Annotated in this window: 93 protein-coding genes, 1 tRNA gene, 1 rRNA gene and 1 other RNA gene (1 of these 96 running past the window's edge); 68 read left to right on the forward strand and 28 right to left on the reverse strand. The window is 73.4% G+C overall.

Features of this window, described 5'->3' with window-relative positions; genetic code table 11:
* The first annotated feature begins 153 nt into the window (after positions 1-153).
* The 3 genes from rrf to CUT44_RS27105 all read left to right on the forward strand — a co-directional run bounded on the left by rrf (position 154) and on the right by CUT44_RS27105 (position 796).
* Positions 154-270, forward strand: a 5S ribosomal RNA gene (rrf, locus tag CUT44_RS27100).
* 98 nt (positions 271-368) lie between these two features.
* Positions 369-494, forward strand: a complete 126-nt coding sequence (locus CUT44_RS34620) for a hypothetical protein (protein WP_269846228.1) — start codon at positions 369-371, stop codon at positions 492-494.
* 2 nt (positions 495-496) lie between these two features.
* Complete coding sequence (locus CUT44_RS27105; protein ID WP_233221701.1) at positions 497-796, forward strand: GNAT family N-acetyltransferase; 300 nt, start codon at positions 497-499, stop codon at positions 794-796.
* Here the strand turns inward: CUT44_RS27105 and CUT44_RS27110 are convergent.
* Genes CUT44_RS27110 through CUT44_RS27130 form a run of 5 tightly spaced genes read right to left on the reverse strand, consistent with a single transcriptional unit; the run spans position 774 to position 6325 of the window.
* Positions 774-2084: a DUF58 domain-containing protein gene (locus CUT44_RS27110; RefSeq protein WP_100204615.1), complete on the reverse strand. Its 1311-nt coding sequence runs from the start codon at positions 2082-2084 to the stop codon at positions 774-776. The two genes, CUT44_RS27105 and CUT44_RS27110, sit on opposite strands and share 23 nt — an antisense overlap.
* A gap of 15 nt (positions 2085-2099) precedes the next feature.
* Complete coding sequence (locus CUT44_RS27115) at positions 2100-3065, reverse strand: AAA family ATPase (protein ID WP_100204616.1); 966 nt, start codon at positions 3063-3065, stop codon at positions 2100-2102.
* Positions 3062-4321, reverse strand: coding sequence for a DUF4350 domain-containing protein (locus tag CUT44_RS27120; protein ID WP_100204617.1), 1260 nt, complete (start codon positions 4319-4321; stop codon positions 3062-3064). The genes CUT44_RS27115 and CUT44_RS27120 overlap by 4 nt, the downstream gene beginning before the upstream one ends.
* Positions 4318-5016, reverse strand: a complete 699-nt coding sequence (locus CUT44_RS27125) for a DUF4129 domain-containing protein (protein WP_233221770.1) — start codon at positions 5014-5016, stop codon at positions 4318-4320. The genes CUT44_RS27120 and CUT44_RS27125 overlap by 4 nt, the downstream gene beginning before the upstream one ends.
* A 55-nt stretch (positions 5017-5071) precedes the next feature.
* Positions 5072-6325 carry a glycerophosphoryl diester phosphodiesterase membrane domain-containing protein gene (locus CUT44_RS27130; RefSeq protein ID WP_100204618.1) on the reverse strand — a complete coding sequence of 418 codons (1254 nt, stop codon included), beginning with the start codon at positions 6323-6325 and terminating at the stop codon, positions 5072-5074.
* Positions 6326-6477: 152 nt separating this feature from the next.
* On the opposite strand from CUT44_RS27130, the gene mtnA reads away from it, so the two are divergent.
* From mtnA to CUT44_RS27165, 7 genes are all read left to right on the forward strand, one after another.
* The gene (mtnA, locus tag CUT44_RS27135) at positions 6478-7659 is read left to right on the forward strand and encodes an S-methyl-5-thioribose-1-phosphate isomerase (protein WP_100204619.1); all 1182 of its coding nucleotides are present in this window, start codon (positions 6478-6480) and stop codon (positions 7657-7659) included.
* A gap of 7 nt (positions 7660-7666) precedes the next feature.
* Complete coding sequence (gene mtrA / locus CUT44_RS27140; protein ID WP_100204620.1) at positions 7667-8344, forward strand: two-component system response regulator MtrA; 678 nt, start codon at positions 7667-7669, stop codon at positions 8342-8344.
* Position 8345: 1 nt separating this feature from the next.
* Positions 8346-10364 (forward strand): MtrAB system histidine kinase MtrB, encoded by a 2019-nt coding sequence (mtrB, locus tag CUT44_RS27145; protein ID WP_233221702.1) that lies wholly within the window; start codon positions 8346-8348, stop codon positions 10362-10364.
* Entirely contained in the window at positions 10342-12255 is a 1914-nt protein-coding gene (locus CUT44_RS27150; RefSeq protein WP_100204621.1) for an LpqB family beta-propeller domain-containing protein, read from the forward strand. Before mtrB ends, CUT44_RS27150 begins: the two co-directional genes overlap by 23 nt.
* A 10-nt stretch (positions 12256-12265) precedes the next feature.
* On the forward strand, positions 12266-13006 hold the full coding sequence (locus tag CUT44_RS27155) for a ComF family protein (RefSeq protein ID WP_233221703.1): 741 nt from the start codon (positions 12266-12268) through the stop codon (positions 13004-13006).
* Positions 13007-13445: 439 nt separating this feature from the next.
* The gene (gene hpf, locus CUT44_RS27160) at positions 13446-14153 is read left to right on the forward strand and encodes a ribosome hibernation-promoting factor, HPF/YfiA family (protein ID WP_100204622.1); all 708 of its coding nucleotides are present in this window, start codon (positions 13446-13448) and stop codon (positions 14151-14153) included.
* A gap of 150 nt (positions 14154-14303) precedes the next feature.
* The gene (locus CUT44_RS27165; protein ID WP_100204623.1) at positions 14304-15080 is read left to right on the forward strand and encodes a response regulator; all 777 of its coding nucleotides are present in this window, start codon (positions 14304-14306) and stop codon (positions 15078-15080) included.
* 30 nt (positions 15081-15110) lie between these two features.
* Here the strand turns inward: CUT44_RS27165 and CUT44_RS27170 are convergent, their stop codons facing one another.
* Both CUT44_RS27170 and CUT44_RS27175 read right to left on the reverse strand, forming a co-directional pair.
* Complete coding sequence (locus tag CUT44_RS27170; protein WP_100204624.1) at positions 15111-16331, reverse strand: winged helix-turn-helix domain-containing protein; 1221 nt, start codon at positions 16329-16331, stop codon at positions 15111-15113.
* A gap of 55 nt (positions 16332-16386) precedes the next feature.
* Entirely contained in the window at positions 16387-16968 is a 582-nt protein-coding gene (locus CUT44_RS27175) for a GNAT family N-acetyltransferase (RefSeq protein ID WP_100204625.1), read from the reverse strand.
* Between the two features lie 186 nt (positions 16969-17154).
* Between CUT44_RS27175 and secA the strand changes: the two genes are divergently transcribed.
* Complete coding sequence (secA, locus tag CUT44_RS27180) at positions 17155-20019, forward strand: preprotein translocase subunit SecA (RefSeq protein WP_100204626.1); 2865 nt, start codon at positions 17155-17157, stop codon at positions 20017-20019.
* Between the two features lie 146 nt (positions 20020-20165).
* Here the strand turns inward: secA and CUT44_RS27185 are convergent, their stop codons facing one another.
* Positions 20166-20588: an Rv3235 family protein gene (locus CUT44_RS27185; RefSeq protein WP_100204627.1), complete on the reverse strand. Its 423-nt coding sequence runs from the start codon at positions 20586-20588 to the stop codon at positions 20166-20168.
* Between the two features lie 301 nt (positions 20589-20889).
* Here CUT44_RS27185 and CUT44_RS27190 point away from each other — a divergent pair, with 301 nt between their 5' ends.
* From CUT44_RS27190 to CUT44_RS27200, 3 genes are all read left to right on the forward strand, one after another.
* A complete protein-coding gene (locus tag CUT44_RS27190; protein ID WP_100204628.1) occupies positions 20890-21411 on the forward strand; it encodes a DUF6912 family protein in 522 nt (173 codons plus the stop codon).
* 104 nt (positions 21412-21515) lie between these two features.
* Entirely contained in the window at positions 21516-22190 is a 675-nt protein-coding gene (locus tag CUT44_RS27195) for an HAD family hydrolase (RefSeq protein WP_100205215.1), read from the forward strand.
* A gap of 539 nt (positions 22191-22729) precedes the next feature.
* Complete coding sequence (locus tag CUT44_RS27200; protein WP_100204629.1) at positions 22730-27841, forward strand: NAD-glutamate dehydrogenase; 5112 nt, start codon at positions 22730-22732, stop codon at positions 27839-27841.
* 69 nt (positions 27842-27910) lie between these two features.
* On the opposite strand, the gene CUT44_RS27205 is transcribed toward CUT44_RS27200, so the two are convergent.
* The 4 genes from CUT44_RS27205 to CUT44_RS27220 all read right to left on the reverse strand — a co-directional run bounded on the left by CUT44_RS27205 (position 27911) and on the right by CUT44_RS27220 (position 35132).
* Positions 27911-28846, reverse strand: a complete 936-nt coding sequence (locus CUT44_RS27205; RefSeq protein ID WP_100204630.1) for a carbohydrate ABC transporter permease — start codon at positions 28844-28846, stop codon at positions 27911-27913.
* Between the two features lie 118 nt (positions 28847-28964).
* Positions 28965-30323, reverse strand: coding sequence for a carbohydrate ABC transporter permease (locus tag CUT44_RS27210; RefSeq protein ID WP_100204631.1), 1359 nt, complete (start codon positions 30321-30323; stop codon positions 28965-28967).
* 25 nt (positions 30324-30348) lie between these two features.
* Complete coding sequence (locus CUT44_RS27215; protein WP_100204632.1) at positions 30349-31722, reverse strand: ABC transporter substrate-binding protein; 1374 nt, start codon at positions 31720-31722, stop codon at positions 30349-30351.
* Between the two features lie 221 nt (positions 31723-31943).
* Positions 31944-35132: an FHA domain-containing protein gene (locus tag CUT44_RS27220; protein WP_100205216.1), complete on the reverse strand. Its 3189-nt coding sequence runs from the start codon at positions 35130-35132 to the stop codon at positions 31944-31946.
* A 391-nt stretch (positions 35133-35523) separates the two neighbouring features.
* On the opposite strand from CUT44_RS27220, the gene CUT44_RS27225 reads away from it, so the two are divergent.
* The 4 genes from CUT44_RS27225 to CUT44_RS27240 all read left to right on the forward strand — a co-directional run bounded on the left by CUT44_RS27225 (position 35524) and on the right by CUT44_RS27240 (position 41285).
* Positions 35524-37308, forward strand: coding sequence for a serine/threonine-protein kinase (locus CUT44_RS27225; RefSeq protein ID WP_100204633.1), 1785 nt, complete (start codon positions 35524-35526; stop codon positions 37306-37308).
* Positions 37309-37466: 158 nt separating this feature from the next.
* Positions 37467-38777 carry a serine/threonine-protein kinase gene (locus CUT44_RS27230; protein WP_100204634.1) on the forward strand — a complete coding sequence of 437 codons (1311 nt, stop codon included), beginning with the start codon at positions 37467-37469 and terminating at the stop codon, positions 38775-38777.
* A gap of 167 nt (positions 38778-38944) precedes the next feature.
* Positions 38945-40063, forward strand: coding sequence for a peptide chain release factor 2 (gene prfB, locus CUT44_RS27235; RefSeq protein WP_100204635.1), 1119 nt, complete (start codon positions 38945-38947; stop codon positions 40061-40063).
* A gap of 352 nt (positions 40064-40415) precedes the next feature.
* Complete coding sequence (locus CUT44_RS27240) at positions 40416-41285, forward strand: hypothetical protein (protein ID WP_100204636.1); 870 nt, start codon at positions 40416-40418, stop codon at positions 41283-41285.
* Positions 41286-41432: 147 nt separating this feature from the next.
* Here the strand turns inward: CUT44_RS27240 and CUT44_RS27245 are convergent, their stop codons facing one another.
* Complete coding sequence (locus CUT44_RS27245) at positions 41433-41636, reverse strand: hypothetical protein (RefSeq protein WP_100204637.1); 204 nt, start codon at positions 41634-41636, stop codon at positions 41433-41435.
* Positions 41637-41910: 274 nt separating this feature from the next.
* Here CUT44_RS27245 and ftsE point away from each other — a divergent pair, with 274 nt between their 5' ends.
* From ftsE to ssrA, 5 genes are all read left to right on the forward strand, one after another.
* Positions 41911-42600 carry a cell division ATP-binding protein FtsE gene (gene ftsE, locus CUT44_RS27250; RefSeq protein ID WP_100204638.1) on the forward strand — a complete coding sequence of 230 codons (690 nt, stop codon included), beginning with the start codon at positions 41911-41913 and terminating at the stop codon, positions 42598-42600.
* 9 nt (positions 42601-42609) lie between these two features.
* A complete protein-coding gene (ftsX, locus tag CUT44_RS27255; RefSeq protein ID WP_100204639.1) occupies positions 42610-43527 on the forward strand; it encodes a permease-like cell division protein FtsX in 918 nt (305 codons plus the stop codon).
* Between the two features lie 140 nt (positions 43528-43667).
* Positions 43668-44882, forward strand: a complete 1215-nt coding sequence (locus tag CUT44_RS27260; RefSeq protein WP_233221704.1) for a S41 family peptidase — start codon at positions 43668-43670, stop codon at positions 44880-44882.
* Positions 44883-44900: 18 nt separating this feature from the next.
* The gene (smpB, locus tag CUT44_RS27265; protein ID WP_100204641.1) at positions 44901-45380 is read left to right on the forward strand and encodes an SsrA-binding protein SmpB; all 480 of its coding nucleotides are present in this window, start codon (positions 44901-44903) and stop codon (positions 45378-45380) included.
* A 248-nt stretch (positions 45381-45628) separates the two neighbouring features.
* Positions 45629-46000: a transfer-messenger RNA gene (gene ssrA / locus CUT44_RS27270) on the forward strand.
* A gap of 95 nt (positions 46001-46095) precedes the next feature.
* On the opposite strand, the gene CUT44_RS27275 is transcribed toward ssrA, so the two are convergent.
* The gene (locus CUT44_RS27275; RefSeq protein ID WP_100204642.1) at positions 46096-47475 is read right to left on the reverse strand and encodes an MFS transporter; all 1380 of its coding nucleotides are present in this window, start codon (positions 47473-47475) and stop codon (positions 46096-46098) included.
* Positions 47476-47588: 113 nt separating this feature from the next.
* Between CUT44_RS27275 and CUT44_RS27280 the strand changes: the two genes are divergently transcribed.
* The 11 genes from CUT44_RS27280 (at position 47589) to CUT44_RS27330 (ending at position 62567) form a co-directional block, all read left to right on the forward strand.
* A complete protein-coding gene (locus CUT44_RS27280) occupies positions 47589-48551 on the forward strand; it encodes a LysR family transcriptional regulator (protein WP_100204643.1) in 963 nt (320 codons plus the stop codon).
* 379 nt (positions 48552-48930) lie between these two features.
* Positions 48931-49530, forward strand: coding sequence for a hypothetical protein (locus CUT44_RS27285; protein WP_100204644.1), 600 nt, complete (start codon positions 48931-48933; stop codon positions 49528-49530).
* Positions 49527-51770 carry a bifunctional polysaccharide deacetylase/glycosyltransferase family 2 protein gene (locus CUT44_RS27290; protein WP_100204645.1) on the forward strand — a complete coding sequence of 748 codons (2244 nt, stop codon included), beginning with the start codon at positions 49527-49529 and terminating at the stop codon, positions 51768-51770. Before CUT44_RS27285 ends, CUT44_RS27290 begins: the two co-directional genes overlap by 4 nt.
* Complete coding sequence (locus tag CUT44_RS27295) at positions 51767-53131, forward strand: acyltransferase family protein (RefSeq protein ID WP_100204646.1); 1365 nt, start codon at positions 51767-51769, stop codon at positions 53129-53131. Before CUT44_RS27290 ends, CUT44_RS27295 begins: the two co-directional genes overlap by 4 nt.
* A 103-nt stretch (positions 53132-53234) precedes the next feature.
* Positions 53235-54647 carry a nitrate/nitrite transporter gene (locus tag CUT44_RS27300; protein WP_100204647.1) on the forward strand — a complete coding sequence of 471 codons (1413 nt, stop codon included), beginning with the start codon at positions 53235-53237 and terminating at the stop codon, positions 54645-54647.
* A gap of 144 nt (positions 54648-54791) precedes the next feature.
* Positions 54792-55994, forward strand: a complete 1203-nt coding sequence (locus CUT44_RS27305; RefSeq protein ID WP_100204648.1) for a uroporphyrinogen-III synthase — start codon at positions 54792-54794, stop codon at positions 55992-55994.
* 91 nt (positions 55995-56085) lie between these two features.
* Complete coding sequence (locus CUT44_RS27310) at positions 56086-56646, forward strand: sigma-70 family RNA polymerase sigma factor (RefSeq protein ID WP_100204649.1); 561 nt, start codon at positions 56086-56088, stop codon at positions 56644-56646.
* Between the two features lie 5 nt (positions 56647-56651).
* Positions 56652-57434: a zf-HC2 domain-containing protein gene (locus CUT44_RS27315; RefSeq protein WP_100205217.1), complete on the forward strand. Its 783-nt coding sequence runs from the start codon at positions 56652-56654 to the stop codon at positions 57432-57434.
* Positions 57435-57661: 227 nt separating this feature from the next.
* A complete protein-coding gene (locus tag CUT44_RS27320) occupies positions 57662-60070 on the forward strand; it encodes a HelD family protein (protein ID WP_100205218.1) in 2409 nt (802 codons plus the stop codon).
* A 466-nt stretch (positions 60071-60536) separates the two neighbouring features.
* Positions 60537-61973, forward strand: a complete 1437-nt coding sequence (locus CUT44_RS27325) for an NAD-dependent malic enzyme (protein ID WP_100204650.1) — start codon at positions 60537-60539, stop codon at positions 61971-61973.
* Positions 61974-62285: 312 nt separating this feature from the next.
* Complete coding sequence (locus tag CUT44_RS27330; RefSeq protein ID WP_100205219.1) at positions 62286-62567, forward strand: HU family DNA-binding protein; 282 nt, start codon at positions 62286-62288, stop codon at positions 62565-62567.
* A 129-nt stretch (positions 62568-62696) separates the two neighbouring features.
* Here the strand turns inward: CUT44_RS27330 and murA are convergent, their stop codons facing one another.
* The gene (murA, locus tag CUT44_RS27335; protein ID WP_100204651.1) at positions 62697-64022 is read right to left on the reverse strand and encodes a UDP-N-acetylglucosamine 1-carboxyvinyltransferase; all 1326 of its coding nucleotides are present in this window, start codon (positions 64020-64022) and stop codon (positions 62697-62699) included.
* 274 nt (positions 64023-64296) lie between these two features.
* On the opposite strand from murA, the gene CUT44_RS27340 reads away from it, so the two are divergent.
* The 6 genes from CUT44_RS27340 to CUT44_RS27365 all read left to right on the forward strand — a co-directional run bounded on the left by CUT44_RS27340 (position 64297) and on the right by CUT44_RS27365 (position 72378).
* Positions 64297-64857, forward strand: coding sequence for a YqgE/AlgH family protein (locus CUT44_RS27340; protein ID WP_100204652.1), 561 nt, complete (start codon positions 64297-64299; stop codon positions 64855-64857).
* Positions 64858-64994: 137 nt separating this feature from the next.
* Positions 64995-65285 carry a DUF3039 domain-containing protein gene (locus CUT44_RS27345; RefSeq protein ID WP_100204653.1) on the forward strand — a complete coding sequence of 97 codons (291 nt, stop codon included), beginning with the start codon at positions 64995-64997 and terminating at the stop codon, positions 65283-65285.
* 241 nt (positions 65286-65526) lie between these two features.
* A complete protein-coding gene (locus CUT44_RS27350; RefSeq protein ID WP_100204654.1) occupies positions 65527-67209 on the forward strand; it encodes a beta-N-acetylhexosaminidase in 1683 nt (560 codons plus the stop codon).
* Positions 67210-67550: 341 nt separating this feature from the next.
* The gene (locus CUT44_RS27355) at positions 67551-68411 is read left to right on the forward strand and encodes an FAD binding domain-containing protein (RefSeq protein ID WP_100204655.1); all 861 of its coding nucleotides are present in this window, start codon (positions 67551-67553) and stop codon (positions 68409-68411) included.
* On the forward strand, positions 68408-70051 hold the full coding sequence (locus CUT44_RS27360) for a 2Fe-2S iron-sulfur cluster-binding protein (RefSeq protein WP_233221705.1): 1644 nt from the start codon (positions 68408-68410) through the stop codon (positions 70049-70051). Before CUT44_RS27355 ends, CUT44_RS27360 begins: the two co-directional genes overlap by 4 nt.
* Positions 70048-72378, forward strand: a complete 2331-nt coding sequence (locus CUT44_RS27365) for a xanthine dehydrogenase family protein molybdopterin-binding subunit (protein ID WP_100204656.1) — start codon at positions 70048-70050, stop codon at positions 72376-72378. The genes CUT44_RS27360 and CUT44_RS27365 overlap by 4 nt, the downstream gene beginning before the upstream one ends.
* 82 nt (positions 72379-72460) lie before the next feature.
* On the opposite strand, the gene CUT44_RS27370 is transcribed toward CUT44_RS27365, so the two are convergent.
* The 3 genes from CUT44_RS27370 to CUT44_RS27385 form a co-directional block, all read right to left on the reverse strand.
* Positions 72461-73057, reverse strand: a complete 597-nt coding sequence (locus CUT44_RS27370; RefSeq protein ID WP_233221706.1) for a DoxX family protein — start codon at positions 73055-73057, stop codon at positions 72461-72463.
* 338 nt (positions 73058-73395) lie between these two features.
* On the reverse strand, positions 73396-74697 hold the full coding sequence (locus CUT44_RS27375) for a PP2C family protein-serine/threonine phosphatase (RefSeq protein WP_408646805.1): 1302 nt from the start codon (positions 74695-74697) through the stop codon (positions 73396-73398).
* Positions 74698-75263: 566 nt separating this feature from the next.
* Complete coding sequence (locus CUT44_RS27385) at positions 75264-78224, reverse strand: SpoIIE family protein phosphatase (protein ID WP_100204659.1); 2961 nt, start codon at positions 78222-78224, stop codon at positions 75264-75266.
* A gap of 267 nt (positions 78225-78491) precedes the next feature.
* Here CUT44_RS27385 and CUT44_RS27390 point away from each other — a divergent pair, with 267 nt between their 5' ends.
* The 6 genes from CUT44_RS27390 (at position 78492) to CUT44_RS27410 (ending at position 84547) form a co-directional block, all read left to right on the forward strand.
* The gene (locus CUT44_RS27390; protein ID WP_100204660.1) at positions 78492-80072 is read left to right on the forward strand and encodes an MFS transporter; all 1581 of its coding nucleotides are present in this window, start codon (positions 78492-78494) and stop codon (positions 80070-80072) included.
* A 44-nt stretch (positions 80073-80116) separates the two neighbouring features.
* The gene (locus tag CUT44_RS33245; RefSeq protein ID WP_158239674.1) at positions 80117-80278 is read left to right on the forward strand and encodes a hypothetical protein; all 162 of its coding nucleotides are present in this window, start codon (positions 80117-80119) and stop codon (positions 80276-80278) included.
* On the forward strand, positions 80275-80667 hold the full coding sequence (locus CUT44_RS27395) for a type II toxin-antitoxin system death-on-curing family toxin (RefSeq protein ID WP_100204661.1): 393 nt from the start codon (positions 80275-80277) through the stop codon (positions 80665-80667). Before CUT44_RS33245 ends, CUT44_RS27395 begins: the two co-directional genes overlap by 4 nt.
* Before the next feature lie 105 nt (positions 80668-80772).
* On the forward strand, positions 80773-82560 hold the full coding sequence (locus CUT44_RS27400) for a DEAD/DEAH box helicase (protein ID WP_100204662.1): 1788 nt from the start codon (positions 80773-80775) through the stop codon (positions 82558-82560).
* A 438-nt stretch (positions 82561-82998) separates the two neighbouring features.
* A complete protein-coding gene (locus CUT44_RS27405; protein WP_100204663.1) occupies positions 82999-83643 on the forward strand; it encodes an IclR family transcriptional regulator in 645 nt (214 codons plus the stop codon).
* An 85-nt stretch (positions 83644-83728) separates the two neighbouring features.
* The gene (locus CUT44_RS27410) at positions 83729-84547 is read left to right on the forward strand and encodes a S16 family serine protease (protein ID WP_100204664.1); all 819 of its coding nucleotides are present in this window, start codon (positions 83729-83731) and stop codon (positions 84545-84547) included.
* A gap of 85 nt (positions 84548-84632) precedes the next feature.
* On the opposite strand, the gene hppD is transcribed toward CUT44_RS27410, so the two are convergent.
* Positions 84633-85778 (reverse strand): 4-hydroxyphenylpyruvate dioxygenase, encoded by a 1146-nt coding sequence (gene hppD / locus CUT44_RS27415; RefSeq protein ID WP_100204665.1) that lies wholly within the window; start codon positions 85776-85778, stop codon positions 84633-84635.
* Between the two features lie 130 nt (positions 85779-85908).
* On the opposite strand from hppD, the gene CUT44_RS27420 reads away from it, so the two are divergent.
* Positions 85909-86382 carry an Lrp/AsnC family transcriptional regulator gene (locus CUT44_RS27420; RefSeq protein WP_100204666.1) on the forward strand — a complete coding sequence of 158 codons (474 nt, stop codon included), beginning with the start codon at positions 85909-85911 and terminating at the stop codon, positions 86380-86382.
* A gap of 225 nt (positions 86383-86607) precedes the next feature.
* Positions 86608-88158: an RDD family protein gene (locus tag CUT44_RS27425; protein WP_100204667.1), complete on the forward strand. Its 1551-nt coding sequence runs from the start codon at positions 86608-86610 to the stop codon at positions 88156-88158.
* A gap of 169 nt (positions 88159-88327) precedes the next feature.
* On the opposite strand, the gene CUT44_RS27430 is transcribed toward CUT44_RS27425, so the two are convergent.
* Positions 88328-88633 carry a hypothetical protein gene (locus CUT44_RS27430; protein ID WP_199185857.1) on the reverse strand — a complete coding sequence of 102 codons (306 nt, stop codon included), beginning with the start codon at positions 88631-88633 and terminating at the stop codon, positions 88328-88330.
* Positions 88634-88981: 348 nt separating this feature from the next.
* Here CUT44_RS27430 and CUT44_RS27435 point away from each other — a divergent pair, with 348 nt between their 5' ends.
* Together CUT44_RS27435 and CUT44_RS27440 are read left to right on the forward strand one after the other, a co-directional pair.
* Positions 88982-91363: an immune inhibitor A domain-containing protein gene (locus CUT44_RS27435; protein ID WP_100204668.1), complete on the forward strand. Its 2382-nt coding sequence runs from the start codon at positions 88982-88984 to the stop codon at positions 91361-91363.
* 233 nt (positions 91364-91596) lie between these two features.
* Entirely contained in the window at positions 91597-91905 is a 309-nt protein-coding gene (locus CUT44_RS27440) for a hypothetical protein (RefSeq protein ID WP_100204669.1), read from the forward strand.
* A 191-nt stretch (positions 91906-92096) separates the two neighbouring features.
* Here the strand turns inward: CUT44_RS27440 and CUT44_RS27445 are convergent, their stop codons facing one another.
* Positions 92097-92690 carry an isochorismatase family protein gene (locus tag CUT44_RS27445; protein WP_100204670.1) on the reverse strand — a complete coding sequence of 198 codons (594 nt, stop codon included), beginning with the start codon at positions 92688-92690 and terminating at the stop codon, positions 92097-92099.
* 173 nt (positions 92691-92863) lie between these two features.
* Positions 92864-94192: a nicotinate phosphoribosyltransferase gene (locus CUT44_RS27450; RefSeq protein WP_100204671.1), complete on the reverse strand. Its 1329-nt coding sequence runs from the start codon at positions 94190-94192 to the stop codon at positions 92864-92866.
* A gap of 365 nt (positions 94193-94557) precedes the next feature.
* On the opposite strand from CUT44_RS27450, the gene clpS reads away from it, so the two are divergent.
* The 8 genes from clpS to CUT44_RS27485 all read left to right on the forward strand — a co-directional run bounded on the left by clpS (position 94558) and on the right by CUT44_RS27485 (position 100609).
* Complete coding sequence (gene clpS, locus CUT44_RS27455) at positions 94558-94860, forward strand: ATP-dependent Clp protease adapter ClpS (RefSeq protein ID WP_100205221.1); 303 nt, start codon at positions 94558-94560, stop codon at positions 94858-94860.
* Positions 94860-95468 (forward strand): DUF2017 domain-containing protein, encoded by a 609-nt coding sequence (locus CUT44_RS27460; RefSeq protein ID WP_100204672.1) that lies wholly within the window; start codon positions 94860-94862, stop codon positions 95466-95468. Before clpS ends, CUT44_RS27460 begins: the two co-directional genes overlap by 1 nt.
* Positions 95469-95875: 407 nt before the next feature.
* Complete coding sequence (locus CUT44_RS27465; RefSeq protein ID WP_100204673.1) at positions 95876-97438, forward strand: alanine/glycine:cation symporter family protein; 1563 nt, start codon at positions 95876-95878, stop codon at positions 97436-97438.
* A gap of 164 nt (positions 97439-97602) precedes the next feature.
* Positions 97603-98034: a Mov34/MPN/PAD-1 family protein gene (locus tag CUT44_RS27470; protein ID WP_100205222.1), complete on the forward strand. Its 432-nt coding sequence runs from the start codon at positions 97603-97605 to the stop codon at positions 98032-98034.
* 113 nt (positions 98035-98147) lie between these two features.
* On the forward strand, positions 98148-98306 hold the full coding sequence (locus tag CUT44_RS33650; protein ID WP_199185858.1) for a putative leader peptide: 159 nt from the start codon (positions 98148-98150) through the stop codon (positions 98304-98306).
* A 93-nt stretch (positions 98307-98399) separates the two neighbouring features.
* Positions 98400-98678: a MoaD/ThiS family protein gene (locus CUT44_RS27475; RefSeq protein WP_100204674.1), complete on the forward strand. Its 279-nt coding sequence runs from the start codon at positions 98400-98402 to the stop codon at positions 98676-98678.
* Positions 98678-99628: a PLP-dependent cysteine synthase family protein gene (locus CUT44_RS27480; protein WP_100204675.1), complete on the forward strand. Its 951-nt coding sequence runs from the start codon at positions 98678-98680 to the stop codon at positions 99626-99628. Before CUT44_RS27475 ends, CUT44_RS27480 begins: the two co-directional genes overlap by 1 nt.
* A 210-nt stretch (positions 99629-99838) precedes the next feature.
* Positions 99839-100609, forward strand: coding sequence for an MBL fold metallo-hydrolase (locus tag CUT44_RS27485; protein ID WP_100204676.1), 771 nt, complete (start codon positions 99839-99841; stop codon positions 100607-100609).
* 372 nt (positions 100610-100981) lie between these two features.
* Here the strand turns inward: CUT44_RS27485 and CUT44_RS27490 are convergent, their stop codons facing one another.
* Complete coding sequence (locus tag CUT44_RS27490) at positions 100982-102268, reverse strand: PTS transporter subunit EIIC (protein WP_100204677.1); 1287 nt, start codon at positions 102266-102268, stop codon at positions 100982-100984.
* A gap of 292 nt (positions 102269-102560) precedes the next feature.
* Here CUT44_RS27490 and CUT44_RS27495 point away from each other — a divergent pair, with 292 nt between their 5' ends.
* From CUT44_RS27495 to rdgB, 4 genes are all read left to right on the forward strand, one after another.
* Positions 102561-102794, forward strand: a complete 234-nt coding sequence (locus tag CUT44_RS27495) for a glucose PTS transporter subunit EIIB (RefSeq protein ID WP_100204678.1) — start codon at positions 102561-102563, stop codon at positions 102792-102794.
* An 86-nt stretch (positions 102795-102880) separates the two neighbouring features.
* Positions 102881-103618, forward strand: coding sequence for a ribonuclease PH (gene rph / locus CUT44_RS27500; protein WP_100204679.1), 738 nt, complete (start codon positions 102881-102883; stop codon positions 103616-103618).
* A gap of 131 nt (positions 103619-103749) precedes the next feature.
* Positions 103750-104139, forward strand: a complete 390-nt coding sequence (locus tag CUT44_RS27505) for a hypothetical protein (RefSeq protein ID WP_100204680.1) — start codon at positions 103750-103752, stop codon at positions 104137-104139.
* A gap of 82 nt (positions 104140-104221) precedes the next feature.
* Complete coding sequence (gene rdgB / locus CUT44_RS27510; protein ID WP_100204681.1) at positions 104222-104827, forward strand: RdgB/HAM1 family non-canonical purine NTP pyrophosphatase; 606 nt, start codon at positions 104222-104224, stop codon at positions 104825-104827.
* A 109-nt stretch (positions 104828-104936) separates the two neighbouring features.
* Here rdgB and CUT44_RS27515 read toward each other — a convergent pair.
* From CUT44_RS27515 to bcp, 3 genes are all read right to left on the reverse strand, one after another.
* Positions 104937-105023, reverse strand: a tRNA-Leu gene (locus tag CUT44_RS27515).
* Between the two features lie 52 nt (positions 105024-105075).
* Entirely contained in the window at positions 105076-106077 is a 1002-nt protein-coding gene (locus CUT44_RS27520) for an HNH endonuclease signature motif containing protein (RefSeq protein WP_100204682.1), read from the reverse strand.
* 141 nt (positions 106078-106218) lie between these two features.
* Positions 106219-106686: a thioredoxin-dependent thiol peroxidase gene (bcp, locus tag CUT44_RS27525; protein WP_100204683.1), complete on the reverse strand. Its 468-nt coding sequence runs from the start codon at positions 106684-106686 to the stop codon at positions 106219-106221.
* Positions 106687-106877: 191 nt separating this feature from the next.
* Between bcp and CUT44_RS27530 the strand changes: the two genes are divergently transcribed.
* The gene (locus tag CUT44_RS27530; RefSeq protein WP_100204684.1) at positions 106878-107204 is read left to right on the forward strand and encodes a DUF3618 domain-containing protein; all 327 of its coding nucleotides are present in this window, start codon (positions 106878-106880) and stop codon (positions 107202-107204) included.
* A 76-nt stretch (positions 107205-107280) separates the two neighbouring features.
* Positions 107281-107583 carry a GroES family chaperonin gene (locus tag CUT44_RS27535; RefSeq protein WP_093655608.1) on the forward strand — a complete coding sequence of 101 codons (303 nt, stop codon included), beginning with the start codon at positions 107281-107283 and terminating at the stop codon, positions 107581-107583.
* Between the two features lie 115 nt (positions 107584-107698).
* Here CUT44_RS27535 and CUT44_RS27540 read toward each other — a convergent pair whose 3' ends face one another.
* On the reverse strand, positions 107699-110158 hold the full coding sequence (locus CUT44_RS27540; protein ID WP_100204685.1) for a transglycosylase domain-containing protein: 2460 nt from the start codon (positions 110156-110158) through the stop codon (positions 107699-107701).
* Positions 110159-110440: 282 nt separating this feature from the next.
* On the opposite strand from CUT44_RS27540, the gene CUT44_RS27545 reads away from it, so the two are divergent.
* The 3 genes from CUT44_RS27545 to CUT44_RS27555 all read left to right on the forward strand — a co-directional run bounded on the left by CUT44_RS27545 (position 110441) and on the right by CUT44_RS27555 (position 113155).
* Positions 110441-111250 (forward strand): ABC transporter permease, encoded by an 810-nt coding sequence (locus CUT44_RS27545; RefSeq protein WP_100204686.1) that lies wholly within the window; start codon positions 110441-110443, stop codon positions 111248-111250.
* 76 nt (positions 111251-111326) lie between these two features.
* Positions 111327-112091 (forward strand): ABC transporter permease, encoded by a 765-nt coding sequence (locus tag CUT44_RS27550; protein ID WP_100205223.1) that lies wholly within the window; start codon positions 111327-111329, stop codon positions 112089-112091.
* A gap of 5 nt (positions 112092-112096) precedes the next feature.
* Entirely contained in the window at positions 112097-113155 is a 1059-nt protein-coding gene (locus tag CUT44_RS27555) for an ABC transporter ATP-binding protein (RefSeq protein ID WP_100204687.1), read from the forward strand.
* Positions 113156-113213: 58 nt separating this feature from the next.
* On the opposite strand, the gene CUT44_RS27560 is transcribed toward CUT44_RS27555, so the two are convergent.
* Positions 113214-114863 carry a helix-turn-helix domain-containing protein gene (locus CUT44_RS27560; RefSeq protein ID WP_100204688.1) on the reverse strand — a complete coding sequence of 550 codons (1650 nt, stop codon included), beginning with the start codon at positions 114861-114863 and terminating at the stop codon, positions 113214-113216.
* Between the two features lie 261 nt (positions 114864-115124).
* On the opposite strand from CUT44_RS27560, the gene CUT44_RS27565 reads away from it, so the two are divergent.
* Positions 115125-115343: the beginning of an NAD(P)/FAD-dependent oxidoreductase gene (locus CUT44_RS27565; RefSeq protein ID WP_100204689.1), read on the forward strand. Its footprint extends 1044 nt past the window's final position; the window shows 219 of its 1263 coding nt (coding positions 1-219); its start codon is at positions 115125-115127; the stop codon falls past the right edge of the window.

A 115343-nucleotide genomic window follows, 5' to 3' on the forward strand; every position in this document is an offset into this window, starting at 1 on the left:
GGCCAGATATGGAAGCCCTGTGAGGGGTGGAGTTGACTGGTACTAATAGGCCGAGGACTTGTCCATGGCTGCTTGCGTCCACTGTGCGGGTTCTGAGACCGCGACCTGTTCCCCCGTGTTCGGGGGCTGGTTTGATGTGAGGTTTCATCGTGTTTCGGTGGTCATGGCGGAGGGGAAACGCCCGGTTACATTTCGAACCCGGAAGCTAAGCTCTTCAGCGCCGATGGTACTGCATGGGGGACCGTGTGGGAGAGTAGGACGCCGCCGAACAAATCGTGAATGAGGGTCTCGGTCCTCGGGTTTTCGCCCGGGGGCCGGGACCCTTTTCTGCGTTGCATCCCTGTATGCCGCACTGCCAGCATTCCGAGATGACGATGTACGAAGTCAGAATCATGAAGGCCGGGGAGTGGCCGGAACTCAGGGAAGCGAGACTGGAAGCCCTCGCCGATCCCGTGGCGCCCGTGGCGTTCCTCGAACGTTACGCGGAACGCTGACCGTGCTGATCGAGGACGACCGGGCGTATCTGGTCGGTGTTTACACGCAGCCCGAGCACCGCGGAACGGGGCTTGCGGCGCAGCTCTTCGAAGCGGCTGTCGAGTGGTCCTGGGCGCAGTCGGAAGTACGGAACATCCGACTGCACGTGCACAGGGACAACCCCCGGGCAGCGGCGTTCTACCGGCGGCAGGGTTTTCGGGTGATCACCGGGCCCGACCCGGAGAAGCCGGACTGCCCGGAGTACGAGATGGAGCTGGTCCGGCCATCCTGCCGAGGCTTCAGAGACGGCCGGCGGCCTTGAGAGCGAGATAGGCGTCGGCCAGAGCCGGAGCCAGTTCGGTGGGAGTGGCGTCCACGACCGTGACTCCCTGGCGGCGGAGCCGGGCTGCTGTGTGGTGGCGTTCGGTCTGGGCCCGGGCAGCGGCAGCGGCCTCGTAGACGCCGTCGAGCGTCCCCCGTTTTTCTGTCAACTCGGCGATGCGGGGATCGGCGACAGATGCGACCACGACCGTGTGGCGCCGGGTGAGCAGTGGAAGCACCGGCAACAGCCCTTCCTCCACGGGGGCCGGATCGAGGCCGGTGAGCAGGACGACCAGCGAGTGCTGGGGGGCGCCGCGCAGGACGGCCGCGGCCATGCCGTGGGCATCGGACTCGATCAGCGCCGGTTCGAGCGAGGTCATCGCCGAGACCAGGGCGGGCAGCAGGTCATGGGCCGTGCGTCCCTGGACGGTTGCCCGTACCCGGCGGTCATAGGCCAGCAGATCGAAGCGATCGCCGGCGCGGGCCGCGAGGGCGGCTAGCAGCAGGGCGGCGTCCATCGCGGCGTCGAGGCGTGGGACGTCGCCGACCCGGCCGGCCGAGGTGCGGCCGGTGTCGAGGACGGTGAGGATGCGACGGTCGCGCTCCGGCCGCCAGGTGCGGACGGCGACGGCGCTCTGGCGGGCGGTGGCGCGCCAGTCGATGGACCGGGTGTCGTCTCCGGGGATGTACTCGCGGAGGCTGTCGAACTCGGTGCCCTCGCCGCGGGTGAGGACGCTGGTGCGGCCGTCGAGCTCACGGAGGCGGGAGAGCCGTGCGGGCAGGTGTTTGCGGCTGGTGAACGGCGGCAGGGCGCGTACCGTCCAGGGGACGGAGTGGCTGCCCTGGCGGGCGGCGAGACCGAGCGGGCCGTACGAGCGGACGGTGACGCGGGCGGCCCGGTGGTCGCCCCGGCGGGTCGGACGCAGATGTGTGGTGACGCGGCGGCGTTCGGCGGCGGGGACGGTCAGCCGGTGCCGCGAGGCGGCGACTTCGGTGCCCGGAGGCCAGACGCTGGGGGGCCAGGCGTCGCGGAGCCGGGCCCGCAGGGGGCGGCCCGAGGGGTTGGTGACGGTGAGGTGCACTTGGGCGGATTCACCGAGTCGAACTGATGTATCACCGGAACGGGTGAAAAGGAGTTTTCGGACTGGTGCGGCTCGCCCCAGGTCGTACAGAATTGCGAGCAGCAAGGGAAGTTCGACGGCGAGCAGACCGGTCCAGCCGGGCAGCAGGAATCCGACGAGGAGCGCGCCGAGGGCGGCGATGAGGGCTGTTCGTCCGGTGAGGGCCATCGGTCAGGTCACGCCTCAGCGGGGCACGGGGACATGAGTGAGGATGGAGGTAATCACGCTGTCCGCGGTGACTCCCTCCATCTCGGCCTCGGGGCGCAGTTGGACGCGGTGGCGCAGGGTGGGCAGGGCGAGGGCCTTCACATCGTCGGGCGTCACATAGTCGCGTCCGGTGATCCAGGCCCAGGCACGGGCGGTGGACAGCAGGGCGGTGGCGCCGCGGGGCGAGGCGCCGAGAGAGAGCGAGGGGGAGTCACGGGTGGCACGGCAGATATCGACGACATAACCGGCGACCTCGGGAGAGACGGAGGTCTTGGCCACGGCGGTACGGGCCGCCTCGAGGTCGGCGGGGCCGGCGGCGCGCCGTACGCCGGCGGCTTCGAGGTCGCGGGGGTCGAAGCCCTCGGCATGCCGGGTGAGGATTCTGACTTCCTCCTCCCGGGAAGGCAGCGACACCTGGAGCTTCAGCAGGAACCGGTCGAGCTGGGCCTCGGGGAGGGGATAGGTGCCTTCGTATTCGACCGGGTTCTGGGTGGCGATCACCAAGAACGGGTCGGGGAGCCTGCGCGCGGTGCCCTCGACGGAAACCTGGCGTTCCTCCATGGCCTCGAGCAGGGACGCCTGGGTTTTGGGAGGGGTCCGGTTGATCTCGTCGGCGAGGAGAAGGTTGGTGAAGACCGGTCCGGGCTGGAAGGAGAACTGGGAGGTCCGGTTGTCGTAGATGAGCGAGCCGGTCACATCGCTCGGCATGAGATCGGGGGTGAACTGGACACGTTTGGTGTCGAGTTCGAGGGTGGCGGCCAGGGTGCGGACGAGCAGGGTCTTGGCGACGCCGGGGACACCTTCCAGTAGGACGTGTCCGCGGCAGAGCAGGGCGACGACAAGTCCGGTGACGGCGGCGTCCTGACCGACCACGGCTTTGGAGATCTCACCGCGCAGGGCCTCCAGGGCGGTGCGGGCGCTGTCTGGGGAAGGGGCGCTCACGGGGTGCGGTCCTTGTCTCTCGTGGTCGGGGAGATACGGCGTTCCAGGAGGTCGAGTTCGTCGGCCAGCCGGACGAGCGCGCCGTCGTCTGCCGGCGCCGGGCCGAAGAGAAGCGTCCGGACCTGGGTTGCATCGCAGTCGAGACGATCGGCGACGGCGGGGCACAGGGCTTCGGGGACGTGTGCCCGGGAGGCGGGGATCCCGGCGAGGGAGGCCAGCCGGGTGCGGGTGGCGAAGCGCAGTGCGTCCGCGGCGCGGTCGCGGGCGTCTGCCTGGCGGTAGAGCCTGGCGCGGCCCTCGGTGGTCTCGGAGGCCGGGACGACCACGGGCAGCCGTTCCGGTACGAGGGGGCCGAGCCGCCGGGCACGCCACAGGGCGGCGAGGACCGCCGCGACGGCGAGCTGGAGGGCGCCCCATTTCCAGCCCGGGGGGATGAGGCCGAGGAAGTCCTGGTCGCCGCCGTCGGTGGCGGCGGTGTCGTCGAGAGTGGGGAGGTACCAGACCAGATGCGGACGGGAGCCGAGAAGCTGCAGGGCGAGCGAGGCGTTGCCGTGCTCGTCGAGGTGGCTGTTGTACAGCAGGTCCGGGGCGCCGAGCACCACGGTGTCGCCGTTCCCGGAGTCGTCCGGCAGCCGGAGCAGGGTGGGCAGTTCGCCGGTGGGGTAGCAGGCGTCCACGGTGGCGGCGGAGGTGGTGTAGGTGATGCCGCCGAGTTCGGCGCTGCCCGCGCGGCGGGCGTAGGGGGCGTCGCACTCCGGTGGGAGCGATTGCACGGGGGCGGGCTCCACGGCGCGTACGCCCGGGGCGAGGGTGTCCAGGGAGGCGGGGCCGGGGGCGAGCAGTACGGTGCGGCCCTCGCTGCCGGAGGTGGCGGCGCGCAGTGCGGACTGCTGGCGGACGCTGAGCAGATCGGGATTGGTCACCAGCAGTGTGGTGTCGGGTCCCACCGCCGCGACGGCCTCGTCGACGGTGGTGGCGACGGTGGTGCCCACGCCCCGGTCGGCGAGGAGTTCGGCGGTGGCACGGCTGCCGTTGCGGTCGGCGGAGCGCGGGTCGAGCCGGCCGTGCTGCTCGCCGGAGCGTACGGCGGCGATGATCAGCCCGGCGAGCGCCAGAACGGTCAGGGCCGCCAGCAGGCCGCGGGCACGGCTCCACAGCAGGCTCGCGGTGGGCGAGACCGAGGTCGACGGAGCGGTGTCGACGGGCGGGGCGGCGGACGGTGCGGCGGACGGTGCGGTCGGTGGTGCGGTCGTCATGCGGCACCTCCGCCCGGGGCGGCGCCGGCCCGTTCCTCGTCGAGCCGGGGCCTGCTGTGTCGTACGGCCTCGTCCAGATCGCGCAGTCCGAGGTACGCGGCCCGGTCGGCCGGGCGGGCCGCGTATGTGACCTCGTCGAAGGCGAGGGCGGCGGCGCGCAGTGCCGCGGTGTGCCGGGGAAGGACACGGGCCGCCTCGTCGGCGGCCTCGTCGGCGGTGCGGCCGGGACGCGGGTCGAGCAGGGCGCGTTCCTCCAGGGAGCGGACGAGGGCCCGCATCCGCTCCTGGAGGGCCTCGCTCCACTGTCCGGTGGCCGCGTACCGCTCGGCCGCGGCGCGGTGGTCGGCAGCGGTCCGGGGCCGGTCGCCGAAGAGGTCACCGTGGCCGTCCGTCCGGGAGCCCCGGCGCAGCGGACCCAGCCGCAGCCGCAGGGCCACGAGCAGCAGCACGGCGAGCAGCGCGACGGCCAGGAGGCCGACCCAGCCGCCGGGGGCCGCTCCCGCGGTCAGGGCCAGGAGGTCGCCGATCCGCTCCCACACCCAGTCGAACAGGCGCCACAGCAGGCCCGGGTCGTCCTCCTGGTACACCGGTTTGGACAGTTCGTCCTCCGCGGCCTCGCGTGCCGGGAGGCGGGGGACCGTCACCGGCGGCCCGTCCCCGGGGCCGGCCGGATCGCCCGGGGTGCCGGAGCGCATGGCGGACAGGGACTCCCGCGCTGCCGTGCTCCTCTCCGTGTCCCCCGTCATCACATCAGGTCCCGGGGGCGTTGCCGGGGACGCCGCCACTGGGCTGCTGCCCGTGGCCGGGAACTCCCGCGGCGCGGGCGAGCTCCAGGTCGAGGGCCTCGCGGCGGATGCGCTGGTCCATGTAGAGGAGAGCGGTGACGCCCGCGCTGAGCGGGAGGGTGACGGTGGAGGAGAGCACCGCCCCGATACCGATGACGGTCAGGTAGGTCCAGGACATCTCGGCGGTCGTTCCGGTCAGGAAGCTGTCCAGGCCGTCCCCGCTGAGCACGGGGGCCAGGAAGGAGGCGGGAAGCTCGATGATCATGCCGATGATGAAGACCAGGACGAGAGTGAGGAGCTGGATGCCGAAGATCCGCCACCAGGAGTTCCGCACCAGCTTGGCGGAACGGCGCAGGGCGGCGATCACGCCCTGGCGTTCCAGCATCAGCGCCGGTGCGGAGAGGCAGTAGCGGACCCACAGCCAGACGGCGACGAGAATGCCCGCGAAGCCGCCGAGGAGGCCGAGAACCGTGCCGCCCGCCGTCGAGCCCGAGAAGGCGAGCAGGACGCCGGGAAGGGTGCCCAGTACGATCGCACCGGTCACGACGAGCCCCACCAACAGCGTCAGGCCGAGCAGCCGCAGCAGCTGCGGCCGGGAGTCCCGCCACGCCTCTCCCAGGGAGACGGGGCGGCCCAGGACGGCCCGGCTGACCACCACGGTGAGCATCGCGGTCGCGAGGACCGTGCCGATCAGTGTGGCCAGCATCCCGACACCCAGGGTGCTCAGCATGCCGTTGAGGGCTTCCCGCAGGTCGTCCATGGTGGGCTCGGTCTTGGTCTCCAGGGCCTGGAGACCGCTGTTGTCCCGCAGCCAGACACCGGTGGCGACGGTGGACGCGAGCTGGATCATGACCGCGACGCCGAGCGCGATGCCCAGGACGGTGCGCCAGTGGGCGCGCGCGGTGGAGATGGCCCCGTCCAGGATCTCGCCGACCCCCAGGGGGCGGAGCGGGATGACACCGGGCTTGGCGGCGGGCGGCTGGTTCCACTGGTCCCAGCCCGGCTGTCCGCCCCAGCCCGGCTGCCCCGGCGGCGGGGGAGGAGCCGCGCCCCACCCCTGCGGCGCGGCGGGCGGCTGCTGTCCGGGTGCTCCGGCACCGGGTGCCTTGCCGACGGGTGGCCGCCCGTCGGCGCCGCCACCGGATGCGCCGTCACCGGAGGAAGGGGGAGGATCGGAGGGGGAGGATCCGGGCGAGGCCCAGCCCGGAGAGTCACTCACTGCAGTTCACCTCGTGTTCTCGCGGCCCGGCCGTGGGATGTGCGACTGGTGGTTCGGCAGCCATCGTGCCATGGGGCGCGCCGGAATGGAGCGGGCCCTCCGGGTCCCGGGTGCCTTCGACTGACGGCTGGATGAAGGGGCAGACTGTTCGAATGGTTGACCAGAGTGAGGACCGATCCACGGTATTGGCCCACGACGACGTGCCGCTCCCCGTTCCCGCACTGCGCTGGGAGGAACCCCCCGAAGGGCCGGTGCTGGTGTTGATCGACCAGACCCGGCTGCCGGCCGAGGAGGTCGAGCTCGTCTGCACGGACGTGCCCGCCCTGGTGGAGGCGATCCGCTCGCTCGCGGTGCGGGGCGCTCCGCTGCTGGGACTGGCGGGCGCGTACGGGGTCGCGCTGGCCGCCGCCCGTGGCTACGACGTGACCGACGCCGCCGAACAGCTCGCGCACGCCCGGCCGACGGCGGCCAATCTCGCCCACGGGGTGCGCCGGGCCGAGCGGGCCTTCCGCGCGGCCGTCGACGGTGGGGCGGAGTACGAGGAGGCGGCCGCCGTGACGCTCGCCGAGGCCCGGGCGCTGCACCGGGAGGACGCCGAGGCGAGTGAGCGGATGGCCGGACACGGGCTGGCGCTGCTGGGCGAGCTGCTGCCGGGCGGTGGTTACCGCGTCCTCACGCACTGCAACACCGGGACGCTGGTCTCCGGCGGCGGTGGCACCGCGTTCGGGGTGGTACGGGCGGTGCACCGCGCCGGGGAACTGCGCAGGCTGTGGGTGGACGAGACCCGGCCGCTGCTTCAGGGGGCGCGGCTGACGGCGTACGAGGCGGCCCGGGAGGGCATGGCGTACACGCTGCTCACGGACAGCGCGGCCGGCTCGCTGTTCGCGGCGGGCGAGGTCGACGCGGTGCTGGTCGGTGCCGACCGGATCGCCGCGGACGGCTCGGTGGCGAACAAGGTGGGCACCTATCCACTGGCCGTACTGGCCCGCTACCACCATGTGCCGTTCGTCGTCGTGGCGCCGCTGACCACGGTGGACCTGACGACGGCCGACGGCGGTTCGATCGAGTTGGAGCAGCGGCCCGGCCACGAGGTCACGGAGTTCGCGGCGCCCTCCGCGCCGGGTGCCGGCGCCGAGGCGGGCAGCGGTATCCCGGTGGCCCCGCTGGGTGCCCAGGCATACAACCCGGCTTTCGACGTCACCCCGGCGGAGCTGATCACGGCGGTCGTCACCGAGCGCGGCGTGATCTCGCCGGTCACCGGTGACGCGCTGGCGGAGCTGTGCGCGGCCGCACCGCCGCCCTCGGGGGAACCACTGCCGGGCGATGGGAGATGATGGGGGCATGAAGGGACGTGTCCTGGTCGTCGACGACGACACCGCACTGGCAGAGATGCTCGGCATCGTGCTGCGCGGCGAAGGCTTCGAACCGTCGTTCGTGTCGGACGGCGACAAGGCCCTCGCAGCCTTCCGCGAGACCAAGCCCGACCTTGTCCTGCTCGACCTGATGCTGCCCGGACGGGACGGCATCGAGGTGTGCAGGCTGATACGTGCCGAGTCCGGGGTGCCGGTCGTCATGCTGACGGCCAAGAGCGACACCGTCGACGTGGTGGTGGGCCTGGAGTCCGGGGCCGACGACTACATCGTCAAGCCGTTCAAGCCGAAGGAACTGGTGGCCCGGATCCGGGCGCGGCTGCGCCGCTCGGAGGAGCCCGCACCCGAGCAGCTCACCATCGGTGACCTGGTCATCGACGTGGCAGGGCACTCCGTGAAGCGGGACGGGCAGTCGATCGCGCTGACCCCGCTGGAGTTCGACCTGCTGGTGGCCCTCGCCCGCAAGCCGTGGCAGGTCTTCACCCGTGAGGTGCTGCTGGAGCAGGTGTGGGGATACCGCCACGCGGCGGACACCCGGCTGGTCAACGTCCATGTGCAGCGGCTGCGCTCCAAGGTCGAGAAGGACCCGGAGCGGCCGGAGATCGTGGTGACCGTACGCGGTGTGGGGTACAAGGCCGGGCCCGGCTGAGATGCGGCGCGGTGGTGGCTTCCTCCCCGGCGGCCTGCTGTCCGAGGGGGCGACGGGCAGCCGGGCGCACCCCGTGTTCCGGATGTTCGTCCGCTGGGTGCGCCGTCCGCTGCTGCCCGGGGTGCGGCTGTGGCGGCGCAACATCCAGCTCCGAGTGGTGGCCACCACCCTGCTGATGTCGCTCGCCGTGGTCCTGCTGCTCGGCCTGGTGGTGATCGGGCAGGTCCGCTACGGCCTGCTGGAGGCCAAGCAGCAGGCCGCGCAGAGCCAGGCCGCCGGGGGCTTCGCGGTGGCCGAGCAGATGGCCGACACCGCGGCCGACGGCGGACCCGAGGGCGAGTCCGGGAGCGGCCCCCGGGGGGTCCAGGACACCGGTACCTGGCTGACCAACCTGGTGACGCAGCTCGCCAGCGGCGGGCAGGGCGTCTACTACCTGGTGGCGCTCAGTTCCGAGGAGGAGGCGAGCACCTTCGGTGCGGGCGGGGGCACCGGCGCACACGGGCCGCGGGCCTCCGGCAAGGTGCTGCCCGAGGACAGCGTCTCGCTGCGGCTGCGCCAGGCGCTGGACGAGAACCCGGACACCCACAGGCAGTACGGCAGGGTCGTGCTGGCCGACGGCCGGACCGAGGCCGCGCTGGTCATAGGCAAGCGGCTCAGCGATCCCAACGGCGACCCGTACCAGCTGTACTACCTCTTCCCGTTCAGTCAGGAGGAGAAGTCCCTCAGCCTCGTCAAGGGCACCCTCGCCACCGCCGGGGTCTTCGTGGTGGTACTGCTGGGGGCCATCGCCTGGCTGGTGGTGCGCCAGGTCGTCACCCCGGTCAGGATGGCCGCCCGGATCTCCGAGCGGCTGGCCGCCGGACGCCTCCAGGAGCGGATGAAGGTCGCCGGCGAGGACGACATCGCGCGGCTGGGCGAGTCGTTCAACAAGATGGCCAGAAACCTCCAGATGAAGATCCAGCAGTTGGAGGAGCTGTCCCGGATGCAGCGCCGGTTCGTCTCGGACGTCTCGCACGAGCTGCGCACCCCGCTCACCACGGTGCGGATGGCCGCGGACGTCATCCACGAGGCGCGGGACGAGTTCGACCCGGTGACGGCCCGCTCCGCCGAGCTGCTGCTGGGCCAGCTGGACCGCTTCGAGTCGCTTCTGGCGGATCTGCTGGAGATCAGCCGCTTCGACGCCGGGGCCGCCGCGCTGGAGGCCGAGCCGACCGATCTGCGCGACGTGGTCAAGCGCGTCATCGAGGGTGCCGAGCCGCTCGCCGAGCACAAGGGCAGCCGTATCCGGGTGCGGGGGGACGAGCGGCCGGTGGTCGCGGAGGCCGACGCCCGCCGTATCGAGCGTGTGCTGCGCAACCTCGTGGTCAACGCCGTCGAGCACGGTGAGGGCCGCGACATCGTGGTCCGTCTCGCCGCGGGCGGCGGAGCGGTGGCCGTCGCCGTGCGCGACTACGGGGTCGGGCTCAGGACCGGTGAGGCGGCCAGGGTCTTCGACCGCTTCTGGCGGGCCGATCCCGCCCGGGCCCGTACCACCGGCGGCACCGGGCTGGGTCTGTCCATCGCCGTCGAGGACGCCCGCCTGCACGGCGGCTGGCTGCAGGCCTGGGGCGAACCGGGCGGCGGCTCGCAGTTCCGGCTGACCATCCCGCAGACCGCGGGCGGGACGCTGCGCGGCTCGCCCATCCCGCTGGAGCCCGCCGACTCCCGCCGCCGGCGGGAGCTGGAACGGGTGCCGGCGGACGGGCCCGGTCCGGCCGCGCTCCCGCCTGCCCGCCCGCCCGGGGAGGGCGGGCAGGCCCCGCTCGGTCCGGGGGACGGCGAGGCGGGAGCACGGTCCGGGCTTCCGGAGCACGGGAACGGCCCGGAGCACGGGAACGGCCCGGAGCACGGGAACGGCCCGGACGGTGGTCCCCGGCACGGCTCGGGGAACGGCTCCGGGCATGCCCCCGGCCACGGCCCCCGGGTACGGACACGGACGACGGAGGAGCGGCGACACCATGGCGACCGGCACGGTGACTGAGCGCACCCGCACGGCGGGCGGGCGCCCCCGCCCGGAGCGTCCGGCCCGCCGGGCGCTGCGCAGGACGGGGGCGGCGGCCGGCGCGGCCGCCCTGCTGCTCGCCGGCTGCGCGTCGATGCCCGACGAGGGAGAGGTACGCCGGGTCAACCCCTCGCTGCGTGCCGACGCCGACTCGCAGGTGCGGGTGTTCGGGGTGAGCCCGCGGAAGGACGCGCCGCCCGCGCAGATCGTCCGCGGCTTCCTGGAGGCCACGACGAGCGAGGAGCCGGACTTCAGTACCGCACGCGAGTACCTGACCGGCCGGGCGGCGGAGAGCTGGGACCCCTTCGCCCGCACGACGGTGCTCGACGGCGCGCCCGGCGTCCTCTCTCCGGGCGGTGCCGCCACCGGCCGGGAGAGCACCGGTCACACGATGGAGGTCACCGGCTCCACCGTCGCCGTGGTGGACGGCGAGCACGCGTACCGTCCCGCCGAGGGCACGTACCGGGAGACGTTCCAGCTCGCGCGGGTAAACGGGCAGTGGCGCATCGACCGGCTGCCGGACGGGCTGGTGGTGGCCGAGTCCGACTTCCAGCGCATCTACCAGCCGGTCAACATCTACCACTACGCGAGCCTGGGCCCGGACACCGGCGCGGTGACGCGCGGCAGGGACGTGCTGGTCGCCGACCCGGTGTACGTGCGCCGCCGGATAGACCCGGTGACCGAGACGGTCAGGACGCTGCTGGACGGCCCGACCGGCTGGCTGGCCCCGGTGGTCGACTCGGCGTTCCCCGCCGATGTCCGGCTCCCCGACGGGACGCGGCTCTCCCCGGACGACTCCGGCACCCTGACCGTGCCGCTGACCAGGGGGAAGGCGGACGAGCAGGAGCGGCCGATCCGGGTGGACCGCGCCCAGTGCGAGCGGATGGCGGCGCAGCTGCTGCACACCGTGGACGGCCAGCTCGCGAGCAAGATCGGCCGTGTCCGGCTGACCCTGGGCGAAGGTGGCGAGGAGCTGTGCGCCCAGACCGGTGAGGAGGCGCAGGGGTACACGCCGGGGCGGCTGAACGGCGATCTGGACCACCGCCAGTACTTCATCGACTCCGCGAACCGGCTGGCCATGGTGGTGGGGGGAGCGGGGAGCACCACCCCGGTGCCCGGGCCCTTCAGCGCCGGACCGGCCGGAATGCGGGCGGTCTCGGTGAGCCGGGACGAGGAGCGCGGCGCGGGGGTCTCCCTGGACGGCCGCTCGCTGTACGTCGCCCCCCTCGCGTCCGGTGTCGCCCTGGGGGAGTCGGTTCTGACCAGCGAGGCGGAGCGGGAGGGGGACAGGCTGACGGCACCGAGCTGGGACGGGCTCGGCGATCTGTGGGTGGCCGACCGGAATCCGGCGAACCCCCGGCTGCTGCGGTTGCGCGGCGGCCAGGAGGATCCGGAGGAGGTCGAGGTGACGGGGCTCGGCGACGGACGGATCGAGGCCCTGCGGGTCTCCTCGGACGGGGTGCGGATAGCGCTGCTGATCAGCGTGGACGGCCGTACGACGCTGCAGCTCGGACGCGTCGAGCGGCAGGATGTGGGCGGCGGTCTGTCCGGGACCGCCGTGACCGGCCTGCGGCCGGTCGCCCCGCGGATGGAGGACGTGGTGGACGCCTCCTGGGCGGGTGACAGCCGGCTGGTGGTCGTCGGCCGGGAGTCCGCCGGCGTGCAGCAACTGCGCTACACGGCGACGGACGGCTCACCGGTGAGTCCGGCCACGCTGCCGGGGCTCAACGAGGTGACCGGGGTGGCGGCCTCGGAGAACGAGGAGGAGCCGCTGCTGGCCGACACCAAGGAGGGCATCGCCCGGCTCGCGCGCGACGGCGAGTGGGAACTGGTCACCGAGGAGGGGTCGACTCCCGCCTACCCGGGGTAGGTGTTCCGGCATGTACGGCGTGCGGGAGTGGTGGCGGGACATGGCCGGTGAGCTGGCCGGGCTGGTGCTGCCGGCCGACTGCGCGGGCTGCGGGCTGCCGCGCACCGGTCTGTGCGGGCGGTGCGCCGGGCTGCTGCACGGGGCCCGTGCCGCGGTACGGCGGGTGCGGCCGCACCCGCCGCCCCCGGGGCTGCCCGCGGTGTACGCGGCCCTGCCCTACGCCGACGAGGCGCGGGCCGTGCTGCTGGCGCACAAGGAGCGCGGCGCGCTGCGGCTGGCCGCGCCGCTGGGGAGCGTACTGGCCGCGTCCGTACGGGCGGCGGCGGACGCGGCGGCAGCGGCGGGCCGCCCGGGGCCGCCCGTGACGGACGCGGAGCCGCTGCTGCTGGTGCCGGTGCCGTCCGCGCGCCGGGCGGTGGCGGCGCGCGGCCACGATCCGGTGCGGCGGATCGCCCTGGCGGCGGCCGGGGAGCTCAGACGCGGCGGACGGCCCGCGCGGGTGCTCGCGGTGCTGCGGCAGCGGCGGTCCGTGGCCGACCAGGCCGGGCTGACCGCCCGGCAGCGGGCGGCCAATCTGGCGGGGGCGCTGGAAGTCCCGGCCGGGGCCGGGCGGTTGGCGGCGGAGGGCCCGGTGGTCGTGGTGGACGACCTGGTGACCACCGGAGCCTCACTGGCGGAGGCGGCGCGGGCGCTGTCCGCGGCGGGCGGCCGGGTGGTCGGTGCGGCCGTGGTCGCGGCCGCGGAACGGTGAGCGCCCGCGCCGGCCGGGCGCGTACCCGGGGAGCGGGCACGGCGGGAGGCGGCGGGCCGTGCCGGAGCGGTGCCGGAGCCGTGCCGGAGCGGAGGTGGAGCCGTGCTGGAGCGGAGGTGAACGCGATGGCACACCCGATCGTAGGTAAGTGTCGGCAGGGGGTGCCGGGCGTCCGCCAGGAGAGGTACGTTCGGTTGTGAGGAATGGCGATTGCCGTTCCCTATGACGGGTCATGTGCGCTATAAGGCGTTTGACCGGCTTTGCTGGCCATCCCCGCGGAAAAGGGGGTGGAGGTCTCCCCGGCGGGGGAGGAGGAGGTGAAAGTCGCAACCCGACGTAGCGCCGGACGGTGACCGGAAATGACCGCACCATCCGGACTCAGTGCACAAAGGGCGTGCTCCGCCACGGAGCGCGGAGCAGCCCGGGAACGGAGTTCTGCGTGGACATCGTCGTCAAGGGCCGCAAGACAGAGGTACCGGAGCGGTTCCGCAAGCACGTGGTCGACAAGCTCAAGCTGGACAAGATCCAGAAGATCGACGCCAAGGTGATCCGCCTCGACGTCGAGGTGTCCAAGGAGCACAACCCCCGCCAGGCCGACCGTTCCGACCGGGTGGAGATCACACTGCGCTCCCGGGGCCCGGTCATCCGCGCCGAGGCGGCGGCGGCCGATCCGTACGCAGCGCTGGACCTCGCCACGGAGAAGCTGGAGACGAGGCTGCGCAAACAGCACGACAAGCGGGTCTGCGCACGACGCGGGAACGGGCACGGCCGGGTTCCGGCACACGAGGTGGCCATGACCGTTCCGAACGCGGCGCGCGTCGGGGACGACGGCCGCCTGGAGGGCCGGACGGCGGTGGACGAGGAGTGGCAGCCGCCCACCACCCGGGTCGGACCCCTGGAGGTGCAGGGCGAGGGGCCGCTGGTCGTCCGGGAGAAGACCCACGCGGCGGCGCCGATGTCGCTGGACCAGGCCCTCTACGAGATGGAACTGGTCGGGCACGACTTCTACCTGTTCGTCGACTCCGAGAGCAAGCTGCCGAGCGTCGTCTACCGGCGGCACGGCTATGACTACGGCGTCATCCGCCTGGAGCCCGACCCGTTCGTCGAGGAGCCCCCGCACGGTGCCGGAGGTTCTCTCGGCGGCTGAGAACGACCGCTGACCCGCGGACCGGCCCCGCCCCCCGCCGATCGAGAGGATTCGGCGGGGGGCGGGGCATGGAATCATGGCGTCACCTCCAACCGGCGTCCTGCACCGACCGGTTGGTGCCGCGTTGCCTTGGCTGCAGGGGGAGGAACGATGGCGGACAGCTTCGGGCCCGTGACGTCCGGCGCGCACCACGGCGGCCGCGGCGCCGCCCCCGCGGACGAGCGGGAACACGAGCCGTACGGGGAACACGGGCCGCGCAGGGAGCCCGAGCCCATCCGGGTCCTGGTGGTCGACGACCACGCCCTCTTCCGGCGCGGTCTGGAGATCGTCCTCGCGCAGGAGGAGGACATCGAGGTCGTCGGCGAGGCGGGGGACGGTGCCGAGGCCGTGGAGAAGGCCGCGGACCTGCTCCCCGACATCGTCCTGATGGACGTGCGGATGCCCCGGCGGGGCGGCATCGAGGCCTGCACCTCGATCAAGGAGGTGGCCCCCAGTGCGAAGATCATCATGTTGACGATCAGTGACGAGGAGGCCGACCTCTACGACGCGATCAAGGCGGGGGCCACCGGCTACCTGCTCAAGGAGATCTCCACCGACGAGGTCTCCACCGCGATCCGCGCCGTCGCCGACGGGCAGTCCCAGATCAGTCCGTCGATGGCGGCGAAACTGCTGACCGAGTTCAAGTCGATGATCCAGCGCACCGACGAGAAGCGGCTGGTGCCCGCGCCCCGGCTGACCGACCGGGAGCTGGAGGTGCTCAAGCTCGTCGCCACCGGCATGAACAACCGGGACATCGCCAAGGAACTCTTCATCAGCGAGAACACCGTGAAGAACCATGTCCGCAACATCCTGGAGAAGCTCCAGCTGCACTCCCGGATGGAGGCCGTGGTCTACGCGATGCGGGAGAAGATCCTCGAGATCAGATGAGACCGGACGTCCGGACCGCCGGACGGGGCGTCAGACGCCGCCCCGGGCGAGCGCGGCGGTGAGTGCCGCCGCCGACTCCGGGTCCTCGCAGCGCTCCACGCGGACCGCCTCGCAGCCCACCCAGTCCGCCGCCTCCCACAGCGCCCGCGCCATCGGCTCCACCGCTCCGCGTCCGGCCATCGACACCTGCCGGGCCACCAGTGTCCGGCCCTCGCGCGCCGGATCGACCCGGCCCAGCAGCCGCCCGCCGGCCAGCAGCGGCATCGCGAAGTAGCCGTGTATCCGCCGGGCCCGGGGGACGTACGCCTCCAGCCGGTGGGTGAAGCCGAAGATCCGCTCGGTGCGCCTGCGGTCCCAGATCAGCGAGTCGAACGGCGACAGCAGCGTGGTGCGGTGCCGCTCCCGGCGAGCCGCGGATTCCGCCTCCAGCGCCGCCGGGTCCGCCCAGGCGGGCCTGCCCCAGCCCTCGACCTCCACCGGCACCAGGCCCGTCCCGGCCACCACCGCGTCGACCTGCCCGCCCTTCAGCCGGTGGTAGTCGGCCAGGTCCGCCCGGGTGGCCACGCCCATCGCCGCCCCCGCCTGGGCGACCAGCCGCCGCAGGCACTCGTGGTCGTCCAGGTCGTCGTGGTGCAGCTCGCCGGGGACGGCCCGCTCGGCCAGGTCGTACACCCGCTTCCAGCCGCGCCGCTCGGTGCAGACCACCTCGCCGGTGTCGAGCAGCCACTCCACCGCGATCTTCGTCTCGGACCAGTCGTACCACTCGCCGCCGTTCTTGGCGCCGCCCAGCTCGGTGGCGGTCAGCGGCCCCTCGGCCCGCAGGCGCTCCCGGACGGTGGCGCAGGAGCGCCCGGAGTCCTCCATGCGGTGCCAGCGGTGGCCCCGGGCCCGGTACGCCCGGCGGCGGAAGGCGAAATGGGGCCACTCCTCGACGGGCAGGACGCAGGCGGCGTGCGACCAGTACTCGAAGGCGCGCCCCCCACTCCAGTACGCCGCCTCCACGGCCGGGCGGCCGACCGCGCCCAGCCGCGCGTACGGCACCAGCTCGTGGGAGCGGGCCAGGACCGAGATGGTGTCCAGCTGTACGGCGCCCAGCCGCCGCAGCACCCCCCGCACACCGGCCCGGCGGTCGGGCGCGCCCAGCAGGCCCTGCGCGCGCAGGGCGATCCGGCGGGCCTCGGCGGCGGAGAGGGAGAGCACGGCTCCGGAGCCGACGGCGGCGGTGTCGGTGTCGGTGTCGGTGGTGGTCATGGTCCGACGATAGAGGCCGCCACCGACAGCGGGCGGAGGCTCCGGGAGCGACGGGTCACGGCGCCGGCAGGTACGGGGTGGCCGCCGGGCGGCCCCAGTCCGACGGCAGCAGCGATCCCGCCCACGCGTCCCGCAGGGTCCCCCGGTGCGCTATCCGCGCCCGCAGGGTCCCCTCCATGACGAACCCCAGCCGCAGCGCGACCGCCCGCGAGCCGTCGTTGCCGGTCTCCGCGTACCACTCCAGGCGCTCCACGCCCAGCGTCCCGAAGGCCCAGTCGGCCACCGCGCGCCCGGCCTCCGCGGTGTAGCCGCGGCGGCGCTGCTCCTTGGCGGTCCAGTAACCCAGCTCGGCCTGGTGCTCGGGGGTGCGCAGCCGGTCGAGCCGTACCAGCCCCATCGAGCCGACCAGCTCCCCGTCCCGGTCGAACACGCCGAAGTTGTACGCGGTGTCCTCGCGCCAGCCCGCCGGGGCGAGGCTCAGCACGAACTCCTGCGCGTGCCGCCGCTCGTACGGCTCGGGGACCGCGGTCCAGCGCAGGATGTCCGGGTCCTGGCAGGCCGCGTGGACCGCCGGGACGTCCCGCGGTTCGAAGGGACGCAGCAGCAGGCGTTCGGTGCTGAGGGTTACAGGTCGCATGGGAGGAATTGTGCCGGTCGTCCGATCGGGCGGATGCGGCACCATCCGAGTCTCCGGCACGTTGGGGGTACTGGGGCCCGGTGCCCCTCGCATACGATGGCCGGTGCGGCAGGCCCGGGGAAGACGGGTCCGCCGTGCCCGCGCACCAGACCCGTGCCAGGCCCGACCGCCAAGGAGCCAGCCCAAGTGTCCGTCTTCGGCAAGATCATGCGTGCAGGTGAAGGCAAGATCCTGCGCAAGCTGCACCGCATCGCGGACCAGGTGTCGTCGATCGAGGAGGACTTCGTCGACCTCTCCGACGCCGAGCTGCGGGCGCTCACGGACGAGTACAAGGAGCGCCTCGTGGACGGCGAGAGCCTCGACGACCTGCTGCCCGAGGCCTTCGCCACGGTCCGCGAGGCCGCCAAGCGCGTGCTCGGACAGCGTCACTACGACGTGCAGCTCATGGGTGGCGCCGCGCTGCACATGGGTTATGTCGCCGAGATGAAGACCGGTGAGGGAAAGACGCTCGTCGGCACCCTGCCGGCGTACCTCAACGCCCTCTCGGGCAAGGGCGTCCACCTGATCACGGTCAACGACTACCTGGCCCAGCGCGACTCGGACATGATGGGCCGGGTCCACAAGTTCCTCGGTCTGACGGTCGGCTGCATCGTCGCCAACATGACCCCGGCGCAGCGCCGCGAGCAGTATGCCTGCGACATCACCTACGGCACCAACAACGAGTTCGGCTTCGACTACCTGCGCGACAACATGGCGTGGTCGAAGGACGAGCTGGTCCAGCGCGGCCACAACTTCGCGATCGTCGACGAGGTCGACTCCATCCTGGTCGACGAGGCCCGGACGCCGCTGATCATCTCCGGTCCGGCCGACCGGGCCACCAAGTGGTACGCCGACTTCGCCAAGCTGGTGCGGAAGCTGGACGGCGTGCTCGTCCAGGAGGAGATGTACAGCAGGCCCGACGAGAAGCTGAAGCTGGAGAAGCTCCGCGCCACGCACGACTACGAGTACAACCCGAAGAAGCGCACGGTCGCGATCCTGGACCGGGGTGTGGAGCGGATCGAGGACCTGCTCGGTATCGACAACTTCTACGAGGCGACCAACACCCCGCTCATCGGCTACCTCAACAACGCCCTGAAGGCGAAGGAGCTCTACAAGCGGGACAAGGACTACGTCGTCCTGGACGGCGAAGTCATGATCGTCGACGAGCACACCGGCCGTATCCTCGCGGGCCGCCGCTACAACGAGGGCATGCACCAGGCGATCGAGGCGAAGGAGGGGGTGGAGATCAAGGACGAGAACCAGACGCTCGCCACGATCACCCTCCAGAACTTCTTCCGCCTCTACGGCAAGCTGTCGGGCATGACCGGTACGGCCATGACCGAGGCCGCCGAGTTCCAGCAGATCTACAAGCTGGGCGTGGTCCCGATCCCGACCCACCGCCCGATGGTCCGCGCGGACCAGTCCGACCTGATCTACCGCACCGAGGTGGCGAAGTTCGACGCGGTCGTCGACGACATCGCCGAGCGGCACGAGAAGGGCCAGCCGGTCCTGGTGGGCACCACCTCGGTCGAGAAGTCCGAGTACCTGTCGCAGCAGCTGACGAAGCGCGGTGTGCCGCACGAGGTGCTCAACGCCAAGAACCACGCGCGTGAGGCCGTGATCGTCGCCCAGGCGGGCCGGAAGGGCGCCGTGACGGTCGCCACGAACATGGCCGGCCGCGGTACGGACATCATGCTCGGCGGCAACCCCAACAACATCGCCGAGGCGGAGCTGCGGGACAAGGGCCTGGACCCGGTGGAGAACGCCGAGGAGTGGGCGGCCGCCCTGCCCGCCGCCATGGAGCGGGCCGAGCGTGCGGTGGCAGCCGAGCACGACGAGGTCGTCGGGCTCGGGGGCCTGTACGTGCTGGGCACCGAGCGGCACGAGTCCCGCCGTATCGACAACCAGCTGCGCGGCCGTTCCGGCCGTCAGGGCGACCCGGGCGAGTCCCGCTTCTACCTCTCCCTCGGCGACGACCTGATGCGGCTGTTCAAGGCGCAGATGGTCGAGCGCGTGATGGCCATGGCCAACGTGCCCGACGACGTCCCGATCGAGAACAAGATGGTCACCCGGGCCATCGCCTCGGCGCAGTCCCAGGTCGAGCAGCAGAACTTCGAGATCCGCAAGAACGTCCTGAAGTACGACGAGGTCCTCAACCGGCAGCGCGAGGTCATCTACGGCGAGCGCCGCCGCGTCCTGGAGGGCGAGGACCTGCACGAGCAGATCATCCACTTCATGGACGACACCATCGAGGCCTACGTCGAGGCCGAGACCTCCGAGGGCTTCGCGGAGGAGTGGGACCTGGACCGGCTGTGGAGCGCCTTCAAGCAGCTCTACCCGGTGACGGCCACCATCGAGGACCTGGAGGAGGCCGCCGGGGGCCGGGACGCCGTCACGGCGGACTACATCCTGGAGACCATCAAGGACGACATCCACGAGCAGTACGAGGAGCGCGAGAAGCAGCTCGGCTCGGAGATCATGCGGGAGCTGGAGCGCCGGGTGGTCCTCTCGGTCCTCGACCGCAAGTGGCGTGAGCACCTCTACGAGATGGACTACCTCCAGGAGGGCATCGGCCTGCGGGCCATGGCGCAGCGCGACCCGCTGGTGGAGTACCAGCGCGAGGGCTTCGACATGTTCGTGGCGATGATGGACGGCATCAAGGAGGAGTCCGTCGGCTACCTGTTCAACCTGGAGGTCCAGGTCGAGCAGCGGGTCGAGGAGGTGCCGGTCGAGGAGGCCGAGCCCGTCCCGATGGGGAAGGCGCCGCAGGAGGAGGCTCCCGCCGGGGTCGGGGCCGGAGGCCGTCCGGCGATCCGGGCCAAGGGCCTGGAGGCGCCGCAGCGCCCGGACCGGCTGCACTTCTCCGCTCCGACGGTGGACGGCGAGGGCGGGGTCGTCGAGGGCGACTTCGACAACGGTGACGGCGGGCCGGTCCGCTCGCCCGCGGACGGCATGACGCGCGCCGAGCGCCGCCGGGCCCAGAAGGAGAAGGGCCGCCGCCGCAAGAAGTGAGGCACCGGCCGCCGGGCGCGGCGGCCGGCCGGTCCCCGGGGCCGGGCATCCGTGACGGATGCCCGGCCCCGGGGCTTTCGCCGTACCCGTGCGCCCTGTGTCCGTGCGCCCCGTACCCGCGGCGGCCGGTGCCGGGCGGCCGGGGCTCAGGGCACGGTGTCGAGTTCGACGGCGGAGCACATCCAGCGCTGGTCGCGGACCCGTTCCAGCCGGAAGGCGAGGGCGCGGAGCCGGTCGCCGACGGCGATGCGGGCGAACGCCTCGACCGCGCCGGGACGGGGCTGGGACCAGCCGACCTGCCGCACCACGGGAGCCGGTCCGCCCCCCGGGGCGGGCCGCAGCGGGGTGTGCGGGGCGAGCCGGGTCAGCTGCTCGTACGCCTCGTCGCGGGCGTGGCCGAGCAGCAGGTGGACCGGTCGCTGGCCGCTGAGGACGAGCACCAGCCGGTGGGCGAACCAGTAGTGCGGGAGCCGGTCGCGTTCACGCCGCCGGGCGGCGAGTACGGCGGAGGAGGCGGGCCGTCCGGGGTCCCGGCGGCCGGGTGGTGCGGTGCGGTTGGTGGTCGGCATGGTCTTTCCCCGTTTTCCGGTCGGCTTTCCCGCCGCAGCTTGTTTACTGACGGGTAACTTCCGCTTCGGTTCTACTGGTGCGGCCCCGAAGAGGCAACGTGCGGCGACACGTGGAAACAGGCCCGGCGTCTTTCACCTATCCGGTGGACGTGCTTGCGCGAGTTGCCGCCGCACGCCGCTGACCTGCGGCGTGGTACCGGGACGGCGTGGAGCGGCGGAGTGGAGCCATGAGCGCCGGGCGCCCCGCGCCCGCCGTATGCTGACGGGGCACCCGGACCGGCCTCACACGAAAGCGGTAGCGATGCGCGTCTACGTCCCCCTGACTCCGGCCGCCCTCGCGGACGCGCACCGCAGGGGCGAGCTGGGCCCCGGGCCGCTGACGGCCTACGCGGTCACCCCCGGACTGCGCGAGTGGTACCTCTCCGGCGACCTGGAGGAGCTGGAGTACGCCGCGCTCGGCCGGGCCGCGCAGGCCTCCCTGCGGCTGCTGGCCGTCGATCCGGCGGCTCCGCGGCGCCGGGTCGTGGTGGCGGTGGACGTCCCCGACCGCGAGGCGGTCGCCGATCCGGACCGCGGCCTGGACCCGGCCGCGCTCGGCGAGGTGCGGATCGGGCGGTCCGTGCCGCTGGCGAAGGCCGCCGCCGTGCACGCCGACGGGGCGGACGCCGAGGCGGCCGTGGCCGCGGCGGCCGCCGCGCTGGGCGCCGCCGACCAGGGCGACGAGGACGCCCGGTTCACCGTGGACGGCGCGGACGACCACGAACTGCTGTGGTACGCCACCCAGGAGATCGAGAACGTCCTGGCTGAGCTGAGCAAGGGCTGAGCCGGGCTGAGCAAGGGCTGAGCCGGGCTGAGCCCGGTCATGGCCCCGGTCCCGCCGCGGTCCGTCCTACCCGGCTGTCACCGGTATCCCCTACCGTCATGGGCATGGACCCGGAGACCCGCGGAGCCCACATCGTGTGGGACTGGAACGGCACGCTGCTGCACGACATCGAGGCGGTCGTCGCGGCCACCAACGCGTCGCTCGCCGAGCTCGGTCTGCCGCCCCTCACCCTGGCCCGCTACCAGGAGCTGTACTGCGTGCCGGTGACGCGCTTCTACGAGCGGCTGATGGGGCGGCTGCCGACGGCCGAGGAGTGGGCCGGGATGGACGAGGTCTTCCACCGGCACTACTTCGACCGTGTCGAGCGGGTGGGGCTCACCGAGGGCGCCGCGGAACTGCTGGCCGCGCGGCGGGCGGCCGGGCTGACCCAGTCGCTGTGCTCCCTGGCCCGGCACGAGCACCTGGTGCCGCTGGTGCGCCGCCACGGCATCGAGGAGCACTTCGTCCGGGTGGACGGCAGCGCCGACGGGAACGTCCGGGGCAAGGCCCGGCAGATGGCGGCGCACGTGGCGGCGCTGGGCGGCTTCGACCCGCGCCGCACCGTGGTGGTCGGCGACGCGCTGGACGACGCCGTCGCGGCCGCCCGGGTGGGCGTACGGGCCGTGCTGTACACCGGCGGCGCGCACAGCCGGGCCGGCCTGGCGGTGGCCGGGGTGCCGGTGGTGGACACCCTCGCCGAGGCCGTCGAGGTGGCCGAGGAGCTGGTCGCGGAGGGCTGAACGCGACGGACGGAGCACCTCCGGCGACTCCGCGGCGTCACCGGTCGCGACGAGGACGGCGGGTGCGGTCCCGTCCGTCTCCTGTGGGACGCTCGCGGTGTCCCCGGTGCGCTCCGTCCTGTTCTCCGGCATGGGCGGCCCCCCGGCCGGAACGTCTTCCTTCCGACGTCCTCCTCCGGCGGCGTGTTGCCAAGAGGGTGCCGGAGGAGGCCCGGGGAAGACGGAAGGAGGGCCCGGCGGAGAGGAGGACGAGAAGGGCGGGGTGCCCGCCCCGTTTCGTTATACGTATCGTAGAAGTTAACTCTGAGATTTTGTACACATGCGATCGATGAGGTGGGTTAGCCTGACCACGTGATCAGCGAGGTACCCCCGGAAGGCAGCGTCGCCTCCGCAGTGGGCCCCCGGCGCCGTGGTGCCGGGGCCGTCGCCGGTCACCCTCCCTCCCGGCATGACGCCCCGCCGAAGCGGACACTGTGTGTGTCGGCGTCGTGCCCTCACCACCTTGACGTCACGCAACGGCGCGCGACAGGAGCCAGACGATGCAGACCAAGCTGGACGAGGCAAAGGCCGAGCTGCTCGAACGAGCCGCCCGGGTAGCCGACAGCACTCCGGCCGGAAGCAGGCCGGTACCGGGCCTGGGCACCGGGACCCTCGGCGCGTACCTCCAGCGTTACTACCTGCACACCGCGCCCGAGGACCTCACCGACCGCGATCCGGTCGACGTCTACGGAGCCGCGGTCTCCCACTACCGGCTGGCCCAGGAGCGCCCGCAGGGCACCGCCGACGTCCGGGTGCACACCCCGTCCGTCGACGAGAACGGCTGGACCTGCACCCACACCGTCGTCGAGATCGTCACCGACGACATGCCCTTCCTGGTGAACTCGGTCACCAACGAGCTGACCAGGCAGGGTCGCGGCATCCACCTGGTGATCCACCCCCAGGTCGTCGTCCGCCGCGACATCACCGGCAGGCTGCTGGAGGTGCTGGACGCCGGCCGCGACCCGCACTCCCCGGTCGCCGGCACCCACACCCGGAACGAGCTGCCGCACGACGCGGTCGTCGAGTCCTGGATCCATGTCGAGATCGACCGCGAGACCGACCACGAGGACCTGCGCGGGATCACCGCCGATCTGCGGCGCGTCCTGTCCGATGTCCGCGAGGCGGTCGAGGACTGGCAGAAGATGCGGACCGCCGCGGTGCGGATCGCCGACGGACTGCCCGACGAGCCGCGCGCCGGAGAGGTGTCCGGGCAGGAGGTCGAGGAGGCCCGCGAGCTGCTGCGCTGGCTCGCCGCCGACCACTTCACCTTCCTCGGCTACCGCGAGTACGACCTGACCTCCGAGACCGCCGCCGACGGCACGGAGGAACTGCTGCTCACCGCCGTGCCCGGCACCGGACTGGGCATCCTGCGCTCCGATCCGCGCCAGGCCGACGCCGCCACCGACGGCACCGCCACCGAGACTGCCTCCGAGACCACCGCCGAGACCGCCGACGGCCGGGACCCCGCGGCCGGGACCGGAGAGGACGACAGGCACCACACCCACCCGGCCTCGCCCTCCTTCAACCGGCTCCCCGCCGGCGTCCGCGCCAAGGCCCGCGAGCCCCGGCTGCTGGTGCTCACCAAGGCCAACAGCCGCGCCACCGTGCACCGCCCCTCGTACCTGGACTACATCGGGGTGAAGAAGTTCGACGAGGCGGGCAACGTCGTCGGCGAGCGCCGCTTCCTCGGCCTGTTCTCCTCGGCCGCCTACACCGAGTCGGTGCGCCGCGTCCCCGTCATCCGCCGCAAGGTCGAGGAGGTCGTCGCCGCCGCGGGCTTCACCCCCGACAGCCACGACGGCCGCGACCTGCTGCAGATCCTGGAGACCTACCCGCGCGACGAGCTCTTCCAGATCCCGGTCGGTGAGCTCCGTTCCATCGTCACCTCCGTGCTCTACCTCCAGGAACGCCGCAAGCTCCGCCTCTACCTGCGGCAGGACGAGTACGGCCGGTACTACTCCGCGCTGGTCTACCTGCCGCGCGACCGCTACACCACCGCCGTGCGGCTGCGGATGACCGACATCCTCACCGAGGAACTGGGCGGCACCGGCGTCGACTTCACCGCCTGGAACACCGAGTCGGTCCTCGCCCGGCTGCACTTCGTCATCCGCGTCCCGCAGGGCACCGAACTGACCGTGCTGACCGAGGCGGACGGGGAGCGGATCGAGGCCCGGCTCGCCGAGGCGGCCCGTTCCTGGGCGGACGGCTTCTCCGAGGCGCTGGTCGCCGAGTGCGGCGAGGAACAGGCGGCCGCTCTCGCCCACCGCTACGCGGACGCCTTCCCCGAGGGCTACAAGGCCGACTTCCCGCCCCGTACCGCCGTCGCCGACCTCCAGCACCTGAGGCGGCTGGAGAGCGGAGCGGGCGCCGAAGACGCCGGTGGTGCCGGTGGCGCCGGCGGGGCCGGGGACTTCGCGCTCAACCTGTACGAGCCGGTCGGGGCCGCTCCCGGTGAGCGCCGGCTGAAGATCTACCGCACCGGCGAGCCGGTCTCGCTCTCCGCCGTTCTGCCGGTCCTCCAGGCGATGGGCGTGGAGGTCATCGACGAGCGCCCCTACGAGCTGCGGCGCGCCGACCGTTCCCGGGTGTGGATCTACGACTTCGGGCTCCGGCTGCCCGCCGGCCAGGAGCGGGGTGCGGTCGGTGACGCCCGCGAGCGCTTCCAGGAGGCCTTCGCCGCCGTGTGGACCGGCGCGGCCGAGAGCGACGGCTTCAACGCGCTGGTGCTCTCCGCCGGGCTGACCTGGCGCCAGGCGATGGTGCTGCGCGCGTACGCCAAGTACCTGCGGCAGGCCGGCTCGCCCTTCAGCCAGGACTACATGGAGGACACCCTCCGCCGGAACGTCCACACCACCCGGCTGCTGGTCAGCCTCTTCGAGGCCCGGCTCTCCCCGGACCGCACGGGAGCGGGCCGCGAGCTGACCGACGGGTTGCTGGAGGAGCTGGACGGGGCGCTGGACGAGGTCGCCTCGCTGGACGAGGACCGCATCCTGCGCTCGTTCCTCACCCTCGTCAGGGCCACCCTGCGCACCAACTACTTCCAGCCCCGCGACGCAGGCTCCGGCCTGCCGCACGCGTACGTGTCGATGAAGTTCGACCCGCAGGCCATCCCGGACCTGCCCGCGCCCCGCCCGGCGTACGAGATCTGGGTGTACTCGCCACGGGTGGAGGGCGTGCACCTGAGGTTCGGCAAGGTCGCCCGCGGCGGGCTGCGCTGGTCCGACCGGCGGGAGGACTTCCGCACCGAGATCCTCGGCCTGGTGAAGGCCCAGGAGGTCAAGAACACGGTGATCGTGCCGGTCGGCGCCAAGGGCGGCTTCGTCGGCAAGCGCCTGCCCAGCCCGGCGGAGGACCGCGAGGCCTGGCTGAACGAGGGCATCGCCTGCTACAAGACCTTCATCTCCGGCATGCTCGACATCACCGACAACCTCGTGGACGGCCACGTCGTGCCGCCCGAGCGGGTGGTGCGGCACGACGGGGACGACACCTACCTGGTGGTCGCCGCCGACAAGGGCACCGCGGCCTTCTCCGACATCGCCAACGAGGTCGCCACCGCCTACGGCTTCTGGCTGGGCGACGCCTTCGCCTCCGGCGGCTCGGCCGGCTACGACCACAAGACCATGGGCATCACCGCCCGCGGCGCCTGGGAGTCGGTCAGGCGGCACTTCCGGGAGCTGGGCCACGACACCCAGGGCGAGGACTTCACGGTCGTCGGCATCGGCGACATGTCCGGCGACGTCTTCGGCAACGGCATGCTGCTCAGCGAGCACATCAAGCTGGTCGCCGCCTTCGACCACCGGCACATCTTCCTCGACCCGGATCCGGACCCGGCCGTCTCGTACGCCGAGCGCCGCCGGCTGTTCGAGCTGCCGCGCTCCTCCTGGGCCGACTACGACACCTCGCTGCTGTCCCCCGGCGGCGGCGTCCACCCCCGCAGCGCCAAGTCCGTCCCCGTCACCCCGCAGGTGCGCGAGGCGCTGGGCATCGCGGACGGCGTCACCAGGATGACCCCGGCCGAGCTGATGCGGGCCGTCCTCACCGCACCGGTGGACCTGCTGTGGAACGGGGGCATCGGCACCTACGTGAAGGCGTCCACCGAGACGCACGCCGACGTCGGCGACAAGGCCAACGACGCGATCCGGGTGGACGGGGCGGACCTGCGGGCCAGGGTCGTCGGCGAGGGCGGCAACCTGGGCCTCACCCAGCTCGGCCGCATCGAGTTCGCGACGAACGGCGGGCGGATCAACACCGACGCGATCGACAACAGCGCGGGCGTGGACTCCTCCGACCACGAGGTCAACATCAAGATCCTGCTCAACTCGGTCGTCGCCGCGGGCGACATGACGGTCAAGCAGCGCAACGCCCTGCTGGCCGAGATGACCGACGAGGTCGCCGAGCTGGTGCTGCGCAACAACTACACGCAGAACGTCGCCCTGGCCAACGCGATGCGGCAGGCCCCCGACCTGCTCCACGCCCACCAGCGGTTCATGCGCACCCTGGCACGCCAGGGCCGGCTGGACCGGCAGCTGGAGTTCCTGCCCGCCGACCGGCAGATCCGCGACCGGCTGGCGCACGGCCGCGGCCTCACCCAGCCGGAGCTGGCGGTCCTGCTGGCGTACACCAAGATCGCCATCACCGAGGAGCTGGTGGACACCGGCCTGCCGGACGACCCGTACCTGCAGAAGCTGGCACACGCCTACTTCCCCACCCCGCTGCGCGAGCGCTTCCCCGAGCGGATCGAGCAGCACGCGCTGCGGCGCGAGATCATCACGACCCTGCTGGTCAACGACATGGTCAACACCGGCGGTTCGACCCTGGCCCACCGGATGCGGGAGGAGACCGGGGCCGCCACCGAGGAGATCGTGCGGGCGCACACCGCGGCCCGGGAGATCTACGACCTGGCCCGCGTCTGGGACGAGGTGGAGGCACTCGACAACACCGTCGCCGCCGACGTCCAGACCCGTATCCGGCTGCACGCCCGCCGGCTGGTGGAGCGCGCCACCCGCTGGCTGCTGAACAACCGGCCGCAGCCGCTGCGGCTCGCCGAGACCGTCGACGTCTTCCGGGACCGGGTGGAGGTGGTCTGGTCCGAGCTGCCCAAGCTGCTGCGGGGCACCGACCTGGAGTGGTTCCAGCGCGTCCACGACGAGCTGACCGCTGCCGGGGTGCCCGGTGAGCTGGCACTGCGGGTGGCGGGTCTCTCCTCCGTCTTCCCCGCCCTGGACGTGGTCGCCGTCGCCGACCGCACCGGCCGGGAACTGCTGGACGTCGCCGAGGTGCACTACGACCTCGCCGACCGGCTGGGCATCACCGAGCTCCAGGACCGGGTCAGCGAGCTGCCCCGGAACGACCGCTGGCAGTCGATGGCCCGCGCGGCGATCCGCGAGGACCTCTACGCCGCCCACCAGTTGCTCACGGCCGACGTGCTCGCCTCCGGGGACGGCGGCGCCACGCCCGAGCAGCGCTTCAAGGCGTGGGAGGCCAAGAGCGCCGCCGTGCTGGGCCGGGCCCGCGCCACGCTGGAGGAGATCCGGGACTCGGAGACCTTCGACCTGGCCAATCTGTCCGTGGCCATGCGCACGATGCGCACCCTGCTGCGCAGCAACCGCTGACCCGCACGCACGGGACAGCGGTGAGGGGGGCGGCCGGCCGGCCGCCCCCCTCGTCCGTGTGCGGGCCCGCTACTTCACCGCGCCCGCCATCACACCCGAGACGAACTGCCGCTGGAAGGCGAAGAACACCGCCAGCGGAATCACCATCGAGACGAACGCGCCGGAGGCCAGCACGTCGATGTTGTTGCCGAACTGCCGCACCTGCTGCTGGAGCGCGACCGTGATCGGCGGATCGCCGGCGTCGGCGAAGATCAGCGCGACCAGCATGTCGTTCCACACCCACAGGAACTGGAAGATGCCCAGCGAGGCGATCGCCGGGGCGCCCAGCGGCAGGACGACCCGGGTGAACAGCCGCACCTCGTTCGCGCCGTCCAGCCGCGCCGCCTCCAGTAGTTCGCGCGGGATCTCCGCGAAGAAGTTCCGCAGCAGGAAGATGGCGAAGGGCAGTCCGAACGCCGTGTGGAAGACCACCACACCGATGGTGGTCTCGAAGATGCCCAGGGTGTTGAACAGCTTCGCCACCGGGATCAGCGCCACCTGGACCGGCACCACCAGCAGCCCGACCACCAGCAGGAACCACCAGTCGCGGCCGGGGAAGTCCAGCCAGGCGAAGGCGTATCCGGCGAGCGAGCCGATGACCACCACCAGCACCGTGGAGGGCACGGTGATGACCAGGGTGGTCAGCAGGGAGTCGGTGATGGCGTCGTTCTTCAGCAGCGCCTCGTAGTTGGCCGCCGTCAGCTGCGACCAGTCGCCCAGCGACGTCCACCAGCCGGAGGAGGCGATGTCGGACCGGTCGCGGAAGGACGACAGCAGCAGGCCGGTGGTGGGCAGCAGCCACAGGAAGGCGATCACCACCAGGGTGAAGCGCACCGCCCAGTGGCCGGTGAGGGCGGCGATCCGTGAGCCCAGCGACTGCCGGGCCCGCCCGCCGCCGTCCTCGTGCCCGGGAGCGGCCGCGGGGCCGGGCCCGGGGCCGGGCGTGGTTCTGGAGAGAGTGCTCACCGTCGGTCCCCCCTCCTCGGCCGGCGAACGCCGCCGTGCTCGTCCGGGGAGCACCCCTCCCCCTCGCTCCGCCGGGGGGACCCCCAGGGCCCCCGGCCGGCGGGCCGGCTGGTGTCCGTCATGAGCGCTCCCTTCTCAGCCGGCGGATGTTGAAGATCATCACCGGCACCACCAGCAGCAGCAACAGCACCGCGATGGCGCTGCCGACGCCCTGGTCGGCGCCGGTGCCGAAGGACGACAGGTACAGCTGGAGCGCCAGGACGTTCGCGTCGGACTGGGTGGCGCCCGGGGCGATGATGTAGACGAGGTCGAAGATCTTCAGCACGTTGATCATCAGGGTGACGAGGACGACCGCCAGCACGGGGGCCAGCAGCGGCACCGTGACCCGGCGGAAGACCTGCCACTCGTTCGCCCCGTCCACCCGGGCCGCCTCCAGCAGCTCCCGCGGTACGCCCGCCAGGCCCGCCGCGATCAGCACCATCGCGAAGCCCGCCCACATCCACACGTAGGAGGCGATGATGGCGGGGGTGATCAGGGACGGGCCGAGCCAGTTGACGCCGTTGTACGCCTCGGTGAAGTTGGACGCCGGCAGCCGCAGCCGCGCGCCGTCCGCCTCGGCCGGAAGGGTGTAGGTGCCGTTCTCGCCGGTGGTGGCGGTGGCGACGACCTCGCCGTCCCGTACGGCCTCGACCTCTATGCCGGCCAGGGCCTTCTCGCCCGGGTCGATCACACCCGGCTCACCGCCGCCGCCCCTGGAGAAGTCCACCCAGACGGTGCCCGACACCCCGCCGTCATCCGCGGACTCGGCGGGTTCGGCGTCGGCGGCGCCGGTGAGGTCCTGCGGGGGGACGCCGACCAGCGGCAGGTCGGCCGGGTCCGCCGCGTCCGCCGCGGCGGCGGTGGTGTACGAGCCGCCGCCGGAGGACTCCAGGCCGGAGTCCGGCCGCGGCCGGGCACCGGGCCAGGCGGAGGCCTCGCTGAAGGTGTCGTGCACGCCGACCCAGATGGCGTTGGCCACGCCGCGGTCCGGGTCCTGCTCGTACACCAGGCGGAAGATGATGCCCGCGGCGAGCATCGAGATCGCCATGGGCATGAAGACGATCAGCTTGAACGCGGTGGACCAGCGCACCCGCTCGGTCAGCACCGCGAAGATCAGTCCCAGGGCGGTGCAGACGGTCGGGGCGACGGCCACCCAGATCGCGTTGTTCTTGATCGCGGTCAGGATCCGGTCGTCGGTGAACAGCTCGACGTAGTTGTCCAGGCCGACGAAGCCGGTCCCGGCCGCGTCGAAGAGGCTGCGGTAGACCGAGTAGACGATGGGATAGACGACCAGCGCGCCCAGCAGCACCAGCGCGGGCAGCAGGAAGAGCCAGGCCAGCCAGGGCCGGGTACGGACGACGGAGGTGCGCGGGGTTCCGGGGACGGGCGGACCCGGCCGGCCTGGGGCCGCCGGGCCGCCCGCGGTGGCGGTGGACATGGCAGTTGCGCCTCCCGTTCCGCCGTCAGTCGCCGTACGCCCTGGCCGCGGCCGCCTCCAGCGCACGCTGGGCGCCGGCCACGTCCGACGGGTTCCGCAGGAAGTCCTGGAGCGCCTTCCACTCACCCTGGCCCTTGGTGCCGCCGAAGGCGGCGGGAGCCTGGTCGGACATGTCGAAACGGAAGTCGTCGCCCGCGCCGATCAGCGCGTCGGCGATGGCCTTCAGCGCCTCGTTGGGGTAGACGGAGGTGTCCAGCTCCTTGTTGGGGGAGATGAAGCCGCCCCGCTCGGCCCAGATGGCGGCGGCCTCGGGGGAGGCCAGGAAGGTCAGCAGGGCGTGGGCGCCCTCGGTGTCCTTCAGCGCCACCGCCGCGTCGCCGCCGCTGACCACGGGCTGCTCGTCACCGACCGCCGGGAACGGGAAGACCTTGGCGTTCTCGCCGATCTCCGACTTGGTGTCGGCGATGTTGACGGCGACGAAGTCGCCCTCGTAGACCATCGCGGCCTGCGGGGCCTCGGGGTCGGCGAAGACCTGGGTCACGGACTTGGGGAACTCCGTCCGCAGCGCGCCCTCGTTGCCGCCCGCGAGGAGCTTGTCCTCGCCGAACAGCTCGCCGAGGGTGGTCAGGGCCTCCTCGACGGACGGGTCGGTCCAGGGGATCTCGTGCGCGGCGAGCCGGTCGTACTTCTCGGGGCCGGCCTGGGAGAGGTAGATGTTCTCGAACCAGTCGGTGAGCGTCCAGCCGTCCGCGCCGCCGACGGAGACCGGCGGGACGCCGGAGTCGGAGATCGTCCGGGCGGTCTCCAGGAACGCGTCCCAGGTCTCCGGCGCGCTCACCCCCGCGTTCTCGAAGGCGGTGGTGTTGTACCAGACCAGGGATTTGTTGGCGGCCTTGTAGTAGACGCCGTACTGCTCGCCGCCGTGGGAGCCCAGGTCCCGCCAGCCGGCGGAGAAGTTCTTGTCGAGCTGCTCCCGGGTGGCCTCCTGCACCGGCTTGAGCCAGCCCTTCTCGGCGAACTGCTGGAGCACGCCGACCTGCGGCAGCATCGCCACGTCCGGCGGCGCGCCGCCCTCGATCTTGGAACCGATGAAGGTGGCCACGTTGTCGCCGGTCGGCACGAAGCTGACCGTGGCGCCCGTCCGCTCCTCGAACTCGTCGAGGACCTTGCGGAAGTTCTCCTGCTCCGGGCCGGTCCACACCGCGGCGACCTGGAGCTCCTGCCCCTTCAGATCGGGCAGCTCGACGGTGCTCTGCTGCTTCTGCGAGTCGTCTCCGGAGCCCCCGCCGTCGTCTCCGCCGCCGCAGGCCGCCGCGGTCAGGGCGAGGGCCAGCGCCGTCACCAGCGCGGTACCCGCTCTGCCGGCCCGTGATCGGGTCGTACGGACAGAAGTGCGCATGCTCACCGTCCCCACTGCGGGCACGGGCGACCGGCGGCCGACCGTGCCGCACATCCGAGTGATCAGTCCTACGCCTGACAACACTGCCCTGTGACGCGGTGTTTACATATCAACTCGGCCTTCGTGACTGCCTCGTGACCCGTATGGCCCCACGGGCCCGGCGGACGGTCCGGGATGCCCCGGAACGCCCGGCGGCCGGCCCCGTAACCGGAATCCGGGCGTCACATCAGCGGGGGAGCGGGACGGGCGCCGGCCTCCCGGGCGGCACGTTCCATCGCGCTGGCGAGCAGCGCCAGATCGGTCGGTCCGTTGCCCAGCTCGCGCACCGGACGGCGGGTGGGCGGGTCCCCGGCGCGCGCCCAGTCCAGGGGCACCACCGTGGGCCGCAGAGTCGCGGTCCGGGGGATACGGCCCGTCACCCGGCCGGTCTGGAAGGCGGTCGCCGGTCCGCCCGGCCGGTGCAGTGTCCCGCGGCCCGGCGGGAGGTCCTCCCCGCGGTCCCCGGGGTCCTCGGGACTCCCGGGCGCCCGGGCACCCAGGGACACCCGCAGCACCGCCTCCCGGTCGGCGGCGGTCCGCGCCGTACGGTCGGGGCGGCCGGTCGCGGCTATCAGGTGCACTCCCAGCCGGGCCCCGTCCCGGGCCACGGCGTCCAGCGCCCGGACCACGGAGCCGGCCGCGGGACGCCCGGGATTGCCCAGCGCCGGATCGACCAGTATGTCGAAGTCGTCGACGAGGAGCACCAGTCTGGGCGGCGGTCCGGCCGCCTCCCCGGCCGCACCCGCCGCGGCGGCCGGGGCCGCGCCGCGGGCCCGGAGCTTGAGGGTGCCGTGGCCGGAAGCGTGGCCGGTCCCCGGCGCCGCCCCGTCGGCGGCACGGCGCGGTGCCACCACCCGGGGAGCCGGGCCCGCCGCGGGCTGCCGGGCGGCCGTCTCCCCGGCCGCGTACGCCTCGTACGGGTGGTCGCCGAACAGCTCCGCGCGGCGCTTCAGCTCGCCGGTGAGCGCCTGGGCGAACTCCCGCATCCGCACCGGGTCGCCCGCGGCGAGGTATGTCGAGGCATGCGGCAGGTCGCCGCAGACCCGCAGACCGGCACCGCTTCCGCCGCCTCCGTCACCACCCCCGTCCACCAGGACCAGGGACAGCCGGTCCGGCCGCTCCCCGGCGGCCAGCGAGGCGGCCAGCGAGCGCAGCAGCTCGGTCTTGCCGGTGCCGGGCGCGCCGCCGACCAGCACCGGGCCGCGGTCGGCCACGAGATCGGCGGTCACCGGACCGCACGCGCCCGCGCCCAGTACCGCGCCGGCCCGCGGGAGGCCGGCACCGGCACCGGCCGGCGGTGCGGCGGGCTCCGCCCAGCGGGCCAGCAGCGCGGCGGGCGTGGCCCTGGCCAGCCCCAGTTCGTCGAGGAGCCGGGTGCTCCGCGGCAGCGGCACCGGCCGGGCCGCGGCCGTCTCCCGGGCCGTGTCGGTCTCGTACAGCGGGGCCAGCGCCCGGGCGAAGCGCTCGGCCCAGGCCGCCGACACGCCGTCCACCGTCGCGAGCGGGGCCCCGGCCGGATCGGTGTCCCGGCCGACCACCCGGACCGTGGTGGCGACGGCTCCGCTGAGCAGGCCGACGGCGCCGCAGACGCGGAAGGCGGGGGAGACCTCGGCGGCGGCGGCCAGGGTGACGGCCAGCGGGGAGGCGGGGGTGGCGGCCGGGGTCTCGGCCAGGCACAGCAGGTGGATTCCGGCGGCCGGGCCGTGCTCCGCCAGCCGGGTCACGGTCTCGCGGAGCTCCGCCGTACCGGGATCGCCGTCGACCACGACGACCGTCAGCGGACCCCGTCCCGGCTCCGGTCCCGGCTCCCGGCCCGGGCCGGGGCCCGTCGTGCCCCGGTCCGCCAGCCGCCGCACCAGCTCCTCGGTGCGGGCGGCGGCCTGCTCGCGGTCGTACGCCAGCAGCAGCCGGCAGTCCTGGCCGCGGGCCGGGCGCAGTTGCGGCAGCCAGCCGAGCCAGGACCAGTCCGGGCACCGGCCACCGTCCGGGGAAGGGCCGCCGGACGCTCCGCCGGGTGCCCGGCCCGCGGCCAGCAGCACGATCTCCAGGCTCCCCGGCCCGTGCAGCGCGGCGAGCTGGGCGAGCACCGAGCGCGCCAGCGCCAGCAGCCGCGGCCGTGGCCCGGCCAGCCCGAGCGAGCCGGCCTCCCGCAGGTCGACGCTCAGCGGCGCGACGGCCCCGGCCGCGCGGCGGACGGTGCCGAGCCGGACGGTCAGCGCGTCGGGGTGGTCCGCACCGCGCTCCCACAGCCGGGGGCCCGGGCCCAGCGCGGCGAGGAGGATCTCGGAGAGGTCGGGACAGGGGCCGTCGTCCGGCGGGGCGGCGCCGGGGTGCCCGGTCGGACGTCCGGCCGTGTATCCGGCGGTGTCCGCCGCCCCGGTGCCCCCGTCCCGGCCGTCCCCCGGGCCGCCGGCCGGCCGCCCTCCGGCGAGCCGCCGTGCCCATGCGCCCAGCCCGCCGCGGCCGGGCCGCCCGTCGGCGGGGTCCGCCCCGCGCGGGTGCACGAATCCGGTGCCGTGGGTCACGTCCCCACGGGGACGGGGGCGGTCGGCACGCCCCTGCTCGATCTCCTCGGACGCCCCCGCGCCGCGGCCGGGGCCGGACGCGGCCGCGTACGGCGGTGCCGCCCGTCCCGGCCCGGAGACCGTCCCGGCAGAGGGGGGCGCGGGGGGCGGGCAGGGGACGCGCCGGGAGATCCGCAGCCGCCCCTCGCCGTCCGGCACGGTGGGCAGGACGGGCAGTCCCTCCAGGGCCTCCGCCCCGGCCCGCAGCCGTACGGCGGACTCGCCCAGCCGCAGCGTCGCGCCCGGCGGCAGCGGCACCGGACGGTCGTGGACCGCCGTGCCGTCCACCGTCGTGCCGTTGGTGGAACCCAGGTCGGTGACCGTCACCGCGCCCGCGTCGGTCACCGTGACCGCGCAGTGCAGCCGGGAGACGTCCGGGTCGTCCAGCGGTACGTCGGCCTCGGCGGAGCGGCCGACGCGCACCTGCCCGCCCCGCAGCAGGTGGACCCCGCCCGCGTCCGGTCCGGCCACCACGTGCAGCCGGGCCCGTGCCCCGGCGGCGGGGACGAGGCCGTGGCTCCAGGGGGCGATCGGCCCGTACAGGGACACCACCGCGCCGTCCACCAGCGGCGGCGCCCCCAGCGTCTGGCGCTCGGCGTCCAGCCGGCGGCTCCCGGCGAACACCGCCACCGCGTCCGCGGACCCGGGAGCGGGCGCGGTGCCCGCCGCGGCGGCGGCCGCGGCGAGGGCGCCCGTCACGGCGGCGAGGGGTGTCCCGGGCGGAGCCGTCACCAGCACGTCGCACCCACCCGCGGTCTGCTCCGCGTGACCGCCGCGCGGTCCGAGGACGGTCAGCCGGATCTGCATCGCCATCGGCTCCTTCAGTCCCGTGATGCTGGATGCATCCTCGCACCGACCACTGTCATCGCGCCCGCGATCCGGCACAGAGCGATCATGGCTGATCGACTCCGGGTGAGAAAGTGGCCGGTAATCGTCTGTTGCGTGAGTGCTCCGATCGGATAAGCGATCATCGCCGAAAGAGCACCGCCGGGCCGGATGCCGGCAACCTTTCCCGCCGCGTGACGCGTCTCACCCGCCGGACGGAGCGGAGGGCTCGGCCGGGGAACCGGAAGCGGACGGACCGGACGGACCGGGGCGGTCGCACCCGTACACCCTCCTCCGGTACGGCACTACAGTGGGCCGCCGGGGCACGCAGTGGCCGCCCCGGCAGTCCGGACAAGACCAGGGAGCGCATGACGTGCGGCCGGTAGGCAGCAAGTACCTGCTCGAAGAGCCGCTCGGACGCGGCGCGACGGGCACCGTCTGGCGCGCGCGCCAGAGGGAGACGGCGGGCGCCGAGGCGGCCGTGGCCGGACACCCCGGCGAGACCGTGGCGATCAAGGTCCTCAAGGAGGAGCTGGCGAACGACCCGGACGTGGTGATGCGCTTCCTGCGCGAGCGCTCCGTCCTGCTCCGCCTGACCCACCCCAACATCGTCCGCACCCGCGACCTGGTGGTCGAGGGCGATCTGCTCGCCCTGGTGATGGATCTGATCGACGGCCCGGACCTGCACCGCCATCTGCGGCAGAACGGCCCCTTCAGCCCGGTCGGCGCCGCGCTGCTGACCGCCCAGATCGCCGACGCGCTGGCCGCGAGCCACGCCGACGGGGTCGTGCACCGTGATCTGAAACCCGCCAACGTGCTGCTCGCCGGTTCCGACGACGACCCCGCGGGCCTGCGGCCGATGCTCACGGACTTCGGCATCGCCCGCCTCGCCGACTCCCCGGGGCTGACCCGCACCCACGAGTTCGTCGGCACCCCGGCCTATGTCGCGCCCGAGTCCGCCGAGGGCCGGCCGCAGACCTCCGCGGTGGACGTCTACGGCGCGGGCATCCTGCTGTACGAGCTGGTCACCGGCCATCCGCCGTTCGGCGGCGGCACCGCCCTGGAGATCCTCCAGCGCCATCTGAACGAGGAGCCGCGGCGTCCCGGCAGCGTGCCCGTACCGCTGTGGACCGTCATCGAGCGCTGTCTGCGCAAGAACCCCGACGAGCGGCCCGGCGCGGAGGACCTCGCCCGCGCCCTGCGGACGGTCGCCGCGGGCATCCGGGCCACCGCCACCCCGGCGCAGGCCGAGGCCGCGATGGGCGTCGCCGCGCTGCTGGGGCCGGACCTGTCGCCCACCCCGGTGCCCGGCGCCGCGGACCCGACCCAGGTGCTGCCGACCTCGGGCCGCGGCGGGGACGGAGTCCCCGTCCACGACCCGAGTGCCGCGACCAGCTTCCTGCCGCACACCGGCGGACCCGGACAGGCCGGACAGGGCGGTTCCGGCGCGGACGCCACCCAGGTCATGCCCCCCATGCCCGCCGGTCCGCCCGGCGGCCAGGGGAACCAGCCGCCGCGTCCCGACGAGCCGCACCCCTGGCAGACCCAGATGCGGGCCGCCCGGGACCGCAACGAGCAGACCCAGATCCAGCCCCTCGACCCCGAGCTGGACCCGCTGCGCCGCCGCCCCCAGCGCCGTGCCGCGCCGCAGCCGCCGCAGCCCCCCCAGCAGCCGCAGCCCTCCCGGCAGCCCCACCCCCCGCGGCAGCCCGCCTCCCGCCGCCGTCAGCAGCAGCAGGCGCCGCAGCAGCCGTACGCCCCCGCGCCGTCCCGGCGGCCCGAGCCGCAGCCGCGGCGGTACGAGCCCCCCCGCCCCGCCGCGCCCGAACCCGCCGCCCGGCAGCCGCGGCAGCGCGGCGCCAACCGCATGCGCGTGCCGGGACTCGGCTGCCTCAAGGGCTGCCTGTTCATGGTGCTCATCCTCGTCGCGGTCTGCGTGCTGGTGTGGAACTTCACGCCGCTGCCCGAGTGGTGGGACCAGGGCCGCGAACTCTGGAACGACACCAAGAACACGGTCGGTGACGCCTGGAACTGGCTGGAGGAGCTGGTGGGCGCCGGCGAGCAGGCGGCGAACCAGGTCGAGGACGTCCAGAACGACATCCAGGACGTCCGGGACAGCGTGCCGGAGGCGCCGGAGGTGCCGGCGGACAACGGCTGAGCCGGCCGCGAGTCCGCCGACGGGTCGGTCAACGATCCGCCAACAGGTTCGCCGCCGAGGGGCTTTGTCGACTTTCGGCGGCGGATTTCCGTCACCGGGGTGACGGTTGCCGCCGTCCGGGGCGCGCGCACCCCCTCGGGCCGCGTAGTTTTGTCGCCATGTCACGGAAGATCGGCAGTCGGTACACCGCCCACCAGATCCTGGGCCGCGGAAGCGCCGGCACGGTGTGGCTGGGCGAGGGCCCCCAGGGCCCCGTCGCCCTCAAACTGCTGCGCGAGGACCTCGCCTCGGACCAGGAGCTGGTGGGCCGCTTCGTCCAGGAGCGCACCGCGCTGCTCAGCCTCGACCACCCGCGCATCGTCGGGGTGCACGACCTGGTGGTCGACGGCAACGACCTCGCCCTCGTCATGGACCTGGTGCGCGGCACGGATCTGCGCACCAGGCTGGAGCGCGAGCGCCGCCTCGCGCCCGAGTTCGCGGTCGCCGTCACCGCCGACGTGGCCGACGCGCTGGCCGCCGCGCACGCCGCCGGGATCGTGCACCGCGACGTCAAGCCCGAGAACGTCCTGCTCGACGTGCACGCGCCGGCCGGGCCCGGCGGCGCGCCGCCCGCGCTGCTCACCGACTTCGGCGTCGCCAAGCTGATCGACGCGCCCAGCCGCGGCGGCGGCAGCCGGGTGGTCGGCACCCCCGACTACGTCGCCCCCGAGATCGTCGAGGGGCTGCCGCCGCGCGCCGCCGTCGACGTCTACGCGCTGGCCACGGTCCTGTACGAACTGCTCGCGGGTTTCACCCCGTTCGGCGGCGGTCACCCCGGCGCGGTGCTGCGCCGGCACGTCACCGAGCGCGTCGCCCCGCTGCCCGGCATCCCGGACGAGCTGTGGCAGCTCGTCCACCAGTGCCTGGCCAAGGCCCCCGCCTCCCGGCTGCGCGCCTCCGAGATGGCCGCCCGGCTGCGGGAACTGCTGCCCGCGCTGGCGGGCCAGCCGCCGCTGGAGATCGACGAGCCGGAACCGGATCCGGAGTTCCACGGGGAGCACGGCGGCCACGGGGAGACCCGCGGCGAGCGGGCCGGATACGCCGGGCAGGCCGGATACGCCGACTACACCGGGTCCGGGGACGCGCCGTACGACACCGCCGGGCGGGGCGCCGTCCCGCTCGTGCCCGGAGCCGTGCCCGACTCCAACCGCGACACCCACACCAGCATGCGTGTCCCCGGCGCGGACGAGCTCGCCGGCGGTGCCCACGGCACCGCCCGTACGCCCCGCGCACCGGGAAGTCCGCGAGCCGGGTCCGCGCGTCACCGGGCGGCCGAGCGCCGCCGGCGCATCAGGCTGGGCGCCACGGCGACGGCCGTCGCCGCCGTGCTCGGCGTCGGCGGCTGGCTGGCACTGGCCGGCGGCGACGGGAGCGACGGCGGTCCGCGCGTCCCGGTGCCCGCCGGGAGCGACCGGCCGGAGAGCCCCTGAGCGGTCCCCAGGTCTGCACCGGGTCCGCACCGGGGCCGCTCGGGGCCCGTACCGGCCCGCTGAGCAGCGGTTCCGCCGCGCCGGAGGCCGACGGCCCGGTTACCGGCGGGTCAGTCCGGGGCCGACGCCGCGGAACCAACCGGTCGGCCAGCCGTTAGTCTGGAGGCGTGGCAGTCGTCGACGTATCCGAAACACTGAAGTCCCTCTCCTCGACCATGGAGTCGATCGAGGCCGTCCTGGACCTCGACAGGATGAGGGCCGAGATCGCCTCCCTGGAGGAGCAGGCGGCGGCCCCCTCCCTGTGGGACGACCCCGAGAACGCCCAGGGGGTCACCAGCCGGCTCTCCCTCCTCCAGGGCCAGGTCCGCAAGGTGGAGGAGCTGCACGGCCGGATCGACGACCTCGGGATCCTCTTCGAGCTGGCCGAGAGCGAGAGCGACGCCGACGCCCGCACCGAGGCCGAGGAGGAGCTGAGGGCCGTCCGCAAGATGGTGGACGAGCTGGAGGTCCGTACTCTCCTCTCCGGCGAGTACGACCCCCGGGAGGCCATGGTCAGCGTCCGGGCCGAGGCCGGCGGGGTGGACGCCGCCGACTTCGCCGAACAGCTGATGCGCATGTACCTGCGCTGGGCCGAGCGCAAGGGCTACCCGACCGAGGTCCTCGACATCTCCTACGCCGAGGAGGCGGGCATCAAGTCCGCCACCTTCTCCGTCAAGGCCCCGTACGCCTACGGCACCCTCTCCGTCGAGCAGGGCACCCACCGCATGGTCCGCATCTCGCCCTACGACAACCAGGGCCGCCGCCAGACCTCCTTCGCGGGCGTCGAGGTGATGCCGGTCGTGGAGCAGACCGACCACATCGACATCCCCGAGAACGAGATCCGGATCGACGTCTTCCGTTCCTCCGGCCCCGGCGGCCAGTCGGTCAACACCACCGACTCCGCGGTCCGGATGACGCACCTTCCGACCGGCATCGTCGTCTCCTGCCAGAACGAGAAGTCCCAGATCCAGAACCGTGCCGCCGCCATGCGCGTCCTCCAGGCCCGCCTCCTGGCGCACCGCCGGGCGGAGGAGCAGGCCAAGATGGACGCCCTCAAGAGCGACGGCGGCAACTCCTGGGGCAACCAGATGCGCTCGTACGTCCTCCAGCCGTACCAGATGGTCAAGGACCTGCGCACCGAGCACGAGGTCGGCAATCCCCAGGGTGTTCTCGACGGCGACATCGACGGCTTCCTGGAGGCGGGCATCCGCTGGCGCAAGCAGCAGGAGCAGAGCGAAGACGACTGACGACTGACGACGGCCCGGCAGACGACCGGCAGACAGGAGGGCGGCCCGCACATACCGTGCGGGCCGCCCCCTTGTGTGTCGGTTGTGTCACAACCCTTCGAACGGTTGCCCCAACTACCCCTCCACACTGGACATTTCGCTTTGGTCCGGCTTGACGCCGGTGTGACGCCTGGGAAAGCATTCGGGCTGGCATGCGCGTGTATCGGGGCGCGTGGACACGGGGGCGGGGCAGAGCCTGAACGGTCCGGCCGGTGACCACCGGCCGAGGGCTCTTCGCACATCACCCCGGCGCGCACAGAGCTCCGCACGGCTGCCCCACTGACAATGAACAGCTACTGGGGGTAGTTGGCATATGACCAATTCCAAGACGCGACTGCGTGTCGCGCGGATCGCCGCGGGTGCGGTGTTCCTCGCGGGCGCGTCGCTGACCGCCGTCGGCACGGCTCAGGCGCTGGACTTCAGCGCAGACGTGCAGGTCGGTGCGCAGAATGACGACGAGGACCCCCCGGGCGGTGACGAGCCCCCGGGTGGCGGCCTCGATGAGGGCCAGACCGGTGAGACCACGAACGGTGGGACCACCAATGGTGAGACCACGAACGGTGGGACCACCAATGGTGAGACCACGAACGGTGAGACCACGAACGGTGAGACCACGAACGGTGAGACCACGAACGGTGGGACCACCAATGGTGAGACCACGAACGGTGGGACCACCAATGGTGAGACCACGAACGGTGGGACCACCAATGGTGAGACCACGAACGGTGAGACCACCAATGGTGGGACCACCAATGGTGAGACCACGAACGGTGAGACCACGAACGGTGAGACCACGAACGGTGAGACCACGAACGGTGAGACCACGAACGGTGGGACCGCCAATGGTGGGACCACCAACGGTGGGACCACCAACGGTGGAAGCACCGGAAGCACCGGCGGTGAGCAGCCCGCCACCACCGGCGGCACCGGCGGGACCGGTGGCGGCGACGGCGGCGCGCAGACCTGCGTACTGGACGAGTCCACCGTGAACTGCGGTGACAACACCGACACCGACGCGGTCGGCACCAAGCCGATCAGCCAGGAGAAGCCCAAGGAGGAGCTGGCCGAGACCGGCGCCGCCGAGACGACCTTCCTGCTGGTCGGCGCGGCCACCATGATCGCGGGTGGTATCGGCTTCCGGCTGATGCCGCGCCTGGCCGGCGGACGCCGCCCCGCCGCCTGAGCGGCACAGGACGGACGACCGTATGCCGTATGACGGCACACGGATGAGGGCCCGGGACGCTCAGGCGTCCCGGGCCCTCAGGCGTACCGCGTGTACTCGGCGGGGTGGGTGGTGGGTGAAATCGGTGGTGGGGCCCCGGTACGGGGCCTACACCGCTGCCTGGCGCGCCAGCAGGGCCACCGCGACCAGGGCCAGCAGCAGGGCGGTCAGCGCCGCGGGGGACAGCGAGCCCAGCACCGAGAACGGGCCGTTCTCCTGGTGCAGCCGCTGCCGGTGCGCACGGCACACGTTGCAGCGGCCCTCGCTCACCGGTCCTGCGCAGTTGGCGCACACCAGTCGGTCGCACGTCATGCGAAGTCCTCCTTATGTAGCGCCAACGCCGACGAGAGGGGTTCTGTTCCCGGAACCCTGCCTCCACTGTGCCAGGCCCGCGCCCCGGGCGCAGAAAGTCGTGGTCAGTGCCGGTTTTGTGCCGGGTTCGCGCCTGATGCGCCCGTGACCGGGACCACCAACACCGGACGCGGACTGCGGAAGGCACACCGATTCGCGTAGTGTCCCCCACACCGACGGGGAAACCACTCCGCGGCTTCCGCTGCCCCTACCCAGGTCGACGTGGTGTAAATCCGTGATCCGATTCGACAACGTCTCGAAGTTCTACCCCAAGCAGAGCCGCCCCGCCCTCCGCGATGTCTCGCTGGAGATCGAGCGCGGCGAGTTCGTCTTCCTGGTGGGCTCCTCCGGCTCCGGCAAGTCCACCTTCCTGCGGCTGATCCTGCGCGAGGAGCGCACCAGTCACGGCCAGGTGCACGTCCTCGGCAAGGACCTCGCCCGGCTGTCCAACTGGAAGGTGCCGCACATGCGCCGCCAGATCGGCACCGTCTTCCAGGACTTCCGGCTGCTGCCCAACAAGACGGTCGGTGAGAACGTCGCCTTCGCCCTGGAGGTGATCGGCCGCTCCCGCGGCGACATCCGCAAGTCCGTCCCCCAGGTGCTCGACCTGGTCGGGCTGACGGGCAAGGAGGACCGGATGCCCGGCGAGCTCTCCGGTGGTGAGCAGCAGCGGGTGGCCATCGCGCGCGCGTTCGTCAACAAGCCGAAACTGCTGATCGCCGACGAGCCGACGGGCAACCTCGACCCGCAGACCTCCGTCGGCATCATGAAGCTGCTGGACCGGATCAACCGCACCGGGGCCACGGTGCTCATGGCCACCCACGACCAGCAGATCGTCGACCAGATGCGCAAGCGCGTGATCGAACTAGAAAAGGGCCGTCTCGTGCGCGACCAGTCGCGCGGTGTCTACGGCTACCAGCACTGAAAGGACGCCATGCGCGCCCAGTTCGTACTGTCGGAGATCGGCGTCGGTCTCCGCCGCAACCTCACGATGACCTTCGCGGTGATCGTCTCCGTCGCCCTGTCGCTGGCCCTGCTCGGCGGTGCGATGCTCGCTCGCCAGCAGGTCAGCAGCATGAAGGGGTTCTGGTACGACAAGGTCCAGGTGTCGATCTACCTCTGCAACAAGAACGACGCCGAGACCGACCCCAGCTGCGCCAAGGGAGCGGTCACCGCACAGCAGAAGCGCCAGATCAAGTCGGACCTCGAGGACCTCGCCATCGTCGACACGGTCTTCCACGAGTCCGCCCAGGAGGCGTACAAGCACTACCAGGAGCAGTTCAAGGACTCCCCGCTGGCCGACTCGCTGACCCCGGACCAGATGCAGGAGTCCTACCGGGTCAAGCTGAAGGACCCCACCAAGTTCGAGGTCATCAACACCGCCTTCTCCGGCCGGGACGGCGTCCAGGAGGTCCAGGACCAGCGGAACCTCCTGGAGAACCTCTTCCGGATGCTCAACGGCATGAACTGGGCGGCCCTCGGGCTCATGGGGCTGATGCTGGTCGTCGCCCTGCTGCTGATCGTCAACACCGTCCGGGTGGCGGCGTTCAGCCGGCGCCGGGAGACCGGGATCATGCGGCTGGTGGGCGCGTCCAGTTTCTACATCCAGATGCCGTTCATCGCGGAGGCCGCGTTCGCCGGTCTGCTGGGCGCGGGCGGGGCCGCGGTGCTGCTGGTGGTGGGCCGCTACTTCCTGATCGACAACGGTCTGTCGCTGGCCCAGGAGATGCCGCTGATCAACTTCATCGGCTGGGACGCCCTGTTCAAGGTGCTTCCGCTGATCTTCGTGGTCGGTGTGCTGATGCCCGCCCTCGCCGCCTTCTTCACTCTCCGTAAGTACCTGAAGGTGTGAGCCGAGCGCTGCCGGAGGGGGCCCCTACGTGGTCGGCGGGTGCCGGCGGGTGCCGGCGGGTGCCGGCGTGTGACGAAGGACGCGTCACCCGTCCGGGCAACCTCCGGTGTGGCGCCCGCTGTTGCCATAGACTCCGCAGCATGTCGCGTCCGTCGATGCCCGCCCCGCGTGACTTCGTCCGGACCGTCGGCAGATCCGCGGACGGCGGGCACCGGCCGCACCGCGTCCGCCGCGGTGCCGGGCTGACCCTGCTCTTCGTGGCCGTGCTGACGGCCGGTGCCGTCACCGAGTCCTGGGTGTCCGTCACCGAGAGCGACGCCGCCCCGGTGAGCCCCCGGCCGTCCCGGGTGCAGGAGGGGCGGCCCGCCGCGCAGGGCGGGCAGCACGGGGAGGACGGACACGACGCCGAGGAGCTCGTCAGCCGCAGCGGGGACCGCTGGGCGGCCGCGTACTCCGCCGACGAGTACGCGGGGCTGCGCCGGTCCCTGGACGGCGAGTACGTCGGGGTGGGTGTCTCGGTGCGCCGGATCGCCGCCGGACGGATCCGTATCGACCGCGTCCGGCCCGGCGGCCCGGCCGACCGGGCGGGGGTCCGGGCGGGTGACCGGCTGGTCGCCGTGGACGGCACCGAGGTCGGCGGCCTGCCGGTCACCGAGGTCGTCACCCTGCTGCGCGGCGGCCTGCCCGGGGAGGAGCCCCCGCCCGGCAGCCGGATCCGCCTCGGCCTCGAGCGCGACGGCCGCGGCTGGCAGGAGGAGCTGGAGCGGGCCGAGCTGGACATCGAGACCGTCACCGTCTCCACCGTCGGTCCCAAGGTCACCCGTATCAGGATCGACTCGTTCACCAAGGGCTCCGGCGCCCAGGTGCGCCGCACGGCCGGCCGTCTTCCGCCGGACGAGGGCGTCCTGCTCGATCTGCGCGGCAACTCCGGCGGGCTGGTCGCCGAGGCGGCCGAGGCCGCCTCCGCCTTCCTCGACGGCGGACTGGTCGCCACCTACGGCGAGGACGGGACCGAGCACGCGCTGCACGCCGAGTCCGGCGGGAACACCGGATCCCCCCTGGTGGTGCTGGTCGACGGCGGCACGATGAGCGCCGCGGAGCTGCTGGCCGGCGCCCTCCAGGACCGCGGCCGGGCGGTCGTGGTCGGCACCCGCACCTTCGGCAAGGGCACGGTGCAGGTGCCCCGGGAGCAGCCGGACGGCTCGGTTGCCGAGGTGACCGTCGGCCACTACACCACCCCCGGCGGCCGCACCGTCGGCGAGGAGGGGCTGGTGCCGGACCTGGAGGTGGCACCGGGGCAGAACCCGCTGGCGGAGGCGCGCACGGTATTGAGTGGCCTCGAACCCCGTTCGTAGTGGGAGAATGAGCCCGCTATGGCTAAAGAGACGGGTCGCAAACTCATCGCGCAGAACAAGAAGGCGAGGCACGACTACCTCATCCTCGACACCTACGAGTGCGGGCTGGTGCTGACGGGCACCGAGGTGAAGTCGCTGCGGCAGGGGCGGGCGTCGCTGGTGGACGGCTTCGGGCAGCTCGACGGCGGCGAGGCGTGGCTGCACAACGTGCACATCCCCGAGTACAGCCAGGGGACGTGGACAAACCACAGCGCGCGGCGCAAGCGGAAGCTGCTGATGCACCGGGCGGAGATCGACAAGCTGATCGGCAAGCTCCAGGAGAGCGGGCTGACACTGGTCCCGCTCCAGCTGTACTTCAAGGACGGCAAGGCCAAGGTCGAGATGGCGCTGGCGAAGGGCAAGAAGGAGTACGACAAGCGGCAGACGCTGCGGGAGAAGCAGGACCGCCGCGAGGCGGAACGCGCGGTGTCCGCGGCCCGCCGCCGACAGCGGGCCTGAGGCCCGGCCGTCCGGGCCCGGCACCGTCTCCGTCCGCGGGGGCGGCGCCCGGACCCCCGGCGCGGGAACCACGGCGGGCGGGGAACAGACCGGCGGCCGATCCCGTTGGACAGGGTGTACGGCGAACGGCCCGGGTGCCGTGGCGTGGCCCCGCCAAGGGGGAATACGCTGGAAGCGACCGGCGTTGATCCCGTACGATGGCATCAGCGCCGTCCGGTCCCGGCCGGGCGAGCTTGTCAACTCAACATGGGGATGATCGGTTTCGACAGCGGCTGTTGAAGCAGGGGAAGCGAGCCGAGGAACGCGGCAATGATCTCGTTAACCATCTGCCGCAAAAAAATAATCGCCAACACCAAGCGCGATTCCTTCGCCCTCGCTGCCTGAGCAGCGACTTGCGAAGTGTCAGCCCAGGGATGTTCCCGCCCTGGATCCTGGCATCAGCTAGGGAACTACACCGTTAGCCCCGGTCACGGGGGTTCGCGGAACATCAAACAGTGACTGGGCCCGTCGGCGGCTTGTCCGCGTGACCGCCGGGGCCGAGAAAATCACAGCGGACTGCGCTCGGAGAAGCCCTGGTTCTGCACCGTTGGACGCGGGTTCGATTCCCGCCATCTCCACTCGCCCCATGTGGGCCGAAGGCCCCGCCGTCCTCGTGACGGCGGGGCCTTCGGCGTGCCCGGAGCCCGGAGCCTGCCCGGCTCCACCACCACTGCCGTCACCGCCGCCGTGCCCGGTACGCGCCCAGGGCGGCGGTGACGGTCGCGAGCGCGGCGGCGGCCGGGGGCACCGTGTACCCCCACGGGCCGCCCAGGTGCTCCGCCGTCCAGCCGCCCGCCGCCGAGCCGGCGGCGATACCGCCCAGCAGTACGGTGACGATCAGTGTCATGCCCTCGTTCAGCCGGACGACCGGGGTCAGCCGCTGGACCAGGGTCATGCCGGTGACCATCGCCGGGGCCGTGGCCATCCCGGCGACCAGCAGCGCGGGAGCCAGCAGGAACAGACCGCCGCCGCCCGCCGCGGTGAGCAGCGGCAGTGCCATCAGGACCGTCATCGCGCCCGCGCACACCACCAGGCGGCGCCGTACCGCGGCCGTCCCCGCCGCGAGGCGGAGGGTGCCGAAGACCAGCCCGGCCGCGCCCGAGCCCACCGCCTGGAGGGCCAGGACGGCGCCGGCCGCGGACCGGTGGCCCAGCTCGTCCGCGTACGCCACCGTCACCACCTCCAGCGACCCGAAGACCGCGCCGGTGGCGAGGAAGACCGCCAGCAGCGGCGACAGGCCCGCCACCAGCGGCGGGGCGGCCGTACGGGAGTGCCCGCCGCGGGGCGCCACGGGCGGTTCGGTACGGCGCTGGGCCGCGAACAGCAGCGTGCCGGCCAGCAGCAGGACGGCACCGGTGAGGGTGCCCGCCTCGGGGAAGAGCGCGGCGCACAGGAGGCCGGCCAGCACCGGCCCGAGTACGAAGCACAACTCGTCGAGGGCCTGCTCGAAGGAGTTGGCGGTGTGCCGGGCCGCCTCGCCGTTCCGGCGCCCGTCCGGGTCCTCGCCCGGGTCCTCGCCCGGGTCCTCGTCCGGGCCCTCGCCGTCCGGACCGCCGCCGAGCAGATGTGCCCAGCGCGCCCTGGCCATGCCTCCGGTGTTGGGGGTGGTGGCGGTGGCGGCGTAGGCGGCGAACAGCGTCCAGTCGGGTGCGCCGTACCGCACGCACAGCAGCAGCGCCAGTGAGCCGGCCACGGCCAGGAGCACGGCGGGTACGGCGATCCGGGCCTGGCCGTGGCGGTCCACCAGCCGGGCCGTCAGCGGCGCCACGACGGCGGTCGCGGCCAGTCCGGTGGCGGTGACGGCCCCGGCCAGGGCGTACGAGCCCCGGCGGTCGGCGATCATGATGATCGCGCTGATGCTCAGCATCCCCATCGGCAGCCGGGCGAGCAGCCCGGCCAGGGTGAAGGCGGCCGCACCGGGAACGGCGAGCAGCCGGGCGTACGGCGTGAGGAAGCGCGCGGGGGAGCCGGGCGAGCCGGGCGAGCCGGGCGAGCGCTTGCCGGCCCGCGGTTCCGGGCGGGGCGCGGGCGGGTGTTCCGGAGCGGAGTGCGGCATGCACCCACCGTCGCGGGGCGGCCCGCACCGTGTCCAACACCAGGTCGGCGCCCTTTCACGCATATCCGTTGTCAGTCGTTGCCCTCGGTTGCCCTCGGTTGCCACGATGGGGCGTGCCCCGAGACACCGATCCCCGGCTGCTGCGCGCCTTCGTCGCGGTCGCCGACGAGCTGCACTTCACCCGGGCCGCGGCGCGGCTGTTCACCGCCCAGCAGGCGCTGAGCCGGGACATCCGGCGGCTGGAGGAGCGGCTGGGCGCCGTGCTGTTCGTCCGGACCACCCGGCGGGTGGCGCTGACCGCCGAGGGCGAGCGGCTGCTGCCGTACGCCCGGCGGGTGCTGGCGGCGCACGAGGAACTGGCGGCCGCGGCGGCGCGCGACGACCGCCCGCTGCTCGTCGACATCGGGGTCTGGATCAGCACCGGTGGACAGGTGCTGGACGAGGCCCGGCGCCTGGCGCCCGGGACGGAGTTCGTCGCCCGCTTCCACAGCGGTCTGACCGGGGCCGCCGGGCAGCTCGCCGCCGGACGGCTCGACGTCTCCTTCGGCCGGGTCGCCGGACTGCCCCCGGAGGTCCTGGCCGGGCTCGGCCACCGGCTGGTGCGCCTGGAACGCGTGGCCGTGCTGCTGCCCGGCGACCACCGGCTGGCCCGGTTGCCGGCGGTGCCGCTGGACGCGCTGGCGGGGGAGACGCTGTACGCCGGGGCGGGCAACGAGGAGACCACCGAGTGGACCGACTACGCCCGCCGGCTCTTCGCCGGCCGCGGCATCGGGCTCGCCGCGCCCTTCCCGAAGATCGAGGGGGAGGCGGAGTTCACCCGGGTGGTCCGCGGCCGGGGCTGGTCGGTGCTGGCCAGCGAGGTCTTCATCGGGGTGCCGGGCATGGTGCTGCGTCCGCTCACCGATCCCGTACCGCTGTCGCCGGTGTCGGTGGTCTGGCGGCGCGGGCTGCGTCATCCGGGGCTGGACGCGCTGCTGACCGCCGCGCGGCGGCTGGGGGAGGAGAACCACTGGTCACAGCGGCCCCGGGGGGCCTGGCTGCCGGAGGCGGACGAGCAGGTGATCCGTGCTCATTAGCACATGCGGATACCCGAGGGCTCCGGGAACGGGGAATCAGAACGGACAGAGGTGAACATGTCCAGTAATGTGGCTTTTCTCTCTGTCTATCATCTGAACAGCGTCTCTTGTGTGCGGAACCATGAGATACATTTCCCCACCGGACGCCGTGCAAGAGGGGGCGCTCGGGCCGTGTGGGACGGCCCGGCGATACGTGTCCGGTCCATTCGCCTGGCGCACCTCGCTCGAACGGCCGAGTGGCAAGGGACGCGCACGACCAGTGGACAGCGAGCAGGGCAATCGGTCCGGCCCCGGAGGGTTGGACCCCGGCAGAAGACTCCCCGGCAGAGGACTTTCCGGTGAGCAGCCCTCCGGCGGAGCGGCGGACGGACCGGTCTTCGTGGACGTCAGCGGCAGGCGCGGACGACTGTTCCGGCGCCTGGGCTGGGCGCTCGGCATGGTGTGCGCCTGCTGTGCGGTGGTGCTGGGGGTGAGCCTGGCGGGCGGGAGTTCCGCCGCGCCCTGGCTGCTCATACCCGGTCCCGAGGACGAGACGGCGGACACCGTCCGGGTCGAGCCCGGCCCGACCGCCGGGGCGCCGGACGCCGTCGGCTCGCAGCTTCCGTCGGGCCCCGGTCCGGCCGCCCCCGCGGTGCCGGGCGGCGTGGCCGCTCCGTCCGCCCCGCCTGCCGCGGAACCGGCCGGTGCCGTGTCCTCCGAGCGGCCGTCCGGAGCACCGGCCGGCTCGCCCGCGCCGGGCCCGAGCGGCGGCGGCCCCGGGAGCACCCTCCCGCCCGGGCCGCCGGCCGGCGGTGGTGACGGGGACGGTGACGGTGACGGCGGCGACGGTGGGACCGAGACCGGTGACCAGGGCCCCACCGACGAGCCCGGCGGGCCGTCCGCCTCGCCCGCGCCCAGTGCGAGCGGTGACGGTGAGGGCGGCGAGGGCGGGGCCGAGGGCGGCGACGGCCTCCCGGAACGGTCCGGAGGCGCGTCGTGAGCCGTGCCGGGACGCGCTCCGGGGGCGGCCCGGCCGCCGCCCACCGCCGGCGCCGCGGCCGCCGGCTCCCCCTGCGCTACCTGCTGCCCCTGCTGCTGCTGGCGGCCCTGTCGGCCATGCTGCTGCTGCGCGGCTATGTGCACAGCGAGTTCCTCGCCGACCACCGGGTGCGCCCGCCGACCTCCTACGGCGAGGTGCCGAAGGACATCCGCGCGGGCGGTCCCGTCGTCGACGTCCGGGGCGCGAAGCCGACCAGCTACCGCGTGCCGGACCGCACCCTGGTGCTGACCTTCGACGACGGGCCGGACCCGGAGTGGACGCCGAAGGTCCTCGACAAGCTGGCCGAGCACGACGCACACGCCGTCTTCTTCGTCACCGGCACCATGGCCGCCCGCCATCCCGGGCTGGTCCGGCGGATGGTGGCGGAGGGCCATGAGGTCGGCCTGCACACCTTCAACCACCCCGACCTGTCCTACCAGGGCGTCTCCGGCACCGACTGGCAGCTCTCCCAGAACCAGCTCGCCCTCGTCGGCGCGGCCGGGGTGCGCACCTCGCTGTTCCGGCCGCCGTACTCCTCGCACGCGCACGCCCTGGACGACGCCACCTGGCCGGTCACCCGGTACGTCGGCGAACGCGGCTACCTCACCGTCTTCAACGATCTGGACACCAAGGACTGGGAGCGCCCCGGGGCGGCCGAGATCGTCCGCCGAGCCGTCCCCGACGAGCCGGGCGCGGGCGCGATCGTGCTGCTGCACGACTCGGGCGGCGACCGCTCGCAGACCGTGGCCGCCCTGGACCGGCTGCTGCCCGAGCTGGCGGAGCGGGGCTACGCGTTCACCAGTCTCACCGAGGCGCTGAAGGCGCCCAGCGCCCACACCCCGGTGACCGGGCTCCCGCTCTGGCAGGGCCGGGTGTTCGTCGCCGCGGTCGCCGTCTCGGAGAAGGTGACCTCCGTCCTGGTGACGGCGGTGGCCGTGACCGGTGTCCTGGTCATCGCCCGCTTCGGCCTGATGCTGCTGCTGTCGGCCACCCATGCCCGCCGGGTACGGCGGCGCGGTTTCGCCTGGGGCCGCGACCCGGTCACCCGGCCCGTCACCGTACTGGTCCCGGCGTACAACGAGGCCAAGTGCATCGCCAACACCGTGCGCTCCCTGGCCGCGAGCGACCACCCGGTCGAGGTGATCGTCGTCGACGACGGGTCGGCCGACGGCACCGCCGGCATCGTGGAGTCCCTGCGGCTGCCGGGCGTACGGGTGGTGCGGCAGCCCAACTCGGGCAAGCCGGCCGCCCTGAACAACGGCATCGCGCACGCCTCCCACGACCTCGTCGTGATGATGGACGGCGACACCGTCTTCGAGCCGTCCACCGTCCGCGAGCTGGTCCAGCCCTTCGCCGACCCGTCCGTCGGCGCGGTCGCCGGGAACGCCAAGGTCGGCAACCGCGACACCCTCATCGGGGCCTGGCAGCACATCGAGTACGTGATGGGCTTCAACCTCGACCGGCGGATGTACGACATGCTCCGCTGCATGCCCACCATCCCCGGCGCGGTGGGCGCCTTCCGCCGCGAGGCGCTGGAGCGCGTCGGCGGCATGAGCGAGGACACCCTCGCCGAGGACACCGACATCACCATGGCCATGCACCGCGACGGCTGGCGGGTGGTCTACGCCGAGAAGGCCCGCGCCTGGACCGAGGCGCCCGAGTCCGTCCGGCAGCTGTGGTCCCAGCGCTACCGCTGGAGCTACGGCACCATGCAGGCGATCTGGAAGCACCGCCGGGCCCTGGTCGAGCGGGGACCGTCGGGCCGCTTCGGCCGGGTCGGGCTGCCGCTGGTCTCGCTGTTCATGGTGCTGGCCCCGCTGCTGGCGCCGCTGATCGACGTGTTCCTGCTGTACGGGCTGGTCTTCGGGCCCACCAAGGAGACCGTGGCGGCCTGGCTGGGCGTCCTGGCGATCCAGGCGGTGTGCGCCGCGTACGCCTTCCGGCTGGACCGCGAGCCCATGACCCATCTGATCTCGCTGCCCCTGCAGCAGATCCTCTACCGGCAGCTGATGTACGTGGTGCTGCTCCAGTCCTGGATCACCGCGCTCACCGGCGGCCGGCTGCGCTGGCAGAAGCTGCGCCGCACCGGCGCGGTGGAGACCGCGCCCGCCGCCGCTCCGCCCCGCCGGCGGCGCGGGGACCCGGCCCCCGGGAGCGCCGGGGGCACCGGGCACGACACCGAGAAGAGCATCCTCAGATGACCAGCGCCACCGATCCGGCCGACACCCCCGCGGCGCCCGCCGCTCCAGCGCTCCCCGGCGGTCCGGGCGGTCCGGGCAGCCCCGGGGTGCCCGCCCCGCGGCGGCGCGCGGGCCGGCCCGGCCATCTGGCGGACGTGGCCGTCCAGGCGGAGTTCACCGGCCGGGACCGCTACCTCGACCTGCTGCGCACCCTCGCGCTCTTCCGGGTGGTGCTCTACCACACCTTCGCCTGGGGCTGGCTGACGCTGCTCTTCCCCTCGATGGGGGTGATGTTCGCGCTGGCCGGCGCCCTGATGGCGCGCTCCCTGGCCCGTCCCGCGGCGAAGGTGCTGCGCGGCCGGATCCGCCGGCTGCTGCTGCCGCTGTGGCTGTACGGCGTGGTGGTGCTCGGTGTGCTGTTCGCCCAGGGCTGGCGCCCGGCCCGGGACGGGGAGGCCGTCCTGTGGTGGCTGCGGATCGCCTGCTGGCTGGTGCCGGTGGGCACCCCGCCCTTCCCGGCCCGGATCGGCGAGGACGGCGGGCTGCTGGACGCCGGCTGGGCCGAACAGGCCGCCGGACCCCTGTGGTACCTGCGGGCCTACTTCTGGTTCGTGATGCTCTCGCCGCTCCTGCTGAAGGCGTTCCGGAAGGCGCCCTGGCCGACCCTGCTGGCCCCGCTGGCGCTGACCGCCGTCGTGGGCACGGGTGTGGTGGAGATCCCCGGGGCCACCGGTGACGCGGTGCGGGACTTCGCGGTCTACGGCTCCTGCTGGATCCTCGGCTTCGCCCACCACGACGGGCTGCTCTACCGGATCCCGAAGTACTTCGCGCCCTCCCTCGGGCCGCTCTTCATGGGCGCCGCCCTGTGGTGGACCTCCGACCACCTCGGCCCGCAGGGCTGGGACCTGGGCGGCGTACCGCTGGGCCAGGCCCTGTGGTCCTTCGGATACTGCGTGCTGCTGTTCCAGGTCAGCCCCGCCTGGCGGCGGCTGCCCGACCGGCTCCGGCGCCTCGACAAGCTGATCACGCTGGCCAACAACCGGGCGGTGTCGGTCTACCTGTGGCACGAGATCGCCCTGATCGCCACCGTGCCGCTGATCGACCTGCTGTGGAAGATCCCGGCCGTCTGGCAGTCGGCCACGCTCTCCGGGCTGCTGTCGGAGGCCTACCCGCCGCTGATGTTCCTGCTGGTCTGGCCGCTGCTGGCGCTGCTGGTGGCCGCCTCCGGCTGGGCCGAGGACCTCTCCGCCCGCCGCCGCCCCCGGCTGTGGCCCACCGGCCCGGACCGGCGCGGCCGGGCCGGCCGTACGGATCCCGCGCCGGGTGCCGGGCCGATCACCGGGCCGATCACCGGGCCGGGCGGTGGCTCACACACCGGCTGAGAGCCGGGTGAGAGCAAGGTTGCGCGAAGGTCATCTGACGGCACCGGGGCGAAACGCTCCGTCCCTAGCGTCGGAGACCGGCACCCGACACCGTGGAGGCACCATGACCGCCCCGAGCACCGCACGCGGCAGCACCCGAGACACGGGCCGCTGGATCGAGCACTGGGATCCGGAGGACGAGGGATTCTGGGAGAGCCGGGGCCGGCGTACCGCCCGGCGCAACCTGATCCTGTCGGTGATCTCCGAGCACATCGGCTTCTCCGTGTGGAGCATGTTCTCGGTGCTGGCGCTGTTCATGGGCCCCGAGTACGGCATCGACCCGGCCGGCAAGTTCTTCCTGGTGGCCGTCGCCTCGCTGGTCGGCGCCACCCTGCGCGTCCCCTACGGCTTCGCGGTCGCACGGTTCGGCGGCCGCAACTGGACGGTGATCAGCGCGGCGATGCTGCTGGTGCCCACCGTGGCCCTGCTGGCCGTGATGGAGCCGGGCACCTCGTACACCACCTTCATGCTGGTGGCGGTCCTCACCGGAGTGGGCGGCGCCAACTTCGCCTCCTCCATGACGAACATCAACAGCTTCTACCCGCTGCGCCTGAAGGGCTGGGCGCTGGGCATGAACGCGGGCGGCGGCAACATCGGCGTCGCGGTCGTCCAGCTCGTCGGCCTGCTGATCATCGCCGTCGCCGGAGCCGCGCAGCCCAGGCTGCTGCTCGCCGCCTACGTGCCGCTGATCGTCGTGGCCACCGTGCTCAGCGCGCGGTACATGGACAACCTCGGCCCGGTCCGCAACGACACCGGGGCCTTCCGGGAGTCCGTGCGGGACGGCCACACCTGGATCATGGCGTTCCTCTACATCGGCACCTTCGGCTCCTTCATCGGTTACAGCTTCGCCTTCGGCCTGGTGCTCCAGAACCAGTTCGACCGCACCCCCCTCCAGGCGGCGTCCCTGACGTTCATCGGTCCGCTGCTCGGCTCGCTGATCCGCCCGGTCGGCGGCCGGCTGGCCGACCGGCTCGGCGGTGCGAAGGTCACCCTGTGGAACTTCGCGGCCATGACGGGCGCGGTCGGCATCGTCGTCGCCGCCTCGGTGCGGGAGTCGCTGCCGCTGTTCATCGCCGGCTTCATCGTGCTGTTCGTGCTCACCGGTCTGGGCAACGGCTCCACCTTCAAGATGATCCCGGGCATCTTCCAGGCCAAGGCCCACGCCAGGGGCCTGCGGGGCGAGGCGGCGGCCGTCCACGCGCGGCGGCTGTCGGGCGCCTCCATGGCGCTGATCGGGGCGGTCGGGGGCTTCGGCGGAGTGGGCATCAACATGGCCCTGCGCCAGTCCTTCCTCTCCTCCGGCTCCGGCACCGGCGCCTTCGTGGTCTTCCTCGGCTACTACGTGGCCTGCGCGGCGGTCACCTGGTTCGTATACCTGCGGCGCACCGCTCCCGCCCCGGCCGCCGAATCCTCCCCGGGCGGCGGCCGTACGGCACCGGCGGAGCAGGAGGCCCGTCCCGCCTACGCGGAGGTGTGAGCACCCGGCCGGAAGGCCCGCAGGTAACACGCGTAACACCGGGGAAATCGTGGTGATCCGAGCCCGTCACGGAGACTTGACAGGCTCGGAACGCCCACAGGCCGTACGGTGCGGCCCGTACGAACGACTGCGGACGAGGACCCCATGCACCAGGTCGGACCACTGGAAGGCTTCACCGTCGGCGTCACCGCCGCCCGGCGCGCCGACGAACTCGGCGCACTGCTGGAGCGGCGCGGCGCGGCGGTGCTGCACGCCCCGGCGCTGCGCATCGTGCCGCTGGCCGACGACAGCGAACTGCTCGATGCCACCAGAGCGCTCGTGGACCACGCGCCCGACGTGGTGGTGGCCACCACCGCCATCGGCTTCCGCGGCTGGGTGGAGGCCGCCGACGGCTGGGGCCTGGGCGACGCGCTGCGCGGCATGCTGGGCGGGGTGGAACTGCTCGCCCGCGGCCCCAAGGTGCGCGGCGCGGTACGGGCCGCCGGGCTCACCGAGCGGTGGTCGCCCCCCTCGGAGTCCATGGCGGAGGTCCTGGAACACCTCCTGGCGGAGGGGGTCGACGGGCGCCGTATCGCCGTCCAGCTCCACGGGGAGCCGCTGCCCGGTTTCGTGGAGTCGCTGCGCGCCTCGGGCGCGGAGGTCGTCGGGGTGCCGGTCTACCGCTGGCTGCCGCCGGAGGACATCGCCCCGGTGGACCGGCTCATCGACGCCGTCCTGGCCCGCGCCGTGGACGCGGTCACCTTCACCAGCGCCCCCGCCGCGGCCTCGCTGCTGGACCGCGCCGAACGGCGCGGCCTGCGGGACGAGCTGCTGGCGGCGCTGCGGCACGACGTGCTGGTCGCCTGTGTGGGACCGGTCACCGCCCTGCCGCTGACCGCCCACGACGTGCCCCTGGTGCGGCCCGAGCGGTTCCGGCTGGGGCCGCTGGTCCAGTTGCTGTGCCGGGAGCTGCCCGGCCGGGCGACCGTCCTGCCCGTCGCCGGGCACCGGCTGGAGATCCGCGGCCAGGCGGTGGTCGTGGACGGTGAGCTGCGTCCCGTACCGCCGGCCGGGATGGCGCTGCTGCGGGCCCTGGCCCGGCGGCCCGGCTGGGTGGTCTCCCGCGCCGACCTGCTGCGGGTGCTGCCCGGCGCGGGACGCGACGAGCACGCCGTGGAGACGGCGATGGCGCGGCTGCGCTCGGCGCTGGGCCGGCCCCGGCTGATCCAGACGGTCGTCAAACGCGGCTACCGGCTCGCCTTCGACCCGGCGGGCCCCACCACCGGCAGCACCACCGGCAGCGACAGTACCGCCGGCAGCGACGGCAACCCGGTGCGCACTGTCGGACAACACCTCGGCGAAGGCTGAACACCCGGCTTACACCATCCGTATCCCCGGCCGACAGATCTTTCGCCAATCCCATAGAAGACCTGGGATTCACGTCGACGGGGAGGACGGTGTGCGCCAGGATGCCGCCGTGATTGACCGACCGCGACCGCATGTGCAGGAGGGGCCGGACGAGGAACTGATGCGGGTCCTGTACCGCGAGCACGCCGGCCCGCTGCTCGCGTACGTCCTCCGGCTGGTCGCCGGGGACCGGCACCGCGCCGAGGACGTCGTACAGGAGACGCTGCTGCGCGCCTGGCGCAACGCCGACCGGCTGGGCGGCACCGGCGGTTCGGTGCGTCCGTGGCTGGTCACCGTCGCGCGGCGCATCGTCATCGACGGCCACCGCGGACGGCAGGCCCGCCCGCAGGAGGTCGACGACGGACCGCTGGAGACGGTGGCGGCCGCCGACGAGATCGACCGCGCCCTGCGACTGATGACGATTTCCGACGCGCTCGGCGAGTTGTCCGAGGCGCACCGCAGCGTCATAGTCGAGACATACTTCAAGGGCCGCACCGTCAGCGAGGCCGCCGAGGTGCTGGGCGTGCCGAGCGGTACCGTCCGTTCCCGGGTCTTCTACGGGCTGCGGCAGTTGCGGCTCGCGTTGGAGGAGCGGGGGGTGACCATGCTGTGAACGCCATGAACAACGGCGCCGCGAACGAACACCTGGATGTCGGCGCGTATGCCCTGGGGGTGCTGGACCCGCAGGACGCCGCGCGCTTCGAGGCCCATCTGGCGACCTGCGCCCGGTGCTCCTACCAGCTCTCCGAACTGTCCCCCCTGCCCGGCCTGCTGTCCGAGGTCGCGCCGGGTCCGGCGGGCCCGCGGGCTCCCGTCGGACCGCCCGGCGGAGTGGTCGAGCCCGAGGTGGCGGCACCGCCCGGGCTGCTGAACCGGCTGCTGTCCCAGACCGCGGCCGTCCGCCGCCGGCAGCGCCGGATCCGCTGGGCGCTGGCCGCCTCGGTGGCCGTGATGCTCGCCGGCGGGCCGGCGGTGACGATGGCGGTCACCGGGCAGCAGGACCAGCGGCAGGAGCAGGCGCAGGGGCCGGGACAGGGTCAGCTGCCCGACGACCCCTCGTACGGCTCCGCCAAGGCGCTGTTCGAACGGGAGGCCGAGCGGGTGGTCGCCAAGGACCCGCGGACCGGGGCCGACGCCGAGGTCGCCATGTGGGACCGGGCCTGGGGCACCGAGGTGGCCCTGCGGCTGAAGGGCGTCTCCGGGCCGGAGAGCTGCGACCTGGTGGCGGTCTCCAGTGACGGCCGGAAGCAGACGGTCACCACCTGGTCCGTACCGGAGGAGGGCTACGGGGACGACCCGCTCTACACGGTCGGCGGGACCGGGCTCGACCACTCCGAGATCGACCGCTTCGAGATCCAGACCCTCGACGGGGACCACCTGGTGACGCTCCCGGCCCGCTGACCCGCGGGCGGGTTCCGCCACCCGGCGCGTTCCGATCCGGCAGGGGACGTGCGCGCCGGGCCCCGCCTCGCGTACGGTGGACGGCTGCCCTGAGTACACCAGAAGGGGGCCGTGCGTTGGGAGCGCAGGACACAGTGCGGCCGGCGCCGCGAGCCGCCGGCGACGGCGGCGGCCACCAGCGCCACGGCGGCCGGGACGACGGCCGGGAGAACAGCCGGGACGACGGCGTGCGGGAGCGGGAGATCCGCGCGGAGCAGCGGCATCTCGACGCGGTCTACCGGCGCCTGGCGGAGAAGATCCACGAGGCGGAGTTCCTCATGGCGGACGCCGCCAAGCGTGCCCAGGTGGGCACGCCGGGCGCGCTCGCCGAGCGGGACGCCCAGGTCTTCCGCGCCGGGGTGCACCTCAACCGGCTCAACAGCGAGTTCGAGGACTTCCTCTTCGGCCGGATCGACCTGCTGCCCGGCAAGGACGGTGAGCGCGGCCCGGACGGCGCGTACACCTCCGTCGAGCCCGCCGACGACGCCGTACGCACCGCCGTCCCCGACGGCACCGCCGGCCCCGGCGACCCGGGAACCGCCGTCGCGGACATCGCCGAGACCCTGCACATCGGGCGGCTCGGCGTACTGGACGCCGACTACACCCCGCTGGTCATCGACTGGCGCGCGCCGGCCGCCGCGCCCTTCTACCGGGCCACCCCGGTCGCACCGGGCCGGGTGGTGCGCCGCCGGGTGATCCGCAGCCGGGGCCGGCGGGTGCTGGGCGTGGAGGACGACCTGCTGCGCCCGGAACTGACCGCGTACCTGGACGGCGAGGAACTGGCCGTGGTCGGCGACGGCGCACTGATGGCGGCGCTGGGCCGGGCCCGCGGCCACGCCATGCGCGACATCGTCGCCTCCATCCAGGCCGAACAGGACGAGGTGATCCGGGCCCCCGCCGTCTCCGTCACCGAGGTCGAGGGCGGCCCCGGCACGGGCAAGACGGCCGTCGCGCTGCACCGTGCCGCGTACCTGCTCTACCAGGACCGGCGGCGGTACGCGGGCGGCATCCTGGTCGTCAGCCCCACTCCGCTGCTGGTGTCCTACACCGAGGGCGTCCTGCCCTCTCTGGGCGAGGAGGGCCAGGTCGCCGTCCGCGCGCTGGGCTCCCTGGTGGAGGGGGCCGAGGCCGACACCTACGACGAGCAGCCCGTCGCCCGGGTCAAGGGCTCCGCGCGCATGGTGCGGGTGCTGCGCCGGTCGGCGCGCGGTGTGCTGGAACTGGGCTCCCCCGAGGCGGGCGGCCCGCCGGAGCGGCTGCGGGTGGTGGCCTTCGGCGCGCGGATCGAGCTGGGTCCCGAGGAACTGCGCGACATCCGGGAACGGGCGCTGGGCGGCACCGCGCCCGTCAACCTGCTGCGCCCGCGCGCCCGGCGGCTGCTGCTGGACGCGCTGTGGGAGCACTCCGGGGCGCCGCGCCGGTACCCCGACCCCGAGCTGGCCGCCGAGGCCCGCCAGGGGTTCGACGAGGACGTCTCCACCGAGGCTGCCTTCACCGGCTTCCTCGACGCCTGGTGGCCCGAGCTGACCCCGCGCCGGGTGCTCGCCGCGATGCGGGACGAGAAGCGGCTCGGCCGCTGGTCGCGCCGGATCCTCCAGCCGCGCGAGGTGCGGCGGCTGGCGCGTTCGCTGGCCCGGCTGGACGACGGCGGCGCCGGCCCGCTGTCCGTCCACGACGTCGCGCTCCTGGACGAGCTGCGGGTCGTGCTCGGCGCCCCGGCCCGCCCCCGGGAGGCGGAGACCGCTGCCGACTCCTGGGGGCTGGACCAGCTCAGCGGTCTGGAGGAGCTGCGGACCCATGCCGAGCGCACCGCCGGCCGTGCGGCCCGGTCCGAACGCCCCGCGGAGGAGCGCACCGACTACGCGCACGTCATCGTGGACGAGGCACAGGACCTCACCCCGATGCAGTGGCGGATGGTCGGCCGCCGCGGCCGGCAGGCGACCTGGACGGTCGTCGGGGATCCGGCACAGAGCTCCTGGTCCGACCAGGAGGAGGCGGCCGCCGCCCGGGACGAGGCGCTGGGCGCCCGCCCGCGCCGCCGCTTCGAGCTGACGGTCAACTACCGCAACCCGGCCGAGATCGCCGAGCTGTCCGCCCGGGTGCTCGCCCTGGCCATGCCGGGGACGCGGCCGCCCACGGCGGTGCGCTCCACCGGTCTGGTGCCGCGTTTCGCGGTGCTGCCGGACGGCGGCGGGGAGGGCGGGACCGGCCGCGGCACGGGCCGTGCCACCGCCCGTGCCGCCGCCCGTACCGCCGCACGTGACCTGGGCGGGGCGGTACGCGCGGAGGCCGAGCGGCTGCTGGCCGAGGTGGAGGGCACGGTCGGCGTGGTGGTGGCGATGGGCCGCCGCGAGCAGGCCCGCGCCTGGCTGGCCGGGCTGGGCGACCGGGTGGTGGCGCTGGGCAGTCTGGAGGCCAAGGGGCTGGAGTACGACGCCACGCTCGTGGTCTCGCCCGCGGAGATCGCGGACGAGTCCCCGGCCGGGCTGCGGGTGCTGTACGTGGCCCTGACCCGGGCCACCCAGCGGCTGACGGTGCTGTCGGGGGCGAAGGACCTGCCGGACGCGGAGGGCGTCCCGGACCTGCTGCGGGAGTGAGCGCCGGGACCGGGCGGGCCGTACGGGCGGGCGGCGGTCGGCTCCCCGGGACGCTCCCGGGGATGCGGGGGACGCGGATTTCCCGGTCTTCCCCTTCCGGGAATCCGGAGCCGCCGATCGTTTGTTAGCCTGGCTGTGGCACCGGCCCGATCCAAGCCCCCGGGCCCAACCTCAGTCGCTTCGAGCGACCACTTGCCGCGAGGCGAGCATGGCGGGTCGGTGTCACCACAGCGTGTTGGAGGGCGGGGTCCGTACCGGCGGTACGGACCCCGCCCTCCGCTGTTTCCGCGTTTCCCCGTCTCCGCGTTTCCGCGCCCGGGCGGTCCGTCGGCCGAGGGGCGGATTCCGCTCCGGGGACCGGTTACCGTCTACCCGTCGGTAAGTGCGACGATCGGGTGACAATGGGGCGGCGCGGCCCCGGGACCGCGCCGCCGCACCGGAAAAGCAGAATCAGGGGAAAACCGCCATGGCAACGGCGCCAAGCGTCTCGAACTCGATGACCATCCGCCTGGAGGTGCCCGCCGGCGGATCGGCGGTGAGCCAGCTCACCACGGCCGTGGAATCCTCCGGTGGTTCGGTCATCGGCCTGGACGTCACCGCCTCCGGCCACGAACGGCTGCGCATCGACGTCACGATCGCGGCCTCCTCCGTCGCCCACGGGGAGGAGATCGTCGCCAAGCTGCGGGACATCGAGGGCATCGCCATCGGCAAGGTCTCCGACCGTACGTTCCTGATGCACCTCGGCGGCAAGATCGAGATGGCGTCGAAGCACCCCATTCGCAACCGTGACGACCTGTCCATGATCTACACGCCCGGCGTGGCCCGGGTCTGCACCCAGATCGCGGCCAATCCCGAGGACGCCCGCCGGCTGACCATCAAGCGCAACTCCGTCGCCGTCGTCACCGACGGCTCGGCGGTACTGGGCCTGGGCAACATCGGGCCGAAGGCCGCGCTGCCGGTCATGGAGGGCAAGGCGGCCCTGTTCAAGCGCTTCGCGGGCATCGACGCCTGGCCGCTGTGCCTGGACACCCAGGACACCGACGCCATCGTCGAAATCGTCAAGGCCGTCGCCCCCGGCTTCGCGGGCATCAACCTGGAGGACATCTCCGCCCCCCGCTGCTTCGAGATCGAGGCGCGGCTGCGCGAGGCCCTGGACATCCCCGTCTTCCACGACGACCAGCACGGCACCGCCATCGTCGTGCTGGCCGCCCTGACCAACGCGCTGCGCGTGGTCGGCAAGGACATCGGGGACGTGCGGGTGGTGATGTCCGGTGCGGGCGCGGCCGGCACCGCCATCCTCAAACTGCTGCTGGCCGCCGGGGTCAAGCACGCGGTGGTCGCCGACATCCACGGAGTGGTGCACTCCGGGCGCGCCGACCTGGTGGACGCCGACCCCGACTCGCCGCTGTGCTGGATCGCCCACCACACCAACCCGGAGGGCCTGACCGGCACCCTGAAGCAGGCGGTCGTCGGCGCCGACGTCTTCGTCGGCGTCTCCGCCCCGGACGTGCTCGGCGCCGAGGACGTGGCCGCGATGGCCGACGGCGCCATCGTCTTCGCGCTCGCCAACCCGGAGCCGGAGGTGGACCCGGCGATCGCCCGCCGGACCGCGGCGGTCGTGGCCACCGGCCGCTCCGACTTCCCCAACCAGATCAACAACGTGCTGGTCTTCCCCGGTGTGTTCCGCGGCCTGCTCGACGCCCAGGCGCGTACGGTCAACGAGGGCATGATGCTGGCCGCGGCGCGGGCGCTCGCCGATGTGGTGCTGGAGGACGAGCTCAACGCGAACTACGTCATTCCCAGCGTCTTCAACGACAAGGTCGCGGGCGCGGTCGCCGGAGCCGTACGGGACGCGGCCCGGGCCGAGGGCGAGGTTGTGACGACCGCCACGGCAACCCCGTAGCGCCTCTCCGGCGCGTCGGGGACATGGCACCCGGATGGCCCCTTAGTGTTGCGGAAACCGCACCAGGAGTGACTACGGAGCGTGATATCGGCGCGTCACAGGCGCTCTTCGTGCGACCTCACAGGGTGCCGGATTGGCTTTCCGGCCGCGGGTGGGGGCAGGATGCTTTCCCGAGGACCGCGCTCCGGGGTCGCCCCGCCACGGGCGCGGAGGGTCTGGAAGCAGACCCGGGTCCGGGGACCGTCCGAGGGCCCTGGCAGCATCGGCTTCGATCTCACGCCTCACAGGCAAGAAAGACACGGGAGTACGAATATGAACCGCAGTGAGCTGGTGGCCGCGCTGTCCGAGCGCGCCCAGGTGACCCGCAAGGACGCCGACGCCGTACTGGCCGCCTTCGCCGAGACCGTCGGCGAGGTCGTCGCCAAGGGCGACGAGAAGGTCACCATTCCGGGCTTCCTGACCTTCGAGCGCACCCACCGTGCCGCTCGCACCGCTCGCAACCCGCAGACCGGTGAGCCCATCGAGATCCCGGCCGGGTACAGCGTCAAGGTGTCCGCGGGCTCCAAGCTCAAGGAGGCCGCCAAGGGCCAGTGAGCCCACGGCGCGCGACACACACCGACATACGCCGACAGGCGCGGACGAGGGCGGTCACCCCGGTGGGGGTGACCGCCCTCGTCCGTCCCCGGCCCCGCGCCCGTCCCGCGACGGGCGGAGCGGAGGTGGTCAGGGGGTGTCGACCCGCGCCCCCAGCGCCGGCAGCTTCTCCATGAAGTTCTCGTAGCCCCGGTTGATCAGGTCGATCCCGTGCACCCGGGAGGTTCCCTGGGCGGCCAGGGCGGCGATCAGGTACGAGAAGCCGCCGCGCAGGTCGGGGATCACCAGATCGGAGCCCTGGAGCTTCGTCGGGCCGGACACGACCGCCGAGTGGAGGAAGTTGCGCTGGCCGAAGCGGCACGGCATGCCGCCCAGGCACTCGCGGTAGAGCTGGATGTGCGCGCCCATCTGGTTGAGCGCCGAGGTGAAGCCCAGCCGCGACTCGTACACCGTCTCGTGCACGATCGACAGGCCCGACGCCTGGGTCAGCGCCACGACCAGCGGCTGCTGCCAGTCGGTCTGGAAGCCGGGGTGGACGTCGGTCTCCAGCGCGATGGCGTCGAGCGCGCCGCCCGGGTGCCAGAAGCGGATGCCGTCGTCGTCCACCTCGAAGGCGCCGCCGACCTTGCGGTAGGTGTTCAGGAAGGTCACCATCTCGCGCTGGCTGGCCCCGCGGACGTACACGCTGCCCTCGGTCGCCAGCGCCGCGCTCGCCCAGGAGGCCGCCTCCAGGCGGTCCGGCAGGGCGCGGTGGTTGTAGCCGCCCAGCTTGTCCACGCCGGTGACGCGGATCGTCCGGTCGGTGTCCATGGAGATGATCGCGCCCATCTTCTGCAGGACGCAGATGAGGTCCTCGATCTCCGGCTCCACGGCGGCGTTGGAGAGCTCGGTCACTCCCTCGGCCAGTACCGCCGTCAGCAGCACCTGCTCGGTGGAGCCGACCGACGGGTAGGGCAGCTCGATCTTGCAGCCGCGCAGCCGCTGCGGGGCCTCCAGGTACTGGCCGTCGGCGCGCTTCTCGATCGTCGCACCGAACTCGCGCAGCACGTCGAAGTGGAAGTTCACCGGCCGCCCGCCGATGTCGCAGCCGCCCAGACCCGGTATGAAGGCGTGGCCCAGCCGGTGCAGCAGCGGCCCGCAGAACAGGATCGGGATGCGGGACGAGCCCGCGTGGGCGTCGATGTCGGCGACGTTGGCGCTCTCCACGTGCGAGGGGTCGAGCACCAGCTCGCCCGGTTCCTCGCCGCCGCGCACGGTGACGCCGTGCAGTTCCAGCAGACCGCGGACGACCCGTACGTCGCGGATCTCGGGGACGTTGCGCAGCCGGCTCGGCTCGCTGCCGAGCAGTGCGGCGACCATGGCCTTGGGCACGAGGTTCTTCGCGCCGCGGACTCTGATCTCGCCCTCCAGCGGGGTGCCGCCGTGGACAAGGAGTACGTCGTCAGTGCCGGTCATGGGCCTCGCGTTCCAGATGAGAGGAGAAGTTCGGGGGAAACAAGCCAGGGGCACTGGGAATGGTAGTGGCCGTGGCGGCACCCGGTGCCTGCGCATCGGGACGCGGCCGGGCCGCGGGCCGTTCCCGGTGCCGGTGCGCGGAGCCCGCGCGTACGCGCCTGCCTTCTCCGGAGCCGCCGGAGTCCCCCCGGAGCGCCCCGGCTTTCCACGGTGTTCCGGACGTTGTGCGGGGTTCGGCTCCCCCACGGAGGGCGGAATGCGGGATCATTGGGGCATGACCGAGGTGACCTCGCTCACCGGGCGGCTGCTTGTGGCCACCCCGGCGCTGACCGACCCGAACTTCGACCGTGCGGTGGTGCTGCTCCTCGACCACGACGACAAGGGCTCACTGGGGATCGTCCTCAACCGGCCGACCCCCGTCGACGTCGGTGATGTGCTGGAACCCTGGGCCGCCCTCGCGGGGGAGCCGGGTGTGGTGTTCCAGGGCGGGCCCGTCTCGCTGGACGCGGCGCTCGGTGTCGCCGTCATCCCGGGTGCCGAGGGTCCGCTGGGCTGGAGACGGGTCCACGGGGCCATCGGCCTGGTGGACCTGGAGGCGCCACCCGAACTGCTCGCCGCCGAACTGGGCTCGCTGCGGATCTTCGCCGGGTACGCCGGCTGGGGCCCGGGCCAGCTGGAGAGCGAGCTGGAGGAGGGGGCGTGGTACGTGGTGGAGTCCGAGCCCGGCGACGTCTACGCGCCCGACCCCGAGCGGCTGTGGCGGTCGGTGCTGCGCCGCCAGCGCAGCGAGCTGGCGATGGTGGCCACCTATCCGGACGACCCCTCCCTGAACTAGGGCGTGTACCGGCCGGCCCCTCCCCGGACCGGTCGTTCCAGCGTCCGGGAGCCGTGGCCGGAACGGGGCGGCCGGGGGTGCGCGAAGGGGCGCGGAGTGGGGTGCGGCGGGGGTCGACCGCAGTACGCTTGGGCCCCATGAGCACTCCTGAGCCCGAGCGCGGGACGGGCACCGGCACCCTCGTCGAGCCCACCCCGCAGGTGTCCCACGGCGATGGCGACCACGAGCGCTTCGCCCACTACGTCCAGAAGGACAAGATCATGGCCAGCGCGCTCGACGGGACTCCCGTCGTGGCGCTGTGCGGCAAGGTCTGGGTCCCGGGGCGCGACCCCAAGAAGTACCCCGTCTGCCCCATGTGCAAGGAGATCTACGAGTCCATGGGCGCCGGCGGAGACGGCAAGGGCAAGGACGGCGGCGGGAAGAAGTAACGCCGCCCGGCCCGGCCGGGCCGCCCCGCGCGGTGCCCCCGGTGCCTCCCGGTGCCTCCCGGCGGTCCCCGCGGCACACCCCGGTGTGCCGCGGGGACCGTTCGCGCCCTCGTCCGGCGACAGGTACGGACCTTGCCGGACGGAGCTGTCGTCCCTACGCTCCTTGCCCAGCCGTGCGGGGCGCAGCGGACGCCGTCGCGCGCGGTGCCGCGCCCGCGTGCGACAGGAGAGCGACGGAAGAATGGGCACGCCCGACCTGGTTCCCCGGCCGCGTTCCGTGACCGCCACCGGCGGCGCGGGCTTCGTGCCCGGCCCCGGGACCACGCTCGACGCCGGTCCCGGCACCGAGGACACCGCCCGTCTGCTGCGCGCCGCGCTCGGCGCGGCCACCGGCCTGCCGCTGCCGCCGCCCACCGCCTCCGCCGCCGGGAGCGGGGACGGGGGCGGTGGCGGTGGTGGGGACGTGATCCGGCTGCGGGTGGACGGAGCGGTCGCCGCCGCGCTCGGCCCGGAGGGCTACCGGCTGGAGGTGACCGCCGACGGCGCCGAGCTCCGCGGCGGCGGGCCCGCCGGGGCCTTCTGGGCCACCCAGACGCTGCGGCAGCTCCTGGGGCCCGACGCGTACCGCCGCGCGCCGCTGCCCGGCCGGGCCCGGTCGCTGCCGCCGGTGCGGATCGAGGACGCGCCCCGCTTCGCCTGGCGCGGTCTCCTGCTCGACGTGGCCCGGCACTTCACCCCCAAGGAGGGGGTGCTGCGTTGGCTGGACCTGCTCGCCGCGCACCGGCTGAACGTGCTCCACCTGCACCTGACCGACGACCAGGGCTGGCGGCTGGAGGTCGCGCGCTTCCCGCGGCTCACCGAGGTCGGCGCCTGGCGGCCGCGGACCCGGATCGGGCACGGTGCCTCCACCCTGTGGGACGAGCGTCCGCACGGCGGGTTCTACACCCGGGACGACATCCGCGAGATCGTGGCCTACGCCGCCGAGCGGCACATCACCGTCGTCCCCGAGATCGACATACCCGGCCACTCGCGGGCGGCCGTCGCCGCCCACCCGGAGCTGGGCAACACCGACGTGCCGGGCCTGACCGCCCCCGGGGTGTGGACGGACTGGGGGATCAGCCCCGACGTGCTGGCCCCCACCGAGGAGGTGCTGCGCTTCTACGAGGGGGTCCTGACCGAGGTGCTGGACCTCTTCCCGGGCGAGTTCGTGCACATCGGCGGCGACGAGTGCCCCCGTGACCAGTGGCGCGCCTCACCGGCCGCGCGGGAGCGGGCGGCGGAGCTGGGCCTGGACGGCGTGGACGGGCTCCAGGGCTGGTTCACCCGGCACTTCGGCCACTGGCTGGCCGAGCGCGGCCGCCGACTGGTGGGCTGGGACGAGATCCTGGACGGGACCCCCGGGGACGGCGCGGACCCGGGGCCCGGCGCGGTGATCACCTCCTGGCGGGGCTACGGCGGCGGGATCGCCGCCGCCCGGGCCGGCCACGACGTGGTGATGTGCCCCGAGCAGCAGGTCTACCTCGACCACCGGCAGGACGGCGGCCCGGACGAGCCGGTGCCCATCGGCTACGTGCGGACCCTGCGCGATGTGTACGCCTTCGAGCCGGTGCCGCCCGAACTGGCCGGCACCGCTGCGGAACGGCATGTCCTGGGCGCCCAGGCCAATCTGTGGACCGAGGCCGTGGAGGACCAGCGGCGCGCCGACTACCAGGCCTTCCCCCGGCTGGCCGCCTTCGCCGAGGCGGTGTGGGCGCCGCTGGGGGCACGGGACCGGGCGGACTTCGAGGGCCGTATGGACCGCACCCACTACGCCCGTCTCGACGCCCTCGGGGTGGCCTACCGGCCGCCGTCGGGGCCGTATCCCTGGCAGCGCCGCCCCGGCGTCCCCGGGCGCCCGGTCCAGGGGCCGCCGCCGGTCCGCTGAGCGGGGCCCGGGCCGGACACCCGGCCGGGCCGCCCGAGCGGGCCGGCGGCGGCCCGCATAAAGTAGGCCGTGTGAAGTGGGCCGCATAAAGTAGTAAAAAGCCTCCCAGGGGTGGCAGGAGGCCCCTGTCGGTGACATCCGCCGAAACCGGGCCATCGGCCAGGTCAGGGACGGAAACCCCCTTCCCGGACCCCCGCACCGGCGGCCCCGCACAATGTGCCAGAGTTGCCACGTCCGGGTTCCCAGCACGTACCGTACGGCTGGCAGCCGGGACGACCCGGGGAAGGGGCGCTGGATTGAGCACGCACGCACCGCACGCACCACGGGCGGCGCGGCCGGTCATGCTGCCGGCCACGCTCGACGAGGCCGTGGCCGCTCTGGAGGCCACGCCTGCCGCCGTGCCGGTGGCGGGCGGCACCGATCTGATGGCGGAGGTCAACTCCGGTCTGCTGAGGCCCGCCGCGCTCGTCGGTCTGGGCCGGATCAGCGAGATCCGCGGCTGGGAGTACCAGGACGGCCACGCCCTGCTCGGCGCGGGCCTCACCCACGCCCGGATGGGCCGCCCCGACTTCGCCGCGCTCATCCCCGCCCTGGCCGCCGCCGCCCGCGCGGCCGGGCCGCCGCAGATCCGCAACGCCGGGACGCTCGGCGGCAACATCGTCACCGCCTCGCCCACCGGCGACTCCCTTCCCGTGCTGGCCGCCCTGGAGGCGGCGCTGCTGGTCGCCGGGCCGGGCGGGGAGCGCCGGGAGGTGCCGGTGAGCCATCTGCTGACCGGGATGGAGATGCTGGCGCCCGGCGAGGTCGTCGGCTACGTCCGGGTGCCGCTGCTGCACGCCCGGCAGATCTTCCTCAAGGCCACCGGACGGACCGGCCCCGGGCGGGCGCTGGCCTCGGTCGCCGTCGTGCTCGACCCGGTCCGGCGCGGGGTGCGCTGCGCGGTCGGCGCCGTCGCGCCGATGCCGCTGCGTCCGGTGGAGGCCGAGGACTGGGTCGCCTCGCTCATCGACTGGGACGGCCGGCGGGCCCTGGCCCCCGAGGTGCTCACCGCCTTCGGCGACTACGTCGCCATGGCCTGCATCCCCGATCCCCCGGTGCCCGAGGACGGGGGGGAACCTGCCGTACTTCCGCCCGCGGCGCTGCATGTGCGGCGTACGGTTGCCACACTGGCCCGCCGGGGACTGGGGAGGGCACTCGCATGAGCGACGACCAGCAGTGGCCGCACCAGCCGGACGGGCCGGAACATGCGGACCGGCCGGACCGTCCCGTGCCGCCGCCGGCGCCCGAGGGGGGCTGGGGCGGCGAGTACGACGGGGACGCCACCGCGTTCGTCCAGCTTCCCGGGAACGTGACCGGGCAGTACGGGCCCGGGTACGCCGGGCCCGGCGGCACCCCCGAGCCGCTCGCCGCGCCGGGCACCGGGCAGGGCTGGACCCCGCCCGTCATCGACCCCCGGCAGGCCACCGGCGACCGGCCGCCCGCGGTTCCGGCGGCCGGTACCGACCCGGCGGCGCCCGGGCAGTGGACGATGCCGTTCGCCGGCGGTCGGGCGACGGGCGGCCCCGGGACGGACGGGGAGCCCCCGCGGACCCGGCAGCCGCAGTACCCGCCGGAGCCGGGGGCGGCCGCCGCCATGGGGCAGGGCGCCGCGGCGGCGCTGGCGGGCTCGCACGAGGCCCGCACCCAGCAGCGCCGTCCGCTGGGCGAGGGCCCCGCACCGGAACACGGCGCGCCGGACGCCGGTGACCGCGGCACCCCCGGCGGCCCCCCCGGCGGCACGGACTGGAGCACGGCGCCCGCGCCCGGCGCGACCGGCCAGTGGTCGATCCCGTTCGCGGCGGCGGGCAGCCCGGACGACTCGGGCGAGTACCTGGCCTCCGCGGGGGCGGGGCAGCCCGCCGACGGGCCGGAGCCCGTCCGGGAGCCCCACCCGCGGGAGCCGGCGGCCCGGGAAGCGGAGGCCGAGCACACCCGCACCACCCCTGAGGAGCAGCGGCCCGCCGACCACCCCGCCGGACCGGAGGCCCCGGACCCCGGTCCGCGGTCCGGTCCGCAGCCCGGGCCGGAAGCCGCCGCGCAGCCGGGCATCCCGGACGTCCCGGAGCCCTCCGCCGTCGACGGCGAGCACCCGCACGTCTCGTACGTCCTGCGGGTCAACGGGGCCGACCGGCCGGTGGCCGACGCCTGGATCGGCGAGTCCCTCCTCTACGTGCTGCGCGAGCGCCTCGGCCTGGCCGGGGCCAAGGACGGCTGCTCGCAGGGGGAGTGCGGCGCCTGCTCCGTCCAGGTGGACGGCCGGCTGGTTGCCTCCTGCCTGGTGCCCGCCGCGACCGCCGCCGGCTCCGAGGTCCGCACCGTCGAGGGACTGGCCGAGAACGGCATGCCCTGCGACGTGCAGCGGGCGCTCGCCGCCCGCGGCGCCGTGCAGTGCGGTTTCTGCGTGCCGGGCATGGCGATGACCCTGCACGACCTGCTGGAGGGCAACCACGACCCGACCGAGCTGGAGGCCCGCCGGGCGCTCAGCGGCAACCTCTGCCGCTGCTCCGGCTACCGGGGCGTGCTCGACGCCGTCCGCACGGTCGTCGCCGAGCGGGAGGCCCGGTCGGAGGAGGCCCGGTCGGCCCGGGAGGACGAGCGCTCCGCGGACACCGGCGGGGACAGACCCGGGCCCGCCGCCGCGGACGGGACCGGCGCGGAGATCGGGGAGGCGGTCGGCGGAACGGCCGGAAACGGCTCCCGCGTCCGCATCCCGCACCAGGCCGGACCGCTTCCGGGCGGACTGCCGCCCCGGCACCGTCCGTCCCACGACTCCCATCTGCCGCAGGACGGAGGCGCGCAGTGACCAGTGACGCGGTGACCGCCACCCCGGCCGGAGGGACGCACCTCACCGGCGCCGGCCAGGGGACGGGGCCGGAGGCCGGGCCGCAGCACGGACTCGGTGCCTCGCTCCCGCCCGCCGACGCGTTCGCCAAGGTCCAGGGCACCTTCCCGTACGCCGCCGACCTGTGGGCCGAGGGACTGCTGTGGGCGGCCGTGCTGCGCTCCCCGCACCCGCACGCCCGCATCGTCTCCGTCGACACCTCGCAGGCCGCCGAGATGCCCGGGGTGCGGGCCGTCATCACCCACGAGGACGTGCCCGGCGAGGACACCTACGGCCGCCGGGTCGCCGACCGGCCCGCCTTCGCCCGTGACGTGGTGCGCCACCACGGCGAGCCCATCGCCGCCGTCGCCGCCGACCACCCCGACACCGCCCGGCTGGCCGCCGCCGCGATCGCGGTCGAGTACGAGGTGCTGGAGCCGGTCACCGATCCGGAGAAGGCCTTCGAGGCCGACCCCGTCCACCCCGACGGCAATCTGATCCGGCACATCCCGCTGCGCTTCGGCGACGAGACCGCCACCGGCGAGGTGGTCGTCGAGGGCCTGTACCGCATCGGCCGCCAGGACCCCGCCCCCATCGGCGCCGAGGCCGGGCTCGCAGTGCCGCGCACCGACGGCGGCGTGGAGATCTACACCGCTTCCACCGACCCGCACACCGACCGCGAGCTGGCCGCCGCCTGCTTCGGGCTCCGCCCCGAGCAGGTCAAGATCGTGGTCACCGGCGTCCCCGGTGCCACGGCCGACCGCGAGGACCTCGGCGTGCAGCTCCCGCTGGGGCTGCTGGCGATGCGCACCGGCTGCCCGGTCAAGCTCGCCGCCAACCGCGAGGAGTCCTTCCTCGGCCACGCCCACCGCCACCCCACGCTGCTGCGCTACCGCCACCACGCCGACGCCGAGGGCCGGCTGGTCAAGGTCGAGGCGCAGATCCTGCTGGACGGGGGCGCCTACGCCGACGACTCCGCCGACGCGCTGGCCGCCGCCGTCGCCTTCGCGGCGGGACCGTACGTGGTGCCGCACGCGGTGATCGACGGCTGGGCGGTCCGTACGAACAACCCGCCCTCGGGCCATGTGCGCGGCGAGGGCGCGATGCAGGTGTGCGCCGCCTACGAGGGCCAGATGGACAAGCTCGCGGCCCGGCTGGGCATGGACCCGGTCGAACTGCGGATGCGCAACGTCATGGCCACCGGCGACCTGCTGCCCACCGGGCAGAGCGTCACCTGCCCGGCGCCCGTCGCCGAGCTGCTGCGCGCGGTGCGCGAGGCGCCGCTGCCGCCGCTGCCCAAGGACAGCCCGGAGGAGGACTGGCTGCTGCCGGGCGGCCCGGAGGGCGCGGGCGAGCCGGGCGCGGTGCGCCGCGGGGTCGGCTTCGCGCTGGGCATGGTCCACATGCTGGGGGCGGAGGGCACCGACGAGGTGTCCACGGCCACGGTGAAGGTCGACGGGCCCGTGGCGACGGTGATGTGCGCCGCCGTGGAGACCGGCCAGGGCTTCACCACCCTGGCCCGGCAGATCGTGCAGGAGGTCCTCGGCGTCGAGGAGGTGCACGTCGTCGCGGTGGACACCGACCAGCCCCCGGCGGGGCCCGGGGCGCGCGGCCGGCACACCTGGGTCTCGGGCGGCGCGGTGGAGCGCGCCGCCCGGATGGTCCGCACCCAGCTCCTCCAGCCGCTGGCCGCGAAGTTCGGGATGTCCACCGAACTGCTGACCGTCGCCGACGGCAAGATCACCTCGTACGACGGGGTGCTCAGCACCACCGTCGCCGAGGCACTGGAGGGCAAGGAGCTGTGGGCCACGGCCCAGTGCCGCCCGCACCCCACCGAGCCGCTGGACGACACCGGGCAGGGCGACGCCTTCGTGAGCCTGGCCTTCGCCGCGATCCGCGCCGTGGTGGACGTGGACGTGGAACTCGGCGCGGTCCGGGTGGTGGAGATGACCGTCGCCCAGGACGTGGGCCGGGTCCTGAACCCGCAGCAGGTGCGCGCCCGGATCGAGGCCGGCGTCACCCAGGGGGTGGGCGCGGCGCTCACCGAGCACCTGCGGGTGTCCAGGGGGGTCGTACGCCACCCGGACCTGACGGCCTATCCGCTGCCGACCGCGCTGGACGCCCCGGAGGTGCGGATCGCCGAACTGGTCGAGGAGCGCGACGTGGTGGCGCCCTTCGGCGCGAAGTCGGTGAGCGCGGTCCCGGTGGTGGTCTCCCCGGCGGCGGTGGCCGCGGCGGTGCGCGCGGCCACCGGGCGGCCGGTCAACCGGCTGCCGATCCGGCCGCAGGCCGCGGTGATGACTCCCTAGGACGGCGGGCCGGAGCCGGAGCCGGAGCCGGACGCGGGCGGGCGGCGGCGGGTCGGCGTCCGGCTCCGGCTCCGGCCCGCCGTCACCGGTCGTCGTCGGAACTCCGGGTGTCCGGCCGCAGATGGGCGGCGACGGCGAGGCCGGCCGCCAGCAGGACGACGTTCTTGAGGACGTACTGGCCCGCCATCGTGGGGAAGGCGACGCTGCCGTCCCACATCTCGCCGGGCAGTACCACCAGGGCCGAGAAGGTGCCGGCCAGGTGGATGAAGAAGACGACCAGGGTCAGCCGCAGCAGCAGCCCGGTGACCAGCCCGGCGCCGATCAGCATCTCCGCCATGGCCAGCAGCGGCCGGGACAGGTCGGCCGGGACGCGGCCGGCGGTCAGGGCACTCATGACCCGGGTGGCCAGATCCTCGGCGGGACTGAGACCGGGCAGGAGCTTCAGTGCGCCGAACCAGACGAACAGCAGCCCGACCGACACCCGCAGCACGGTGAAGCTGTGCCGCCGGCAGAACGCGGGCAGGGCGCGCGGCCCGCGCCGGGGGCGGGGCTCCCGGGGGGTGAGGCCGCTCACCACCGTTCCCGTCAGCACCTTCGCGCCCGCCGGGGGAGCGGGTGCCGAGGGTCCTGCGGGGGCGGCGGGGACGGCGGGGGCGGCGAGGCCCCGCTTCCGCCTCATGACCGCTTCCCGAAGGCGGGCGCCGGGCGGGGAGCGGCCGGCCGACGGGTATGACATCGTTGTCTGTTCAACCGGTTCGGGGGCCGGTCCGGTTCGGCGGTGGAGCACGGACTCGTGGTGGGGCACAAGTCGGATCTCATGGAATCCTCCGGCGGGAGCGGTGCTGACAGAAGCTATGGGAGCGCTCCCACGCACCGTTGACCGGAATGTACGGGCGCACCGGGTGTCTGGCAAGAGGTGGCGCGCGGCGCGTTCCGGCCTCCGCGGCGGCTCCCGCGCGCCCGCCGCCGGCCGCTGACGGCCGTCCCGCGCCCCCGGGGTCCGGCGCCGCGGCCGGGTCAGTTCCGTGCCGGGCCCTGCGGGAACGGGACGGCCGCCGGGGAGGTCTTGGCGAGGTCGGCGCCGGTGTGGGCGTCCATGCGGGTGGCCTCGGGGCCGTACCAGTCCAGGCACATCACCGTCGCGTCGTCCCGGAGTTCGCCGCGGTTGGCGTCCAGCACGGCCATGGTCAGCACCTGGACCGTCTCCCGGGGGTGGAGGTGCCCGGTGTCCGCCAGCAGGGCGGGCAGGTCGGCCGTACCGGAGCCCCGGTCCTGCATGCCGTCGGTGAGGATGACGAGCCGGTCGCCCGGCCGCAGGGTCAGCTCCTGGACCCGGTAGGTGTGCGGGACGCGTACCCCGAACGGGAGGTCGATGCTCAGCCCCAGCTCCTCGACCCGGCCGTCCCGCAGCCGCAGCGGCCAGGGGTGTCCGGCGTTGACGAGCCGGACCCGGCCGTCGTTCAGCTCCACGCGGAGCAGCAGCCCGGTCGCCAGCGCGCCGCCGCTGTGCTCGACCATGGCCCGGTGGGCGCGTTCGGCCTGCTCGGCCAGGTCGCGGCCCGCCCGGCGGGCGCCGCGCAGCGCCCCGAGCAGCAGGGAGGCCAGCAGGGCGGCCTGCACGTCGTGGCCCATGGCGTCGGTGACGGACAGATGCAGGGTGCCGCGGTCCAGGGCGTAGTCGAAGGTGTCGCCGCCGACGTTGCCCGCCGGCTCCAGGGCCCCGGCCACCGCGAACTGGTCGGCCTCGCAGGCCAGCGAGGAGGGCAGCAGGTTGTGCTGGATCTCGGCGGCCAGAGTGAGGGGGGTGGTGCGCCGCCCCCACTGGTACAGGTCGGTGAAGCGCTGGTTGGCGATGACGATGTAGGCCAGGGTGTGGGCGGCCCGGCTGATCTCCCGCAGCGTCCTGGGCGAGGGACCGGCCGGAATCCGCACCTCCAGCAGCCCGATGGAGTCCCCCCGGTTGGTGACCGGGGCGATCACCCGCTGCCCGCCGTCCCCGTCGACGGAGTCCGCCAGCCGCAGCCGCTGGGTGCGGAGGACGTCGCCGTAGACGCTGCCGAACAGGGGGACGCGTTCGATGCTCTCCCCGGTGCCCACCTCGCCCGCCGTGCTCAGCCGCACCACCGACTGGCCCGCCAGATCGGTGATCAGGAAGGACACCGAGGTGGCACCGAAGCGCCGTCTGAGTTCCTGGGCCACCACGTCCACCGACTCCACCGGCGCGGCCGTCTCGGCCGCCGCCAGGATCCCGGTGTGCGTACGCCTCTCGGTGTCGTACTCGACCGCCATCACCAACTCCCTCGCCAGGAGACACGCCATCGCCGGCCGTGTTGCCGACCGGCTCCGTACAGGTCCGTACGCCCCGGCTGCTCGCTTCGCCGCTCGCCACGAGTGGGGGGCCGGTGCCGGGGCGGGGCACCGGGGTGGCGGTTCTGTCTCCGGCCCGGGAGGGCGCTATCCGGGGTCCGGGTACGAAGGGGCCGGTACGGCCGCCCGGTCCGCACCGTCGGTCACAACGGTCACGCCGGGTGACCGGCGGTGGACCGGCCGGCCGTCGCGGGTAGGCACGTACGCCGTCTCCCGCCGCTCCCGGGACTCGGATGGCGTCCCGGGCACGGACACCCACGAGTGGTCCATGAGCCGCCTCCTCATACCCGGCGGACGGGGTGCCCGGGAGGGGACCCGCGACCGTGCCGAACCGAACGTGCCAACAGTTCGCTCGTAACCCGTTGTAGCGGGCCAAAACCAGCCGCCGGTCCCGGAACCGTCCCGGGCCGGGGTTCCGCACCGCTCACCACCCCGGCTGCCGCGGGAGGCGCCGGCCCTCGTCCGCCGGCCGGGATCCCCGGCGGGAGCGCCGCGTGCGGGCACCGGCCGGTGTGTTCCTAGAGCTCCTCGAAGGCGGGGTCGTCGAAGGCCGCCAGCAGGCTGTCGACGGTGAGTTCCGCCCGGGCTTCCGGGACCTCCCGCGAGGTCCGGCCGGGGGGCCGCCCGAGGGGCTGCTCGGCCCAGATGACCTTGCCGCGGTCGGTGTACCGGGTGCCCCAGCGCGCGGTGAGCTGGGCGACCAGGAACAGCCCGCGGCCCCCCTCGTCGTGGAGGGCGGCGCGGCGCATGTGGGGCGAGGTGCTGCTGCCGTCGGACACCTCGCAGATCAGCGAGCGGTCACGGATCAGCCGCAGCCGGATGGGTCCGGCGGCGTGCCGGAGGGCGTTGGAGAGCAGTTCGCTGACCACCAGCTCGGTGGTGAAGGCCGCGTCGGACAGACCCCACTCGGCCAGCTGCCGCCCGGCGGCGGCGCGCAGGCCCGGAACGGCGGACGTCTCGGGAGGCACCTCCCAGCTCGCCACGGATCCGGCGGGCAGCGCGCGGGTGCGGGCCACCAGCAGGGTGACGTCGTCGCCGGCGCCCGGGGCGGGCAGGGTGTCCAGCACCGTCCCGCAGGTCTCCTCGGCGGACCGGCCGGCGCGGGAGAGCGCGGCGCGCAGCTGCTCCAGGGAGAGGTCGATGTCCCGGTTGCGGTCCTCGACGAGTCCGTCGCTGTAGAGGACGAGCCGGCTGCCCTCCGGCAGGTGCAGCTCGCAGGTCTCGAAGGGCAGACCGCCCAGACCGAGCGGCGGGCAGGCGGGCACGTCGGCGAAGTACGCCCGGCCGTCGGGCTCGACCACGGCGGGCAGCGGATGGCCGGCGCGGGCCATGGTGCACACCCGGGAGACCGGGTCGTAGACGGCGTACAGACAGGTGGCCCCGGTGGCCTCGGTCTCGCCCGGAGCCGCCGTGCCGCCCTGGTCGAGGGGCTGGTCGAGGCTGATCACCAGATCGTCGAGCCGGGCCAGGAGCTCGTCCGGGGCCAGGTCGAGGGCGGCGAGGTTCTGCACCGCGGTGCGCAGCCGCCCCATGGTGACGGCGGCGTGCAGTCCGTGGCCGACGACGTCGCCGAGGACCAGGGCGACCCGGGCCCCGGACAGCGGGATGACGTCGAACCAGTCGCCGCCCACCCCGCCGGTCTCGGCCTGGGCGGGCAGATAGCGGTGGGCGGTCTCCACGGCGGTCAGCTCGGGCAGGGCGCGCGGCAGCAGACTGCGCTGGAGGGTGAGCGCCACGGTGTGCTCACGGGTGTAGCGCCGGGCGTTGTCCAGGCTCAGGGCCGCGCGGGTGGCCAGCTCCTCGGCGAGGGCCAGGTCGTCGTCCCCGAAGGGCTCGGGCTGGTCGCAGCGGTAGAAGGTGGCCACGCCCAGGGTGGTGCCGCGGGCGAGCAGCGGGACGGCGACCAGCGAGTGGACGCCCTGGGCGAGGAGCTGCTTGACGCGCGCCGGGTCCTGGGCCTGCCAGCCGGGGGCGGTGTGCAGGTCCGACTCCAGCACCGCCCGCTCGCCCGCCAGACAGCGGGCCTGCGGCGCGGCCGGTATGAAGTCGACCGGGCCGCCCGCCGGGTACAGGGGGAAGTCCGCGCGGACGCCGTGCAGGGCCGCCCGGTGCAGCTTCCCCCGTGCCGGGGATCCCGCCGCGCCGCCCGGCTCCTCGCCGCGCAGCACGGGCTCCAGCAGGTCCACCGTGGCGAAGTCCGCGAGGTCGGGCACCGCGGTACGGGCCAGCTCCTCGGCGGTACGCGTGACGTCGAGGGTGGTGCCGATGTGCGCGGCGGCCTTGGACAGCAGTGCCAGCCGCCGCCGCGCCGCGACCGCCAGGCGGCCCACGCCCGGCTCTCCCACGGCGAGCAGCCAGGCGTCGCCCGGCCGCCCGCCCGTGTCCGCCGTGCCGGCCGTGTCCGCCGTGCCGGCCGTGTCCGCCGTGCCGGCCGTGTCCGCCGTGCCGGCCGTGTCCGCCGTGCCGGCCGTGTCCGCCGTGCCGGCCGGGGCCGCCGGACCTGGCGGACGGCCGGTGAACGGCGGTGTGAGGAGCCGGCCCGGGGACCGGGGGGAGCCCTCGGGCAGCAGCACCTCGACGGCGAGCCCGTCGACGCCGGAGCCCCCGGAGGAGGCCTCCACCGGCCGGGTCAGCAGGGTGACCGTCCGGCCGTCGGGGAGGGCGACCTCGACGGCGGCCCGGTGCGCCGACGCGATGAGTTCGGCGGCCCGCTCCCGCAGCAGGAGCCGCGCCTCGTGCCCCAGCATCCGGTCGGACAGCGAGCCGGGTCCGTCCAGCGGCCCGCGGAGGCCGCTGCCCGACCGCCCCCGCTCCGAGGCCCGCAGATACGCCTGGAGCAGGGCGCGCTCCCGCTGTCCGGCCTGCTCCAGCAGCCGCTGCTCGACCGCGTGCCCGGCCCGGATCATCAGGATCTCCACGTCGGGGTCGGTCTCGGCGAGCTGCCCGATGAAGTCGATGACGCCCTCCATGCGCCCGCTGAGCGGGTTGTGGATGGGCACGGCCACGCACACGTGCGACTGGGAGCGCTCACCGAAGTGCTCGGCGCCCAGCACCCGGACGGGACGCCGCTCCACCAGCGCCAGCCCCAGTCCGCCGGTGCCGACCAGATGCTCGGGGAAGCAGAAACCGGGCGCCTCGTGGGAGGCGTCGAGACGGCGGTTCATGTCCGGTTCGCCGACCCGGCGCTGGAGCTTCTTGCCCCGGTCGTCGGCGAGGAACACGCTCGCCCGGGTGCCGGCGATCCGCGACTCCAGCCAGTCGAGCACCGGCCCGGCGGCGTGGACGAGCCGGCTGTCGGGGTCGAGGGCGGGGTCGTAGACCGGCTCGATCCGCTCCGGGTCGATCCCCAGGGCGCGGGAGCGCTGCCAGGAGCTGAGGATGGCGGGCCGGGTGCCCCCGGTGACCAGCTCGCCGGTGAGGAACCGGGCGCGGGCGCGGGAGGCGGCCCTGTCCAGGTCGTCCCACTCCCTGTGGGCCATGGTGGATCACCGTCCTCACGGGACGTCTGCGCGGGCCGCCGGGAGTGCTTCCGCGGAGCGGGAGCCGGCGGTGTGGATCCCTGCCGAAAGTATAGTTTCGACATTGAAAACACAAGATTTCCCTACTGTATTCGCAAGGCGCGGAAACCGGTGCGGAAAAGACCCGGCGGACGCCCGGGAACCGGCGGAGGACCAGGACCGGAGACCGATCCGCTCTCCGTCCCCCGACAGGTGTCAGTGTCAGGGACGGGCCTTACGCTGACCCGCATGAGCACACCCGACGACGACCCCGGCGCCGCCTCCCAGGGCGCCGTGCTCGGCGGGGCCGCCCCGGCCGCCGCCGCCGCCACCGCCACCCCCACCGCCCCCGTCGCGGGCCCGGTCCCGGCTTCGGTTCCGACCCCGGTCCCGCCCCCGGCCCCGGACGCCGTTCCGGCCGCCGCGCCGGAGGGGACGGGCGGGGTGCTCGGCCGCACCCACCGGGCACTGACCCTGGGCATCGTCACCGTCGTCCTGCTCATCGCCTTCGAGGCGACGGCCGTCGGCACGGCCATGCCGGTGGCCGCCGACCGGCTCGACGGGATCGCGCTGTACGCGTTCGCCTTCTCCGCCTACTTCACCACCAGCCTGGTGGCGATGGTCGTCTCCGGCCAGTGGTGCGACCGCGCCGGACCCCTGCCGCCGCTCGCCGCCGGGATCGGCTCCTTCGCGGCCGGACTGCTGCTGTCGGGCACGGCGGCGGCCATGTGGGTCTTCGTCCTGGGCCGCGCGGTGCAGGGCATCGGCGGCGGACTGGTGATCGTCGCGCTGTACGTCACCGTCAGCCGCGCCTACCCCGGGCATCTGCAGCCCACCGTGATGGCCGCCTTCGCCGCCTGCTGGGTGGTCCCCTCCGTGGTGGGACCGCTGATCGCCGGGACGGTCACCGAGCAGTTCGGCTGGCGCTGGGTGTTCCTGGGCATCCCGGCCCTGGTCGTCCTGCCGGTCGCGGTCATGCTCCCGGCCCTGCGCCGGGCCGCCGCCGGCCCGCCGCCCGGTGGGGCGCGCCCGGTGGACCGGCGGCGCACCCGGCTGGCGGTCACGGTGGCCGCGGGCGCCGGGCTGCTGCAGTACGCCGGGCAGGAGCTGCGCTGGCTCTCGCTGGTCCCCGCCGCCCTCGGCGCCGCCCTGCTGGTGCCCGCCGCGCTCGGTCTGCTGCCGCGCGGCACCTTCCGCGCCGCGCGCGGGCTGCCGACGGTGGTGCTGATGCGCGGCATCGCCTCCGGGGCGTTCATCGTCGCCGAGAGCTTCGTGCCGCTGATGCTCGTCACCCAGCGCGGGCTGTCGGTCACCCAGGCCGGCCTCTCGCTCGCGGCGGGCGGCGCCACCTGGGCGCTGGGCTCCTACGTCCAGGCCCGGCCGCGCATGGAGCCGCACCGGGAGCGGCTGGTGCGCGCCGGGATGGTGCTGGTGACCGCCGGGATCGCGGTCACCCCGCTGGTGCTGGTGGCGGCCGTCCCGGTGTGGGTCGCGGTCGTCGCGCAGGCCGTCGCCTGCTTCGGCATGGGGACGGTGATCTCCTCCACCAGTGTGCTGCTGCTGAAGCTGTCGAAGCCCCACGAGGCGGGCACCAACTCCGCCGCCCTCCAGCTCAGTGACGGCCTGTCCAACGTCGTGCTGCTCGCCGCCTGCGGCGCGGTGTTCGCCGCGCTGGGCGGCGGCGCGGTGCGCACCGGCCACGCGGCGGCGGAGGCGGCGGGCACCGCCGGGATCTCCCACCCGGCCGCGTTCGCCGCCGTCTACCTCCCGGCGGCCGCGGTCGCCCTGGCGGGCGCGCTGGTGGCGGGACGGCTGCGAACCGGGGAGTGAAACCGGATGCACCCGGCACACCGTGACGGTTAACGTTCCGCTCCATGGGAGCGGAACACGGATCCGGCAGTGAGCGCACGGAGCACCCGGCAAACCAGGACGGCCGTCCGGCGGAGGACGCAGAGGCGTCCCGGGAGACCCGGGTACGCGAGATCGCGGAGCGGGAGGCGGCCCGCTGGGGCGAGCTTCTGGAGCGGCTCAAATGAGCCTCCTCCACCTCACCCCCGGCGAGGTCATGACCGTCACCGAGTACGCCTGCGACGACATGCGGGTGGCGGTACGCGACATCGGCCTGCTCGAATCGGCGGTGCACCGCCCCTCGGCCGCGATGTTCGGGACCGAGGCGTATCCGGACCTGTTCGACAAGGCGGCCGCGCTGCTCCAGAGTCTGGCGGTCAACCACCCGCTCGTCGACGGCAACAAGCGCACGGCATGGCTGTCCTGCGTCACTTTCCTGTCGCTGAACGGGGAGCGGCTGCGCCCCGACATCGACGCCGCGGAGGAACTGGTCGTCGCGGTGGCGACCGGAGAGCTGGAGGACGTCAAGCTGATCGGTGAGCGGCTGCGGCTCCTGCGGGAGACTCCCGGCATGTGACGTGGCTCGCACCCGGCCCGCCCGCCGGGCGTCCCCCCGAGGGCGGCCGGGCCGTCCCGGTACTCTGACGCGGTTGCCGATCGCCGACCCAGTTCGACGGAGACCGTGACTACCTCCACGTCCCACCACCTCTCGCCCGCCTTCCCCGGCCGCGCCCCCTGGGGCACCGCCAACAAGCTGCGCGCCTGGCAGCAGTCGGCGATGGACCTCTACCTGGGGAAACAGCCCCGGGACTTCCTCGCCGTGGCGACCCCGGGCGCGGGAAAGACGACCTTCGCGCTCACCCTGGCCTCCTGGCTGCTGCACCACCACGTCGTGCAGCAGGTGACCGTCGTGGCGCCGACCGAGCACCTGAAGAAGCAGTGGGCCGAGGCGGCGGCCCGGGTGGGCATCAAACTGGACCCCGAGTACAGCGCCGGCCCGCTGGGCCGGGAGTACCACGGCGTCGCGGTGACGTACGCGGGCGTGGGCGTACGGCCGATGCTGCACCGCAACCGCTGCGAGCAGCGCAAGACGCTGGTGATCCTGGACGAGATCCACCACGCCGGCGACACCCGCTCCTGGGGCGAGGCGTGCTTCGAGGCGTTCGAACCGGCCGCCCGGCGCCTGGCCCTGACCGGCACCCCGTTCCGCTCGGACACCAACCCCATCCCGTTCGTCAGTTACGCCGAGGACGGCGAGGGCATCCGCCGCTCGGTGGCCGACTACACCTACGGCTACGGCAAGGCGCTGGCCGACGGCGTCGTCCGCCCGGTGATATTCCTCTCCTACAGCGGCAACATGCGCTGGCGCAGCAAGGCGGGCGACGAGCTGGAGGCGAAGCTCGGCGAGCCGATGACCAGGGACGCCGTCTCCCAGGCCTGGCGCACCGCGCTGGACCCGCGTGGCGACTGGATGCCCAGCGTGCTGCGCGCGGCCGACACCCGGCTGACGGAGGTCCGCAGGGCGATCCCGGACGCGGGCGGCCTGGTGATCGCCAGCGACCAGGACTCGGCGCGGGCGTACGCGAAGCTCATCCGGGAGATCACCGGCACCGCCGCGACCGTCGTGCTCTCCGACGACACCGGCGCGTCGAAGCGGATCGAGGAGTTCAGCCAGAGCGAGGACCGCTGGATGGTGGCGGTGCGGATGGTGTCCGAGGGCGTGGACGTGCCGCGCCTGGCGGTCGGGGTGTACGCCACGACGATCTCCACACCGCTGTTCTTCGCCCAGGCCGTCGGCCGCTTCGTGCGCTCGCGGCGGCGCGGCGAGACCGCGTCGGTCTTCCTGCCCACCATCCCCATGCTGCTCGGCTTCGCGCACGAGATGGAGGTCGAGCGCGACCACGTCCTGGACAGGCCCAGGAAGGGCGGAGACGACGAGGACCCGTACGCGGAGGAGGCCGACCTCCTCAAGGAGGCGGAGCGGCAGCAGGACGAGGACACCGGCGACCAGGACCAGCTGCCCTTCGAGGCGCTCCAGTCCGACGCGGTCTTCGACCGGGTGATGTACGACGGCGCCGAGTTCGGCATGCAGGCCCACCCCGGCAGCGAGGAGGAGCAGGACTACCTGGGCATCCCCGGCCTGCTGGAGCCCGACCAGGTGCAGCTGCTGCTCCAGAAGCGGCAGGCCCGGCAGATCGCGCACAGCCGCCGCAGGCCGGACGCCGAGGCCGACCTGCTGGAGACGCCCGCCGAGAAGCGTCCGGTGGTCACCCACAAGGAGCTGCTGGAGCTGCGCCGGCAGCTCAACTCACTGGTCGGTGCGTACTCCCACCAGAGCGGCAAACCGCACGGCGCGATCCACACCGAGCTGCGCCGGGTCTGCGGCGGCCCGCCCACCGCGGAGGCGACGGCCGGGCAGCTCCAGCAGCGGATCACCAAGGTCCGTGAGTGGGCGACGCGGATGCGGTGAGCCCGGGGCCGGGGGGTGGGAGGCGCGGGAGAGCCGGAGGACCGGATCCCGCGCCGCCGCACCGCCGTATCGCCGCACCGCCGCGCGCACGTTCGTGAAGAGCGTGCGCGTTTTCTGTGCCGATCCTGGTGCGAGCCCAGGTGCGAACTGATGCCCGGTTGATTGGACCGGACTATTGTGACCTGCCGGTGTACGCAATGCGGATAAACCAGTGCGCCAATGCCCGGATTCTGGACAGACCCTTTCGGGTGACGTTACGGCTCGCTAAATTTCCCGCTACGCACACGCCCCGTGGCAGATCCGCCCCGGAGCGCAGCCGGTGCGGCCCGCCGACACAGCCGGCGGCTTTCCGGGAACAGCCTCGTACCGCCCACGGGACCGGCGGTACCGCACTCCTCCCGGCGGAGTCGCCGGCCCACACCCGAGGAGGGGGGCGTCGTGACCGCGGAGACCTCTCAGACGCTCGACCGGGGACTGCGTGTCCTCAAACTGCTCGCCGACACCGACCACGGCCTGACCGTCACCGAGCTTTCCCACAAGCTCGGGGTCAACCGCACGGTCGTCTACCGACTGCTCGCGACCCTGGAGCAGCACTGCCTGGTGCGCCGGGACCTGGGCGGCCGGGCCCGGGTCGGCCTCGGCGTGCTGCGGCTGGGCAGACAGGTGCACCCACTGGTGCGGGAGGCGGCCCTGCCCGCGCTGCGGGCGCTCGCCGAGGACGTGGGCGCCACCGCCCACCTGACGCTGGTGGACGGCAACGAGGCGCTGGCCGTCGCCGTCGTCGAGCCGAGCTGGACCGACTACCACGTCGCCTACCGCACCGGCTTCCGCCACCCGCTGGACCGGGGCGCCGCGGGCCGGGCGATCCTCGCCGGGCGCGACCCCGAGCAGGAACTGACCGACGGCTACGTCCTCACCCACGGCGAACTGGAGGCGGGCGCCTGCGGTGCCGCCGCACCGCTGCGCGGCGTGAACGGGATAGAGGGCAGCGTCGGGGTCGTGATGCTCTCGGAGTCGGTGCCGCAGAAGGTGGGCCCCCGGGTGGTGCAGGCGGCCGAGGAGGTCGCCGACTTCCTGCGCTGAACCGCCCGGCGGTGTTCTCCGGGCGGCCGGGCGGCCGGGAGAGGGGTGGGGGCGGGGCCGGGAGGAGTGAACTAGATTCACTCCCATGCCAGCACCGACCCCTCGCGCCCTCTCCTCCCGTTCCCGGGCCCTGGCGGCCTGCGGGGCGGCGGTCGCCACGCTGCTCGCGGTCGCCGCCCTCGCCCCCCTGCCGTTCTCGGTCGCACAGCCCGGTATCACCGCGAACGTCCTGGGCGAGTACGAGGGAGAGCCCGTCATCACCGTCTCCGGCGCCGGAGACACCGGGGACCCCGACCCCGGGGCGGACGGCGGGCCCAAGGGGAAGCTGCTGGCCACCACCATCGCGGCGACCGCGCCGGACACCGACGTACGGTTGGCCGACGTGGTGCGGAGCTGGCTCGACACCGACCGCGCGGTGATGCCGCGCGACGCGGTCTATCCGGTCGGCGACGACGTCGACGAGATCGAGGAGTACACCACCGAGCAGATGGTGGAGTCGCAGGAGATGGCGGTGACCGCGGCGCTGCGCCAACTGGATATGTCCAGGGACGAGGTGGAGGTGGACCTGCGGCTGGAGGACGTCGGCGGCCCCAGTGCCGGGCTGGTCTTCGCCCTCGGCGTCATCGACGAGATCGACGACGGCGACCTCACCGGCGGCATGACGATCGCGGGCACCGGCACCATCGACGGGCGCGGGGAGGTCGGCCCGGTCGGCGGCGTCCCGCTCAAGACCCAGGCGGCGGCGCGGGACGGGGCCACCGTCTTCCTGGTGCCGGAGGCCGAGTGCGAGGCGGCGCGGGTCGGGCTCCCCGACGGGCTGCGGCTGGTCCCCGTCACCACTTTGGGGAACGCGCTCAGGTCGCTGCGGGCGCTGCGGGACGACGGGTACGTACCGAGCTGCTGACGCCGGGCACCGGACCGGCACACCGCCGCGGTCCCGGCGGCGGCTCCGCGGCCCCGCCGGCAGGACGGGGCCGCGGGGAGAGGGCTCAGAGGTTGCCGCGCCTGGCCTGCTCGCGCTCGATCGCCTCGAACAGGGCCTTGAAGTTGCCCTTGCCGAAGCCCATGGAGCCGTGGCGCTCGATCAGCTCGAAGAACACCGTCGGACGGTCCTGCACGGGCTTGGTGAAGATCTGCAGCAGGTAGCCGTCCTCGTCCCGGTCGGCGAGGATCTTCAGCTCCCGCAGCTCCTCCAGGGGCACCCGGGTCTCGCCGACCCACTCGCCGAGGGTGTCGTAGTAGGAGTCGGGGGTCTCCAGGAACCGCACCCCGGCGGCGCGCATGGCCCGCACGGTGGCGACGATGTCGTTGGTGGCGAGCGCGATGTGCTGGACACCCGGGCCGCCGTAGAACTCCAGGTACTCGTCGATCTGCGACTTCTTCTTCCCGACGGCCGGCTCGTTGAGCGGGAACTTCACCTTCCGCTTCCCGTCGGCCACCACCTTCGACATCAGTGCGGAGTACTCGGTGGCGATGTCGTCGCCCACGAACTCCTTCATGTTGGTGAAGCCCATGACGTTGTTGTAGAAGGCCACCCACTCGTCCATCCGGCCGAGTTCGACGTTGCCCACGCAGTGGTCGACCGCCTGGAAGAAGCGGTTGCCCGGCGGCGCGACGACCGGGTCGGCCGCGGTGTAGCCGGGCAGGTAGGGGCCGTCGTAGCCGGAGCGCTCCACCAGGGTGTGGCGGGTCTGCCCGTAGGTGGCGATCGCGGCGAGCACCACCGTGCCGTGCTCGTCCTTCAGCTCGTACGGCTCCGCCAGGCCGGTGGCGCCGTGCTCGACGGCGTACGCGTACGCGGCCCGGGCGTCCGGCACCTCGACGGCCAGGTCGATCACCCCGTCGCCGTGCGCGGCGACATGGTCGGCGAGCCACCGGCCGTACTCGGTGGACGGCTTGATGACGGAGGTGAGGACGAAGCGGGCCGAACCCGACTCCAGGACGTAACTCGCGGTCTCCCGGCTGCCGTTCTCGGGACCGGAGTAGGCCACGAGCCGCATGCCGAAGGCCGTGGAGTAGTAGTGCGCGGCCTGTTTGGCGTTGCCCACGGCGAAGACGACCGCGTCCATCCCCTTCACCGGGAAGGGGTCGGCCTGCCGGGCGGTGCCAGGGGTCTGGTGCATGGTCTCGGTCATGTCGGCAGACTCCCGCCGAACCGCAAGGTGCGCAATAGTTCGCGTATCAGCTGGGCAATGTGACCAGTGCGGGCGCCACGGAAGCGGTACTCCTGTACAGGATGACCACCGCGGGACAGGGAGTACGGGCATGGGCATCGACGCGCTGGACGGCCGGCTGCTGGAACTCCTCGCCGCCGAGCCCCGCATCGGGGTGCTGGAGGCCTCCCGCCGGCTCGGGGTGGCCCGCGGCACCGTACAGGCGCGGCTGGACCGGCTGCGCGGCAGCGGGGTGATCCGCGGCTTCGGTCCGGATGTCGACCCGGCGGCCCTCGGCTACCCGGTCACCGCCTTCGCCACCCTGGAGATCAGGCAGGGGCGGGGCGGCGAGGTACGGGCGCATCTGGCGGCCGTACCCGAGGTGCTGGAACTGCACACCATCACCGGCCGCGGGGACATGCTGTGCCGGCTGGTCGCCCGCTCCAACGCGGACCTCCAGCGGGTGATCGACAAGGTGGTGGGGTTCGAGGGGATCGTGCGGGCCTCCACGGCGATCGTCATGGAGAACCCGGTGCCGCTGCGGATCGTCCCGCTGGTACGCCAGGCGGCCGGGGGCGGCGGCTGACCGGCGGGCGGTCGCCGGGCACCGGACGGGGGCGCCGTATTGCCGTATTACCGTATCCACCCCTTCCGCCGTGCCCGTTGTCGCCGGAAGGGGGGCGGGTGCCCGGTGACCGGGCGGAGGGACCGCTCTCTCTGGTAGATGTGGACCCAGCGCTCCCCGGTGGCACAGGCGGCCGGGGACTGGTAGACGCCACAGCAACGGCCGAGCAGATACGGGACCCCGCACATGAGCGCCCCTCCGTCAGCATCCGCCAGCGGCACCCCGGGCCCGGGCTACTATCCGGACCCCTCCATCCCGGGGTACATCCGTTACTGGAACGGCACCGCATGGGTACCCGGCACCAGCAGGCCCGCGCCCCGCGAGGGGGAGCAGCCGCCCGCGGCCCCGCCCGGCGCGGCGGTTCCGCCGCCGGCACCGGAGGCCGCGCGGCCCGTGCCGCCGCCCGCCCCCTACGCCGGGGAGCCGGAGCGCGCGGAGGCCGGCCCGGTCTTCCTGGACGAGGACACGCCCGGGGGCGGTGCGCTGCCGGAGGTGCGCGGACCCGGCGGGGCCGGTGTCCGCCCCGGCGACCGGGTGACCGCCTGGGACGACCCGTCCCGGCGGGGCGGCTCCGGCGGGGAGCGGGAGGAGCGCGCGCCCCGGAGCCCGGGGGAGGAGGCGGACAGCGGCCCGCGCGCCCCGGAGCCGGGGCCCGACCCGCGCGGGGCCTGGGTACGGGCGGACGCCGGGCCGGCACCGGCGGGCGGCTCCCCGGAGCCCCCTTCGTCTCCGGCATCCCCCTCGTCTCCGGCATCCGCCCTGTCCCCCTCGTCCCCGGAGCCCCCGTCCCCGGACAGCGGTGCGGACGCCCCGCCGGTCCCCGCGGACGGCACCGTGCGGATGCGGCCCGTACGCCCGGGCGCCTCCCCGGTACGGGGCGGTTCCGCCGGGCGGGAGCACACCGTCGGACTGCGCCGGACCGGGCCGGCCGGTCCGCCGTCCCCCGGGCCGGCCGGTCCGCCGTCCCCCGGGCCAGCCGGTCCGGCCGTCCCCGCCCCCGCGCAGCCGTCCCCCGCGCAGCCGTCTCCCGCGCAGCCGTCCCCCGCGCAGGCCCCGGCCGCCGCGTCCGAGCGGCCACCGTGGACACGGCAGGTGCAGGAGCTGGCCCAGCGGGCCCCCGTCGCCGGTACGCCCGCCGTACCGGCACAGCAGTCGCCGGGTGGCGGCCCCGACCGGGTCGTGCCCTGGCGGCCCCCGGTGGCCGACCCCTTCCAGGCCGCCCTGCGCCAGGCCCGTCCCGCCGGGCTCGGCCGGCGGCTGGCCGCCCGGCTCGTGGACGGCCTGGTCCTCGCGGCCGTGACCGGCGCGGTGGCCTACCCGTTCGCCGGCCGGAGCGCCGACCACGTCCGGGAGCAGGTACGGGCCGCCGAACAGGCCGGGGTGACCCGCGAGGTATGGCTGGTCGACGGCACGACCGGGGTCTACCTGGCGATCGTGCTCGGCGCCTTCCTCCTGTTCGGCCTGCTCTACGAGGTGCTGCCCACCGCCCGCTGGGGCCGCACCCCGGGCAAGAAGCTGTTCGGCGTCAGGGTGCTCGACATCGAGGAGCAGGACCCCCCGTCGTTCGGCGCCGCGCTGCGCCGCTGGCTGGTGTTCGGGCCGCTGTCGCTGCTGGGGATCGGTGTGGTGAACGCCGCCTGGTGCCTGTTCGACCGGCCGTGGCGGCAGTGCTGGCACGACAAGGCGGCGCGCACCTTCGTGGCACGCGGAGCGGAGGAGACGGCGCCGGCCGGGTGACCGCCGGCCCGGCCGTTCCGGGCCCGCCGCCGACGGGATGTCGCCCGAACGGCGCGTGCCGGATGCGCGGTGCGCGGGGGCGCGGTCGACTCGGGCCATGAGCAGACGACAGCCGTGCCTCGCCGGCCCCGGCGGCCGGGGCGGAGGCGGAACGGCTCCCGTACGGCGGTCAGCGGTGCAGCGAGGGCTGCGGCACCCGCTGCCCGCTCCCGCTGTCACCGGTCCCGCTGTCACCGGTCCCGGCGCGGACGGGGCCGCGCTGGGCGGGGAGGCTCCCCGCCGCCGGGCGGCCGCGGTCCGCCGGCCGCCGGACGGGAAGGGCGACCGCGACGAGCAGTCCGAGCGCGAGCGCCGCGGTCGCGACGACCGTGACCCCGGTACCCGAACGTGTCTGCGTCACCAGCAGCAGCGCGAGTGCGGAGAGGATGACGGTGGCCGAACCACAGGCCAGTTGGGCGGGATTCGGACGCGGCATGGCGGAATCCGTCCTCGGGGTCGGGGGAGGGCGTGGAACGACGGTGTCGCGGTCCGTCGAACGACTCTACGATGCCGGATGCCCTTATGTGATACCCCGTAAGCGTGACCTGACCCACTGTCGCCGCCGGAGCGGTGCACAGGGGGCGCACAGGGTCGCACGGCGGCTCCGGTCCTGACCCGAGGTCAGCTCCAGGCGTCCGGAATCCGTAACTGGACGGTCGGACACCGTACTTCTGTGGCGTGTTCAAAACAAGGTCTGTTTTTTCGGCCGCCGCTCATGTCGAATGCCTCCACACGTGTGCACCCGCACGTGTCCTATGGCCATGCATGGGGAGGGCAATACCTAGTGAAGAGCCAACGGAGGACCACCAGATCCGCCGCACTGGCCACGACGGTCGCCGTCGTCGGAGCGACCTTTCTGACCGCCGGCACCGCCCACGCCAGCGAAGGCGCCCCGTCGGACGGCCGTGAACCGGCCGCGGCGGGCGCCAGTGACCACGCCGAGGACGAGGGTCACAAGCACGGCAAGGGTGACAACGGCAGGCATGTGGCCCACGATCTGCCCGGCCCGCTCACCAAGAAGCAGCGCACCCAGCGCCTCGCGGCCCTGGAACGGCTGGCCTCCGGCCAGAAGCCCGTGACCAGGAACGGCACCAAGGTCATGAAGCTCGGCGCCGAGAAGTACGTCGAGATGGAGCAGACGAAGACCGACAAGATCTTCACCATCCTGATCGAGTTCGGCGACAAGGTCGACCCGGAGTACGGCGGCACCCCCGGCCCGCTCCACAACCGGATAGCCGAGCCCGACCGGGCGAAGGACAACACCACCCTGTGGAAGGAGGACTTCGACAGGGAGCACTTCGAGGAGATCTACTTCGGGGACGGCGAGGGCTCGCTCAAGAGCTACTACGAGGCCCAGTCCTCCGGTAAGTACTCCGTGGACGGCATGGTCTCCGACTGGGTCAAGGTCGACTACAACGAGGCCCGGTACGGCAACAACGCCTGCGGCGACAACGTCTGCGACACGGTCTGGGACGCGGTCCGCGACGGCGTGAACCAGTGGGTCGCCGACCAGCAGGCCGCCGGCCGCAGCGGCGACGAGATCGCGAAGCAGCTCGCCGAGTACGACCTGTGGGACCGCTACGACTTCGACGGCGACGGCGACTTCAACGAGTCCGACGGCTACATCGACCACTTCCAGTTCGTCCACGCGGGCGAGGACGAGTCGGCCGGCGGCGGCGCGCAGGGCGAGGACGCCATCTGGGCCCACCGCTGGTACGCCTACGGCACCGACTACGGCAGCACCGGCCCGGAGTTCAACAGGGCGGGCGGCACCGAGATCGGCGACACCGGCATCTGGGTCGGCGACTACACCGTCCAGCCCGAGAACGGCGGCCTGGGCGTCTTCGCCCACGAGTACGGCCACGACCTCGGCCTGCCGGACCTGTACGACACCGCCGGCGGCGAGAACTCCACCGGCTTCTGGACGCTGATGTCCTCCGGCTCCTGGCTGAACAAGGGCAAGGACGCCATCGGCGACTGGGCCGGCGAGATGACCGCCTGGGACAAGCTGTCGCTGGGCTGGCTGGACTACGAGGAGGCCAAGGCCGCCACGAAGTCCCTGCACCGGCTGGGTGTCTCCACCAAGCAGGGGAAGAACCCGCAGGCGCTGCTGGTCGAACTGCCCGAGAAGGAGGTCACCACCGAGGTCGTGGAGCCGGCCGCGGGCAGCATGCAGTGGTGGAGCGGCAGCGGTGACGACCTGCGCAACTCCCTGACCCGCACCGTCGACCTGACCGGGGCGTCCACCGCCTCGCTCGACCTCAGGGGCTGGTGGGAGATCGAGAAGGGGTACGACTACCTCTACACCCAGGTCTCCACCGACGACGGCGCCACCTGGACCGCCCTGGACGGCACCGCGAACGGCGAGCCGATCGGGCGCGACGCGTCCGACACCCCGGCGCTGGACGGCGAGTCCGGCGGCTGGGTGGACCTGTCCTTCCCGCTGGACGCCTACGCGGGCCAGGAGATCCAGCTCCGCTTCCACTACCGCACCGACGGCGGTGTGGCGGAGATGGGCTTCGCGGCCGACGAGATCACCCTCACCGCCGACGGCGAGACGCTCCTCGCCGACGGAGCCGAGGACGGCGAGGGCGGCTGGACCGCGGACGGCTTCTCCCGCATCGGAGCCTCGTTCACCGAGTCCTACCCGCAGTACTACATCGCCGAGAACCGGCAGTACGTCTCGTACGACAAGACCCTGAAGACCGGCCCGTACAACTTCGGCTGGCTGGAGGACCGCCCGGACTGGGTGGAGCGCTTCTCGTACCAGAACGGCCTGCTGATCTGGCTGTGGGACACCTCGCAGCTGGACAACAACACCAGCGCCCACCCGGGTGAGGGCCTGATCCTGCCGGTCGACGCCCACCCGAAGGCGGAGAAGTGGTCGGACGGGACGCTGATGCGCAACCGCATCCAGTCCTACGACTCCACCTTCAGCCGGTACCCGACGCGCGGGATGACCCTCCACAAGGAGGGCGAGGCGAAGAAGATCAGGTGGAAGGCGGGCGTTCCCGTCTTCGACGACCGCCGGGGCGAGTACTGGGACGCGGACAACCCGGGCGGCAGCGTGAAGGTGCCCGACACCAACACCCGCATCTCGATCGTCGGCCAGCCGCTGAACGGCAAGACGATCACCGTCCGGGTCGGCCCCTCCAGCAGGCGCTGACACCTCCGGACGGCGACGGTCGGCGACAGTCTGCGACAGTCGGTGACGGTCAACGGTAGGAAGTGCTGTTTCCGCAGGTCACCGCGGAGATGAACGACACGGTCGGCCGTCGCCCCCTGGCGGGCGGCGGCCGACCGCGCCGAGAATGCGCATAGGGTGCGCACTGCGCGTGCCGCGCGCTCCGCGTGCACGGGCATCCTGGTGACACGAGGTACGGCGGGGGAGTGGTGAGAATGGCGGGAGGCTGGGTCCGGCTGCCGGACGGCAGCGTGGTGGTGGCGCTCTCGGTGCCGCGCCCCGGAGGGCCGGGGCAGCGGGTCCGCTTCCTGGTCCGCGCCGCCAACCGCGCCCGCGCCCTGACCAGGCTGCGGAACCTGGGGCTGCGCGCGGTCTACCTGCGCGGCAACACCGAGCCGCCCACCCCGGACGAGGTCAGCGCCGTGCTGCACCATCCCGACGGACTGGTCTGGCGTCCGGCACCGCACACCGAGACGGACTTCTGGCGGCCCGTGGGCGCCCTGCGGCGGGCCGCCGCAGGGTAGCGGCCCCGGGCCCGGGCGGGCGCGTCCCGCACGGGGCGACGACCGGGCCGGCCGCCGCGCCCCTGCCGCGGCGGAGGCCGGGCAGGACGGCCGGTGAGCCGCTCCACGGCGGCACCGGGACGCTGCGCGCCGCCGCGCCGCCGGACTCCGGCACCGCCACGGCCGCGGGTACGGCCGCGGGCCCCGGGTCCTCAGGCCCCCCGGACCACCGGCTCGCCGGTGAGTTCCACCTCCGCCGCCCGCAGCTCCTCCAGCGCCCGCCCGGTCGATCCCGCCGCCACCCCGGCCGTCAGCCCCAGCAGCACCCGGGTGCGGAAGCCCTCGCGGGCCGCGTCCAGGGCGGTCGCCCGGACGCAGTGGTCGGTGGCGATGCCGACCACGTCCACCTCGGTGACCTCCCGGGAGCGCAGCCACTCGGCGAGGGGCACGCCGTTCTCGTCCGCACCCTCGAAGCCGCTGTAGGCCGCGGCGTACGCGCCCTTGTCGAAGACCGCGTCGATCGAGCCGGAGGCGACGGCCGGGGCGAAGTTCGGGTGGAAGCCCACGCCCTCGGTGCCGGCCACGCAGTGCGCCGGCCAGGAGTGCTCGAAGTCGGGTGCGGCCGAGAAGTGGCCGCCCGGGTCGACGTGGTGGTCGCGGGTCGCCACGACATGCCGGTATCCGGCGGTCGTCTGCCCGATCAGGTCGGTGATGGCCGCGGCCACGTCGGCGCCTCCCGCGACCGCGAGGCTGCCGCCCTCACAGAAGTCGTTCTGGACGTCTACGACGATCAGTGCCCGGTGCATGGTGCACACCTTTCGGCTGGGGTCGGGGCCGGGGTTCCGGCCGGGGCTGGGGGTTCGGCCGGGACCCGGCTCGGATTCGGCCGGGTTCGGCCGGGGTCTGCGGTGCGGATGGTGCGGGCGGACGTGTCCGACCTTAGACACTCGGCGCCCGCGGCGGGAGTGCCGCGTGGCGCTCAGACGTACTCGGTGGGCAGGACCGGCTCGCCGCGCGAGAGCTGGGTCGCCGACAGCGGCAGCCCGTCCCGCGCCCGCACATGCCGCTCGCGGGCGGCCTCCAGCGGCTCGCGCGCCACGATCTCGCCGCCGCGGATCAGGTCCACCGGCAGCAGCCGGTCCGCCAGCGGCGCGGGCACCTCCCCGGTGCCGACGACCTCGGCCTCCGCCACCCCGTGCGCGTCCGGCCGCCGTGCCGCCCACTTCACACCGCCGACCGACAGCTTCCCGCCCATCGACTTCTTGGCCACCGGCCGCAGCGGCGCGTCCGGGTCGCCGGAGTCGGCGCGGGCCACCAGCTTGTAGACCATCGAGGCGGTCGGGTGGCCGCTGCCGGTGACCAGCTGGGTGCCCACCCCGTAGGCGTCCACCGGGGCGGCGGCGAGCGAGGCGATGGCGTACTCGTCCAGGTCGCTGGTCACGACGATCCGCGTGTCGCGCGCGCCCAGCTCGTCGAGCTGCTGCCGCACCCGGTGGGCGAGCAGCAGCAGGTCGCCGGAGTCGATGCGCACCGCGCCCAGCCCCGGCCCGGCGACCTCCACGGCCGTGCGGACGGCCTCGGTCACGTCGTAGGTGTCCACCAGGAGCGTGGTGCCGCGGCCCATGGACTCCACCTGGGCGGTGAAGGCGTCCCGCTCGGTGTCGTGCAGCAGGGTGAAGGCGTGGGCGCTGGTGCCGACGGTGGGGATGTCGTAGCGGTAGCCGGCGGCCAGGTCGGAGGTGGAGGAGAAACCGCCGACGTACGCCGCCCGCGCCGCGGCCACCGCCGACAGCTCGTGGGTGCGCCGGGCGCCCATCTCGATCAGCGGGCGCCCCCGCGCGGCCACGGCCATCCGGGAGGCCGCGGCGGCGACGGCCGAGTCGTGGTTGAGGATCGACAGGATGACGGTCTCCAGCAGCACGCACTCGGCGAAGGTGCCGCTGACCCGCATGATCGGCGAACCGGGGAAGTACACCTCGCCCTCGGGGTACCCCTGGACGTCCCCGCGGAAGCGGTAGCCGGCGAGCCACTCCAGGGTCGGTCCGTCGACGACGCCCCGTTCGCGCAGGAAGTCCAGGATCTCCGGCTCGAAGCGGAAGTTCGCCACCGCGTCCAGCACCCGCCCGGTGCCCGCGACCACTCCGTAGCGGCGGCCCTCGGGCAGCCGGCGGGTGAAGACCTCGAAGACGGCGCGCCGGCCGGCGGTCCCGTCGCGCAGCGCGGCCTGCACCATGGTCAGCTCGTAGTGGTCGGTGAAGAGAGCCGTCGACGGCACGGTGACCGGCAGCCCCAGGTCTGCTGTGTTCATGGAACGGATGCTACCTCCAATGTCGTCAGTTTGACGATATCTGGTGGCGGGAACCTCCCCGCGCGGTGCCGGCGGGCGGCCGCGGCAGCGGGCTCGCTGGCGTGCCCGGCGGTACGCCCGGGACCGTCGTACCTCCCGCCGCCGGGCCGTTTGCGCGACCACCCGGTACGGGTGGCAGCATGGGAGGCGTGAGCGACGACACGCGCCGGATGACGACCTCCCACGTCGCGCCCGCACGGCACCGTGCCGGGGACCGCGCCGCGGGACCGGGTAGAAGGGGCGCCCCCGGCGCCGCCCCCGCCCCCGTGCCCGCGCCCCGGGCCGCCCGCGCGGCGGCGGTGCCGGTGCCGCCGGTGCCGGTGTGGGTGTCCGTCGCCCCCACCGAGGTCACCCGCCCCGCCGGGGGCGAGGCGCCCGAGGCGGTGTCCGAGCCCGACGTCCCCTGGGTCACCGTCGTCCACAACGACCCGGTCAACCTGATGAGTTACGTGACCTACGTGTTCCAGAGCTACTTCGGTTATCCGAAGGAGAAGGCCAGGAAGCTGATGATGGACGTCCACCACAAGGGCCGCGCGGTCGTCTCCAGCGGCAACCGCGAGGAGATGGAGCGCGACGTGCAGGCCATGCACGGCTACGGCCTGTGGGCGACCCTCCAGCAGGACCGCTGATGCCCGGCCTGTTCGAGCCCGCGCCCGCCGTGCCCGGCGGCGCCGCCGTCGCGCTCGACGAGATCGAGATCTCCATCCTGCGCAGTCTCACCGTCCAGCTCCTGGAGCTGATCGGCCCCGGCGGCGAACCGGCCGGCGGCGACGGCGGCGAGGTGGACCCGCTGGCCGCGCTGCTGGCCGACGGCCCCACCGAGCCCCCCGCCGACCCGGCCCTGGCCCGGCTCTTCCCGGACGCCTACGGCGGCCCCGGCGCCGAGCCGGACGAACGGGCCCGGGCCGCCGCCGCGGAGTTCCGCCGCTACACCGAGAACGACCTGCGCGCCCGCAAGCGCGAGGACGGCCTCGCCGTCGTGCGCGCCCTGGATGCCCTCACCCCCGGCGGCGACGGCGGGGCGGTGCTCACCCTCGCCCCCGGGCAGTCGCGGCAGTGGCTGGGCGCGCTCAACGACCTGCGGCTGGCGCTCGGTGTGCGGCTGGAGATCGCCGACGACAAGGACGGCGACCGGCTGTACGCCCTGCCGGACGAGGATCCGCGCAAGCCGATGGCGATGGCCTACCTGTGGCTGGGCGCCCTCCAGGAGTCGCTCGTGGAGACCCTGATGGGCTGAGCGCCCCGCGGGTGCTCCGGGAGGCCGGATCCGGTGGGTCCGGCGGGCAGCGGGGAGGGCATCCATCCCTGCCCGGGAAGGCTGATCGGTAAACACGCTGAGTCAGCATTGATGTCCGTTAGTCGGACAGGGGGATCTTTTGCGCGCATCCCATGTCCATTCTGTCGGTAAATGACGCTGCGTGATGCGACCGTAATATGGACATGTGAGCTGGGTCACACTTTACTGATAGCGCAGCGTGGTAGGAACTCCCAATCCGAAACCGCCGGGATCCGAACGTCTCCGGTGGTCCCGGATGAAGACTGCGCTCGGCCTTATTCGGACAACGGAGTTCGCGCTGTCCGACGCGTCATCCGGCAACCACCGTTGCCTCACGTCCCCGCAGCCGCACCAGCCAGAGGTACTCCATGGCAGAGAACGAATCCTGGACAGCCCGGGTCGACGAAGCGATCAGCGACTTCGTCGACCCGGTGGCCAGAGAGATCGGCGAGATCGTCTTCTACACCATCCCGCTCGGTGACACCGAGTTCCCGTGGATCGTCGGCTGGCTCGTCGTCGCCGGTCTGATCTTCACGGGCTACTTCGGCTTCGCCCAGGTCCGTCACATCGGCACAGCCTTCAAGCTGGTCCGCGGCAGGTACGACCAGAAGGACGCCCCCGGCGAGGTGAGCCACTTCCAGGCACTCACCTCCGCCGTCTCCGGCACCGTCGGCCTCGGCAACATCGCCGGTGTGGCCATCGCGGTCACCATCGGCGGCCCCGGCGCCACCTTCTGGATGATCGTCTGCGGTCTGCTCGGCATGGCCACCAAGTTCGTCGAGTGCACCCTCGGTGTGAAGTACCGCGAGGTCCACGAGGACGGCACCGTCTCCGGCGGTCCCATGCACTACCTGCGCAGGGGCATGACCGAGCGCGGACTGGGCGGCGTGGGCAAGGTGCTCGCCGCCGGCTCCGCCGTCGCGATCCTGTTCTTCACCTTCTTCGGCGGCAACCTCTTCCAGGTCAACCAGAGCCTGGAGCAGCTCCAGTCCGTCACCGGCAAGGACGACAGCGTCTTCTCCACCTCCGGCGGCGCGCTCTTCTTCGGCATCCTCATCGCCGCCCTGGTCGCCCTGGTCCTCATCGGCGGCATGCGCTCCATCGGCGCCGTCACCAGCCGGCTGGTCCCCGCCATGGCGATCATCTACGTCACCGCCTGCCTCTTCGTCATCCTGACCAACGCCGGCCAGGTGCCCGAGGCCATCGGCGACATCGTCGGCGAGGCCTTCGCCCCCGAGGGTGTGGCCGGCGGCCTCATCGGCGCACTGATCGTCGGCTTCCAGCGGGCCGCCTTCTCCAACGAGGCCGGCATCGGCTCCGCCCCCATCGCCCACGCCGCGGTCAAGACCAAGCGCCCCGCCACCGAGGGCCTGGTCGCGATGATCGAGCCGTTCATCGACACCGTCATCATCTGCACCATGACCGCGCTGACCATCGTCATCGCCAGGACCCCGAGCTGGGAGGACGCCCGCCAGGCCAGCGCCGACGGCGAGCCGATCGCCTCCGGCGTCTCGCTCACCTCCGACGCCTTCGAGAGCGCCATCTCCTGGTTCCCCTACGTCCTGGCCGTCGCGGTCATCCTCTTCGCCTTCTCCACGATCATCACCTGGAGCTACTACGGCCTGAAGGCCTGGGCGTACATCTTCGGCCGGAGCAAGGCCAGCGAGAACACCTACAAGGTGCTCTTCAGCCTCATCGTCATCACCGGCGCGCTGATGTCCCTGTCCTCCCTGGTCTCCCTGGCGGACTCCTTCCTCTTCATCGCCGCGGTGTTCAACATCGTCGGCCTGTACTTCCTGGCGCCCGTCGTCCGGAAGGAACTCCACCGGGTCCTGGACTACGTCCGGCGCCGCGACGCCGGCGAGACCGAGGAGCAGATCGACGCCGGCGAGGCCGGCGGCACCGAGGAGACCACCTCGCTCGCCAAGTGACACCCGTCACCACCTGACGGCACCCGCCGTCCGGCACGTCCCCACCGGGCGTACCGCCCAGGGCCCCGCCCGCACCGCACACCGGCGCGGACGGGGCCCTCGTCGGTCACGCGCCCCCCGGCCGCCCGCCCAACCGGTCACCGGCCCTGCCTATGCTGTGGCCCATGCTGACCATCACCCAGGAGCTGCACGACCAGATCGTCGCCCACGCCCGCCGGGACCACCCCGACGAGGCGTGCGGAGTCATCGCGGGCCCGGCCGGCAGCGACCGCCCCGAGCGCTTCATCCCCATGCTGAACGCCGCCCGCTCCCCGACGTTCTACGAGTTCGACTCCTCGGACCTGCTCAGGCTCTACCGCGAGATGGACGACCGCGACGAGGAACCCGTCGTCATCTACCACTCGCACACCGCCACCGAGGCCTACCCCTCGCGCACCGACATCGCCTACGCCAACGAGCCCGGCGCCCACTACGTGCTGGTTTCCACCGCCGAGTGCGGCAACGAGGAGGGCCCCGTCTCCTTCCGCTCCTTCCGCATCACCGACGGCGAGGTCACCGAGGAGGAGGTCCGGATCGTCCCCGCCCGCCAGGAGTGAACGACGGGCCGGGAAACGGCCGGAAGCGGCCTCCTCCCGAGGGGTGAGACAGCACGGTCCGTATCGTGACACGGCCATCGGGAACAGCGGTGGGGAATCGTTACGATGAGCCCATGGTTAACCACGACGTGAGCGACATCCACCCGGGCACGCCCCCGGGCACGCTGCTCGTGGCCCGCCTGCACGTCGACCTGTGCCGCCTCGCCAGCGCTTTGGGGCGTCCCCCGCGCAGCGTGGGGACATGTACGCGCTGCGCCACCGCCCGCGGCTGATCCCGGGCACCCGCACGCGGCCCGCCGGCCGCACCCGCGCCCCCACGCACGGCCCGCACACCCGCTTCCCGCCTCTCCCACAGGAGCCCACCCATGGCCATCGAGGTCCGCATCCCGACCATCCTCCGCACCCACACCGGCGGTCAGAAGGCCGTCGAGGGCAACGGCGGCACCCTCGCCGAGCTCATCGACGACCTGGAGACCCGCCACAGCGGCATCCGGGAGCGCCTGGTCGACGGCGGTGAGCTGCGCCGCTTCGTCAACGTCTACCTCAACGACGAGGACGTCCGCTTCCTGGACGGGATCTCCACCAAGGTCAGCGACGGCGACAACGTCACCATCCTCCCGGCGGTGGCCGGAGGCATGCGCTGATGCGCTACGACTCGCCGACCGCCGCGGTGGGCAACACCCCCCTGGTGCGCCTGCCGCGGCTCTCGCCGTCCGAGGACGTCCGCATCTGGGCCAAGCTGGAGGACCGCAACCCCACCGGCTCCATCAAGGACCGCCCGGCCCTCCACATGATCGAGCAGGCCGAGAAGGACGGCCGGCTCACCCCCGGCTGCACCATCCTGGAGCCCACCTCCGGCAACACCGGCATCTCCCTGGCCATGGCGGCCAGGCTCAAGGGCTACCGCATGGTCTGCGTCATGCCGGAGAACACCAGCTCCGAACGCCGTGAACTGCTCGCCATGTGGGGCGCCGAGATCATCCCCTCCCCGGCCGCGGGCGGCTCCAACACCGCCGTGCGCGTCGCCAAGGAGATCGCCGCCGAGCACCCCGACTGGGTCATGCTCTACCAGTACGGCAACCCCGACAACGCCGGCGCCCACTACACCGGCACCGGCCCGGAGATCTACGCCGACCTGCCCTCCGTCACCCACTTCGTCGCCGGACTGGGCACCACCGGCACCCTGATGGGCGCCGGCCGCTACCTGCGCGAGAAGGTCCCCGGCATCCAGATCGTCGCCGCCGAACCCCGCTACGACGACCTCGTGTACGGCCTGCGCAACCTCGACGAGGGCTTCGTGCCCGAGCTCTACGACGAGACCGTCCTCACCACCCGCTACTCCGTGGGCTCCGAGGACGCCGTCACCCGCACCCGCGAACTCCTCGCCCAGGAGGGCATCTTCGCCGGCGTCTCCACCGGCGCCGCCCTGCACGCCGCCATCGGCGTCGGCCGCAAGGCCGTGAAGGCGGGGGAGAACGCCGACATCGTCTTCGTCGTCGCCGACGCCGGCTGGAAGTACCTGTCCACCGGCATCTACACCGCCCCCACCACCGAGGCCGCCGTCGAGGCGCTCCAGGGCCAGCTCTGGGCCTGACCGGCCTGTGACCGGCCCGTCGGCCCGGCCGGCTGAACGGACCCGCCGGCACCCGCCGCCCTCCCGCCGCACGGGCGGCCGGGAGCGGCGGCGCGGCCGTACCCCGCGCTGGTGATTCCGCCCACAACAGGGCCCATGAAGGAGCCACCGGCCCCCCCGCGCCTTACGCTCGGGTAATCCCCTTCCCGGGCCACGGAGGTTCCTTCCCCTATGAAGCTCACCGTCGTCGGCTGCTCGGGATCGTTCCCGTCCGCGGACTCGGCCTGCTCCAGCTACCTCGTCGAGGCCGACGGCTACCGACTCCTGCTGGACATGGGCAACGGTGCCCTCGGCGAACTGCAGCGCCACTGCGGCCTCTACGACCTCGACGCCATCGCGCTCAGCCACCTCCACGCCGACCACTGCATCGACATGTGCGCGTACTTCGTGGCGCGCTACTACCGGCACGAGGGCGGACGCTGCGAGGCCATCCCGGTGTACGGGCCCAAGGGCACCGAGCAGCGGCTCACCACCGCCTACGCCGACACCCCGTCCGAGAAGTCGATGAGCGAGGTCTTCGACTTCCACGACCTCGCCCCCGCCACCGCCTTCCGGCTCGGGCCGCTGACCGTCCGGGCCGAACTGATGCGGCACCCGGTGGAGACCTACGGCTTCCGCATCGAGCACGACGGGAAGAGCATCGTCTACTCCGGCGACACCGGCCCCTGCGACGCGCTGCGCGGCCTCGCCGCGGACGCCGACCTCTTCCTGTGCGAGGCCTCCTTCACCCACGGCAAGGAGGACCTCCCCGAACTGCACCTCACCGGCCGCGAGGCGGGGGAGTGCGCCGCGGCGGCCGGCGCGGGCAGGCTGGTACTCACCCACATCCCGCCGTGGACCGACCCCCGGCACAACCTGCGCGACGCCGAGGCCGCCTTCACCGGACCGGTGGAACTGGCCCGCCCGGGAGCCGTCTACGAGCTGTCGGCTCCCCGGCCGTGAACGGACCGGGCCCGCCGGCCCGGACGGCTTCCGCGACGGGACCCGCGCGCCGACGGGACCCGGCGCCGGTACGGGCCCGGCGGCATCCGCTCGGCCGGCACCGTCCGAGCCGTGTCCCCGGCCGACCGGTCCGTGTCCCGCGGGCTCGTGGACGGACACGGAGAGCCCCCGGCCCGCCGCGCGGCCCGGGGGCGGAGAGCACGCTCCTCCCCGCAGGCGGGAAATGCCCCACCCCCCGGGTGTGAACACCCGGGGTACCTCGCGGGAACAGGCTGAACCGGGGCATCCCGGCCACGGTCACCGCGCACCACGGTCACCGCGCACCACGGTCACCGTGTGCACGGACCGCCCGGGGCCGGGGCCCCGGGCCCCTCAGGCCCGGTACTGGGCCTTCTCCTGCTCGGCGGTCTCCTCCGCCGGCTCCCGCCCCGGCGTCGGCAGGTCGAACCTGACGATCGCGAAGCGGAAGACGGCGTAGTACACCACCGCGAAGCACAGCCCCAGCACCACCAGCAGCCACGGCCTGGACGCGATCCCCAGATTCAGCACGAAGTCGATCGCACCCGCCGAGAAACCGAAACCGTCCCGCGCCCCCAGCGCCCAGCTCAACGCCATCGAGACACCCGTCAGCAGCGCGTGGAACACGTACAGCAGCGGCGCGACGAACATGAACGCGAACTCGATCGGCTCCGTCACCCCGGTGACGAAGGCCGTCAGCGCCACCGAGAACATCATCCCGCCCACCACCTTGCGCCGCTCCGGCCGGGCGCAGTGGTAGATCGCCAGACAGGCCGCGGGCAGCGCGAACATCATGATCGGGAAGAAACCCGTCATGAACTGCCCCGCCGTCGGATCCCCGTGCAGGAAACGCGCGATGTCCCCCTCGTGGCGGACCCCGCCCTCCTCGTAGGAACCGGCCTGGAACCACGGGAAGGAGTTCAGCAGATGGTGCATGCCGACCGGGATCAGCGCCCGGTTGGCCACCCCGAACACCCCCGCCCCCAGCGCCCCCGACCCCACCAGCCACTCCCCGAAACCATGGATGGCGGCTCCCAGCACCGGCCACGCGTAACCGAAGACGATCCCCAGACCGAGCCCCGCGAAGGACGCCAGGATCGGCACCAGCCGCCGGCCGCCGAAGAACCCCAGCCAGTCCGGCAGCTTCGTGCGGTGGTACCGCTGGTAGAGCAGCGCGGTGACCAGCCCCATCACCACGCCCCCCAGCACCCCCGCGTCCGCCGGCTGCGCGACACCGTCCTGCGGCGGCAGACTGGGATCACTGAAAGCCGCCATCACCTGCCGGAAGACCAGATAGCCCACCACGGCCGCCAGCCCCGTGGAACCGTCCGACCGCCTGGCGAAACCCACCGCGATACCGACGGCGAACAGCAGCGGCAGATTGTCCAGCAGCGCCCCGCCGCCCGCCGCCAGGAACTCGGCGACCCGGTTGACGGCAGCCGGGAAACCCTCCCGGCCCAGCATGTCCTCGTACCCCAGACGGACCATCAGGGCCGCCGCGGGCAGCGTCGCGATCGGCAGCATCAGACTGCGGCCGACGCGCTGGGCCACCGCCATCACCCCGGAACCGCGGCTCCTCCGGCCGGCGCTCCCGGCATCCCCGGCGTCCCCGGCGTCCGCCGGAGCACTGGCTGTGGACATCCGATCCTCCCCTGAGCGCCGCACGACCGGCACACCGACGACTGGGCGAAAAGTGCACAACACTATTAACACGGACATCTCCCCTCGGCGGGACGTGAGGGGCGCCGGGCGCGACACCGGCCGTGGAGAGCCCCGGAATGCAGTACCCGGCGCGCGGAAGCCCGCAGGCGCCCTCGCGCGAAGCGGCATACCGTGGGTTAATGTGCCAATCCGGTCGACGAGGGCACCCGATGCCATGACCACCGGCGCCACGACCACCGGCCGGCAGCGGCCACGAGGAGGGCGAGAGAACATGGCCAGCAAGGCGGAGAACATCGTCGCCGGACTCGGCGGCCTCGACAACATCGTCGAGATCGAGGGCTGCGTCACCCGGCTCCGCACCGAGGTCGAGAACCCCTCCCTCATCGACGAGACCGCCCTCAAGGCGGCAGGCGCCCACGGCGTCGTCAGGATGGGCACCGCCGTCCAGGTCGTCATCGGCACCGACGCCGACCCCGTCGCCGCCGAGATCGAGGACATGATGTAGCCGGCCGGCCCCACCGCCCCGGCCCCACCACACCAACCGCACCGTTCCGGAACGGCGCCTCCGTTTGTGCGACTAGGCTCGGCGGCATGTCTCGCATCGACGGCCGCACACCCGAACAGCTCCGCCCCGTCACCATCGAACGCGGCTGGAGCAAACACGCCGAGGGCTCCGTCCTCGTCTCCTTCGGCGACACCAAGGTCCTCTGCACCGCCAGCGTCACCGAAGGCGTACCGCGCTGGCGCAAGGGCAGCGGCGAGGGCTGGATCACCGCCGAATACGCCATGCTGCCCCGCTCCACCAACACCCGCGGCGACCGCGAGGCCGTCCGCGGCCGCATCGGCGGACGCACCCACGAGATCTCCCGCCTCATCGGCCGCTCACTGCGCGCCGTGGTCAACCTCAAGGCACTCGGCGAGAACACCGTCGTCCTCGACTGCGACGTCCTCCAGGCCGACGGCGGCACCCGCACCGCCGCCATCACCGGCGCCTACGTCGCCCTCGCCGACGCCATCGCCTGGGCCGTCGACCGCAAACTCGTCAAGCCCAAGGCCAAACCCCTCGACGGCACCGTCTCCGCCGTCAGCGTCGGCATCGTCGACGGCGTCCCCCTCCTCGACCTCTGCTACGAGGAGGACGTCCGCGCGGAGACCGACATGAACGTCGTCTGCACCGGAGGCGGCCGCTTCGTCGAGGTCCAGGGCACCGCCGAGGGCACCCCCTTCACCCGCGCCGAACTCGACAGCCTCCTCGACCTCGCCGTCGCCGGCTGCGCCCAGCTCGACGGCGTACAGCGCCGGGCACTGGGCGCGATCGAGACGGCGTGAGACGGCGGCCCGGAACTTTGCGAGCCCTTTACGCGTCATAGCAGGCACGGGCCGTACGGGTCGAGCCGTACGGCCCGTCCAGGCCCCCGGCAGGTCCACCCGGACCGGCCCAGGAAACCGAAAGGGAGCCCATGCGCCGCCAGCCCGTGCGCCGGACAGCACTCGCCGCCCTCACCCCCGTGGCCCTCGCCCTCCCCCTGCTGGGCTGCAGCGCCGTCGAGAACGCGCTGGACTGCGCCAACACCGCCGTGGTCGTCGTCGACAGCGCCGACGCGCTCCAGCAGGCCGTCAACGACGGCGTCGAGAACCCGGCCGAGGTCGACCGCTCCCTGGACCGCATCGACGAGAACCTCGACAAGATCCTCGACAGCACCGACAACCCCGACATCGGCAAGGTCGCCGAAGACCTCCAGCAGGCCGTGGACAACGCCCGGACCTCCGTCGACCAGGGCAAGGTGCCCGACGTCGCCCCCATCGCCGGCGCCGCCGACGAACTCACCCAGGTCTGCTCGCCGGGCTGACGCGCCCGCCGGTCCGCCGCCCCGTCAGAAGGGCGGGGCGGCCGAAGGGATGGGCCCGGCCGGACCGGGATAATCGTTCCCCATGAGCCAGCGCCTGATCCTCGCCACCCGCAACACCCACAAGGTCCGCGAACTGGAGGCCATCCTCTCCGCCGCCGGACTGGACCTCGCCCTGGTCGGCGCCGACGCCTACCCCGAGGTCCCGGACGTGAAGGAGACCGGCACCACCTTCGCCGAGAACGCCCTCCTCAAGGCCCGCACCCTCGCCCAGGCCACCGGAGTCCCCGCCGTCGCCGACGACTCCGGCCTGTGCGTCGACATCCTCGGCGGCGCGCCCGGCATCTTCTCCGCCCGCTGGTGCGGACGGCACGGCGACGACAAGGCCAACCTCGACCTCCTCCTCGCCCAGCTCGCCGACATCGAAGACCCGCACCGCACCGCCCACTTCGCCTGCGCCGCGGCCCTGGCCCTGCCCGACGGCACCGAACGCGCCGTCGAGGGCCGCCTCCCCGGCACCCTCCGCCGCACCCCCGCCGGCAGCGGCGGCTTCGGCTACGACCCGGTCCTCCAGCCCGACGGCGAGCGGCGCACCTGCGCGGAGCTCAGCCCGGAGGAGAAGAACGCCATCAGCCACCGGGGGCAGGCGTTCCGCGCACTGGCGCCGGTGATCAGGGAGCTGCTGGGCTGAGGGATGCCCCCCCGGGGCCGGGTGCCGTCGACATCCGCCCACCCGCCCGATATTCCCGTGGAGAACGCCGAAGGCCCGGCTCGATGAGCCGGGCCTTCGAAACCAAGGCTGGTGCGGCCGGTGGGATTCGAACCCACACGGGATTTCTCCCACTGGGACCTAAACCCAGCATGACTGCCAGTTCCATCACGGCCGCCGGACCGCACTCATCCTACTGGGCTCCCGAGGCTCCGGCGGACGGTTCGGTTTCAGCGGGATGCTCCGAGTCCTCTCCGTCTCCGGCACCATGTGTTGGTGACCGCATGGCAGTTCGGGCACAGATAGCGCAGATTCTCGAGACGGTTGTCGTGCCAGTCTCCGTTGATGTGATCGATGTGGAGAGTCATCACGGTCTCGCGCCACTCGCCGGGGTTGCCGCAGCCGGCGCATCGGTACGGTACACCGCTCTCCTCCAGGGCTCTGCGCAGCCGGGCGTGGTTCATACGAGGGGCATCTGCAGGATGTACGCGCAGGACTTCGCCGGCGATCCGTTTCGGTCGCCTCGGGCGGATTTCACGCCGAGTACGCCGCTTGAAATGCGAGGTGTCCAATTCAAGTCGGAGTACTTGCCGGTGCACCCGCCGGTGGCTCGCGTCGTTGACCGGAAGCCCCAGGAAGCGCATGACATCGGCATAACTCGTACTGTTCGAGACAGCCGCGCGGAGCGGTGCCTCGGAAATGGTGACGCGTGCGTGAGAGAAGTGCGATACGTCGACATCCAGTTCGGCGAGCATGCGGCGCAGCGCGGCACGCGATCTGCCGTCGTCGGGGATACCAAGAGAACGCGCCAGCGATCGGACGCTGGTTGCCGAGCCGGCGGCCTTCCTTACTTCCTCGGGTGTCAGAGGCAACTCCACCCGCGAACGGTTGAGTGCCGGAAGGTGACTGGTGTCGATACCGGCGGCGGCGATACGGCGCCGGATGTGGGAGAGCGTCCCCGTCGCGGGGGCCACGCCGAGCCTGGTCACGACTTCGCGGAGGGTGGTCGAACTCGCGACGGCTTCGGCGAGCGCCGCGTCGGTGTACTTCTGCCCGGAGCTCTGTCGTTTGAAGTGGCCGGTGTCGATGCCGTATTCGGCCACGAGCCTCTGGAGGACGCGGCGTCTCCCTCCACTGGCCTTGAAGCCCAGGGTGCGCATGAGTTCGACCCATGTGGAGGAGCGGGCCACGGCGTCGGCGAGTTGTTCCCGGGTGTAGCCGGTGGTGGCCATCCCTTCCCCCTGTCACCTGGCGACCGGTCCGCGGGCGGTCGGTGGTCGTTCGGTCGTTCGTCGCGGACTCGTACTGGTCAACGAGTCCGGTGACGGACGGTTACGCCGGTCGGGTGAGGAACAGGGGGAGGGGCGCAGGGATCAGAGCGCGAGGTCCTTGATGAGCTTGGCGACATGGCCGGTGGCCCGGACGTTGTAGAGGGCCCGCTCGACCTTCCCCTCCTCGTCCACGATCACCGTGGACCGGATGACGCCCGTGACGGTCTTGCCGTACAGCTTCTTCTCGCCGAAGGCGCCGTACGCCTCCAGGACCTTCTTCTCCGGGTCACTCAGGAGGGTGACCTCCAGGTCCTCCTTCTCGCGGAACTTCGCCAGCTTCTCGGGCTTGTCGGGGGAGACGCCGATCACCTCGTAACCCGAGTCCGCGAGGAGGCCGAGGTTGTCGGTGAAGTCGCAGGCCTGCTTGGTGCAGCCCGGGGTGAGGGCGGCCGGGTAGAAGTAGACGACGACCTTGCGGCCGGCGTGGTCGGCGAGCGAGACGGGTTTCCCGTCGGCGTCGGGGAGGGTGAAGGCGGGGGCGGTGTCGCCGGGCTGGAGTCGCTCGCTCATCCGGGGCTCCTCGGTGCGGGGTGTGCGGGGGTGTACAGGCCGATGTCGTTCCGCAGCCTAGTCAGGATGTCTGGCGGGGGTGGCGTGGGGCATCGGGTGATAAGTAGCTGTCAGACTGTCGGGTAGCCGTTTTGCGGTACGGGGCAGCCCGGGTGGGGCTGATGAGACGGATGAGACAACGGAGGCGCGCGGTGTCGGAAGCCAGAACTCCCGCGGAGATCGAGTCGGACATCGTCCGCAGGCGGCAGGAGCTCGCCGAGACGCTGGACGAGCTGGCGGTGCGGGTGCACCCGAAGACGATCGCCGGTGATGTGAAGGCGCGTGCGGCCGCGACGGTGGACCGTACGGCGGGCCGGGCGTATGTCGCGGTGAACCGCACGGTGTCCGATGTACGGGCGAGGTTCACGGACGAGGAGGGCCGGCTGCGGCCGGGGCGGGTGGTGCCGGTGGCGCTGCTGGCGGTCGGGGTGGCCGGGCTGGTGGTGGTCTCGGTCCGGCGTCGGGGTCGGCGCCGGTGAGAGGCCGGAGCGCGGGCTGGGATACGGTCGTGGTGTGAGTTCCCAGACGCCCCACCACGACAAGCTGCCCATCCGGATGCTGCACGACCGGGTGCTGGTGCGTACCGACATTCCGGAGGGCGAGCGCCGTTCCTCCGGCGGCATCGTCATTCCCGCCACGGCGGCGGTCGGTCGCAGGCTGAACTGGGCCGAGGTGGTCGCCGTCGGGCAGAACGTGCGGACGGTGGAGCCCGGTGACCGGGTGCTGTTCGATCCCGCGGACCGTGCCGAGGTCGAGGTGCGGGGGGTCGCGTACGTGCTGATGCGCGAGCGTGATCTGCACGCGGTGGCGGCCGAGCGGCTGCAGGGGTCGGAGGACTCCACCGGGCTGTACCTGTAGTCGGTCCGCGGCGGTCGGCCGGGGCGCACGGCGGCTTCCGGGCCTTCCGGACGGGCGCGGGCCGGCCGCGGACGGGTGTACGTCCGCGGCCGGCCCGCGCTGTTCGGCTGTGCCGTTACGGGGTGGTGGGGCTGGGCGTGGGGCTGGGGGACTTCCGGGCGGGGCCGCTCCCGGCCTCGTCGTCCCGGGAGGTCTCCCTCTCCCTCCGCTTCTCCTCCGCCGCTGCTTCCTTCTCCTTCTTCTTCCTGTCTGCCTCCTCGGCCCTGTCCGCTTCCCTGGCCTTGTCCGCTTCCCTGTCCCTGTCGCCGGCCTTGTCGCCGTCCGGCTTCTTCTCCTCGGCCGGGTGCTTCCGGTCGGTGTCGCCGTCCTGCTTCCGCCGGTCGGTGTCGTCCCGGTCCTGCTTCTTGTCGGCTTTCTCCTTCTCCCTGTTCTTCTCGTCCTGCTCGCGGTCCTGCTCGCGGTCCTGCTCCTCGTCGTCCCCCGGGGCGGCGGCCGGGGTCGCGGAGTCGGTGTCCCGGGGGGACTGCTCCTCCGGTGCGGTGTCCTCGTCGGGGGAGGCGCTGGGTGTGGCGCCGGGCATCCTGTGTTTGCCGAGCTTGAGGTCGAACTTCTTCGCCGGGGTGCCCCGCAGGGCCTGGGCGGTGTACCGGGTCCAGGTCAGGGTGGGGAAGTCGGAGCCGTTGATGCGGGGCATTCCGGCGGCGCCGTACAGGGACTTGTGGACGCCGGTCTCGGGGTCCTGGCCCATGATGGTGACGACGGTGGCCAGGTCGGGGGTGTAGCCGGCGAACCAGGCGGCCTCGTTCTCCTCCGCGGTGCCGGTCTTGCCGGCGGCGGGGCGGCCCAGGGCGCCGGCGCGGCTGCCGGTGCCGGACTTGACGACCTCGCGCAGTACGGCGGTGGTGGAGTCGGCGGCCTGGCGGGAGACGGCCTGGGTGGTGTCGGGTTCGGGGACGGGGATGTTCTCGCCGTTGCGGGTGATCTTCGTGACGAAGGTGTGGTCGACGCGTTTGCCGTGGTTGGCGAGGGTCGCGTAGGCCTGGGCCATGTCGAGGGTGCTGGGGGTGGCGGTGCCCAGGGAGACGGAGGCGTGGGATTCGGCCATGTTGGGGGTGTTCGGGGAGAGGCCGAGGGCGACGGCGGTCTTCTTGACCTTCTCGGGGCCGACGTCGGCGCCCATCTGGGCGAAGACGGCGTTGACGGACTTCTGCATGCCCCTGGTGACGGTGATGCTGCCGAAGCTGGCGTGGTCCTGGTTGTGGGGTGCCCAGTCGGTGGGGCCGTCGGCGCCGATGACGGTGCGTCCGCTGGTGCCGTCGTAGGTGGTGTCGGGGCCGATGAGGTCGCCGCCGCGGGTCCTGGCCCGGTGGTGGACGGCGGCGGCGTAGACGATGGGCTTGAAGGTGGAGCCGGCCTGGTAGTCGCGGCGGGTGGCGTTGTTGACGTACTGCTTCGTGTAGCCGATGCCGCCGTACATGGCGACGACCTGGCCGGTGCCGGGTTCGATGGAGGTGGCGCCGGCGCGGACGTAGTGGTCGACCTCGCGTTCGTCGTCGAGGTGGGAGAGCAGTTCCTTCTCGACGGCGTCGACGAGGGCGTCCTGCCGGGCGCGGTCGATGGTGGTGGTGATCCGCAGACCGCCCCGGGCCAGTTGCCGTTTGTCGAGGATGCCGCGTTCGACGAGGTGGGTGTTGACGGCTTCGACGAGGTAGCCGCGCTGGCCGGACAGGGCCGTGGGGCGCTTGGTGGGGCGGGGTTCGGGGAATTTCATGGCGTCGCGTTCGGCGGGCTCGAGCCAGCCCTCCTCGACCATGCCGTTCAGGACGTACTGCCAGCGGGCGACGGCGCGGTCCCGGTTGTCGGGGTGGGCGGCGACGTCGTAGAGGTTGGGGGAGTTGAGGAGGGCGGCGAGGTAGGCGCCCTCGGCGGTGGTGAGTTCGGAGGCGTGCTTGTCGTAGTAGGCCTGGGCGGCGGCCTGGATGCCGTAGGAGTTGCGGCCGAAGTAGCTGGTGTTGAGGTAGCCGGTCAGGATCTCGTCCTTGCTGACCCGGTGGTCGAGCTTGAGGGCGATGAAGAGTTCCTTGGTCTTGCGGGTGAGGGTCTGCTCCTGGCCCAGGTAGTAGTTCTTGACGTACTGCTGGGTGATGGTGGAGCCGGACTGCTTGCCCTCGCCCTGGAGCATGTTCCAGCCGGCGCGGATCATGGCGGTGACGTCGATGGCCGACTGGTGGTAGAAGTTGCGGTCCTCGGCGGCGAGTACGGCCCGGCGGGTGGTCTCGGGGACGTCGTCGAGTTCCACCTTCTGCCGGTTGACCTCGCCGTCGCGGGCGAACTGGGTGCCGTCGGAGTAGAGGTAGACGTTGTTCTGGGCGGCCGCCACGGCGTTGGGGTCGGGGATGTCCACGAGCAGGTAGCCCGTGAGCAGTCCGCCGGAGGCCAGCAGGGCGGTCAGTGCGGCGGTGCCGAAGGCGATCCGTCCCTTTCTTCCGGTGGGCAGCAGCCGTTCCAGGCCGCCGCGTCGCGGGTGCTCGTCGCCGGGCGGCTCCTCGCCGGGTGGCTCCTCGCTCTCACTCATGGCCGCGGGCTCCTTGTCGGGTCCTGTCACCGTGGTGATTTGGATGATTTTGTCGGTTAAGTAGCCGTAGGACACTTTTGCATCATCTGTCGCGGTCAGCGAGGCCAGGTCACACCTGTGGCGGTGCGGAGCGGGGCGGAGGGGGTACGGCCGGGACCCGGTGGCGCCTCCAAATGGCTGGCCGGTGCCGCCTTCGGGTGGCTAAGCTCTCACGCTCCGCCACCACCCGGGAGGGCGAAGAGACCCGGGAGCCGCCGCCGACGACGCCCGGGGGGCCGTTCAGTGCGTGTCGCACGTCTCTGTCTCGCGGTCGCGGGCGGTGGTTTCCGCCGTCATGCCACCTATCGGGTGGCGACCGCCGCCGGGGTGTTCACCAACACCGTCTTCGGTTTCATCCTCTCCGCCACCTTCATCGCGCTGTGGAACGAGCGGCCCGCGCTGGGCGGTTACGACCAGGCGCAGGCGCTGACGTTCGTGTGGACGGGGCAGGCGCTGCTGGCGGCGCTGGCGCTGATGGGCGGGGGATTCCAGGAGGAGCTCCAGGAGCGCATCCGTTCGGGTGATGTGGTGGTGGATCTGTACCGCCCGGTGGATCTCCAGTTGTGGTGGCTGGCGACGGATCTGGGGCGGGCGGCGTTCCAGGTGCTGGGGCGGGGGGTGGTGCCGATGACCTGCGGGGCGCTGGTCTTCCCGCTGGCGCTGCCGGCCGATCCGCTGGTGTGGGCGGCGTTCGGGCTGTCGGTGCTGCTGGGCCTGCTGGTGGGCTTCGCGGTGCGCTATCTGGTGGCGCTGGCCGCGTTCTGGCTGCTGGACGGCTCGGGGGTGAATCTGATCAGCGCGCTGCTGTGCGTGTTCCTGTCGGGGCAGTTGCTGCCGCTGACGGTGTTCCCCGGTGGGTTCGGCGAGGTGGTGCGGGTGCTGCCGTGGGCGGCGATGCTCCAGGTGCCGGCCGATGTCCTGCTGGGGGAGCACCGGGGGGTGTCCCTGGTGGCGGCGCTGGCGTTCCAGGGCTGCTGGGCGGCGGTGCTGCTGGCGCTGGGCCGGGTGGTGCAGTCGGCCGCCACGCGCAGGGTGGTGGTGCAGGGTGGCTGAGGACGTACGGTCCGGCCGGTGGGGGCGGCCGGGCCTGCTGTGGACGGGTGCGCGGGCGTACGGCCTGATCGTGGCGATGTGGGTGCGCTCGACGATGGCCTACCGGGCGTCCTTCGCGCTGATGGCGGTCGGGAACCTGCTGGTGACCGGCCTGGAGTTCGTCAGCGTGATGATCATGTTCTCGCATGTCGACGTGCTCGCCGGGTTCTCCTTCGCGGAGGTGGCGTTCCTGTACGGGACGGCGGGGGTCGCGTTCGGGACCGCCGACCTGCTGCTGGGCTCGCTGCAGCGGATCGGTTCCCGGGTGCGGGACGGGACGGTGGACACGCTGCTGGTCCGTCCGGCACCGGTGCTGGCCCAGCTGGCGGCGGACCGTTTCGCGCTGCGCCGGCTGGGGCGGGTCGCGCAGGGGCTGGGAGTGCTGGGCTGGTCGCTGACGCGGGTGGAGGTGGACTGGACGCCCGGCCGGGCGGTGCTGTTGGTGGTGACGGTGGTGAGCGGGGCGGCGATCTTCGGGGCGGTGATGGTGGCGGGGGCGGCGTTCCAGTTCTGGGCGCAGGACGCCTCGGAGGTGCAGAACGCCTTCACCTACGGCGGCAACGTCCTGCTCCAGTACCCGCCGGCGGTCTTCGCCCAGGAGCTGGTGCGCGGGGTGACGTTCGTGGTGCCGCTGGCCTTCGTGAACTGGCTGCCGGCGCTGCGGATGCTGGGCCGGGACGATCCGCTGGGGCTGCCGGGGTGGGTGGACTTCGCCTCGCCGGCGGTGGCGCTGCTGTGCTGGGTGCCGGCCGGGCTGGTGTGGCGGGCGGCGCTGCGCGGTTATCGGAGCACGGGGAGCTGACGAGGGTGGACCGGACGGACGGGGTGGACGCGGTGGGCGGTGCCGGGGACGGCTTCATCGAGCTGGCGGGTGTGGAGAAGGTCTTCCGGGTGCGGCGGCGCACCGGCCGCGGCCGGCGCCGTGAGGTGCGCGAGGTGCGGGCCGTGGACGGGATCTCCTTCCGGGTGCCGCGCGGCGCGATGGTCGGTTACATCGGGCCGAACGGGGCGGGGAAGTCCACCACGATCAAGATGCTGACGGGGGTGCTGACACCGAGCGGCGGCCGGATCCGGGTGGCGGGCGTCGATCCGTCCCGGGAGCGCACCCGGCTGGCGCGGCGGATGGGAGTGGTGTTCGGGCAGCGCACCACCCTGTGGTGGGACCTGCCGCTGCGCGACTCGTACGCCCTGGCGCGGCGGATGTACCGGGTGCCCGGGGCGCGCTGGCGGGAGAACCTGGAGCGGTGCGTGGAGCTGCTGGAGCTGGACGGCCTGCTGGACGTCCCCGTGCGGCAGCTGTCGCTGGGGCAGCGGATGCGCGGGGACATCGCCGCGGCCCTGCTGCACGACCCGGAGGTGCTCTACCTGGACGAGCCGACGATCGGGCTGGACGTGGTCAGCAAGGCGCGGGTGCGGTCCTTCCTGCGGCAGGTCAACGCCGAGCGCGGGGTGACGGTGCTGCTGACCACCCATGACCTGACCGACATCGAGCAGTTGTGCGACCGGGTGATGGTCATCGACCACGGCCGTCTGGTGTACGACGGCTCCCTGGCGGGCCTGCACCGGGTGGGCGGCGGTGAGCGCACGCTGGTGGTGGACCTGGCGCGGGAGGCGCCGCCGGTCCGGATCGAGGGGGCGCGGACGGTGCGGGTCGAGGGGCCGCGCCAGTGGCTGGCCTTCCCGGCGGACGCGAGCGCGGCGCCGCTGGTGGCGCGGATCGCGGCGGAGTACTCGCTGGTGGACCTGTCGGTGCGGGAGCCGGACATCGAGGACGTCATCGCGCGGATGTACGAGCGGGGAGCGGCGGCCCGGGGAACGGCGGGGGAACGCGCGGGGGAGGCCGCCGGGGAGGTTCCGGCGGGTTGAAGGGGAGGCCCGCCGCCCACCAGCCCTCCGGGCCCCGGCCCGCCCGCCCCGGGGCCCGTCACTCCCAGGCGGCGAGCTGCAGCCGCAGGGCGAGGCGCAGCCGGGGCGAGGAGAGGTCCACGGGCGCCACCTCGCCGATTCCGCGCAGCCGGTAGCGCAGGGTGTTGGGGTGGATCCGCAGGGCGCGGGCGGCCCGCCGCGGATCGCCGTAGTGGTCCAGCCAGGCGGCCAGGGTGGGCAGGTGGGAGGTGCCGTGTTCCCGGTCGTGGTCCCGCAGGGCCGTGAGCGGGTTGCCGGGGAGGCCGGGGCCGGCCGCGACCGCGGCGCGGGCCCGTTCGAGTACGACGGCGTCCCAGGCGTCCTCCAGGGTGACCAGCGCGTCCGCCGGGCTCTCGCGGTCCTCGCCGTCCTCGCCGTCGCGGTCCCTGTCGCGGTCGCGGTCGCGGTTCAGTCGTCCCGCGGTGAGCAGCCGGCCGAGTTCTTCCGCCTCGGCCCGGGAGCGCGGCAGTTCGGCCGGTGAGCGGGCGAGTCCGCCCGCCGCCGCGTGCGGGCCGGAGCCGGGTGCGCGGGTCCGGGCGAGCAACTGTCCCAGCCAGTCCAGCGAGCCGGGCTCACCGCCCGGCGGCCCGCCCCGCGGGGGGTCGGTGACCACGGCGAACAGGAGGCCGTCGAGGTCGGTGAGCAGCGGCTGGTGCCAGCCGAACCGGCGTGCGACCGACTCCCACACCTCCAGTCGCAGCCGCGGGTCCGGTGCCTGGCCGGGGTCGGCCAGCCGCACCACCCGCCACGGCCCGGCGGGAAGCGCGGGTGTGCCCCCGGGAGGGCCGCCGGCGGGCCCGCCGGTTTCCGGGGTGCCGCCGCGCAGCGCCGTGCGCAGGGCGCCGGCCGTCAGCCGCCGCGCGATGTCGGCCTCCGCGCGCAGCCGGAGCAGCTGGAGGGCGAGGACGGAGGTGAGGCCGGTGAGCTCGCGCACCCGGTCGGCCGGTACGGGCCGCCGGGCCACCACCCAGACGGAGCCGAGCCACTCGTCACCGGCCCGGACCGGGACGACCAGCCGGGGCAGGGTCCCGTCCGGCCCGGCGGGGGCCATGACGGGGTCGTCGGAGCGGGCCAGTCTGCGGAAGACCCCGGCCGCGCGGTAGTGGGCGAGGAGCTGCGGGGGCACCCGCCGTCCCACGATGGTCGACATCCGTGCCGCGTCGGCGGTGTCCTGGCGGGCGGAGTGGGCCAGGACCCGGGAGTGGGCGTCCTCGATCGTCACCGGGGCGTCGGCGATCTTCGCGGCGGTGTCGGCCAGCGCGAACAGGTCGTGGTGCGTCCCCCGTACCTCCGGGACCGCCGTGTCCGGGGCCGGGGCGCGGTCGACCATGCCCCGCAGCAGCCACACCAGATGGGTCCAGGAGGTGTGCCGGCCGAGCTCGATCAGGGCCGTGTCCAGGTCGCGGGCGGTGCGGACGACCCGGGGGTCCGCGGCCGGGGGGTCGCGCAGCACGACGCCCGCCGCCCCGGCCGCCGCCACCCGCCGCAGCAGGCCGGCGGCCGCCTCGGGGCCGGCCAGACCGGTGCCGAGGACGAGTTCGCCGGGCCGGCCCGTGCTGTCGTCCGGTTCGGCCAGGACGATGTCGTGGACCTCCGTCCCCCGGCCCGGGACGACCACCCGGAGCAGCCCGGGACCCAGGGACTCCGCCAGGTCGACGGCGGTGATCACGGCAGGCCCCGGACGGCGGCGGAAGCGGGAACGGTGCCGGGGGCGGCGGCGGTGCCGGCGGGAGCGGCGGTACGGCGGCCCGCCGGCGGGGCCGCGGAGAGGACGCGCATGCCCCCATCCTGCCCCGCCGTTCTGTGCGCCGGGAACCAGATCCTCCGCCCGGACGGTGCTCCCGGCACAAAGACGCCCGCCCGTACCGCGCCCACCATCGGAGGGACTCCGGCCGAAGGGGCCGAGGGGACCGAGAGAGAGGCGTCCGTCATGACTTCCGCTGCTTCCGGTGCGCGCCCGGACCGGGTCGCCGTCGTCGGTGCCGGCATGGTCGGACTGTCCACCGCCTGGTTCCTGCGGGAGCACGGGGTGGAGGTCACGGTCTACGACCGGGAGGGGGTGGCCGCCGGGGCCTCGTGGGGCAACGCCGGGTGGCTCACCCCGGGACTGGTCGCCCCGCTGCCCGAGCCCGCCGTCCTGCGGTACGGG

Origin of the sequence: Streptomyces carminius (genome assembly GCF_002794255.1) — a bacterium.
Taxonomy (GTDB): domain Bacteria; phylum Actinomycetota; class Actinomycetes; order Streptomycetales; family Streptomycetaceae; genus Streptomyces; species Streptomyces carminius.

Excerpts from the sequence above, each read along its gene's own strand:
- CUT44_RS27355 (WP_100204655.1), top strand. The coding sequence starts at position 67,551 with ATGCTGCCGGCCACGCTCGACGAGGCCGTGGCCGCTCTGGAGGCCACG.
- CUT44_RS27390 (WP_100204660.1), top strand. The coding sequence starts at position 78,492 with ATGAGCACACCCGACGACGACCCCGGCGCCGCCTCCCAGGGCGCCGTG.
- CUT44_RS27460 (WP_100204672.1), top strand. The coding sequence starts at position 94,860 with ATGCCCGGCCTGTTCGAGCCCGCGCCCGCCGTGCCCGGCGGCGCCGCC.
- CUT44_RS27195 (WP_100205215.1), top strand. The coding sequence starts at position 21,516 with ATGGACCCGGAGACCCGCGGAGCCCACATCGTGTGGGACTGGAACGGC.
- CUT44_RS27325 (WP_100204650.1), top strand. The coding sequence starts at position 60,537 with ATGGCAACGGCGCCAAGCGTCTCGAACTCGATGACCATCCGCCTGGAG.
- CUT44_RS27340 (WP_100204652.1), top strand. The coding sequence starts at position 64,297 with ATGACCGAGGTGACCTCGCTCACCGGGCGGCTGCTTGTGGCCACCCCG.
- CUT44_RS27345 (WP_100204653.1), top strand. The coding sequence starts at position 64,995 with ATGAGCACTCCTGAGCCCGAGCGCGGGACGGGCACCGGCACCCTCGTC.
- CUT44_RS27215 (WP_100204632.1), bottom strand. The coding sequence starts at position 31,722 with ATGCGCACTTCTGTCCGTACGACCCGATCACGGGCCGGCAGAGCGGGT.
- CUT44_RS27275 (WP_100204642.1), bottom strand. The coding sequence starts at position 47,475 with ATGCCGCACTCCGCTCCGGAACACCCGCCCGCGCCCCGCCCGGAACCG.
- CUT44_RS27490 (WP_100204677.1), bottom strand. The coding sequence starts at position 102,268 with ATGTCCACAGCCAGTGCTCCGGCGGACGCCGGGGACGCCGGGGATGCC.
- mtrB (WP_233221702.1), top strand. The coding sequence starts at position 8,346 with ATGCGGCGCGGTGGTGGCTTCCTCCCCGGCGGCCTGCTGTCCGAGGGG.
- CUT44_RS34620 (WP_269846228.1), top strand. The coding sequence starts at position 369 with ATGACGATGTACGAAGTCAGAATCATGAAGGCCGGGGAGTGGCCGGAA.
- CUT44_RS27470 (WP_100205222.1), top strand. The coding sequence starts at position 97,603 with ATGCTGACCATCACCCAGGAGCTGCACGACCAGATCGTCGCCCACGCC.
- CUT44_RS27170 (WP_100204624.1), bottom strand. The coding sequence starts at position 16,331 with ATGACCACCACCGACACCGACACCGACACCGCCGCCGTCGGCTCCGGA.
- CUT44_RS27395 (WP_100204661.1), top strand. The coding sequence starts at position 80,275 with ATGAGCCTCCTCCACCTCACCCCCGGCGAGGTCATGACCGTCACCGAG.
- CUT44_RS27165 (WP_100204623.1), top strand. The coding sequence starts at position 14,304 with ATGGCGGACAGCTTCGGGCCCGTGACGTCCGGCGCGCACCACGGCGGC.
- CUT44_RS27150 (WP_100204621.1), top strand. The coding sequence starts at position 10,342 with ATGGCGACCGGCACGGTGACTGAGCGCACCCGCACGGCGGGCGGGCGC.
- CUT44_RS27245 (WP_100204637.1), bottom strand. The coding sequence starts at position 41,636 with ATGACGTGCGACCGACTGGTGTGCGCCAACTGCGCAGGACCGGTGAGC.
- CUT44_RS27125 (WP_233221770.1), bottom strand. The coding sequence starts at position 5,016 with ATGCGCTCCGGCACCCCGGGCGATCCGGCCGGCCCCGGGGACGGGCCG.
- CUT44_RS27185 (WP_100204627.1), bottom strand. The coding sequence starts at position 20,588 with ATGCCGACCACCAACCGCACCGCACCACCCGGCCGCCGGGACCCCGGA.
- murA (WP_100204651.1), bottom strand. The coding sequence starts at position 64,022 with ATGACCGGCACTGACGACGTACTCCTTGTCCACGGCGGCACCCCGCTG.
- CUT44_RS27330 (WP_100205219.1), top strand. The coding sequence starts at position 62,286 with ATGAACCGCAGTGAGCTGGTGGCCGCGCTGTCCGAGCGCGCCCAGGTG.
- CUT44_RS27110 (WP_100204615.1), bottom strand. The coding sequence starts at position 2,084 with ATGGCCCTCACCGGACGAACAGCCCTCATCGCCGCCCTCGGCGCGCTC.
- CUT44_RS33650 (WP_199185858.1), top strand. The coding sequence starts at position 98,148 with ATGGTTAACCACGACGTGAGCGACATCCACCCGGGCACGCCCCCGGGC.
- CUT44_RS27210 (WP_100204631.1), bottom strand. The coding sequence starts at position 30,323 with ATGTCCACCGCCACCGCGGGCGGCCCGGCGGCCCCAGGCCGGCCGGGT.
- CUT44_RS27175 (WP_100204625.1), bottom strand. The coding sequence starts at position 16,968 with ATGCGACCTGTAACCCTCAGCACCGAACGCCTGCTGCTGCGTCCCTTC.
- mtrA (WP_100204620.1), top strand. The coding sequence starts at position 7,667 with ATGAAGGGACGTGTCCTGGTCGTCGACGACGACACCGCACTGGCAGAG.
- CUT44_RS27350 (WP_100204654.1), top strand. The coding sequence starts at position 65,527 with ATGGGCACGCCCGACCTGGTTCCCCGGCCGCGTTCCGTGACCGCCACC.
- smpB (WP_100204641.1), top strand. The coding sequence starts at position 44,901 with ATGGCTAAAGAGACGGGTCGCAAACTCATCGCGCAGAACAAGAAGGCG.
- CUT44_RS27410 (WP_100204664.1), top strand. The coding sequence starts at position 83,729 with ATGCCAGCACCGACCCCTCGCGCCCTCTCCTCCCGTTCCCGGGCCCTG.
- rdgB (WP_100204681.1), top strand. The coding sequence starts at position 104,222 with ATGAGCCAGCGCCTGATCCTCGCCACCCGCAACACCCACAAGGTCCGC.
- CUT44_RS27260 (WP_233221704.1), top strand. The coding sequence starts at position 43,668 with ATGTCGCGTCCGTCGATGCCCGCCCCGCGTGACTTCGTCCGGACCGTC.
- CUT44_RS27370 (WP_233221706.1), bottom strand. The coding sequence starts at position 73,057 with ATGAGGCGGAAGCGGGGCCTCGCCGCCCCCGCCGTCCCCGCCGCCCCC.
- CUT44_RS27305 (WP_100204648.1), top strand. The coding sequence starts at position 54,792 with ATGCACCAGGTCGGACCACTGGAAGGCTTCACCGTCGGCGTCACCGCC.
- CUT44_RS27220 (WP_100205216.1), bottom strand. The coding sequence starts at position 35,132 with ATGCAGATCCGGCTGACCGTCCTCGGACCGCGCGGCGGTCACGCGGAG.
- bcp (WP_100204683.1), bottom strand. The coding sequence starts at position 106,686 with ATGAGCGAGCGACTCCAGCCCGGCGACACCGCCCCCGCCTTCACCCTC.
- CUT44_RS27550 (WP_100205223.1), top strand. The coding sequence starts at position 111,327 with ATGTGGGTGCGCTCGACGATGGCCTACCGGGCGTCCTTCGCGCTGATG.
- CUT44_RS27440 (WP_100204669.1), top strand. The coding sequence starts at position 91,597 with ATGGCGGGAGGCTGGGTCCGGCTGCCGGACGGCAGCGTGGTGGTGGCG.
- CUT44_RS27485 (WP_100204676.1), top strand. The coding sequence starts at position 99,839 with ATGAAGCTCACCGTCGTCGGCTGCTCGGGATCGTTCCCGTCCGCGGAC.
- CUT44_RS27120 (WP_100204617.1), bottom strand. The coding sequence starts at position 4,321 with ATGACGACCGCACCACCGACCGCACCGTCCGCCGCACCGTCCGCCGCC.
- CUT44_RS27240 (WP_100204636.1), top strand. The coding sequence starts at position 40,416 with ATGACCAATTCCAAGACGCGACTGCGTGTCGCGCGGATCGCCGCGGGT.
- CUT44_RS27300 (WP_100204647.1), top strand. The coding sequence starts at position 53,235 with ATGACCGCCCCGAGCACCGCACGCGGCAGCACCCGAGACACGGGCCGC.
- CUT44_RS27520 (WP_100204682.1), bottom strand. The coding sequence starts at position 106,077 with ATGGCCACCACCGGCTACACCCGGGAACAACTCGCCGACGCCGTGGCC.
- CUT44_RS27425 (WP_100204667.1), top strand. The coding sequence starts at position 86,608 with ATGAGCGCCCCTCCGTCAGCATCCGCCAGCGGCACCCCGGGCCCGGGC.
- CUT44_RS27430 (WP_199185857.1), bottom strand. The coding sequence starts at position 88,633 with ATGCCGCGTCCGAATCCCGCCCAACTGGCCTGTGGTTCGGCCACCGTC.
- hppD (WP_100204665.1), bottom strand. The coding sequence starts at position 85,778 with ATGACCGAGACCATGCACCAGACCCCTGGCACCGCCCGGCAGGCCGAC.
- CUT44_RS27200 (WP_100204629.1), top strand. The coding sequence starts at position 22,730 with ATGCAGACCAAGCTGGACGAGGCAAAGGCCGAGCTGCTCGAACGAGCC.
- CUT44_RS27505 (WP_100204680.1), top strand. The coding sequence starts at position 103,750 with ATGCGCCGCCAGCCCGTGCGCCGGACAGCACTCGCCGCCCTCACCCCC.
- mtnA (WP_100204619.1), top strand. The coding sequence starts at position 6,478 with ATGGTTGACCAGAGTGAGGACCGATCCACGGTATTGGCCCACGACGAC.
- CUT44_RS27295 (WP_100204646.1), top strand. The coding sequence starts at position 51,767 with ATGACCAGCGCCACCGATCCGGCCGACACCCCCGCGGCGCCCGCCGCT.
- CUT44_RS27385 (WP_100204659.1), bottom strand. The coding sequence starts at position 78,224 with ATGGCCCACAGGGAGTGGGACGACCTGGACAGGGCCGCCTCCCGCGCC.
- CUT44_RS27535 (WP_093655608.1), top strand. The coding sequence starts at position 107,281 with ATGCTGCACGACCGGGTGCTGGTGCGTACCGACATTCCGGAGGGCGAG.
- CUT44_RS27230 (WP_100204634.1), top strand. The coding sequence starts at position 37,467 with ATGTCACGGAAGATCGGCAGTCGGTACACCGCCCACCAGATCCTGGGC.
- CUT44_RS33245 (WP_158239674.1), top strand. The coding sequence starts at position 80,117 with ATGGGAGCGGAACACGGATCCGGCAGTGAGCGCACGGAGCACCCGGCA.
- CUT44_RS27155 (WP_233221703.1), top strand. The coding sequence starts at position 12,266 with ATGTACGGCGTGCGGGAGTGGTGGCGGGACATGGCCGGTGAGCTGGCC.
- CUT44_RS27315 (WP_100205217.1), top strand. The coding sequence starts at position 56,652 with ATGAACAACGGCGCCGCGAACGAACACCTGGATGTCGGCGCGTATGCC.
- CUT44_RS27475 (WP_100204674.1), top strand. The coding sequence starts at position 98,400 with ATGGCCATCGAGGTCCGCATCCCGACCATCCTCCGCACCCACACCGGC.
- CUT44_RS27375 (WP_408646805.1), bottom strand. The coding sequence starts at position 74,697 with ATGGCGTGTCTCCTGGCGAGGGAGTTGGTGATGGCGGTCGAGTACGAC.
- CUT44_RS27450 (WP_100204671.1), bottom strand. The coding sequence starts at position 94,192 with ATGAACACAGCAGACCTGGGGCTGCCGGTCACCGTGCCGTCGACGGCT.
- CUT44_RS27360 (WP_233221705.1), top strand. The coding sequence starts at position 68,408 with ATGAGCGACGACCAGCAGTGGCCGCACCAGCCGGACGGGCCGGAACAT.
- CUT44_RS27495 (WP_100204678.1), top strand. The coding sequence starts at position 102,561 with ATGGCCAGCAAGGCGGAGAACATCGTCGCCGGACTCGGCGGCCTCGAC.
- CUT44_RS27465 (WP_100204673.1), top strand. The coding sequence starts at position 95,876 with ATGGCAGAGAACGAATCCTGGACAGCCCGGGTCGACGAAGCGATCAGC.
- rph (WP_100204679.1), top strand. The coding sequence starts at position 102,881 with ATGTCTCGCATCGACGGCCGCACACCCGAACAGCTCCGCCCCGTCACC.
- CUT44_RS27190 (WP_100204628.1), top strand. The coding sequence starts at position 20,890 with ATGCGCGTCTACGTCCCCCTGACTCCGGCCGCCCTCGCGGACGCGCAC.
- CUT44_RS27480 (WP_100204675.1), top strand. The coding sequence starts at position 98,678 with ATGCGCTACGACTCGCCGACCGCCGCGGTGGGCAACACCCCCCTGGTG.
- CUT44_RS27445 (WP_100204670.1), bottom strand. The coding sequence starts at position 92,690 with ATGCACCGGGCACTGATCGTCGTAGACGTCCAGAACGACTTCTGTGAG.
- ftsX (WP_100204639.1), top strand. The coding sequence starts at position 42,610 with ATGCGCGCCCAGTTCGTACTGTCGGAGATCGGCGTCGGTCTCCGCCGC.
- CUT44_RS27420 (WP_100204666.1), top strand. The coding sequence starts at position 85,909 with ATGGGCATCGACGCGCTGGACGGCCGGCTGCTGGAACTCCTCGCCGCC.
- CUT44_RS27540 (WP_100204685.1), bottom strand. The coding sequence starts at position 110,158 with ATGAGTGAGAGCGAGGAGCCACCCGGCGAGGAGCCGCCCGGCGACGAG.